The sequence below is a fragment of the Phyllobacterium sp. MT110 genome, from assembly GCF_058792715.1.
The window spans coordinates 612,720-707,680 of the sequence record NZ_JBXAFE010000001.1; the positions used below are offsets into that span (position 1 = coordinate 612,720).

The 94,961-nt window shown below is 57.4% G+C and carries 116 protein-coding genes, 2 tRNA genes and 1 pseudogene (1 of these 119 only partly in view); 59 read left to right on the forward strand and 60 right to left on the reverse strand.

The window, feature by feature from the left end; translation table 11 throughout:
* A protein-coding gene (gene purN / locus AC1Q5O_RS03045; protein ID WP_492561863.1) for a phosphoribosylglycinamide formyltransferase crosses the window boundary here: on the reverse strand, positions 1-491 show its 5' portion. It extends 133 nt beyond the left edge of the window; 491 of the gene's 624 nt are visible here — the first part of the coding sequence; its start codon is at positions 489-491; the stop codon falls past the left edge of the window.
* Entirely contained in the window at positions 488-1,549 is a 1,062-nt protein-coding gene (gene purM / locus AC1Q5O_RS03050; RefSeq protein ID WP_492561864.1) for a phosphoribosylformylglycinamidine cyclo-ligase, read from the reverse strand. Before purM ends, purN begins: the two co-directional genes overlap by 4 nt.
* Before the next feature lie 181 nt (positions 1,550-1,730).
* Between purM and AC1Q5O_RS03055 the strand changes: the two genes are divergently transcribed.
* Genes AC1Q5O_RS03055 through hdaA form a run of 3 tightly spaced genes read left to right on the forward strand, consistent with a single transcriptional unit; the run spans position 1,731 to position 4,155 of the window.
* Positions 1,731-2,309, forward strand: coding sequence for a CDP-alcohol phosphatidyltransferase family protein (locus AC1Q5O_RS03055; RefSeq protein ID WP_492561865.1), 579 nt, complete (start codon positions 1,731-1,733; stop codon positions 2,307-2,309).
* Positions 2,260-3,435 (forward strand): AI-2E family transporter, encoded by a 1,176-nt coding sequence (locus AC1Q5O_RS03060; protein ID WP_492561866.1) that lies wholly within the window; start codon positions 2,260-2,262, stop codon positions 3,433-3,435. The genes AC1Q5O_RS03055 and AC1Q5O_RS03060 overlap by 50 nt, the downstream gene beginning before the upstream one ends.
* Positions 3,436-3,468: 33 nt before the next feature.
* On the forward strand, positions 3,469-4,155 hold the full coding sequence (gene hdaA / locus AC1Q5O_RS03065) for a DnaA regulatory inactivator HdaA (protein WP_492561867.1): 687 nt from the start codon (positions 3,469-3,471) through the stop codon (positions 4,153-4,155).
* Between the two features lie 45 nt (positions 4,156-4,200).
* Here the strand turns inward: hdaA and AC1Q5O_RS03070 are convergent, their stop codons facing one another.
* Positions 4,201-4,596, reverse strand: coding sequence for a hypothetical protein (locus AC1Q5O_RS03070; RefSeq protein WP_223611209.1), 396 nt, complete (start codon positions 4,594-4,596; stop codon positions 4,201-4,203).
* Between the two features lie 631 nt (positions 4,597-5,227).
* Between AC1Q5O_RS03070 and AC1Q5O_RS03075 the strand changes: the two genes are divergently transcribed.
* The 4 genes from AC1Q5O_RS03075 to AC1Q5O_RS03090 all read left to right on the forward strand — a co-directional run bounded on the left by AC1Q5O_RS03075 (position 5,228) and on the right by AC1Q5O_RS03090 (position 7,102).
* Positions 5,228-6,238 carry a hypothetical protein gene (locus AC1Q5O_RS03075; RefSeq protein ID WP_492561868.1) on the forward strand — a complete coding sequence of 337 codons (1,011 nt, stop codon included), beginning with the start codon at positions 5,228-5,230 and terminating at the stop codon, positions 6,236-6,238.
* 256 nt (positions 6,239-6,494) lie between these two features.
* Positions 6,495-6,571, forward strand: a tRNA-Pro gene (locus tag AC1Q5O_RS03080).
* Positions 6,572-6,647: 76 nt separating this feature from the next.
* On the forward strand, positions 6,648-6,953 hold the full coding sequence (locus AC1Q5O_RS03085; RefSeq protein WP_105735719.1) for an ETC complex I subunit: 306 nt from the start codon (positions 6,648-6,650) through the stop codon (positions 6,951-6,953).
* Positions 6,954-7,025: 72 nt separating this feature from the next.
* Positions 7,026-7,102, forward strand: a tRNA-Arg gene (locus tag AC1Q5O_RS03090).
* Positions 7,103-7,209: 107 nt separating this feature from the next.
* Here AC1Q5O_RS03090 and AC1Q5O_RS03095 read toward each other — a convergent pair.
* The gene (locus tag AC1Q5O_RS03095; protein WP_223615674.1) at positions 7,210-7,380 is read right to left on the reverse strand and encodes a hypothetical protein; all 171 of its coding nucleotides are present in this window, start codon (positions 7,378-7,380) and stop codon (positions 7,210-7,212) included.
* 221 nt (positions 7,381-7,601) lie between these two features.
* Between AC1Q5O_RS03095 and AC1Q5O_RS03100 the strand changes: the two genes are divergently transcribed.
* From AC1Q5O_RS03100 to AC1Q5O_RS03115, 4 genes are all read left to right on the forward strand, one after another.
* Positions 7,602-7,844, forward strand: coding sequence for a hypothetical protein (locus AC1Q5O_RS03100; protein WP_492561869.1), 243 nt, complete (start codon positions 7,602-7,604; stop codon positions 7,842-7,844).
* 362 nt (positions 7,845-8,206) lie between these two features.
* Positions 8,207-9,889 (forward strand): HAD-IIIC family phosphatase, encoded by a 1,683-nt coding sequence (locus tag AC1Q5O_RS03105; RefSeq protein ID WP_492561870.1) that lies wholly within the window; start codon positions 8,207-8,209, stop codon positions 9,887-9,889.
* Positions 9,890-10,489: 600 nt separating this feature from the next.
* Positions 10,490-10,678: a hypothetical protein gene (locus AC1Q5O_RS03110; RefSeq protein WP_464659883.1), complete on the forward strand. Its 189-nt coding sequence runs from the start codon at positions 10,490-10,492 to the stop codon at positions 10,676-10,678.
* 200 nt (positions 10,679-10,878) lie between these two features.
* Complete coding sequence (locus AC1Q5O_RS03115; RefSeq protein WP_464659885.1) at positions 10,879-11,310, forward strand: DUF2750 domain-containing protein; 432 nt, start codon at positions 10,879-10,881, stop codon at positions 11,308-11,310.
* A gap of 274 nt (positions 11,311-11,584) precedes the next feature.
* Here AC1Q5O_RS03115 and AC1Q5O_RS03120 read toward each other — a convergent pair whose 3' ends face one another.
* The 3 genes from AC1Q5O_RS03120 to AC1Q5O_RS03130 form a co-directional block, all read right to left on the reverse strand.
* A complete protein-coding gene (locus AC1Q5O_RS03120) occupies positions 11,585-12,040 on the reverse strand; it encodes a pyridoxamine 5'-phosphate oxidase family protein (RefSeq protein ID WP_223615679.1) in 456 nt (151 codons plus the stop codon).
* A gap of 217 nt (positions 12,041-12,257) precedes the next feature.
* The gene (locus AC1Q5O_RS03125) at positions 12,258-12,485 is read right to left on the reverse strand and encodes a hypothetical protein (protein WP_492561871.1); all 228 of its coding nucleotides are present in this window, start codon (positions 12,483-12,485) and stop codon (positions 12,258-12,260) included.
* A gap of 79 nt (positions 12,486-12,564) precedes the next feature.
* On the reverse strand, positions 12,565-12,909 hold the full coding sequence (locus tag AC1Q5O_RS03130) for a YnfA family protein (RefSeq protein WP_492561872.1): 345 nt from the start codon (positions 12,907-12,909) through the stop codon (positions 12,565-12,567).
* 265 nt (positions 12,910-13,174) lie between these two features.
* Here AC1Q5O_RS03130 and AC1Q5O_RS03135 point away from each other — a divergent pair, with 265 nt between their 5' ends.
* Together AC1Q5O_RS03135 and AC1Q5O_RS03140 are read left to right on the forward strand one after the other, a co-directional pair.
* Positions 13,175-13,717, forward strand: a complete 543-nt coding sequence (locus tag AC1Q5O_RS03135; protein ID WP_403172662.1) for a phosphatase PAP2 family protein — start codon at positions 13,175-13,177, stop codon at positions 13,715-13,717.
* Positions 13,718-13,854: 137 nt separating this feature from the next.
* The gene (locus tag AC1Q5O_RS03140; RefSeq protein WP_223615683.1) at positions 13,855-14,166 is read left to right on the forward strand and encodes a PepSY domain-containing protein; all 312 of its coding nucleotides are present in this window, start codon (positions 13,855-13,857) and stop codon (positions 14,164-14,166) included.
* A 103-nt stretch (positions 14,167-14,269) separates the two neighbouring features.
* On the opposite strand, the gene AC1Q5O_RS03145 is transcribed toward AC1Q5O_RS03140, so the two are convergent.
* Positions 14,270-14,503 carry a hypothetical protein gene (locus AC1Q5O_RS03145; RefSeq protein WP_346305514.1) on the reverse strand — a complete coding sequence of 78 codons (234 nt, stop codon included), beginning with the start codon at positions 14,501-14,503 and terminating at the stop codon, positions 14,270-14,272.
* A gap of 91 nt (positions 14,504-14,594) precedes the next feature.
* On the opposite strand from AC1Q5O_RS03145, the gene AC1Q5O_RS03150 reads away from it, so the two are divergent.
* A complete protein-coding gene (locus AC1Q5O_RS03150; protein ID WP_346305513.1) occupies positions 14,595-14,906 on the forward strand; it encodes a DUF982 domain-containing protein in 312 nt (103 codons plus the stop codon).
* A gap of 64 nt (positions 14,907-14,970) precedes the next feature.
* Here the strand turns inward: AC1Q5O_RS03150 and AC1Q5O_RS03155 are convergent, their stop codons facing one another.
* From AC1Q5O_RS03155 to AC1Q5O_RS03180, 6 genes are all read right to left on the reverse strand, one after another.
* The gene (locus AC1Q5O_RS03155) at positions 14,971-15,099 is read right to left on the reverse strand and encodes a hypothetical protein (protein ID WP_492561873.1); all 129 of its coding nucleotides are present in this window, start codon (positions 15,097-15,099) and stop codon (positions 14,971-14,973) included.
* Between the two features lie 288 nt (positions 15,100-15,387).
* Positions 15,388-15,672 (reverse strand): hypothetical protein, encoded by a 285-nt coding sequence (locus tag AC1Q5O_RS03160; RefSeq protein WP_492561874.1) that lies wholly within the window; start codon positions 15,670-15,672, stop codon positions 15,388-15,390.
* A gap of 45 nt (positions 15,673-15,717) precedes the next feature.
* Positions 15,718-15,909: a hypothetical protein gene (locus AC1Q5O_RS03165; RefSeq protein WP_463011375.1), complete on the reverse strand. Its 192-nt coding sequence runs from the start codon at positions 15,907-15,909 to the stop codon at positions 15,718-15,720.
* A gap of 357 nt (positions 15,910-16,266) precedes the next feature.
* Positions 16,267-16,491 carry a hypothetical protein gene (locus tag AC1Q5O_RS03170; protein WP_492561875.1) on the reverse strand — a complete coding sequence of 75 codons (225 nt, stop codon included), beginning with the start codon at positions 16,489-16,491 and terminating at the stop codon, positions 16,267-16,269.
* 177 nt (positions 16,492-16,668) lie between these two features.
* The gene (locus AC1Q5O_RS03175) at positions 16,669-17,142 is read right to left on the reverse strand and encodes a hypothetical protein (RefSeq protein WP_492561876.1); all 474 of its coding nucleotides are present in this window, start codon (positions 17,140-17,142) and stop codon (positions 16,669-16,671) included.
* A gap of 345 nt (positions 17,143-17,487) precedes the next feature.
* Entirely contained in the window at positions 17,488-17,667 is a 180-nt protein-coding gene (locus AC1Q5O_RS03180) for a Flp family type IVb pilin (RefSeq protein WP_492561877.1), read from the reverse strand.
* Between the two features lie 740 nt (positions 17,668-18,407).
* Between AC1Q5O_RS03180 and AC1Q5O_RS03185 the strand changes: the two genes are divergently transcribed.
* Entirely contained in the window at positions 18,408-19,106 is a 699-nt protein-coding gene (locus tag AC1Q5O_RS03185; RefSeq protein WP_492561878.1) for a hypothetical protein, read from the forward strand.
* Positions 19,107-19,187: 81 nt separating this feature from the next.
* Here the strand turns inward: AC1Q5O_RS03185 and AC1Q5O_RS03190 are convergent, their stop codons facing one another.
* Positions 19,188-19,514 (reverse strand): hypothetical protein, encoded by a 327-nt coding sequence (locus AC1Q5O_RS03190; protein ID WP_223615691.1) that lies wholly within the window; start codon positions 19,512-19,514, stop codon positions 19,188-19,190.
* A gap of 379 nt (positions 19,515-19,893) precedes the next feature.
* On the opposite strand from AC1Q5O_RS03190, the gene AC1Q5O_RS03195 reads away from it, so the two are divergent.
* Positions 19,894-20,244, forward strand: a complete 351-nt coding sequence (locus AC1Q5O_RS03195; RefSeq protein WP_223615692.1) for a BRA0787 family protein — start codon at positions 19,894-19,896, stop codon at positions 20,242-20,244.
* 83 nt (positions 20,245-20,327) lie between these two features.
* Here AC1Q5O_RS03195 and copM read toward each other — a convergent pair whose 3' ends face one another.
* From copM to AC1Q5O_RS03210, 3 genes are all read right to left on the reverse strand, one after another.
* Complete coding sequence (gene copM, locus AC1Q5O_RS03200) at positions 20,328-20,708, reverse strand: CopM family metallochaperone (RefSeq protein WP_492561879.1); 381 nt, start codon at positions 20,706-20,708, stop codon at positions 20,328-20,330.
* Positions 20,709-20,769: 61 nt separating this feature from the next.
* Entirely contained in the window at positions 20,770-21,129 is a 360-nt protein-coding gene (locus tag AC1Q5O_RS03205) for a hypothetical protein (RefSeq protein WP_492561880.1), read from the reverse strand.
* A 55-nt stretch (positions 21,130-21,184) separates the two neighbouring features.
* Entirely contained in the window at positions 21,185-22,363 is a 1,179-nt protein-coding gene (locus AC1Q5O_RS03210) for a cystathionine beta-lyase (protein ID WP_492561881.1), read from the reverse strand.
* A 134-nt stretch (positions 22,364-22,497) separates the two neighbouring features.
* Here AC1Q5O_RS03210 and AC1Q5O_RS03215 point away from each other — a divergent pair, with 134 nt between their 5' ends.
* From AC1Q5O_RS03215 to AC1Q5O_RS03240, 6 genes are all read left to right on the forward strand, one after another.
* The gene (locus AC1Q5O_RS03215; RefSeq protein ID WP_492561882.1) at positions 22,498-23,295 is read left to right on the forward strand and encodes a phosphatase PAP2 family protein; all 798 of its coding nucleotides are present in this window, start codon (positions 22,498-22,500) and stop codon (positions 23,293-23,295) included.
* 232 nt (positions 23,296-23,527) lie between these two features.
* Positions 23,528-24,556, forward strand: coding sequence for an amino acid ABC transporter substrate-binding protein (locus AC1Q5O_RS03220; RefSeq protein WP_223615697.1), 1,029 nt, complete (start codon positions 23,528-23,530; stop codon positions 24,554-24,556).
* A gap of 122 nt (positions 24,557-24,678) precedes the next feature.
* Entirely contained in the window at positions 24,679-25,872 is a 1,194-nt protein-coding gene (locus AC1Q5O_RS03225; protein WP_464659911.1) for an amino acid ABC transporter permease, read from the forward strand.
* Between the two features lie 2 nt (positions 25,873-25,874).
* On the forward strand, positions 25,875-27,032 hold the full coding sequence (locus AC1Q5O_RS03230; protein WP_492561883.1) for an amino acid ABC transporter permease: 1,158 nt from the start codon (positions 25,875-25,877) through the stop codon (positions 27,030-27,032).
* 11 nt (positions 27,033-27,043) lie between these two features.
* The gene (locus tag AC1Q5O_RS03235; RefSeq protein ID WP_288194976.1) at positions 27,044-27,847 is read left to right on the forward strand and encodes an amino acid ABC transporter ATP-binding protein; all 804 of its coding nucleotides are present in this window, start codon (positions 27,044-27,046) and stop codon (positions 27,845-27,847) included.
* Positions 27,844-28,575: a TIGR02117 family protein gene (locus tag AC1Q5O_RS03240; protein ID WP_492561884.1), complete on the forward strand. Its 732-nt coding sequence runs from the start codon at positions 27,844-27,846 to the stop codon at positions 28,573-28,575. The genes AC1Q5O_RS03235 and AC1Q5O_RS03240 overlap by 4 nt, the downstream gene beginning before the upstream one ends.
* Here the strand turns inward: AC1Q5O_RS03240 and AC1Q5O_RS03245 are convergent.
* Together AC1Q5O_RS03245 and AC1Q5O_RS03250 are read right to left on the reverse strand one after the other, a co-directional pair.
* Entirely contained in the window at positions 28,536-29,813 is a 1,278-nt protein-coding gene (locus AC1Q5O_RS03245) for an FAD-dependent monooxygenase (RefSeq protein ID WP_492561885.1), read from the reverse strand. The genes AC1Q5O_RS03240 and AC1Q5O_RS03245 overlap by 40 nt on opposite strands.
* Positions 29,814-30,062, reverse strand: a complete 249-nt coding sequence (locus AC1Q5O_RS03250) for a zinc-finger domain-containing protein (RefSeq protein ID WP_105735649.1) — start codon at positions 30,060-30,062, stop codon at positions 29,814-29,816. It lies immediately after the preceding gene.
* 337 nt (positions 30,063-30,399) lie between these two features.
* On the opposite strand from AC1Q5O_RS03250, the gene AC1Q5O_RS03255 reads away from it, so the two are divergent.
* Together AC1Q5O_RS03255 and ppx are read left to right on the forward strand one after the other, a co-directional pair.
* Entirely contained in the window at positions 30,400-32,601 is a 2,202-nt protein-coding gene (locus tag AC1Q5O_RS03255) for an RNA degradosome polyphosphate kinase (RefSeq protein WP_105735647.1), read from the forward strand.
* On the forward strand, positions 32,598-34,109 hold the full coding sequence (gene ppx, locus AC1Q5O_RS03260; protein ID WP_346306212.1) for an exopolyphosphatase: 1,512 nt from the start codon (positions 32,598-32,600) through the stop codon (positions 34,107-34,109). Before AC1Q5O_RS03255 ends, ppx begins: the two co-directional genes overlap by 4 nt.
* A gap of 10 nt (positions 34,110-34,119) precedes the next feature.
* Here the strand turns inward: ppx and AC1Q5O_RS03265 are convergent, their stop codons facing one another.
* The gene (locus tag AC1Q5O_RS03265) at positions 34,120-35,040 is read right to left on the reverse strand and encodes a DMT family transporter (RefSeq protein ID WP_492561886.1); all 921 of its coding nucleotides are present in this window, start codon (positions 35,038-35,040) and stop codon (positions 34,120-34,122) included.
* An 87-nt stretch (positions 35,041-35,127) separates the two neighbouring features.
* Positions 35,128-36,285, reverse strand: a complete 1,158-nt coding sequence (gene rnd, locus AC1Q5O_RS03270; RefSeq protein WP_223615704.1) for a ribonuclease D — start codon at positions 36,283-36,285, stop codon at positions 35,128-35,130.
* 225 nt (positions 36,286-36,510) lie between these two features.
* On the opposite strand from rnd, the gene aspS reads away from it, so the two are divergent.
* On the forward strand, positions 36,511-38,301 hold the full coding sequence (gene aspS, locus AC1Q5O_RS03275) for an aspartate--tRNA ligase (RefSeq protein ID WP_492561887.1): 1,791 nt from the start codon (positions 36,511-36,513) through the stop codon (positions 38,299-38,301).
* 77 nt (positions 38,302-38,378) lie between these two features.
* Here the strand turns inward: aspS and AC1Q5O_RS03280 are convergent, their stop codons facing one another.
* Complete coding sequence (locus tag AC1Q5O_RS03280; RefSeq protein ID WP_492561888.1) at positions 38,379-39,578, reverse strand: aq_1923 C-terminal domain; 1,200 nt, start codon at positions 39,576-39,578, stop codon at positions 38,379-38,381.
* 222 nt (positions 39,579-39,800) lie between these two features.
* Between AC1Q5O_RS03280 and parC the strand changes: the two genes are divergently transcribed.
* From parC to AC1Q5O_RS03300, 4 genes are all read left to right on the forward strand, one after another.
* Positions 39,801-42,083 (forward strand): DNA topoisomerase IV subunit A, encoded by a 2,283-nt coding sequence (gene parC / locus AC1Q5O_RS03285; protein WP_492561889.1) that lies wholly within the window; start codon positions 39,801-39,803, stop codon positions 42,081-42,083.
* Positions 42,084-42,196: 113 nt separating this feature from the next.
* Entirely contained in the window at positions 42,197-42,895 is a 699-nt protein-coding gene (locus tag AC1Q5O_RS03290) for a TetR/AcrR family transcriptional regulator (protein ID WP_223615708.1), read from the forward strand.
* A 48-nt stretch (positions 42,896-42,943) separates the two neighbouring features.
* A complete protein-coding gene (locus AC1Q5O_RS03295) occupies positions 42,944-44,146 on the forward strand; it encodes an efflux RND transporter periplasmic adaptor subunit (protein ID WP_492561890.1) in 1,203 nt (400 codons plus the stop codon).
* Positions 44,143-47,292, forward strand: coding sequence for an efflux RND transporter permease subunit (locus AC1Q5O_RS03300; protein ID WP_492561891.1), 3,150 nt, complete (start codon positions 44,143-44,145; stop codon positions 47,290-47,292). The genes AC1Q5O_RS03295 and AC1Q5O_RS03300 overlap by 4 nt, the downstream gene beginning before the upstream one ends.
* Before the next feature lie 6 nt (positions 47,293-47,298).
* On the opposite strand, the gene AC1Q5O_RS03305 is transcribed toward AC1Q5O_RS03300, so the two are convergent.
* The 5 genes from AC1Q5O_RS03305 to hemB all read right to left on the reverse strand — a co-directional run bounded on the left by AC1Q5O_RS03305 (position 47,299) and on the right by hemB (position 51,639).
* A complete protein-coding gene (locus AC1Q5O_RS03305) occupies positions 47,299-48,198 on the reverse strand; it encodes a DMT family transporter (protein WP_492561892.1) in 900 nt (299 codons plus the stop codon).
* Positions 48,199-48,518: 320 nt separating this feature from the next.
* A complete protein-coding gene (locus tag AC1Q5O_RS03310) occupies positions 48,519-49,265 on the reverse strand; it encodes an arginyltransferase (protein WP_223615712.1) in 747 nt (248 codons plus the stop codon).
* 142 nt (positions 49,266-49,407) lie between these two features.
* Entirely contained in the window at positions 49,408-49,836 is a 429-nt protein-coding gene (locus tag AC1Q5O_RS03315; RefSeq protein ID WP_492561893.1) for a hypothetical protein, read from the reverse strand.
* A 47-nt stretch (positions 49,837-49,883) separates the two neighbouring features.
* Positions 49,884-50,297 (reverse strand): RDD family protein, encoded by a 414-nt coding sequence (locus AC1Q5O_RS03320; protein ID WP_472462494.1) that lies wholly within the window; start codon positions 50,295-50,297, stop codon positions 49,884-49,886.
* Positions 50,298-50,601: 304 nt separating this feature from the next.
* Complete coding sequence (gene hemB, locus AC1Q5O_RS03325) at positions 50,602-51,639, reverse strand: porphobilinogen synthase (RefSeq protein WP_464659933.1); 1,038 nt, start codon at positions 51,637-51,639, stop codon at positions 50,602-50,604.
* A gap of 159 nt (positions 51,640-51,798) precedes the next feature.
* Here hemB and AC1Q5O_RS03330 point away from each other — a divergent pair, with 159 nt between their 5' ends.
* The 11 genes from AC1Q5O_RS03330 (at position 51,799) to AC1Q5O_RS03380 (ending at position 63,153) form a co-directional block, all read left to right on the forward strand.
* Positions 51,799-52,854 (forward strand): enoyl-CoA hydratase/isomerase family protein, encoded by a 1,056-nt coding sequence (locus AC1Q5O_RS03330; RefSeq protein WP_492561894.1) that lies wholly within the window; start codon positions 51,799-51,801, stop codon positions 52,852-52,854.
* Positions 52,851-53,279 (forward strand): DUF6163 family protein, encoded by a 429-nt coding sequence (locus tag AC1Q5O_RS03335; RefSeq protein ID WP_223615716.1) that lies wholly within the window; start codon positions 52,851-52,853, stop codon positions 53,277-53,279. Before AC1Q5O_RS03330 ends, AC1Q5O_RS03335 begins: the two co-directional genes overlap by 4 nt.
* A 138-nt stretch (positions 53,280-53,417) precedes the next feature.
* A complete protein-coding gene (gene ldtR, locus AC1Q5O_RS03340; protein ID WP_105735615.1) occupies positions 53,418-53,933 on the forward strand; it encodes a transcriptional regulator LdtR in 516 nt (171 codons plus the stop codon).
* A gap of 314 nt (positions 53,934-54,247) precedes the next feature.
* Positions 54,248-55,537 carry a L,D-transpeptidase family protein gene (locus AC1Q5O_RS03345; RefSeq protein ID WP_492561895.1) on the forward strand — a complete coding sequence of 430 codons (1,290 nt, stop codon included), beginning with the start codon at positions 54,248-54,250 and terminating at the stop codon, positions 55,535-55,537.
* A 187-nt stretch (positions 55,538-55,724) separates the two neighbouring features.
* Positions 55,725-57,035, forward strand: coding sequence for a serine hydroxymethyltransferase (glyA, locus tag AC1Q5O_RS03350; RefSeq protein WP_492561896.1), 1,311 nt, complete (start codon positions 55,725-55,727; stop codon positions 57,033-57,035).
* 333 nt (positions 57,036-57,368) lie between these two features.
* On the forward strand, positions 57,369-57,851 hold the full coding sequence (nrdR, locus tag AC1Q5O_RS03355) for a transcriptional regulator NrdR (protein WP_105735609.1): 483 nt from the start codon (positions 57,369-57,371) through the stop codon (positions 57,849-57,851).
* A 5-nt stretch (positions 57,852-57,856) separates the two neighbouring features.
* Positions 57,857-58,966 carry a bifunctional diaminohydroxyphosphoribosylaminopyrimidine deaminase/5-amino-6-(5-phosphoribosylamino)uracil reductase RibD gene (gene ribD / locus AC1Q5O_RS03360; protein ID WP_492561897.1) on the forward strand — a complete coding sequence of 370 codons (1,110 nt, stop codon included), beginning with the start codon at positions 57,857-57,859 and terminating at the stop codon, positions 58,964-58,966.
* Between the two features lie 10 nt (positions 58,967-58,976).
* Positions 58,977-59,591 (forward strand): riboflavin synthase, encoded by a 615-nt coding sequence (locus AC1Q5O_RS03365; protein ID WP_223615720.1) that lies wholly within the window; start codon positions 58,977-58,979, stop codon positions 59,589-59,591.
* Between the two features lie 56 nt (positions 59,592-59,647).
* On the forward strand, positions 59,648-60,109 hold the full coding sequence (gene ribH / locus AC1Q5O_RS03370; RefSeq protein ID WP_492561898.1) for a 6,7-dimethyl-8-ribityllumazine synthase: 462 nt from the start codon (positions 59,648-59,650) through the stop codon (positions 60,107-60,109).
* Between the two features lie 4 nt (positions 60,110-60,113).
* Positions 60,114-60,620 (forward strand): transcription antitermination factor NusB, encoded by a 507-nt coding sequence (nusB, locus tag AC1Q5O_RS03375; RefSeq protein ID WP_223615721.1) that lies wholly within the window; start codon positions 60,114-60,116, stop codon positions 60,618-60,620.
* Between the two features lie 376 nt (positions 60,621-60,996).
* The gene (locus AC1Q5O_RS03380) at positions 60,997-63,153 is read left to right on the forward strand and encodes a sodium-translocating pyrophosphatase (protein ID WP_492561899.1); all 2,157 of its coding nucleotides are present in this window, start codon (positions 60,997-60,999) and stop codon (positions 63,151-63,153) included.
* Between the two features lie 68 nt (positions 63,154-63,221).
* Here AC1Q5O_RS03380 and AC1Q5O_RS03385 read toward each other — a convergent pair whose 3' ends face one another.
* A complete protein-coding gene (locus tag AC1Q5O_RS03385; RefSeq protein ID WP_346306623.1) occupies positions 63,222-63,728 on the reverse strand; it encodes an outer membrane protein assembly factor BamE in 507 nt (168 codons plus the stop codon).
* Positions 63,729-63,851: 123 nt separating this feature from the next.
* On the opposite strand from AC1Q5O_RS03385, the gene AC1Q5O_RS03390 reads away from it, so the two are divergent.
* The 6 genes from AC1Q5O_RS03390 (at position 63,852) to AC1Q5O_RS03415 (ending at position 68,404) form a co-directional block, all read left to right on the forward strand.
* Positions 63,852-64,412 (forward strand): ubiquinol-cytochrome C chaperone family protein, encoded by a 561-nt coding sequence (locus AC1Q5O_RS03390; RefSeq protein WP_288193387.1) that lies wholly within the window; start codon positions 63,852-63,854, stop codon positions 64,410-64,412.
* 13 nt (positions 64,413-64,425) lie between these two features.
* Positions 64,426-64,989 carry a YceD family protein gene (locus AC1Q5O_RS03395; RefSeq protein ID WP_346306620.1) on the forward strand — a complete coding sequence of 188 codons (564 nt, stop codon included), beginning with the start codon at positions 64,426-64,428 and terminating at the stop codon, positions 64,987-64,989.
* Between the two features lie 221 nt (positions 64,990-65,210).
* A complete protein-coding gene (gene plsX, locus AC1Q5O_RS03400) occupies positions 65,211-66,290 on the forward strand; it encodes a phosphate acyltransferase PlsX (protein WP_464659943.1) in 1,080 nt (359 codons plus the stop codon).
* Positions 66,291-66,299: 9 nt separating this feature from the next.
* The gene (locus AC1Q5O_RS03405; RefSeq protein ID WP_105735591.1) at positions 66,300-67,271 is read left to right on the forward strand and encodes a beta-ketoacyl-ACP synthase III; all 972 of its coding nucleotides are present in this window, start codon (positions 66,300-66,302) and stop codon (positions 67,269-67,271) included.
* A gap of 123 nt (positions 67,272-67,394) precedes the next feature.
* Positions 67,395-67,715: an integration host factor subunit alpha gene (locus AC1Q5O_RS03410; RefSeq protein ID WP_091883889.1), complete on the forward strand. Its 321-nt coding sequence runs from the start codon at positions 67,395-67,397 to the stop codon at positions 67,713-67,715.
* Positions 67,716-67,846: 131 nt separating this feature from the next.
* Positions 67,847-68,404: a MerR family transcriptional regulator gene (locus AC1Q5O_RS03415; RefSeq protein WP_403172928.1), complete on the forward strand. Its 558-nt coding sequence runs from the start codon at positions 67,847-67,849 to the stop codon at positions 68,402-68,404.
* A gap of 332 nt (positions 68,405-68,736) precedes the next feature.
* On the opposite strand, the gene AC1Q5O_RS03420 is transcribed toward AC1Q5O_RS03415, so the two are convergent.
* Entirely contained in the window at positions 68,737-69,042 is a 306-nt protein-coding gene (locus AC1Q5O_RS03420; RefSeq protein ID WP_288193316.1) for a hypothetical protein, read from the reverse strand.
* A 15-nt stretch (positions 69,043-69,057) separates the two neighbouring features.
* Positions 69,058-69,309: a DUF883 C-terminal domain-containing protein gene (locus AC1Q5O_RS03425; RefSeq protein ID WP_223615727.1), complete on the reverse strand. Its 252-nt coding sequence runs from the start codon at positions 69,307-69,309 to the stop codon at positions 69,058-69,060.
* A gap of 183 nt (positions 69,310-69,492) precedes the next feature.
* Here AC1Q5O_RS03425 and AC1Q5O_RS03430 point away from each other — a divergent pair, with 183 nt between their 5' ends.
* Complete coding sequence (locus tag AC1Q5O_RS03430; RefSeq protein ID WP_223615728.1) at positions 69,493-70,050, forward strand: fasciclin domain-containing protein; 558 nt, start codon at positions 69,493-69,495, stop codon at positions 70,048-70,050.
* A gap of 88 nt (positions 70,051-70,138) precedes the next feature.
* Here AC1Q5O_RS03430 and AC1Q5O_RS03435 read toward each other — a convergent pair whose 3' ends face one another.
* Both AC1Q5O_RS03435 and AC1Q5O_RS03440 read right to left on the reverse strand, forming a co-directional pair.
* Positions 70,139-70,315: a hypothetical protein gene (locus AC1Q5O_RS03435; protein ID WP_158531326.1), complete on the reverse strand. Its 177-nt coding sequence runs from the start codon at positions 70,313-70,315 to the stop codon at positions 70,139-70,141.
* 515 nt (positions 70,316-70,830) lie between these two features.
* Positions 70,831-71,952, reverse strand: coding sequence for a porin (locus tag AC1Q5O_RS03440; RefSeq protein ID WP_492561900.1), 1,122 nt, complete (start codon positions 71,950-71,952; stop codon positions 70,831-70,833).
* Between the two features lie 887 nt (positions 71,953-72,839).
* Between AC1Q5O_RS03440 and AC1Q5O_RS03445 the strand changes: the two genes are divergently transcribed.
* Positions 72,840-73,418 carry an isochorismatase family protein gene (locus AC1Q5O_RS03445; RefSeq protein WP_492561901.1) on the forward strand — a complete coding sequence of 193 codons (579 nt, stop codon included), beginning with the start codon at positions 72,840-72,842 and terminating at the stop codon, positions 73,416-73,418.
* 45 nt (positions 73,419-73,463) lie between these two features.
* Here the strand turns inward: AC1Q5O_RS03445 and AC1Q5O_RS03450 are convergent, their stop codons facing one another.
* Positions 73,464-73,793, reverse strand: a complete 330-nt coding sequence (locus AC1Q5O_RS03450) for a VanZ family protein (protein WP_492561902.1) — start codon at positions 73,791-73,793, stop codon at positions 73,464-73,466.
* A gap of 440 nt (positions 73,794-74,233) precedes the next feature.
* Positions 74,234-74,422, reverse strand: a complete 189-nt coding sequence (locus AC1Q5O_RS03455; RefSeq protein ID WP_492561903.1) for a hypothetical protein — start codon at positions 74,420-74,422, stop codon at positions 74,234-74,236.
* Positions 74,423-74,666: 244 nt separating this feature from the next.
* On the opposite strand from AC1Q5O_RS03455, the gene AC1Q5O_RS03460 reads away from it, so the two are divergent.
* The 3 genes from AC1Q5O_RS03460 (at position 74,667) to AC1Q5O_RS03470 (ending at position 77,874) form a co-directional block, all read left to right on the forward strand.
* Complete coding sequence (locus AC1Q5O_RS03460; RefSeq protein WP_492561904.1) at positions 74,667-75,569, forward strand: LysR substrate-binding domain-containing protein; 903 nt, start codon at positions 74,667-74,669, stop codon at positions 75,567-75,569.
* Positions 75,570-75,696: 127 nt separating this feature from the next.
* Positions 75,697-76,602, forward strand: coding sequence for a heparin lyase I family protein (locus tag AC1Q5O_RS03465; RefSeq protein WP_492561905.1), 906 nt, complete (start codon positions 75,697-75,699; stop codon positions 76,600-76,602).
* 378 nt (positions 76,603-76,980) lie between these two features.
* Entirely contained in the window at positions 76,981-77,874 is an 894-nt protein-coding gene (locus AC1Q5O_RS03470; RefSeq protein WP_492561906.1) for a diguanylate cyclase, read from the forward strand.
* A gap of 81 nt (positions 77,875-77,955) precedes the next feature.
* On the opposite strand, the gene AC1Q5O_RS03475 is transcribed toward AC1Q5O_RS03470, so the two are convergent.
* The 24 genes and pseudogenes from AC1Q5O_RS03475 to AC1Q5O_RS03590 all read right to left on the reverse strand — a co-directional run bounded on the left by AC1Q5O_RS03475 (position 77,956) and on the right by AC1Q5O_RS03590 (position 90,877).
* Positions 77,956-78,333 (reverse strand): VOC family protein, encoded by a 378-nt coding sequence (locus AC1Q5O_RS03475; protein WP_492561907.1) that lies wholly within the window; start codon positions 78,331-78,333, stop codon positions 77,956-77,958.
* The gene (locus AC1Q5O_RS03480) at positions 78,318-78,899 is read right to left on the reverse strand and encodes a cysteine hydrolase family protein (RefSeq protein ID WP_492561908.1); all 582 of its coding nucleotides are present in this window, start codon (positions 78,897-78,899) and stop codon (positions 78,318-78,320) included. The genes AC1Q5O_RS03475 and AC1Q5O_RS03480 overlap by 16 nt, the downstream gene beginning before the upstream one ends.
* Before the next feature lie 258 nt (positions 78,900-79,157).
* Positions 79,158-80,240 carry a tyrosine-type recombinase/integrase gene (locus AC1Q5O_RS03485; protein ID WP_071477330.1) on the reverse strand — a complete coding sequence of 361 codons (1,083 nt, stop codon included), beginning with the start codon at positions 80,238-80,240 and terminating at the stop codon, positions 79,158-79,160.
* Positions 80,241-80,263: 23 nt separating this feature from the next.
* Positions 80,264-80,419 (reverse strand): annotated as a pseudogene (locus AC1Q5O_RS03490) (helix-turn-helix domain-containing protein); the annotation flags it as partial.
* The gene (locus tag AC1Q5O_RS03495; protein WP_177192630.1) at positions 80,419-80,568 is read right to left on the reverse strand and encodes a hypothetical protein; all 150 of its coding nucleotides are present in this window, start codon (positions 80,566-80,568) and stop codon (positions 80,419-80,421) included. The pseudogene AC1Q5O_RS03490 and the gene AC1Q5O_RS03495, both read right to left, overlap by 1 nt.
* Complete coding sequence (locus AC1Q5O_RS03500) at positions 80,565-80,873, reverse strand: hypothetical protein (protein ID WP_071477329.1); 309 nt, start codon at positions 80,871-80,873, stop codon at positions 80,565-80,567. Before AC1Q5O_RS03500 ends, AC1Q5O_RS03495 begins: the two co-directional genes overlap by 4 nt.
* 216 nt (positions 80,874-81,089) lie before the next feature.
* Positions 81,090-81,824 (reverse strand): DNA-methyltransferase, encoded by a 735-nt coding sequence (locus AC1Q5O_RS03505; protein WP_071477327.1) that lies wholly within the window; start codon positions 81,822-81,824, stop codon positions 81,090-81,092.
* Positions 81,825-82,456: 632 nt separating this feature from the next.
* Positions 82,457-83,020, reverse strand: coding sequence for a hypothetical protein (locus tag AC1Q5O_RS03510; RefSeq protein ID WP_492561909.1), 564 nt, complete (start codon positions 83,018-83,020; stop codon positions 82,457-82,459).
* Between the two features lie 281 nt (positions 83,021-83,301).
* A complete protein-coding gene (locus AC1Q5O_RS03515; protein WP_071477324.1) occupies positions 83,302-83,973 on the reverse strand; it encodes a hypothetical protein in 672 nt (223 codons plus the stop codon).
* On the reverse strand, positions 83,966-84,307 hold the full coding sequence (locus AC1Q5O_RS03520; protein WP_071477323.1) for a hypothetical protein: 342 nt from the start codon (positions 84,305-84,307) through the stop codon (positions 83,966-83,968). Before AC1Q5O_RS03520 ends, AC1Q5O_RS03515 begins: the two co-directional genes overlap by 8 nt.
* Complete coding sequence (locus AC1Q5O_RS03525; protein ID WP_218152612.1) at positions 84,304-84,720, reverse strand: DUF968 domain-containing protein; 417 nt, start codon at positions 84,718-84,720, stop codon at positions 84,304-84,306. Before AC1Q5O_RS03525 ends, AC1Q5O_RS03520 begins: the two co-directional genes overlap by 4 nt.
* 249 nt (positions 84,721-84,969) lie before the next feature.
* The gene (locus AC1Q5O_RS03530; RefSeq protein ID WP_071477321.1) at positions 84,970-85,149 is read right to left on the reverse strand and encodes a hypothetical protein; all 180 of its coding nucleotides are present in this window, start codon (positions 85,147-85,149) and stop codon (positions 84,970-84,972) included.
* Entirely contained in the window at positions 85,146-86,309 is a 1,164-nt protein-coding gene (locus tag AC1Q5O_RS03535; RefSeq protein ID WP_071477320.1) for a recombinase RecT, read from the reverse strand. Before AC1Q5O_RS03535 ends, AC1Q5O_RS03530 begins: the two co-directional genes overlap by 4 nt.
* A complete protein-coding gene (locus tag AC1Q5O_RS03540) occupies positions 86,306-86,902 on the reverse strand; it encodes a hypothetical protein (protein WP_071477319.1) in 597 nt (198 codons plus the stop codon). Before AC1Q5O_RS03540 ends, AC1Q5O_RS03535 begins: the two co-directional genes overlap by 4 nt.
* Positions 86,902-87,945 carry a PD-(D/E)XK nuclease-like domain-containing protein gene (locus AC1Q5O_RS03545; protein ID WP_083399892.1) on the reverse strand — a complete coding sequence of 348 codons (1,044 nt, stop codon included), beginning with the start codon at positions 87,943-87,945 and terminating at the stop codon, positions 86,902-86,904. The genes AC1Q5O_RS03540 and AC1Q5O_RS03545 overlap by 1 nt, the downstream gene beginning before the upstream one ends.
* A complete protein-coding gene (locus AC1Q5O_RS03550) occupies positions 87,942-88,091 on the reverse strand; it encodes a hypothetical protein (RefSeq protein WP_492561910.1) in 150 nt (49 codons plus the stop codon). The genes AC1Q5O_RS03545 and AC1Q5O_RS03550 overlap by 4 nt, the downstream gene beginning before the upstream one ends.
* Positions 88,092-88,132: 41 nt before the next feature.
* Positions 88,133-89,008 carry a hypothetical protein gene (locus tag AC1Q5O_RS03555; RefSeq protein WP_071477317.1) on the reverse strand — a complete coding sequence of 292 codons (876 nt, stop codon included), beginning with the start codon at positions 89,006-89,008 and terminating at the stop codon, positions 88,133-88,135.
* Positions 89,005-89,142: a hypothetical protein gene (locus AC1Q5O_RS03560; protein WP_492561911.1), complete on the reverse strand. Its 138-nt coding sequence runs from the start codon at positions 89,140-89,142 to the stop codon at positions 89,005-89,007. The genes AC1Q5O_RS03555 and AC1Q5O_RS03560 overlap by 4 nt, the downstream gene beginning before the upstream one ends.
* Positions 89,139-89,333 (reverse strand): hypothetical protein, encoded by a 195-nt coding sequence (locus AC1Q5O_RS03565; protein ID WP_071477316.1) that lies wholly within the window; start codon positions 89,331-89,333, stop codon positions 89,139-89,141. The genes AC1Q5O_RS03560 and AC1Q5O_RS03565 overlap by 4 nt, the downstream gene beginning before the upstream one ends.
* The gene (locus AC1Q5O_RS03570; protein ID WP_071477315.1) at positions 89,330-89,626 is read right to left on the reverse strand and encodes a hypothetical protein; all 297 of its coding nucleotides are present in this window, start codon (positions 89,624-89,626) and stop codon (positions 89,330-89,332) included. The genes AC1Q5O_RS03565 and AC1Q5O_RS03570 overlap by 4 nt, the downstream gene beginning before the upstream one ends.
* Before the next feature lie 88 nt (positions 89,627-89,714).
* Complete coding sequence (locus AC1Q5O_RS03575) at positions 89,715-89,945, reverse strand: hypothetical protein (protein ID WP_071477314.1); 231 nt, start codon at positions 89,943-89,945, stop codon at positions 89,715-89,717.
* On the reverse strand, positions 89,942-90,268 hold the full coding sequence (locus tag AC1Q5O_RS03580; protein WP_071477313.1) for a hypothetical protein: 327 nt from the start codon (positions 90,266-90,268) through the stop codon (positions 89,942-89,944). The genes AC1Q5O_RS03575 and AC1Q5O_RS03580 overlap by 4 nt, the downstream gene beginning before the upstream one ends.
* A 91-nt stretch (positions 90,269-90,359) precedes the next feature.
* The gene (locus tag AC1Q5O_RS03585) at positions 90,360-90,659 is read right to left on the reverse strand and encodes a hypothetical protein (RefSeq protein ID WP_071477312.1); all 300 of its coding nucleotides are present in this window, start codon (positions 90,657-90,659) and stop codon (positions 90,360-90,362) included.
* Complete coding sequence (locus AC1Q5O_RS03590) at positions 90,656-90,877, reverse strand: hypothetical protein (protein WP_143078476.1); 222 nt, start codon at positions 90,875-90,877, stop codon at positions 90,656-90,658. The genes AC1Q5O_RS03585 and AC1Q5O_RS03590 overlap by 4 nt, the downstream gene beginning before the upstream one ends.
* Positions 90,878-91,115: 238 nt before the next feature.
* On the opposite strand from AC1Q5O_RS03590, the gene AC1Q5O_RS03595 reads away from it, so the two are divergent.
* Complete coding sequence (locus AC1Q5O_RS03595; protein ID WP_143078475.1) at positions 91,116-91,346, forward strand: hypothetical protein; 231 nt, start codon at positions 91,116-91,118, stop codon at positions 91,344-91,346.
* A gap of 127 nt (positions 91,347-91,473) precedes the next feature.
* Here the strand turns inward: AC1Q5O_RS03595 and AC1Q5O_RS03600 are convergent, their stop codons facing one another.
* Complete coding sequence (locus AC1Q5O_RS03600) at positions 91,474-92,115, reverse strand: LexA family transcriptional regulator (protein ID WP_071477310.1); 642 nt, start codon at positions 92,113-92,115, stop codon at positions 91,474-91,476.
* 93 nt (positions 92,116-92,208) lie between these two features.
* Between AC1Q5O_RS03600 and AC1Q5O_RS03605 the strand changes: the two genes are divergently transcribed.
* From AC1Q5O_RS03605 to AC1Q5O_RS03635, 7 genes are all read left to right on the forward strand, one after another.
* Positions 92,209-92,412 carry a helix-turn-helix domain-containing protein gene (locus AC1Q5O_RS03605; RefSeq protein WP_071477309.1) on the forward strand — a complete coding sequence of 68 codons (204 nt, stop codon included), beginning with the start codon at positions 92,209-92,211 and terminating at the stop codon, positions 92,410-92,412.
* Positions 92,409-92,705: a hypothetical protein gene (locus AC1Q5O_RS03610; protein ID WP_071477308.1), complete on the forward strand. Its 297-nt coding sequence runs from the start codon at positions 92,409-92,411 to the stop codon at positions 92,703-92,705. Before AC1Q5O_RS03605 ends, AC1Q5O_RS03610 begins: the two co-directional genes overlap by 4 nt.
* Positions 92,702-93,181 (forward strand): hypothetical protein, encoded by a 480-nt coding sequence (locus tag AC1Q5O_RS03615; RefSeq protein WP_071477307.1) that lies wholly within the window; start codon positions 92,702-92,704, stop codon positions 93,179-93,181. Before AC1Q5O_RS03610 ends, AC1Q5O_RS03615 begins: the two co-directional genes overlap by 4 nt.
* Positions 93,178-93,546 carry a hypothetical protein gene (locus tag AC1Q5O_RS03620; RefSeq protein ID WP_071477306.1) on the forward strand — a complete coding sequence of 123 codons (369 nt, stop codon included), beginning with the start codon at positions 93,178-93,180 and terminating at the stop codon, positions 93,544-93,546. The genes AC1Q5O_RS03615 and AC1Q5O_RS03620 overlap by 4 nt, the downstream gene beginning before the upstream one ends.
* Positions 93,543-93,716, forward strand: coding sequence for a hypothetical protein (locus tag AC1Q5O_RS03625; RefSeq protein WP_177192629.1), 174 nt, complete (start codon positions 93,543-93,545; stop codon positions 93,714-93,716). Before AC1Q5O_RS03620 ends, AC1Q5O_RS03625 begins: the two co-directional genes overlap by 4 nt.
* Positions 93,717-94,025: 309 nt before the next feature.
* Positions 94,026-94,409 carry a hypothetical protein gene (locus AC1Q5O_RS03630; protein ID WP_071477304.1) on the forward strand — a complete coding sequence of 128 codons (384 nt, stop codon included), beginning with the start codon at positions 94,026-94,028 and terminating at the stop codon, positions 94,407-94,409.
* A gap of 12 nt (positions 94,410-94,421) precedes the next feature.
* Positions 94,422-94,961: hypothetical protein (locus AC1Q5O_RS03635; RefSeq protein WP_492561912.1), on the forward strand; the 540-nt coding region annotated here is incomplete at its 3' end.

The window sequence follows — 94,961 nt, forward strand, 5'->3', positions numbered from 1 at the left end:
AGCACCGGCACGGCGGTCTGGGCGATGATCGGTCCCTCATCCATGCCCGCCGTGACGAAGTGCACGGTGCAGCCATGCACGCGAACACCGGCTTCAAGCGCCTGTTCATGCGTGTGCAGGCCCTTGAACAGCGGCAAGAGCGACGGGTGGATATTGATCATCCGGCCTTCCCAGGTCTGAACGAACTCCGCCGACATCAACCGCATGTAACCGGCGAGACAGACGATTTCCGCTCCCGCTGCACGCAGGGCAGCGGAGACGGCGGCCTCATGCGCCTGCTTTGTCGGATAATCGCGGTGCGCAATGGCATGGGCCGCAATGCCGTGCGCCTTTGCCGTTTCCAGCCCGCCGGCATCAATCTTGTTGGCAATCACGGCGACGATCTCGGCGGGATAGTCAGCCGCCTTCGCCGCTTCAATCAGAGCGGTCATATTGGAGCCGCGGCCCGAAATCAGGACCGCGACGCGCTTCTTGTGGGCTGCGCTGCTCACAGCGCCAGGTTGCCCTGATAGACAACGCCGCTGTCGGCACGGGCAACCATGGTGCCAAGGCGCACGGCATCCTCGCCCTGCGCCTTCAGCGCAGCGAGCACAGCATCGGCATTTTCGGGGGCGACAACGGCGATCATGCCGATACCGCAATTGAACGTGCGCAGCATTTCATCGCGCGCGACGCCGCCGACCTTGGCCAGCCAGGAGAAGACCGGCGGCACCGCGATGGCGGAAAGATCGATGCTGGCGGTCAGGTCCTTTGGCAGAACGCGGGGAATATTGTCGGGGAAGCCGCCGCCGGTGATGTGGGCAAGCGCCTTGATGGCATTGGTTTCGCGGATCGCCGCCAGAAGCGGCTTCACATAGATGCGGGTCGGCGTCAGCAGCGCCTGTCCGAGCGATGTGCCCGGCTTGAAGGGTGCATCGGCATCCCAGCCAAGACCGGACAGCTCGACAATACGGCGGACAAGCGAAAAGCCGTTGGAATGAACGCCCGAGGAGGCAAGGCCGAGAATGACATCGCCTTCGGCCACATCGCCCGACGGCAGCAGCTGGTTGCGTTCGGCGGCGCCAACGGCAAAGCCGGCAAGATCGTAATCGCCATCGCGGTACATGCCCGGCATTTCAGCGGTTTCACCGCCGATCAGCGCGCATCCGGCCTGCAGGCAGCCCTCGGCGATGCCGCTGACAATGGCCGCGCCCTGATCCGGGTCGAGCTTGCCGGTGGCAAAATAGTCGAGGAAGAACAGCGGTTCCGCGCCCTGAACCACCAGATCGTTGACGCACATGGCGACGAGATCGATGCCGACCGTGTCATGCACGCCCGCATCGATGGCGATCTTCAGCTTGGTGCCGACGCCGTCATTGGCGGCAACGAGGACCGGATCGGTAAAACCGGCGGCTTTCAGGTCGAACAGGCCGCCAAAACCACCGATCTCGCCATCGGCACCGGGACGGCGCGTCGAGCGCACGATCGGCTTGATCTTTTCGACAAGCAGATTGCCGGCATCGATATCGACGCCTGCCTGCGCATAGGTGAGGCCATTTTTGATCGTCATTGTCAGCTCCGGATTGTTGCTGGCGAAATGGCACGACTCCGCCGTCGCTGCAAGCTCTGAGTGCCCCAAGCCGGGTGAAAACACCAGATATCGACAGTTTGGCCGCCGGAAAGGGGTTGAGCAATACCGCTGCTGCGTCCATCTAGAGCGTAACAATAGAAAATGCGAGGAAGCCGGCCGAGTGACAATTCCCAATTACATCACCATCTTCCGCTTCATCCTCGTGCCGTTCATCGTCATGGCGCTGCTGTCCGGTTCCGTCGGTGCGGCGCTTGTCGGTTTCGTCATCGCCGGCGTTTCCGATGGTGTCGATGGCTACATCGCCCGGCGCTACGACCAGCGTTCGGAACTGGGCGCCTATCTCGATCCCATGGCCGACAAGCTGCTGCTGGTCACCCTGTTCGTCGTTCTCGGGTTTCTCAACGAGCTGCCGGTCTGGCTGGTTGTCATCGTTGTTTCGCGTGACATCCTCATTATCAGTGCGGTGCTGCTGTCGACGGTGATGGCCAATCCGGTGGAAATGCGCCCGCTGTTCGTGTCCAAGGCGAACACGGCGCTGCAGATCGTGCTGGTGGCGTTTACGCTGGCTGATATGACCTTCCAATTTTCGTTCGGCGCGGGGCGGACGATTCTGGTATGGATGGTTGCACTCTTGACCGCAGCGTCCTCCACTGCCTATCTCGTGGCATGGACACAACACATGGCTGGCTATGAGCAAAACCGTAAGCAAGACGAAGGCGACACCACCGGCCGAACGTGACATCCACGTGGATGTGCAGGTGAACACGCTGGCAACCGCCGTGCGGCGTCAGGCGTTTTTCTGGACCGGCGCCGTGGTGTTCCTGGCGCTGTTCCTCTACATTTTCTCGTCGATCCTGCTGCCCTTCGTGGCCGGGCTCGTGCTTGCCTACTTCCTTGATCCCGTCGCCGACCGGCTGGAACGTCTGGGCATGTCGCGCCTTCTGGCAACCATCGTCATCCTGATCCTGTTCCTGGTGACCTTTGCGCTGCTGCTGATGATCCTCGTGCCGATCTTGGCATCGCAGATGACCGATTTCATCGCCCGCCTGCCGAGCTATGTCGCCCGGTTGCAGGAACTGATCGCCAACCGCGATTCCCAGTGGCTGAAGGATTTCATCGGCGTCGATGCATCCGTCATCCGCAACAGCCTCGATTCCCTGCTGCAGCAGGGTGCCGGTTTCCTGTCCACTCTGCTGCAGTCGATCTGGAGCTCGGGCAAGACGCTTATCGATGTCGCGGCGCTGTTCGTCGTCACGCCCGTCGTGGCATTCTACATGCTGCTCGATTGGGACCGCATGGTGCAGAGCATCGACAACCTGACGCCGCGCGACCATGTGCAGACGGTGCGCGAAATCGCCCGCGACATGAACAAGGCCATCGCCGGCTTCGTGCGCGGGCAGGGCACGGTGTGCCTGCTGCTCGGCATGATCTATGCGGTGGGGCTGACCATCGTCGGGCTGAATTTCGGGCTGCTGATCGGGCTGTTTGCCGGCCTCATCAGTTTCATCCCCTATGTCGGTTCGCTGGTCGGGCTGGTGCTGGCGATCGGCGTGGCGCTGGTGCAGTTCTGGCCGGACTATTTCTATGTGGGTGCCGTGGCCGTGGTGTTCTTCATCGGCCAGTTCTTCGAGGGCAATATTCTCCAGCCGAAACTGGTGGGATCCTCCGTCGGGCTGCATCCGGTCTGGCTGATGTTCGCGCTGTTTGCCTTCGGCTCGCTCATGGGCTTCACCGGCATGCTGATCGCCGTGCCGACGGCTGCGGCCATGGGTGTTCTCGTGCGCTTTGTCATCGGCCGTTACCGGCAATCCCCGCTCTACACAGGCGATTACAGCAAAAGCGGGCGGTCCAAAGAAATCCGGTGACATCCGGGCGGCATTGACTGTATTTCACCTGACATGACCGATGCACCGCGACAACTGCCGCTCGATCTTGGCCATGAGCCGGGATATTCGCGCGACGACCTGATTGTCACCGCCTCCAACATGGCGGCGGTGGACATTGTCGACCGCTGGCCCGGCTGGATTTCTCCCGTCGTCATTCTGGCCGGGCCGACCGGGTCGGGCAAGACGCATCTGGCGGCCGTCTGGAAGGCCGAATCGGAGGCAACTGTCATCGATGCCGCGCATATCGGCGATGCCTCGGGCAGGACCGGTCCGTTCCTGATCGACGCCATCGGCGACGGTCCGATCGATGAAGCCGGGCTTTTCCATCTGATCAACAGCGTGCGCCAGAGCGGATCGAGCCTGCTGATGACGTCACGCCGCTGGCCGGGCACCTGGCCGGTAAAACTGCCTGACCTTGCTTCGCGCCTGAAGGCGGCAACGACGGTGGAGATCGGCGAGCCGGATGACATGCTCCTGTCCGGGGTGATGTACAAGCTCTTTGCCGACCGGCAGATCGCTGTCGATCCCAATGTGATCAGCTTTCTGGTCAGCCACATCGAGCGGTCGCTGTCCACGGCCAGCCGCATCGTCGAGCGTCTTGACCGCGCGGCACTGGAGAAGAAATCGAAAATCACCCGCGCGCTGGCCGCCAGCGTTGTTACGGCCCTCGACGAGGGGCAGGCGACCTTCGATCTTTAAAGCGTCCGGGCTTCCGCGCTCTGAATTGCTTTGACGCGGAAAGCGTCAATGGTTCTTGATGGCGTTGAGAAAGATGGCGGCGATCTTGCTCAGATGGTGGTCGCCGTCTTCGTGATAGGCCTGCCGGCCGGCGGTGGAAATCGCGTTGAACAGCTGGTTGCCCTCGCTGTCGAGCGCAAGCGTATCCCTGACAATTTTGGCAATGTCGCCGCGCGGCTGGATTTTCCGGGCGAGATAATCGGCCAGCAGTTTCTGCTGCCGCGGGCGATCATCGGTGATGGCGCTGAAGATGCCCCAGACAAACCAGGTTTCACCGACCTGCATGTCGTCATCGCTGATCTGGTGCATCTGCTGCTCCCGCAGTTTCGCCTTCTGGGTATCGGCGATGCTTTGGGCCAGGTCGAATGCTGCCGAATCTGTGATCTCGATATGTGCTGACATGATGAAACTCCAACGGTTTGAAATATGCGCCGGCATGGAAAACAAGGCTGGCGACGGGCGTTCCCTGCAAAACCAGTCCCGGGGGATTGAACCCGGATCAAGGACGTATCTTCAACGTGGCACATCGGCCCGTCAAAGGCTGGTGTGTTCGAGCAGCAGGGAGTGTTCCAAAGTCGGACGTTACAATCAAGCCATTTGTCGCCACTGGCCGCAGGGGCGGCCTACGTCTGGTTTTTCTGCATTGTGATCAAGATGGAGTTTGTCCAAACCGGCGGTGCACTCCGGGAGTTGCGAAATGAGATTGGGGGCCGGGATGGGCAACATTGATTGCTGTATTGCATCATCAGTATGAGCAGCACGGAGTAATGAATACTGAATTCTTCAACGGGGCGCAAAACATCGGGAATTTCGGCTGTGCTTTGATCATCAATAAATTGTGATTGCAGTTTGTATTGCGGTTAATATATCAGTTTTACTGGATGGGGATTCGGGGGAATCCATGAATGAAGATAATTCTTTCCCTGACGTAAGTTTTACTTACGTCGGAAACCATTGGTTTTATGGGAGATTGATCGGTTCATGCTAGGCCTCTTTGTCTCCATGATTTGTTGTAACGGTATCATAGGGAACAATGAAAAATCATCTCCTTGTAGCTGGCACCGGGCGTGCTGGGACAAGCCTTCTCGTCAGATATCTTGATGCGCTAGGTCTGGAAACTCATATCACCAAAGCAGATGGTCAAACAGTATTGTTTGAAGATGCCAATGCGGGCTTGGAAGATCTTATTCTCCACGGCGGTGAGAACCTGCCTTATGTTGTGAAATCTCCTTGGCTGTACCAATTTGCAGATGAGGTGCTTGAAAACAAAGACATTAAACTTGATGGCGTCATAATTCCGATTCGTAATCTTGTGGAAGCGGCAAGCAGCAGGACCATTCTGGAACTGCAGAACCTCCACCGTACCCAAGAATGGATGGCCGACGAGAGTAAAACCTGGGACGCATGGGGGAGTGCACCTGGAGGTACGGTTTTTTCACTGAATCCTTTGGATCAAGCCCGGCTCCTCGCCGTGGGATTCCATCAGCTTTTGGACAAGCTGACGAATGCTGGGGTTCCAATTTATCTTTTGGCTTTTCCTCGCTTTACCCGAGATCCGGAATATCTCTTTTCAGTCCTTCGAGGGTGTTTGCCAGCATCAGTAAATTTCGACCAAGTGAAGCTGGTGAGCGAGAGCATTGTTGAGCCGGAAAAAGTTCGTGTCGGGTCGGAAATGGCGTCCCAGTTTCCGGTATCAGTTCCGGCGCAATCAGCCGATGAATATCCGTCACTGGAGCAATTGGATAATGTTGCGCTGCGACGAGAGATCAGAAGACTGAGACGCCTCGAAGTGGCGGCCAGGCAGGATTTGGCGCAGGCGCACTCGGCACAACAAACGCTGCAAGGCGAACTGGACAACCTTCAAACCGCTTTGGTCGAAAAAGAGCGCAACGCGCTGGAAGCGCAATCCGCTACGATATCCCGGTTGGCTGCAACCGTTGCCGACCTTGAAGACAGCTTGAGTTCCATCCAATCGAGTACGTCATGGTCAATCACTCGGCCCCTTCGCAAAGCAGCAACCTTGGTGAAAAAGCTCGGACGTTGAGTGTAGGCCGGCACCCGTCCACAGCGACGGTGCAATCAAGCCAGTTGTCATCGAATCATATGCTTCAGCTCGTCTCCCGCAAATGGGGTTGTGGGGCAGGGAGGAACATCAGCAGAACATTCCCGGCGCTTTTCCCGGGCTTTCGGTTCCGTACCCCGCCGTGGCAAAGCTTTTGTTCCGTTTGCGGGCTTTTCTTTGATTTCGCTATTGCGTTCCGGAATCAAAAACTCTAGGGAAGCCAACGTTGAACATGATACGGAGCGTAGCGCAGCCTGGTAGCGCATCTGGTTTGGGACCAGAGGGTCGGGAGTTCGAATCTCTCCGCTCCGACCATTTCAACCGATGATGCTGCTGGTACTGAACCGAAGCCTGTACTATATCGGGATTTCAGACAAAGGGATTTCTTCTAATGGCAGCACGTATTTACCGCCCCGCAAAAACAGCAATGCAGTCCGGCAAGGCCAAGACCGAAAGCTGGATGCTGGAATTCGAGCCGGAACAGCCGCGCAAGGTTGAGCCGCTGATGGGCTATACGTCATCGCGCGACATGAAGAGCCAGATCCGCCTGTCCTTCGAAACGAAGGAAGAGGCAATCGCCTACGCACAGAAGAACGGCATTGCCTATTCGGTGCAGGAACCCAAGGAAACAAGACGGCGCGTTGTCTCCTATTCGGAAAACTTCCGCTTTGACCGCAAGCAGCCCTGGACACACTGATTCTTCGACGTTTGGCCTTGTTTGCAGTTTGTTCGGATTTCCCGGCGATACTGTGTTCGCCGGTGTAAAACTGGTCCCGTAGCTCAGCTGGATAGAGCACCGGCCTTCTAAGCCGACGGTCGCTGGTTCGAATCCAGCCGGGATCGCCACTTACCAAAGAGAACCAGTTCTGTTTACCGGATAGCGAGGCAATCCGGCCGTTGGTCTGATGCAAACCAACAAGCTTTCATGGAGGCCGGTCGAAGCAGGAAAGGTCTTAGCCGCCGAGTTCGGCAACTTTCTTGCGAAGCTCCAATACTTCCTCCACCAGCGTGCTGACAACGTCCTTGAGAAACGCCACCTTGTGCTCCGGATCGTCAACAGTGTTGATAAGTTCGAGAGCAGCGGGCAGAGAGTCAATCTCATCGGATCTGTTGTTGTCACCCACGTTTCTTCTCCCACGTTTTTGGGAGACAGAACAACATGGTCCAAATCGGGAAATCAAGGTGACAACGATGTCCCTGTCTGTGTGTCGCGCCCAGCGCCGAAGCCGTGTCGGCCGGTCAGTTTGACATCTATCGTCTGTGTCCGCCACCGTTACCACCGCCACCGCCACCGCCACCGTGACCACCGCCACCGTGACCCCCCCCACCACCACGGGAGCTTCCCTTGCCCGGGTTGCCGCTCTTTGCCTTTCCGCTTTCCTTGGCGACGCTTTTGCGGGGCCCGCCAAAACTCAATCCGAATCGCGCTGCGTCCGCTGTGCTGACAAGCACAACGCTTGATAGGGTAAGGGCGGATATGGCGATAACGAGTATTTTCATCATTTTCGTTGCAATCCAAACAGGTGAAAAGTTGCACGAAATCGAGATTGCTATGGCCGCCGTGTCAATGCAATTGTTGTTAAAATGACCACAAAATTGCGCAAAACATGATCTTTCCGGTGAAGTGAACACGTCCTGAAACCGCGCAGCCGCCTGCGGGGCCTGTCGTCAACGCTATTCCCCGGAGAAGCCGGCTGCGCGGCAAGGCCATGGGAATGTGCGTTTACTCCAATTCTCAATGCTGCGTTTTTCGTCCTTTGCCTTCGCGATCTGTCTTGCGGTGATTGAATGGCACCGCTTAGCTTGATCTGCGATTGATTGGAGATGCTCTGAATGCTTGAAACCACGGCTTCTGTGCGAAATCAAAAGGTTGCCTATAATTTCAGAACACCCGACACGTTGGAGGCAACACCCGTCGCTGTTAAGCGGATCCTCGTTGTCGGATCGTGCATGGCAGCGGGTCTGTTCCACTACGCCCATGTCATTTTCAAGGGCGCGGAAGTCGATCATGTCCTGTACAACTATCCCGGTGACCTGGCAGAACCGCCGCATCCAATCGAAGAATATGCCTTCCAGCTTATACATTTGCCGTTGCGGACGATTGTGCCGGAAACCATGCTTTCGGATATACCGCACACCAGCGAGGAACCGTTCAAGGAAAAACTGCGGGAGTGCGAGCAGCGTTTGATCCAAACGTTTACGGGCGCGCTGGCGTTTACAGAAAACACCAAGCTCATGACCTTCGTTTCCGAATATTTCATACCGCAGCAGAACCACATGGGGCGGCTTCTGCCGCGCTATGACCTGCGCAACCCCACCTATTTCGTCGAGCAGTTGAATCGCAAACTGCATGAGCTGGCGCGGGAACAAGGGGCACATATGGTCCAGGCCGATGCCATCGCGCAGACATTCGGCCGAAAGTTCATTCAAGAGGATCTCGTCTGGAACTGGTCGCATGCCAGCTATGCCAATGACTGGGATTCCATCCACGACACAACCCGCATTGTCCAGCCAACCAAACTCACCAGCCTTTACCCGATCAACATAGAAGATTTCATCTTCGGGTTTTGGAGCGAGATACATGCCATGTATCGGACGCTCACCCAGCAAGACAGCGTGAAGCTGGTCATCCTTGATCTGGACGATACGCTCTGGCGCGGGGTTGTCGCGGAAGAAGGCATACACAATCGCGTTCTCCTGGAAGGATGGCCGCTCGGCCTGATCGAAGCCCTGAAATTTCTCAAGCAGCGCGGTATCGTCCTGGCGATCGTCAGCAAGAATGACGAAGCGACAATCCTCGACTTGTGGCCTCAGTTCCTGAAGCACAGACTGAATATCGATGACTTCGCGGTCCGGAAAATAAACTGGCGGCCAAAAGCGGAAAACATCCAGGATATTCTCAGAGAAACCAATCTCTTGCCGAAGAACGCTCTCTTCATAGACGATAATCCCGTTGAGCGGGAAAGCGTGCAAGCGGCATTTCCGGCCATGCGGATACTTGGCGACGAATTGTATTCGATCCGCCGCACATTGCTTTGGGCCCCGGAAACGCAGGTTCCGTACGTCACGCAGGAGTCAAGCAGGCGCACCGAGATGATCCAGGCTCAGGTGCAGCGGGAAACCGCGAAGGCCGTCATGACCCGGGAAGAGTTCCTGGCTTCCCTCGACGTTTCCGTCGGCATTCGCCCGATCAACACCATAGAGGACGAACGTTTTCCACGCGCGCTGGAACTGCTCAACAAATCCAACCAGTTCAACACCACGGGCAAGCGCTGGACCATCGGTGAATGTCAGCAGGCCTTTCTCTCGGGTGCCGTCTTCGAGACTTTCGAAGTCGGCGACAAATACACCGACTATGGTCTGGTGGGAATCGCCATTGTCAGGGATCACATCATCATCCAGTTCGTGATGAGTTGCCGGGTGGTTGGCCTTGGCGTCGAGCAGGCGGTTATCGCCGGGCTTGCCGCAAACCACCTTGCCCTGAAGGGCATCTACACGCCGACCGAAGCCAACGGCCTATGCCGCGACCTGTACCAGAAATGCGGGTTTGCATTGGATGGCGGCTTGTGGACGCTGCGGGACAATACCGTCACAGCCCCGCCGCACGTCAAATTCCGCGAGATGTCAGCTTAGGCTCCCGGCGACCCTTGTTGAGCTGGGGCCGACCAACGAAACGACCGGCCGCACGTGATCGACAGCACCACGGTTCGGGGGGCCTCACAGGCTCCCGGTACAATTCGAGATGAACGACGTGTCCAAGGCTTGCTTTGCGGCGGCAAAAAACATGAGTGTTGAGAAGTCCGGCATATCGTTTTCCTTCGAGTTTACCGGAATTCCTGTCTAGCATTTGTGCGTTGATTGACAAGGGGTTGGCTCGCAGTTCCTGCAAAGACAGCCATGGACGCTTTTTGCCCAATAATACCGGTCTGATCCGGGATTTCCGTCACGCTCACGTCACGCCGGTTTTGATGATATGTCCATGACTGGCAACGTTGTTCTGTTGCCCGTCAATAATTCAAATATGCCGGAAACGACACTGCCACAACACGTTCCCTGAGAAGAACGAAATCCAAGCTCCCATCGGGTGCAGGGAGTTGGGTCAATTGACTTATCGATGGAAGGAAGTGCTGCAAAATCCTGTTCCAGACACACTTTACCCCACCGTCTTTCGGGATGGTGGGGTTTTTACAGCGCCAGCTTTCCCCGCTCAATGCCGTCACCCTGGAGTTTAGAATGTATTCGATTGATCCGCAGCCCTATCAAGCCAGTGCTTGGAAGTATATCGGCGTTGTCCTGTTCCTGGCGGCACTGTCATTTGGCCTCGGCCGATATTATGCGGCAACAAGAACTGCAGCAGAAGCGGGCGTTCATCGTTTGAATGCCGAGCAGCAAGATAAAATCACATTGCAGAGGGTGAATTAAATGGACCCAGTGGGGGTGCGCAACATGGTTGCATCGCTCCCATCCACATAAAACCGATCGTCCCCAGGCGCTGGAATACGCGCTTCTCCAACCCTTGATCATCAATTTCGGTTTACACGGCCGGAATAAACTCTCGCTTTGGAATAATTGTCCTTCAATCTTTAATATTCTGGTCTATCCTCAGCAACGAGGGTGGGCACATGGAGACAAAACAGAGTATTGAAGAGGCAACAAGAGTTCTCAAACTCTCACACGCCATGCGTTACAGATATTTCATCAAGAAAGCGGTTGAGACCTACAAAGTATACACCATCAACCTTGGTTCGAATTATCTCATTCTCAATGACCCGGCCGGGACATCGATGTGTTGCCCGCTCTGGCCGGATGCCATCTTTGCGGAGCTGTGGCTGGGGCCGCTGGACCGCGGTACCGGCTTGCATATCAAAACCGAAATCGTTGAGATGGAACTTGACGCGGTGCTGAAAGATTTTCTGCCGGCATTGCGGCAACGCGGACTTAAAGTCGGGATCTGCTTCGATCAGGCAAGCGACGGACGCATCGAGTCCGTTCACAAGGTGATTGCCGATATCAGGCATGAGATCCAGACGGGGTTTTCCTACCTGAAACCATAAGGGCAGCCCCCGCCGCACCGAACTGGCGTCCCATTCAGCGGCGCCGCAGAAAGATGAAGAAAATCAGGATGACAACAATGAGCGGAACGCCCAGCCACCATAAAACTGCTGCTGTAAGCATCGTATGACCTCCAATTGCATGGGGTAAACGGCGGCGGGCGTGAGAGGTTCCGCAGCACTTTTTGGCGATCCGATCATTCGCCGCGTCAAGTCCCGCAGGACAGTGCTGTTGAAAATGCGGGTGCCAATTCCTTTGCCGGGTTGTGCCGGACCGCTAGCTCGCGGTTTTGACGGCTTTGTGCCCGCTTGTTTCGAGGATGGATATCCGGAAAAACACGGGTTCAAGCGGACGCTCTGCATCGCGAATGACCGTCTTTGTGTACCCTGGTTGCCACCATTCGGCGGATGCACTCAGAAGATGGTGCGCGGTCGCGCGCGCGTCGACATGGGACGGATCGTTCGACAGTTCTTCGTACAGCCCGTTGACGATCACGCTTTGCCAGCGATTGGTTGCGTCAATCTCATCGAACGCGACACAGACGTGCGGATTGTTGCGCATCCATTCGACCTTTCGGCCGACCGTTGTAAAAGAATAGAGAAAGACGGAGTGATAGGCGAATCTGAGCGGAACGATATAGGGGTGATCATCCCTGGAGCAGGCCAGGCGGCCAATGCTCGCGCGGCTCAGCAAGGCATTGATCTCCGCCTTCGTCATCTCATTAATGATCATCGAGGTTGCTCCTGGACTTCTTGAACAGGCGGACTGCCGCCGCGATAATTATTGAGGGCGCTTTGTTCGTTGTCAAACAGGTGAATGACTTTGGCTGCGCAATGTGAAGCCCTGCGCAGTTTGCGCGGATGCAGGGGAGGCGTGGGTTGGCCAGCCTTCATGCTTGCGTGTTCACGCAAACGAGGTGATCGGTACAAGGGCCTGCGCGCTTGTCGTCTCAGGTTTTGTTGATACGACCGCGGCCGTGCCTGAACAGCATCACACCGAGATCGACCTGAACGACCTGACCGCTCTCTTGCTGGCCGGTGTGATCCGGGTGCAGAGCCGCGCCCGGTTGCTCCGGGTTGCTGCGGGCGTGCTGTTCCAGCCGCGCAGCCAATTCGGGGTGCAGACCCTCGCCGCGTCGGGCGGCCATTGCATGCAAAGCATTCAAGAGAGACAACATTGAACTCACACTCCCTGGGGTGTGGATTCAGTGTATCGCTTGCCCTTGATGGCCAGCCACCCGATTCATGCCGCAGGTGTCAGGCAGCGCTTCCTCTCGGTGCAAAGAGTATGATCCCCGCCGCGACAAGCGCAAGAATGCCACCGGTCATGTCCCAGCGATCCGGCCGCTGACCTTCCGCCAGCCAAAGCCACATCAGCGAGGCAAAGATATAGACACCGCCATAGGCGGCATAGGCGCGTCCGGCTTCACCCGACGGCGCGAGTGTCAGCAAATAGGCAAAGGCGACAAGGCACAATGTGCCCGGCGCCAGCCAAAACACCGATCGCTCCATGCGCAGCCATGCCCAGAATGCGAAACATCCGGCGATCTCGGCCAGGGCGGCAGCGCTGTAGATCAGTGCGGTTGTGAGGTAGGTTTGCATGGGCCCCCCGGATTTCCTGACAGCGGATCGATCCTGCATAGCAGACAACAGCGGAAATTGAAGCGGCGGCAACAACGCATGCCAAGCCGGCATTGACCGGCAATCCGCGGCGTGCCAGTCGGCAGAACCAGTTCTCCGCCATGAAATCGTTGCGATTCAGGGTCAGTGAGGTCGCAGGAAAAACTGATTCGAAAGACCGGAAGGGCAGGACATGCCATTCCGGGGCTTTCGCAGTCCGCTCGAGGCCAAGGAAGCAGAGAAGAGAATGGATCAAACGATCACGCAATGGCTCAATTCGCCCGCTGGCCATACTCCGGTTCTCGATGGAATAATGTTGACCGTTACCAGCTTCGGCGTCCCGCTGATGATCGTGGCTGTCATTGGCCAATGGTGGAGCAAGGCGGACAGGCTGCACGTGCGGCATACCTGCGTCTCGGCCGGGCTGACCTTTCTCATCGGACTGGGCTTGAACCAGATCATTCTGTTGTTTGTGCAGCGCATCCGGCCCTATGATGCTGATATCACGCATCTTCTCGTTCCCCCCAGCGCCGACTGGTCGTTTCCGTCGGACCATGCGACGGCATCGCTTGCCATCGTCGCGGCCTTTGCGCTTCACGGTCTGGCGCGCCGCACCATTCTGCTGGGGCTGATGGCCTTTCTCGTCTGCTGGTCGCGCATCTATGTCGGCACGCACTATGTTTCCGACGTGATCGGCGGCGGTGTGACGGCCTTGCTGGCGGCCCTGGCGGTTGCCGTTTTTTATCGGGAGGGGTCGAAAATCGATCGCTTCGTAACACGCGTATTCTGAAAGTTATCCGGAACGCAATGGCGCGGCAAATTCAGCCACACTATAGCCCTAAACTAATCATTAACCCTGCTTCGGGGGCGTCGGCAAAGGCATATGTGGTGTATGGTTTTGGTGGGTCGTGTTAAGGAGAGAGTGTCATGTTCAAAGTTCTGGCAATGGCGGGTGTAACGGCTCTGACGCTATTGGCTTCAGCGCCGTCATTCGCGCAATCAATCGAAATAGGTCCCGGCGGCGTTCGCCTCGTCGATCCGCAAATGGATCGTCCCTATCGCAGCGTCAGCATCACTGATCGGACGGCGGTGCGGATCGCCCGGTCCGAAGGCGTGCGCGAAGTCGACGATATCCGGCGGACGCGGTCGCGCATCATCGTGGAAGGAACGGACTATCAGGGCGACGACATCAGCGTCTCCATTGATCGTCGAACCGGAGAAGTGATTTCGGTCAATTGACGCCGGGTTGAAGCTTTATCCGCCCCGCTGCCCCCTGGGGATGGCGGGGCGTTTCCTTTTGCTTGCCGTCACACCCGCGCTGTGGTCCGGCGCACCATGGGCGTCAGAGAATTCTCTTGATCTCCACCCAGTCATTCATATCGTTGATCTTGAGTTTTCCGATGTTTCCGGCCGTATCGAGCAGAACTTCCGGCATGAACTGGTGCAGATACTCGTCGTCGCTGCTGGTCTGCTCCCATACCTGGCCATTGGTGAGTTCGAACTTTACCCCAAGCCCGTAGCCATTGGTCGAGCCTTTGATCGTCTCCTTGTCATATTCCATGGGCAGCCCTTTCATTCGGAAAAACCCAGTGTCGGGCAAGCCGGACAGTTCGTCAATCAAGCGTGATGGAACCACTTGCCTTCTCATGCATTTGAAGCTTATGGAAATGCTTTCATTCACGCATGTGACCATCAAGTCGCCGCGTACCGGCCGCGTCATCGTTGTGCGCAATGTGCGCGACGCGCTGACCATGCTGACGCAGTACTGGTCGCGGCGCCGGGGTGAAAAGCACAGGATCGCCTGTGACGCATGCCGCAATGCACTTGATGAAAAATTGTCCGCCGAGGATGCACGCGCGGCCTTTGTCGCCGCATCGCTGGAAGCGGGTATCGATGTCAGCGAGCGCACCGGATCGCAATTGGGGACCACGCTCGGCGCATCGACCGATCAGCCGGGAAAACCCGCGAATACGATCTAGGATCAGGTGAGGGTCTTATGGGACAGTATCCCGATGGGTCGATGGTTGAACTGACGGGAGCCCGTCAGGCTATGGAAGAACAAATCTGACTAATCAGCACGGCGATTGCCAGCGCAAAGCCAAACACAAGCAAATGGCACCACGCGGGCGTGGTATAGTGCAAGTGCTGTTCGTCCTCATCATCTTCATACATTCGAATGTTCCCCTAATTCGTCTGCAGGTGCCTATTCCATCAACATGAAAGTTAAATGTCAAAGCGTGTGCATGAAAATAATTCAGAAAATGCACCGAAAATGACCTGTTGGGCAGAGAAGTGTTGCGGAATCGACCCACAGAAGCGTGCTGCAGTGCATCAAAACCGGGGATTCTCATGGGCCGTCACCGGATGCGGGCAGGGAATGGCGGTTGCAAGCGCAGCCGGAATGCATCCCGCCGGAGCGGTAATATCCGGTTGAATCACAGTTTACTAAACCTAGGGTTGTTATGCGAAGGCGCGTCCGAGGATCCAGACGGCGGCCAGAATGACAAGCATGATAATCGCAAGCCGCCAGGAACCTGCGAATACGCCGGGTTGTTTGTTGTCATCGGACATTGAAGATTCCAGAGCGGTTAAAATTTTATCGAAATGAATACAACTATTGCGCGAATATGCAATGAGAACATCTGTAACTATGGAAGGTGAAATGTTGTGTCCGACCGCTGACGCCAGCGTTTCGAGCTGAAGCGCCGTCAACAGATCTGGTCGAATGCCGGGCATCGATGGCACCGGTCATCGCTCCATTGCACCGGTGCCGTGTCGGATACCGAAGTCCTATTTGGTCAGAAACCTCACCTTGAGCTTGCGAACAATATGGCGCGATCTCAGCTTCTTGATAAGCCTGTCTTCGAGCTTCACGTTCCGGGCGATAAGTTCATCCCAGTTCGTCACCGCCGCGGCTTTGACGGGTTTGACTTTCCCGGCCTTTTTGACTGGCTTTGGGTTCTCGGGGCGATGTGTTGCCATTTCTGTCTCGCGATTTGAATGGCCCGGATTACGGTAGTCTTCCAAAAAGTACAAAGTAAGCACTCAGATGACCCTTTCCAAACATCCCCTGCCAACGCAATGCAGGTGGGTGTCAGCAAATTGGACGACGGGGTGAAGCACAAGACGATATGCGCCACAAAAGGCCCGCCAGCGACAAGCTTTGGTACTTTTGTCTTCATTCTCCAGTTGTGTCGTGTTGCACGGTTCCACGCGGGGATGAATACGACAAAACCACGTGAAATCCGTTGGATAAGCCACATTGCGTGGCCTGGTGTTCCTGCCGGTGAACCGCAATTTCGCCATGGGCGGGCCGGGGCAAAGACCGATAGAACGGGGTCATCGCCCGAATTTGCGGCCGAGAATCAGCACAAGGGGAATGATGATCAGGAAGACGACGAGATAACCCCATATGGATGTCATATAGGGCGCGTAGTCGTCCTTCTCCTTGTTTTCTTCGTCCTCCTCCTCCATTGCTTTCTCCTGCATGGGCTTGGCCAGGCAGAGGTTAACGGACTTTGAACCTGCAATTGCGGTGAGGAGCAAGTCACGTTCGACCAGCATGGCAATTCGAGAACAATTTCAAGACACGATCATAACACTGACCCGGCGGCATCGGGAGGTGTAATATTCTAGTACATCCGATTGAGAAGCCCGGCCTTTTGGTGGCCGGGGAGAGCGGTAGAGCGCAGGCCGGCACGCTGCGATGACCCGCAGCTGCCGGGCATCCGGTCCGGGTTCTCACCGTATGACGGGATGAAACCGCCGCAGGCAGGCAAAGCCGGCGGCAATGAACAGAAGCAGCACAATCCCTTGCACGATCGCAAAAGGCGGCTCCGAGCCGGTGGGCGCCAGGGCATTCAATGCGGGTATTTTCTGGAATGACTGGGCGACCAGCACGAAAACATTGAAGTACAGCGAGATCACGGCGCCGACCACGTAGACCCATCGCCACGGCCCGGCGAGCTGCAAGGGGTAGCGGGCGGCGATCGCGATGATGAGAATGATGATCGAGAGGATGCCGACGCCGATGGCGGGCGTAAAACCCTGGTAGGGAAAGCCGAAACCCGTCAGGCTTGTCGCTGCCGTGCTCACCAGAAAGATCAGTGTCCATCCGTCCTTTCTGTCGGACGCAAGCAGTCCGGCGAGAACGATCAGCCCCGATATAATCCCGATCAGGCTGATCAGGACGTGAACGAAAGTATAGAAAGTCATGCCAAAGATCATGATGCGGTCCCCTCCATGATTTTGTTCAAGCGCATTCTGAATCAAAACTGGGAAGACGAAACAACGTTTACGGGAAATTGTAAATATATAGCATCGTGAAACGATATATGAGTAAAATAGTCAATATTACTGGGGGGAATAGATCAAATCCCGAAGTAATCAGCAGGCATATGCAGCACATGGGTGATCGGGCTGATTTTGGTCTGTGGGCCGACCGGAGCCATGGAAATGGCGGGCAGGGGGCAGTCGGTTAATTTCATATCCAACGTCAACGGCATTGGCGTTGGATATGAAATTGGGGTTGCCTATGGCCAGGCAACCCCAACAGTATGTTTAGTTAACCTTCGTAGCCGCGAACTTTGCGCCGAGGTTGGTGAACAGTGTGCCGAGGTTTGTGCCAAGGGAGGTTGCACCGGCAATGATGCCGACGGAGATGAGGGCAGCAATCAGGCCGTATTCGATGGCTGTTGCGCCGGACTCATCCTTGAGAAAACGTGTGAAAAGAGTTGTCATGTTCTGTATCCCTGTTGAAGCGTTGCTTTTGACGCGGTTTCGTTGAACCGTCGTGAACTTAGGCTTTCAACAATTTCGGCTGACTTAAAAAAACTGGTTAGCAAAGTATCACCGGATTTCTTGCTTAATCATCGCTTACATCGCCCTGAATATTTTAAGTAAAATGAAAGCCATGACCGCAGGGCGTGCATTTCCCGCGCCGTGCTGTGCGACGTACCCCGACGCTGGGCCCCCCCCCAAAAAACCGCTGCGCTATCGCCCGATCCCCGGCAATGCCTTCGCTTGGGCAAGCAGATGCAGCCGTCTGGCGGCGTTCGAGGGAGCGCTTCAAAATAAGTTTTCATTAAAAATGTAAGTAATCACGCGTTTTTCCAATTTCATCATGGCTCACCTAAAGCAAATATGATGCACTTTATAATAAGAAAGAAAAAATATTGAGGAATGAAACTAAATCCAATGTTCTTACGTATCGCACTATATCCATTCCAGCTGACGTTGGAGATTTTTGCGGTGGAGATCGATGGAAGTTTAGAATTTTAAGAAAATACATGAATAGATGGAGTTAAATATACGCAACACATCATTGTTGCGCGTAAAAACATTTGCTTTTTAATAATGTTATTTAGAAAATATGTATTGAGTAATAAGTGTTGTATTGATTTATTTCAATTATTGATGCATATATCGGTGTTCTTGGTTTGTGAATGCTTGGGTGCAATAGTAATAATCGGGAGGTTGTAATGAATAAGTTCGAAAAGAAGACGAGCTGCATTGTAGCTGGCTCTTTCATACTTGCGGTGCTTACGACGTCGGCGCTTGCCGGAGGTTTGTCGGTGGGCGGGGTTTCAGTCGGCGGTTCGCAGAATGGCGGTCTGGGCGTTGGTGCCAGCGCCAATCTCGGCGGTGTAAAGGCGGGTGCTGATGCATCGGTTGGCGGCTCCAAGGGTGTTGCCGCGGGCGTGGGCGCATCGATCGGCGGTTCAAACGGAATCAATGCGGGGGCGGGCGCCAGCGTCAACAATGGCGTTAGTGCCGGACTTGGCGCCAATGTCGGCGGATCAGGCGGTGTGACAGCGGGAGCTGGCGCAAATATCAGATCAGGCGGGATCGGCGCAGGAGTTGGAGCCAATGTCGGTGGAACCGGTGGCATTGGCGCCGGGGTCGGCGTTGGCATCGGTGGTGGCAGCAATACGGGCGGTACCAGTCCCGGCGGTGTCAGTACCGGCGGGGTCACGACGGGCGGTGGTATTCTTGGCGGCGGCACCAAGCCGGGCAGCCTCAATCCCGGTGTGAACAACAAGGCGGTCGCCGCCAGGCTGGCACAGCTCACGGCCCAGGACAGGATGAAGCTGAAAATCCGCTGTGCGGAAATTTCATCCAACGCGATGAGCTATGACAGCTCGCTGGTTGCCCTGTGCAAGCTGCTGCGCGGCTCATGAGAACAGGCGCATAAGACAAGAATGGCCCCGAAAGGGGCCATTTCTTTGCCAGGACCGGCGCGGCAGGTGGCTGCCGGGCAATCAGCCCGTGCATTTCCGCCGTGCGATGGAGCGGGTCATGGAATCAACCTGTCCTTGCAGGGCGCCGGCCTTCTTCTGGTTGGCGGTGCGATAATCCGGCAGAATGGGGCCGAAGCCCGTGATCACGCTCGGTTCCCGGTAGCCCGCGCCATTGGTCAGGCTGCTGATCTCGGCCATCGCGCTGTTCTTTTGCGCAATCAAAGCGGGGCACTCGACCGTATCGTAGTGCAGGGATGAAATTTTCTCGCGATCAAGCTGCCCCTGTATATTGCCGCAGCCGGCCAGCAGCACAGCCACAATAATCAGCGGAAGGTGTTTCGTCGTCATGTGCCAATTTCCTCGATCACGAATAGCGGGACATGAATGGGCCAATGCCGCCGTTTTGGCAAGATGGCAGCGTGAATCAGTTCGCCGGCACTTGCGGCAGCGCAGCATCGCTCCGGACCAGGGGATGGCGGTGGACGGCGGCAACGCCGCTGCCGTATGATCTGTCTGTAAACTCAAATTTATCAACGTGTTGTGCTGATTTTCATAATGAATATATCAACGTCGATGTTTAAAACTGTAGTGAAATATCGATTTAATCAGAAATCTCTAGCCAATTGGTCTTGTATTGAAGTTTTGGCTTGCTGATGACGCCCGCTCGCCCTTATGATTCTGTTTCCGGGAGCACCCGGCATTGCAACGCAAGAGTGAGGAGACAGGAATGCCTGGTTTGCTGCACCCACTTCATGACGGCCACGCGCCCATCATATTGCATAGTGCCTTTCAAGACGCCCTTGATGCTTTGGAGGATTGGGAACTCGGGCACGATGAACCTCAGATCGAGGTCAACGACCGGCAGGTTCTGATCAGCGCCGTGTTCCGGCGTCTGTGGACTTGCACCGACATTCTTCCATCGAGAACGCTGGATGTCGTGGAAGACTTGCTGCCATTGCGTTCGGCGGAGTTCAAGGCCGGCACGTCAACCTATGCCGATGCTGCCCATAGTCTATGGGAATTGAGCCTGCAGAAACGCGCGGCCTCCTACGAAATGCAGCATCACAACGCCTCCTGAGACACATTGGACGCTTTTTGAATTACCCGCCGCTTTGACCCGGCGGGTAATTTTTTCGCATGCCTTATGGATGGCGCGGCGGTTTAGCCGCCATGTTTGGCCAGCCAGGCCTTCATCTGCTTGATTTCGCCTTCCTGCGCGGCGATGATATCGGTCGCAAGCTTGCGGATTTCTTCATCCTTGCCGTATTTCAGCTCCACCTTGGCCATGTCGATTGCGCCCTGATGGTGCGCAACCATGCCGCGGACAAAATCCTTGTCGGCATCGCCGGAAAATTTGATGGACATGTCCTTGTGCATCTTGGTGTTTGCCTGCGCAAATGCCTTGGATGACGGGCCCTGATCGCCGGTTGGCTGCATCGCCATGGCATCATGCTTCATCATCTTGTGTTCCTGCGCCTGGGCTGGTGCGGTGAAGGCGAGGGCGCAGACAAGGGCTGTGGCGGAGAAATAAGAGGTTTTCATCGAATTGATCTTTCCTTAGGTCAGACAGACAAGCACAGGCTATGACCTGTTCACCCGTGCGTTATGAAGGATAGGAAGCGATCAATAGCGGTTTGGGCGGCGGCGACAGCGGTGCGCTGGCCTGGGCAATGAGGGGCAGTTCGATGCCGTGCGGCACCAGCATCCGAGTCGAGACCGTGGTCACGGCGGCAATGCCGATTGCGGGAATGGCGATACAGGCGGAGCATAGCGCGGGATGGGGCAGCTTGGCGGTGTCGGTGCAATGCTTCTGGTCGCCGGCACAGGCATGGGCGTGGCCGGCCATCTGACCGGCCGATTGTACCGCCATTTCGCCGGCCAACCGGACGGGCGCCGCAAACACGGGCACCCAGCCGACGGAAAACGCCGTGAGGAAGGTCAGAAGAATGGCAAGCCTGCTCATGGCGTTTTCATAACAGGAACAATCGGCAAGGCGAAATCACCTTCTGTTTATTGCGTTATTGCGCATGTCTTGCCGCGGCGAGCGCCTTTTCCAGATCGGCGATGAGGTCTTTGGTATCCTCGAGGCCAACCTGCAGGCGGATGAGCGGACCCTTGTAATGCTTGCCCGTCAGCACCCGGTCGGACAGGTTGACCTGAAGCGCGAGGCTCTCATAGCCGCCCCATGAGTACCCGAGCGCGAAAATATCAAGGGCATTGAGGAAAGCCCGGGCCTGTTTTGTCTCGCCTTCGATGACAATCGAGAACACGCCGGCAGCGCCGGTGAAATCCCGCTTCCACAGAGCGTGCCCCGCGTGGCTCTCAAGCGCGGGGTGCAGGACCTCGATGACGCCGGGCTGCTTTTCCAGCCATCGCGCTATTTCGAGCGCGTTTTCGCCATGGCGCTCCAGGCGCAGTGCCATCGTGCGCAAGCCGCGCAGGACATAATAGGCATCGTCGCCGCCCACGCACAGACCGATGGCCGTATAGGTATCGTCCAGCTGCCTGAAGCATTTTTCATTGGCGGAAATCGTGCCCATGAGAATATCGGAATGGCCGGACGGATATTTCGTTGCCGCGTGAATGGAGATATCGACGCCGAAATCCAGCGGCTTCAGGTAAAGCGGCGTTGCCCAGGTGTTGTCCATCATGACGATCGCGCCTGCCGCGTGCGCCTTCTCGACGATTGCCGGAATATCCTGAATTTCAAACGTGTTGGAGCCGGGGGATTCGGTAAAGACAACAGCCGTGTTGGGGCGGATGAGCTTTTCGATGCCGGCGCCGACCAGCGGATCGTAGTACTCGACCTCGATGCCGAGCCGCTTGAGCGTCGTATCGCAGAAATAGCGCGTGTTGCCGTAGACGCTGTCGACCATCAGCAGGTGATCGCCCGGCGACAGGAACGCCAGAAGGGGAATGGTTACCGCGGCAAGGCCGGACGGCACGAGCAGCGTGCCGAACGAGCCCTCCAGTTCGTCGATGGCCTGGCACAGGGCGTCGGTCGTGGGGGTTCCATGCGTGCCATAGCCGTATTTCTGCTTGTGGCTGGCCATGGTTTCCGCATCGGGGAACAGCACCGTCGAGGCATGGACAATGGGCGGATTGACGAAACCGTGATAATCCCTGGGATCATAGCCTCCATGGGCCAGGCGTGTGTTGATCCCGAATTTTGCCATTTTGTCCGACTCTCTGCCCATGGAATATCCTCTGCACTGCGATGCCAACAATTGTAACTGCTGGGAGAAGTCGATAAAGCCACGGCGTTCCTGTTGCAACAGGCGAGCACAGCGGGCGTGGAAGAATAAGGCCGCTTGGGTCGATGGGAGAAACAATGACTGATGCCAGCAATCCGCAATCCCTGTCCGGCCTGAAGCGCGCGCGCCGCTCGATCGTCAATTTCCTGCGCCGCATGCGGGCACCGGCCTATCCGAACAGCCCGGCGGCCTGGACCGGGGGCATGTCGATGGCGGCGGTGCTGATCTTTTTCTTCATTCTGCTGCTGCATCCCTTTGACGATCCGCTGTCGCGCAACCTGTCCTCGCATCAGGGGCCGCTGAGTTCCCTGCGGCTGCTGACGGATATCGGTTTGTCGCAATGGTATCTGATCCCGGCCTTTTTCATTGCGGTTTGCCTGATCGGCATCGACTGGCGCAAGCTGCCCCATGCCAAGCGCGTGCGTCTCGGCCTCATCTATGCCCAGGCGACGTTTGCATTCTGGTCCGTGGCGCTGTCGGGAATTCTCACCAATATCGCCAAGTTCTGCATCGGGCGGGCCCGGCCGAAATTCATCGACACCCTTGGAGCCAACGGCTTTTCGCCGTTGCACGCAGGGTATGATTTCGCCAGTTTCCCCTCGGGGCACTCAACCACGATGGGGGCGGTCGGCGCGGTTCTGGCGCTTTGGTTTCCGCGCTGGCGCGTGCCGATCATCCTGGCCACCATGTTCATTGCCTTTACGCGCATCATCGCCAGGGCGCATTATCCGACGGATGTGGTTGCGGGCTATAGCGTGGGCTTCCTGTTCACCCTTGCGCTTGCCAGATTCCTCGCCGGGCGCCGGGCGGCCTTTCTGTTCGATGGCACTCGATTCTTCCCGGTTTTGCGTTTTCGCGAGCGCTTCTGGCGCTGATCGGGGTTTTTGACCAAGAAATAATCGAAAATTCCATTCCGAAGCAGCCATTCGGCCGTTTCTGCAAAAATATTGAGCAAAGATTATCCCTTGACCAAACACGTAGAATGGCCTTCGATACAGGGGTGAATGGGAGACATGCTGGAGCCTTAAAAGGGTGTGGGGGAACCCGCTGGCATGTAAAATTTCTCTCTTGGGAACCACGGGCAACAAATAAAAGGGTTTAGTCGTTATGAAAAATCTTGTTTTGAAGAGCGTTCTGGGGGTATCGGCGCTGCTCTTGCTGGCTTCTGCGGCCTCTGCCGGCACGCTGGATGACGTCAAGAAAAAGGGCTTTCTGCAATGCGGCGTCAACACCGGTCTGGCCGGGTTTGCTTCGCCGAACGACAAGGGCGAATGGTCCGGTTTTGACGTCGACTATTGCCGCGCTGTCGCCGCCGCCATTTTTGGCGATGCAACCAAGGTGAAATTCACGCCGCTTTCCGCCAAGGACCGCCTGCCAGCGCTGCAGTCCGGTGAAATCGACGTTCTGATTCGCAACACCACATGGACGCTGAGCCGTGACTCGCAGGGCTTTGATTTCACCGGCGTCAATTATTATGACGGCCAGGGCTTCATGATCAACGCCAAGAAGCTGTCGGGTATCAATTCTGCATTGCAGCTTTCGGGCGCTTCGGTCTGCGTTCAGTCCGGCACCACCACGGAGCTCAATCTGGCCGACTATTTCAAGGCCAACAAGATGGAATACAATCCCGTCGTGTTCGAGAAGCTTGAAGAGGTCAACGCCGCCTATGATGCCGGACGTTGCGACGTGTACACCACGGACCAGTCCGGCCTGTACGCCATTCGCCTAACGCTCTCGGCACCGGACGATCACGTCGTTCTGCCGGAAATCATTTCCAAGGAGCCGCTCGGTCCGGTTGTCCGTCAGGGCGACAGCCAGTGGGCGCACGTCATCCGCTGGGTGCATTACGCCATGCTGACGGCCGAAGAGCTTGGCATCACCAAGGCCAATGTCCAGGATCTGATCAAGAGCGACAGCCCGGAAATCAAGCGCGTGCTCGGCCAGGAAGCCAACACCAAGCTTGGCACCGATCTCGGCCTGACCAATGATTGGGTTGTCAACATCGTCAAGGCCGTGGGCAATTACGGCGAAGTGTTCGAATCCAATATCGGTTCCGGCAGCAAGCTGAAGATTGCGCGCGGCATCAATGCTCAGTGGAGCAAGGGCGGCCTGCAATACGCAATGCCGATCCGCTGATTTTTTGAAGTCATCGATCTGAAATCCGGGAAGGGGGCTCGTCCTCCTTTCCGGGGGAACAATTAAAAAAATAACAAAAATAAAAATAATAAAAATAAACGGTTAAAAGAAATGAGGGGTCAATGGCATCGCAGGATATTACGCCTGCCGGTACAGGCAGCGCCAAAGTATCACTTCTGAACGATCCGAGAATTCGCGGCTATATCTATCAGCTCGTCGTTCTGGTTGTACTGGTCGCTGTGGGTTACTGGTTTGTCAACAATACTATCGCCAATCTGCAGCGCGCCAATCTGGCAACGGGTTTCGGTTTTCTCGATGGCCGCTCCGGATTTGATATCAGCTCGCATCCGTTCACCGAATACTCAAGCGACTCGACCTATATAAAGGCGCTTTATGTCGGTATTTTGAACACGATGCTGGTTGCCGTCGTCGGTATCATCACCGCGACCATCATCGGATTCATCATCGGTGTCGGGCGGCTTTCGCACAATTGGCTCATCCGCAAACTGTGCACGGTCTATGTCGAGGTTTTCCGCAATATCCCGCCGCTGCTGGTTATTTTCTTCTGGTATTCCGGCGTTTTGGCGGTTTTGCCCCAGGCACGCCAGAGTATCGCGCTGCCGTTCAGTTTCCTGAACAATCGCGGTTTCTTCTTTGCCGTGCCGGTTTTCGGCCAGGGTGCCTGGCTGGCTGGCGTTGCCTTTGTGCTTGCCGTCGTCGGCGCCTTTCTGGTCCGTCGCTGGGCCTATAAACGGCAGATGGCGACCGGCCAGCGCTTTCCGGTGTTGTGGACCTCGCTGGCGCTGATCATCGGCCTGCCTTTCCTGGCATTCGCGCTCAAGGGCTTTCCGGTCACCATGAATTATCCGGAACTCGGCGGCTTCAACATCAAGGGCGGCGCTCTGGTCGGACCGGAGTTCATGTCGCTCTATCTCGCGCTGTCCTTCTACACCGCATCGTTCATTGCCGAGATCGTCCGGGCCGGCATTCGCGGCGTGGGAAAAGGCCAGAGTGAGGCGTCGCATGCGCTCGGGCTGCGCGCGGGAACAACGACGCGGCTCGTCGTCGTGCCGCAGGCCCTGCGCATCATCATTCCGCCACTGACCAGCCAGTATCTCAACCTGACGAAGAACTCGTCGCTTGCGGTCGCGGTCGGCTATCCCGATCTGTTTGCCGTCGGCGGAACCATCCTCAACCAGACCGGCCGTTCCATTGAAGTGGTGGCGATTTTCATTGTGATCTATCTCAGCCTGAGCGTGCTCACATCGCTGTTCATGAACTGGTTCAACGCCAAAATGGCATTGGTGGAGCGCTGATCATGGCCGACAACAATCTGAGTTTCGTTCGTACCGAAATGCTGCAGGGCCAGACGCCGCCGCTGGGCGAGCGGGGAATCGTCCGCTGGATACGCATCAACCTGATGGCAACGCCCGTCGATGCCGCTCTGACGGTGTTTGCGCTCTTCCTTCTCGCCTGGTTCGTGCCGCCGATGATCAACTGGCTGTTCGTCCAGGCTTCCTGGTCGGGCGTGGATCGGGCGGTCTGCGCCACGGTGTCCCAGGGCGGTACCCAGCCGGAAGGCTGGTCGGGTGCCTGCTGGGCCTATGTGAACGCCAATTTCAACCAGTTCATGTATGGCCGCTATCCGCAGGACCAGCACTGGCGTGTCAACATTGTCGGCATCATGTTCGTCGTCCTGTTGGTTCCGCTGCTGATCCCGAGGATTCCCTTCAAATCCGCCAATGCGATCGTGTTCTTCTTTGTCTTTCCGATCGTTGCATTCTTCCTGCTGGTTGGCGGCTGGTTTGGCCTTCCCTATATCGAAACCGCGACGTGGGGCGGTCTGCTTGTCACGCTGGTCCTGTCTTTCGTCGGCATTTCCGTGTCCTTGCCGCTCGGCATCGTCCTGGCGTTGGGACGCCGGTCGAAAATGCCCATCATCAAGATGCTGTGCGTCGTTTTCATCGAAATGGTGCGGGGCATCCCTCTGGTGACAGTGCTGTTCATGGCCAGTTACATGCTGCCATTGTTCCTGCCGCCGGGCGTGACCTTCGACAAGTTCCTCCGCGCCCTGATCGGCGTGGCGCTGTTCGCATCGGCCTATATGGCGGAAGTGGTGCGCGGCGGCCTGCAGGCAATCCCCAAAGGGCAGTACGAAGGTGCTGACTCGCTGGGATTGAGCTACTGGCAGAAAACCGGCCTCATCATCCTGCCGCAGGCGCTGAAGATGGTGATCCCGGGAATCGTCAACACCTTCATCGGTCTGTTCAAGGATACATCGCTGGTGTCCATCATCAGCATGTTCGATCTGCTCGGAACCGTGCGTCAGCACTTCAACGATGCCAATTGGGCATCCCCGCAAACCCCCATATCCGGCCTGATTTTCGCCGGTTTCGTATTCTGGATTTTCTGTTTCGGCATGTCGCGTTATTCCATCTTCATGGAACGCAGGCTGGACACAGGACATAAACGCTAAGGAGCATCTGCATGACCACTCAAAACGTTGTCGATCCATCCGAAATTCATGTCGACCGCTCGCTCATGCAGGTCTCCAAGACCGATGTAGCCGTCGAGATTACCAACATGAACAAGTGGTATGGCGATTTCCACGTCCTCAAGGACATCAACCTCAAGGTGATGCGCGGCGAGCGCATCGTCATTGCCGGACCTTCGGGATCGGGCAAGTCGACGATGATCCGCTGCATCAACCGCCTCGAAGAGCACCAGAGCGGCAAGATCCTTGTCGACGGCATCGAACTGACCAACGACCTGAAAAAGATCGATGAAGTCCGGCGCGAAGTGGGCATGGTGTTCCAGCACTTCAACCTGTTTCCGCACCTGACAATTCTGGAAAATTGCACGCTCGCGCCGATCTGGGTGCGCAAGATGCCGAAGAAGAAGGCGGACGAGATTGCCATGCATTATCTCGAGCGCGTCAAGATTCCGGAACAGGCCAACAAATATCCCGGCCAGCTGTCCGGCGGCCAGCAGCAGCGCGTGGCCATCGCCCGTTCGCTGTGCATGAACCCGCGCATCATGCTGTTCGACGAACCGACCTCGGCGCTCGATCCGGAAATGATCAAGGAAGTGCTCGACACCATGGTTCAACTGGCCGAAGAAGGCATGACCATGGTGTGCGTCACCCACGAAATGGGCTTTGCCCGCCAGGTGGCAAACCGTGTGATCTTCATGGATCAGGGCCAGATCGTCGAACAGAACGAACCGGCGGCATTTTTCGACAACCCGCAGCACGAGCGCACCAAGCTGTTCCTCAGCCAGATCCTGCATTGAGAATTCTGCGCATCGTCGTGACATCCATCGCAGCGGCCCTCGTGGCCGCTGTTTTGCTGTTTGTGGCCGGTGCCCTGATACCGCGGTCGTTCTTCGCGCAGACAGCCTCTCCGCCGCTGGCTGGCCGTACCGTCCTTCTCCTGTCCAATCCCATTCATACGGACATCGCATTTCCCGCCGATCCCGATGTCATGGCGCGGCTGTCCATCCTGAACGGGGAGAATTTCCAACTGACCGACCCGCGCATTGCCTGGATTGTCATGGGCTGGGGAGGGCGCAGCTTCTATCTTGAAACCCCCACCTGGGCCGAACTCAAATTCATGCCCCTGATGCGTGGTTTGACGCTTGATCGTTCCACGATGCATGTGGAGCCCATCGGGGTAGTCAACACGGACCAGCCCGGTATCGAGCGGCTGACGGTCGGCCCCGAAGCCTTCGAAGCGATGCTTGCGCATATGCTCGGCAGTTTCCGGCTGAACGCCGAAGGCAAGGCGATGATGATCGAAGGCGCCGGATATGGTCTGAATGACCGTTTCTTCGAAGCCAATGGTTATTTCACCGCATTGCTCGGCTGCAATACCTGGACCGGCGCCGTATTGCGGGCAGGAGGCCTGCGCACCGGCGCCTGGAATCCCTTGCCGCAAAGCCTGGTCTGGTCACTCAAGCGCTATAACAATGCGAGTGGCGATCAAATCTCGCCGTTGGGCTTTTCCGCATCAAATCCATAAAGCCAGTCGAAACCCGCCACGAACTTTTCAGCAGGCCGGTTGCGCAGCAGCAGGTTGCGGGCAAGCGCCACCGGCCCCCTGGCGTGATAGGCCAGCTGATTGAGCGCGCCGCGCCGCACCACGGACTCGATACGCTTTGTCCGGTTCCTGGCATAGGCCGCCAGCGCTGCGGGCCAGTCCTCGCTGCCATGGCCGAGTGCGGCGGCAAGAGCACAGGCATCTTCGATGGCCATGGCTGCGCCTTGGGCCGCATAGGGCGTCATCGCATGGGCCGCGTCGCCGATCAGCACAAGCCGCTCATCCCGCAGAAAGCTGCACCGCTTCATTTCGAACAGGCGCCAGGGCGTCCATTGCCCGGCCGACAGCACCAGATCGCGGATGCCCGGATGCCACCAGTAGAAATCCCGGGTAAAATTCTGGTTCGGCGCCTGCGGATTGACTTCGATGTCCCAGCGCCCGGGGTTTTTCCGGTCGCGCGCCACCGCCACGAAATTCATCAGCTCGCCCGAACGGATTGGGTAGGCGATGAGGTGCGCATTGCTGCCGGTCCAGGCAACGACATTGGTTCCTTCAGGCAGGAGGACGCTGAACGAAGCAGGGAGGCGATCGGCAGGCACGGACACGCGCCAGGCGATGGAGCCGGTATAGCGGGCGCGATCAAGGTCTGACAGCGCATTGCGGGTGTTCGACCAGACACCGTCGGAGCCCACCAGCAGGGCGCCGCGATGCTCTTCGATGCGGTCATTGTATTGCACGCGAACCAGCACGCCCCGAGCGTCGCTGTTGTGATGGGTAACGGCCGATTCCAGCTGCATGGCGATGTTGCCGCGCTGGCGCACTTCGGCAAGAAGTGCCTGCTGCAGGTCGGCGCGGTGGCAGACGATGTAGGGCGCGTGCCAGCGTTGTGCCGCGGCCTTGCCGATGGGCAGGCGCAGCAGCTTTTCCCCGCTCACGCCATCCTGCAGGCAGACCGCATCCGGTTGCACGGCATGAGGCATCAGCCTGTCCAGGACGCCGAGGCGGCCGAGCAGGCGGGTGGCATTGGGCGAAAGCTGCAATCCGGCGCCCGCTTCGGCCAGAATGGCGCTCTTCTCAAAGATCTGGACGGCAAAGCCTTTGGCGCTCAGCGCCAGCGCCAGCGTCAGGCCGGCGATACCGGCACCCGCAATGATGATTTGATCAGGATTGGGAGTTCGCCTGTTGCGAGCCGTCTTCAGATCGATGACGGGCGTTTGCAATCAGGCAGCCTTGTCGTCCACATAGGTGCAGCCGGCAGGAACCGTTTCCCCGGCGGAGAGCGACGCATCGTAGCGGTACAGCGTCGAGCAGTAGGGGCAGACCTTTTCATTGTCATCGCCCAGGTCGAGGAAGACATGCGGGTGATCGAAAGGCGGATTGGCGCCGACGCACATGAATTCCTTGACACCAATGCTGATGGCGGCGTGACCAGCGCTGTTCTGGAAGTGGGGAATGCTGTGTCCGGCCATGTGTCGCTCCTGGGCTTTCAGTCGATAGGCAATGGTGTTGTCTTTCTCATAGAGCAATTCCGCAGCGAAGAAAATCGCTTCTGCTGCGCTAAAGCGAGGCAATCTGACACAAGTGGCGGCTGGTTCTGCCGCAACCGGCGTTATGGCGGGTTTTCCGTCAGGCGCCGCATGAGAAATTCATCGCGAAAGGCTTTGGTTCCGGTGTAAGCTGCCGCGTGCCGATTTTTATCGGGCTGAGGAGGTATTGGGCCGCGATTGCTATAAAACCTTCAAGAGACTTGACTAATGTGGCCTGTGATTCCGCTTTTGACGGGACTATTCCAATCGGAGAATGACAATGAACGATCAGTCACCCGCCATAACGAATGCAGTCGAAGCCATCGGTCTGCCGGATCTGCACACCAGTGTCGACCGTTTCGTCAATCGCGAGTTCTCCTGGCTGCAGTTCAACCGCCGCGTACTGGAAGAAGCCCACAATGTGCACCAGCCGCTGCTGGAGCGCCTGCGCTTCCTGTCCATCTCCGCCGCCAATCTCGACGAATTCTTCATGGTGCGCATTGCCGGTCTCGCCGGGCAGGTGCGTGCCGGGGTAGCCAATCGCAGCCCGGACGGGCGCACGCCGCAGGAGCAGCTGGAATTCGTGCTCGATGAGGTCGGCAAACTGCAGGCCGCCCAGCAGCTGCGCCTGAATGAACTGCGCGTCGAGATGCTGGCCGAAAACATTGAAATCGTCCGCCCGGACAAGCTGACCAAAAGCGAGCGCCTCTGGCTCGAGGATCACTTCCTTGAAACCATCTATCCCGTCCTGACCCCGCTTTCCATCGATCCGGCACATCCGTTCCCGTTCATTCCCAATCTCGGTTTCACCATCGCCATGCTGTTGAGCCGCAGCATCGACAACCGTCCGATGACGGCGCTGTTGCGCCTGCCGCAGGCGCTGAAACGTTTCATCCAGATTCCCGACGATGCCGGCCGTTTCCGCTTCCTGACGCTTGAGGATGCCATCAGCCTGTTCACCGGGCGGCTGTTCCCCGGCTATGAGGTGAAAGGCGCCGGCACATTCCGCATCATCCGCGACAGCGATATCGAGGTGGAGGAAGAAGCGGAAGATCTTGTGCGCCTGTTCGAAAGCGCGCTGAAGCGCCGCCGCCGCGGCCAGGTGATCCGCATCGAGTTCGATGATGAAATGCCGGAATCGCTGCGTGCTTTCGTGGCGACGGAACTCGGTGTTCCCGACAACCGCATCAGCGTGCTCGAAGGTCTTCTGGCACTCAACACCATCTCCGAAATCGTCGGCATTCCGCGCGCCGACCTGAAGTTCGTGCCCTACAACCCGCGCTTCCCCGAGCGGGTGCGCGAGCATGGCGGCGATTGCTTTGCCGCGATCCGCGAAAAGGACATCGTGGTGCACCACCCCTACGAATCCTTCGACGTCGTCGTGCAGTTCCTGCGCCAGGCGGCGGCGGACCCGGAAGTGGTTGCCATCAAGCAGACGCTCTACCGCACCTCCAATGACAGCCCGATCGTGCGTGCACTGATCGACGCCGCCGATGCCGGCAAATCGGTGACGGCGCTGGTCGAGCTCAAGGCGCGCTTCGATGAAGAAGCCAATATCCGCTGGGCGCGCGATCTGGAACGTGCCGGCGTTCAGGTCGTCTTCGGCTTCATCGAGCTGAAAACCCATGCGAAAATGTCGCTGGTCGTGCGCCGCGAGGAACAGAAGCTGCGCAGCTACGTGCATCTCGGCACGGGCAACTACCACCCGATCACCGCCAAGATCTATACGGATCTGTCGTTCTTCACGTGCGAGCCATCCATCGGCCGCGACGTTGCCCAGATCTTCAATTTCATCACCGGCTATACCCAGCCTTCGGGTGAGATGGGCATTGCCGTGTCGCCGACCACCCTGCGCCCGCGCATTCTCCAGCACATCGCCGAAGAAATCGAGCACGCCAAGGCCGGCCGTCCGGCGGCAATCTGGATGAAGATGAATTCGCTGGTCGATCCGCAGATCATCGATGCGCTCTACAATGCCAGCACGCATGGCGTCGACATCGACCTCATCGTGCGCGGCATCTGCTGCCTGCGCCCGCAGGTTCCGGGCCTTTCCGACACGATCCGGGCAAAATCCATCGTTGGCCGCTTCCTCGAGCACAGCCGTATTTTCTGCTTCGGCAACGGTGCGGGACTGCCGTCGGAAAAGGCGCTCGTCTATATCGGTTCAGCCGATATGATGACCCGCAACCTCGACCGCCGCGTCGAAACGCTGGTTCCGATCACCAATCCAACTGTGCATCAACAGCTTCTTTCACAGATTATGCTGGCAAACCTTCTCGACAATCAGCAGAGTTACGAGTTACTAGCAGACGGTACATCGCGCCGGATTGTTCCGGCGGATGGAGAAGATGCTTTTAACGCGCAGGAATATTTCATGACAAATCCCAGCCTGTCCGGCCGCGGCAAGTCGCTGAAGTCTTCAGCACCACGCTTGATCGCTCACCGCAAGCGATCCAAAGCAGCGAAAAACAAGACTGCATGATATCCGCAGCGCAGGGGCGTGTGCAAGGACGCCATCCGGCCGGTGTCATCGACATCGGCTCGAACTCTGTACGTCTGGTCGTCTATGAGGGGGTTACCCGTTCGCCGACCGTCCTTTTCAACGAAAAGATTCTCTGCGGCCTTGGCAAAGGCCTGGTAAAAACCGGCAAGCTGAATGAAAAGGCTGTGCAAAGCGCCTTGCGGGCGCTGCGCCGGTTCCGCGCCCTGGCCGATCAGGCGGGCGCCCGCTCGCTGGATGTGCTGGCGACGGCGGCAGCGCGCGAAGCCGAAAACGGTCCCGATTTCATTGCCCAGGCCGAAATCGTTCTGGGAGAACCGATCAAGGTTCTGTCCGGCCGGGAAGAGGCCTATTATTCCGCGCTGGGGATCATCTCCGGCTTTCACGATCCCGATGGTATCGCAGGCGATCTGGGCGGCGGCAGTCTCGAACTGGTTGACGTCAAGGGCCGCACCATCGGCGACGGCATTACCCTGCCGCTGGGTGGCCTGCGTCTGCAGGATATGTCGAACGGCGATCTTTCCGCCGCGTCCGATATCGCCAAGAAAACGCTGGAATCGGCCAAGCTTTTGGCCAAGGGCAAGGGCCGGGCGTTCTACGCCGTGGGCGGCACGTGGCGAAACCTCGCCAAGCTGCACATGAGTGCCGAGCACTATCCGCTGCACGTCATGCACCACTATGAAATTCCCTTCGAGGAAGCACAGCGCTTTCTCAAGCGCGTCGCGGACGGCAATCTCGACAATATGCGCGGGATCGAGGATGTCTCGAAGAACCGCCGTGCGCTCTTGTCCTATGGCGCCATCGCCCTGCTTGAGACCATCCGCAAGATGCGTCCGTCAAAGGTTGTCTTTTCGGCCCTTGGCGTGCGGGAAGGGTTTCTGTTCTCGCTGCTGTCGGAATCCGAGCAGCTGGAAGACCCGCTGATTGCCGCAGCCGATGAACTGGCCGTGCTTCGCGCCCGCTCGCCCGCCTATGCGCGCGAGCTGGCGGACTGGAGCGGCGATGCCTTTGCCGCGCTCGGCTATGACGAGACGGAGGACGAGAAGCGCTATCGCCGCGCGGCCTGCCTGATCGCCGATATCAGCTGGCGTGCCCATCCCGATTATCGCGGTTCGCAGGCGCTGAACATGATCTCCAACGCCGCTTTTGTCGGCATTGATCATCCGGGCCGGGCCTATATCGCGCTTGCCAATTTCTTCCGCCACGAGGGCATTGCCAACAACGCGGCAGACCCGGAACTGGCGGCGCTCGCCACGCCGCGGCTGCTGGAATATTCGAAGATACTGGCGGCGATCATGCGGATTGTTTATCCGTTTTCCGCATCGATGGCGGGGGTGGTTCCCAACCTCTCGTGGAAACAGGCGTCTGACGGCATCTATCTCGAAGTGGCGGCCAGGAATGCCGACCTGATCGGCGATGTGCCGGAAGGCCGCTTGCAGCAATTGGCGAAACTGACGGGCAAGCCGCTGAAAATGGCCATCGGCAAATAAGTGCCGGTGCTCAGGCGGCGATAGCCGCCTTCTTGCGTCCGGGCAGGGTCATCGCCGCGACACCGGCAATCACGCAGACCAGGCCGATCCATGCGGTCGATGCCAGGCTTTCGCCGAGAAACAATACGCCGATGCCGACGCCGATCGGTACGCGCAGATAGGCCTGCGATGTCGTGCCGACCGTGCCCAGCGTGTTGATCAGCCGGAAATAGATCACGAAGGCGAGGGCGGTGGAGAACACGGCAAGGCCAAGCAGCGCGAGCAGCGAGTGGGCGGAGGGCGCCAGCGTCCATGGCCGGTCGACCACGAGGCTGACCGGGATGAGGATGACGGCGCCGCAGAGCATCGAGCCAGCGGCGGGCATCATCGGATCGAGATTTTTGAAACCCTTGCCGAAGATGGCGGCGGCCGCATAGGAAATCGTTGCCGCAACGATGGCAAGCTGCGCCACCAGTTCCTTGCCGATGCCGTTGAATGCCTCGAGCCCGATGATCAGGGAAATGCCGATGACACCGGCCGCCACGCCGAAGACTTTTCGCGTGGTCACGGCTTCGTGGCGGGTGATCAGGACAGTCAGCAGAAAGGCGAAGATCGGCGTTGTCGAATTGAGAATGGTGGCAAGACCGGCATTGACGGTCAATTCTGCCCAGGCGATCAGCGTGAAGGGGATCACGCTGTTGATGCAGGCCTGGATGAGAAAGCGTTTCCAGATCGCCGGATCACGCGGCAGCGCAAGGCCGCGCAGCTTGATGATGGCCAGCAGCAGTCCGCCGGCGATCAGCGTGCGGGCGGCGATGAAGGTGACCGGCGGGATTGTCTCCACCCCCACCCGGATGAAGGTGTAGGAGGCGCCCCACAGCGTGGCGAGAATGGCGAGAAGCGCCAGTTCTCTGGTCAGAGACGGGGTTTGCACGGGGGTAGCAGACATCATTGCCTCACATCAGCATGGTTTCAACGGGCCGATGCTAGCCAGTTTTGGCGGGCTGATACTTCGGTGGAGGCCGAAGTATCAGTAGTATCAGTCCGTGCAGGGCACGGCGCGGATCCGCTTGTTCTCGAACTTCAGGCACAACTCGCCATTGATCAGCTGCAGCGCCTTTTCACCAAAAACCTCGCGGCGCCAGCCCTGCAGGGCCGGAATATCGTCCGCATCGCCTTCGGCGGCAATCCGGTCGATCTCGTCTGACGTCGCGACAACCTTGGCGGCAACGCCGTGTTCTTCCGTCACGAGACGCAGCAGAACCTTCAGCAGTTCGGCCGCTGCTCCTGCACCTTCCGGCGACTGCACGGATTTCGGCAGGCGCGGCATGTCTTCCTTCGGCAGGTCCAGCGCGATGTTGACGGCATTGAGCAGCCCCGTGGCGATGCTGGAGCGCTCCCAGCCCTTGGGGATGGTGCGCAGCCGGCCCATCGCTTCCACGTCACGCGGCTGCTGCTGGGCGATCTCGTAAATGGCGTCGTCCTTGAGGACGCGGCCGCGCGGCACGTTGCGCTCGCGCGCTTCGCGTTCGCGCCAGGCGGCAACGCTGCGCAGCACGGCGAGCTCCTGCGGTTTGCGCAGGCGCATCTTCAGACGCTTCCACGCATCGTCGGGATGCATGTCATAGGTCTCGCGCGCCGTCAGCACCTTCATCTCGTCGAGCACCCAGTCGGTGCGGCCTTCTTCCTCGAGCTTTGCCTTGAGGTGCAAATAGATGTCGCGCAGATGGGTGACATCGGCCAGCGCATAGTCGAGCTGCTTGTCGGAGAGCGGGCGGCGGCGCCAGTCGGTGAAGCGCGAGGACTTGTCGATCTGCGCGCCATTCACCCGCTGCACCAGCTGGTCATAGGCAATGGCATCGCCGAAGCCGCAGACCATGGCCGCCACCTGCGTGTCGAAGACCGGATGGGGGATCAGATTGCCAAGATGGAAAACGATCTCGATATCCTGCCGCGCCGCGTGGAACACCTTGACGATGGTCTCATCTGCCATCAGCCGGAAAAACGGCGCAAGATCGAGACCCGGGGCGAGGGCATCGACAATGGCTGTATGATCAGGGGATGCGAGCTGGATAACGCAAAGCTCCGGCCAGAACGTGGTCTCCCGGATGAACTCCGTGTCGACTGTTACGAAATCGGATTGCGAAAGGGCGGCTACAGCCTGGTCAAGCTGATCTGTGGTTGTAATCATGGTCATGAAATTTCTATAGCGAATGGAAATGCATTTGTCTCGCCTGTCCGAGTTTCTTCGCTGCTTGTCGCGTCTATATGGTTGATAGGCCCACAAAACGGGCTTCCAGTCATTCGCAATCTTGACAAATCGCCGTCAAAATGCGCTTGTCCGCGCAAATTCCAAGATCATGGCCGGGGCTTTCTTCACACCTCCCGGCAGCAAGCATCAAGCATCTCAGAGGCACATATCATGCACCGTTACCGCAGCCATACCTGCGCCGCCCTGCGGAAATCCGACGTTGGTTCGACAGTTCGTCTTTCCGGCTGGGTTCATCGCGTCCGCGATCATGGCGGCATTCTCTTCATCGATATCCGCGATCACTACGGTCTGACCCAGATCGTCGCCAGCCCCGACTCGCCCGCGTTCAAGCTGGCCGAGACCGTGCGCGGCGAATGGGTGATCCGCGTCGATGGTGAAGTGAAGGCCCGCACGGACGATACGGTCAATGCCAACATGCCGACCGGCGAGATCGAGGTGTTCGCCCGCGAGATCGAAATCCTGTCCGCCGCCAAGGAACTGCCGCTGCCGGTGTTCGGCGAGCTGGACTATCCGGAAGACATCCGCCTGAAGTACCGCTTCCTCGACCTGCGCCGCGACACGCTGCACAAGAACATCATGTCGCGCACCAAGATCATCGCCGCCATGCGCCGCCGCATGACCGAGATCGGCTTCACCGAATTCTCGACGCCGATCCTGACGGCATCGTCGCCGGAAGGTGCGCGCGACTTTCTCGTGCCCAGCCGCATTCATCCCGGCAAGTTCTATGCCCTGCCGCAGGCGCCGCAGCAGTACAAGCAGCTGATCATGATGTCCGGTTTCGACCGCTACTTCCAGATCGCACCCTGCTTCCGCGACGAAGATCCGCGTGCCGACCGCCTGCCGGGCGAGTTCTACCAGCTCGACATCGAAATGAGCTTTGTCGAGCAGGAAGACGTGCTGTCGACGATGGAGCCGGTCCTGCGCGGTGTGTTCGAGGAATTTGCCGAGGGCAAACCGGTCACGCAGCAGTTCCCGCGCATCGCCTATGACGATGCCATGCGCAAATACGGCTCGGACAAGCCAGACCTGCGCAACCCGATCGAGATGCAGGCCGTGACCGAGCATTTCGCCGGTTCCGGCTTCAAGGTTTTCGCCAACATGATCGCCAACGATCCGAAGGTGGAAATCTGGGCGATCCCGGCCAAGACAGGCGGCTCGCGCGCCTTCTGCGACCGCATGAACTCCTGGGCGCAGGGCGAGGGCCAGCCGGGCCTCGGCTATATCTTCTGGCGCAAGGAAGGCGAGGCGCTTGAGGGCGCCGGTCCGCTGGCTAAGAATATCGGACCGGAACGCACCGAAGCCTTGCGCGTGCAGCTGGGTCTGGACGATGGCGATGCGGCGTTCTTCGTCGCGGGCGATCCCAAGAAGTTCGTCTCCTTTGCCGGTGCCGCACGCACCCGTGCGGGCGAAGAACTCAACCTCGTCGACCGCGACCAGTTCAAGCTTGCCTGGATTATCGACTTCCCGTTCTTCGAATGGCTGGAAGACGAGAAGAAGATCGATTTCGCCCACAACCCGTTCTCCATGCCGCAGGGCGGCATGGACGCGCTGGAGCACCAGGACCCGCTGACGATCAAGGCGTTCCAGTACGATCTCGTCTGCAACGGCTTCGAGATTTCCTCGGGCGGCATCCGCAACCACCTGCCGGAAACCATGGTCAAGGCGTTCGAGGCGGTCGGCCATTCGCGGGAAACCGTGGAAGAACGCTTTGGCGGCCTCTACCGCGCGTTCCAGTATGGCGCACCGCCGCATGGCGGCATGGCGGCCGGTATCGACCGCATCGTGATGCTGCTCGTGGGTGCCAAGAACCTGCGCGAGATCACCATGTTCCCGATGAACCAGCAGGCCTACGATCTGCTGATGAATGCGCCGTCGGATGTGTCGCCAGCGCAGCTGCGCGACCTCAACATCCGCCTCGCGCCGATGAAGAAAGAGGATTAAAAACCCTTTCCAACCGACTCTGGACAAACAAAAAAGCCCGGCATCTCGCCGGGCTTTTTCTTTGCCGTCTTTATCAATTACTGGTTGGCGTTGACCGTGACGCCGAGCGTCTTGATCAGCGACTTCGGATCGGCCATGCCGCCGGCTGCAATGATGGCAAACGGCACGGGCTTGGCCGGGGCGGCCTTGATCTCGATGTTCTTCGGGCTGTCGAGATAGGCGCTGACCGCTGTTCCCAGGGCCTGGGCAAATTCGGCATTGCCGAGCTGCGCTGCCATCATCGGCAGGATGGCCTTGCCCTGGTTGACCAGGTCGGTGCGCTTGGCACCCTGCTGCTTGGCAGCGTAGTCGAGAGCCTTGTTGGTGAGCGAAGCATCGTCGAAGCGGATCGACGCGCCGGTGAAGCTCAGCTGCTGCATCAGGCCGAGCATGGCCATGCCCTTGGCATCGTCAGGCTTGCCGTCGCCGCTCTTTACAGCGTCCTGAATGCCCTTGATGAAGTCGAGCGTGTAACCGGAAATGTCGAACTTCATGCCCAGCGTGCCGGCATTGTCGGCGGCAAAGGCGAACTTGTCGACGTTGAGACGACCATCGGGGATGTTCCACGAGCCGTTCATGTCGATCTTGCCCGAAAGCGTTTCATAACCAAGCGCCTTGATCGTGTCCTTGGTCTTTGGGTCTTCCACGCCCGACAGGTCCGCCTTGAAGCTGGCGACATTGGATGTGAAGACAACCGGCGCCGACGCGGTGAACGGCGAAACGGAAACGGTCAGGTTGTCAGCCGAAAAGACATCCTTGCCCTTGCTGTTGACGTTGAAGTGCTTCAGCCCGCCCTTCTGGTACTGGAGCATTTTCGCCAGCGGCTCGGTTGCGCCTTCGGCCGGCAGGGTGATGCCTTCAAGCTTGATGCCTTCGACACTGATCTTGCTGTCCGGCTCATCGGCGGGGCTGAACTTGATATCCGGTACGGTCGCCGATCCGATCTTGAAGCCGCCGCCCGAAACGTCGCTGACATCGCTCAATGTCACGTCGCCTGCATTGAAGCTTTCCTTGGCGCCCGCTGCGGACAGCTTGGTGTCCTTGAGGATGACGGTCGAGCCGTTGGTTTCGACATTTGCGTATTCAAGGGTGCCGCCCTGTTCGCCATAAACGGCCTTCAAACGGGCCGCCACCGCATTGCCGTCCACCGCATAGGCTGAACCGGCAAAGACAACGACAAGTGCAGTGGTCGCAGCCATGAGGTGCAAGCCGGATTTCAGAGAGTAGGTTGGACGCATAGTGTGTTCCTTGTTTTGCTCAATAAACAAATCTATCCCATGCCGCGCGGCAAAACTATGACAGTCTTTCCCTGCGAAATCGGGCCAATTGGGCGGTAGAAAGTCAGATTTGGCGGATGGACGCAAGCCCTGCCCATTTTTTGCCCATCACGATAGGCAACAGGCTGTGATCTGAGCGAATCATTGCTTGCCCGTGAATCGGTGAGTTGATAACCCATTGACATGGGAAAAAGCCTGATTCCGCCAGACAATGGCGACGATAATATTGAACCGGTTGATCTGAAAGCCGCGCTGGAAGAACGCTATCTGGCCTACGCGCTTTCGACAATCATGAACCGTGCCCTGCCGGATGTGCGCGACGGGCTCAAACCCGTCCACCGCAGAATCATGCATGCGATGCGGCTGTTGCGGCTTTCGCCCGACCAGTCCTATGCCAAATGCGCCCGCATCGTCGGCGAGGTCATGGGCAAGTTCCACCCGCATGGCGACCAGTCGATCTATGACGCGCTGGTGCGCCTGTCGCAGGATTTCGCCGTGCGTTATCCGGTTGTCGACGGGCAGGGCAATTTCGGCAATATCGACGGCGATAACCCGGCGGCCATGCGCTATACCGAAGCGCGGATGACCGACGTTGCCATGCTGCTTCTCGAAGGCATCACCGAGGATGCTGTCGACTTCCGCCCGACCTATAACGAGGAAGACGAAGAACCGATCGTTCTTCCCGGCGCCTTCCCGAACCTGCTCGCCAACGGCTCGTCCGGCATTGCGGTGGGCATGGCCACGTCGATCCCGCCGCACAATGTATCGGAACTCTGCGCCGCCGCCCTGCACCTGATCAGGCATCCCGAGGCGACGGTCGAAGAGCTGATGTCGCTGGAGGATGATCCCGAGGATCACACCAGGACCAGGGTGCGCGGGCCGGATTTCCCGACCGGTGGCGTGCTTGTCGAAAGCGCCGATGCCATTCTCGATGCCTACAAGACCGGGCGCGGCGGTTTCCGCCTGCGCGCCCGCTGGCATGTGGAGGATCAGGGACGCGGCACCTGGATCGTTGTCATCACCGAAATTCCCTATCAGGTGCAAAAATCCCGGCTGATCGAAAAGATCGCCGAGCTCCTGATCGCCAAGAAAATTCCCTTGCTGGATGACGTGCGCGACGAATCCACCGAGGATGTGCGCATCGTGCTCGAACCGAAGAGCCGCAGCGTCAATCCCGACATTCTGATGGAATCCCTGTTCAAGCTGTCCGAGCTGGAAACACGCTTTCCCCTGAATATGAATGTTCTCTCGAACGGCAAGGTGCCCAACGTCCTGTCGCTGCGCGACGTGCTCAAGCAATGGCTCGAACACCGCAAGGACGTCCTCATCCGCCGTTCGCGCCACCGGCTGGCCGAGATCGAGCGCCGCCTGGAAATTCTCGGCGGTTTCCTGATTGCCTATCTCAACCTCGATGAGGTGATCCGCATCATCCGCGAGGAGGATGAGCCCAAGCAGGAAATGATGACCCGTTTCGGGCTGAGCGATGTTCAGGCGGAAGCGGTCCTGAACATGCGCCTGCGGTCGTTGCGCAAGCTCGAGGAATTCGAAATCCGCAAGGAGTTCGACGGGCTGACCGCCGAAAAGGGCGAAATCGAGCAGTTGCTGGGTTCCGATGCCAAGCAGTGGCAGACCATTTCCTGGCAGATCGCCGAAATGCAGAAGAAATATGCGGCCGACACACCGCTCGGCAAGCGACGCACCACCTTTGCCGATGCGCCGCAGCACGACCAGGCCGATATTCACCATGCCATGATCGAGAAGGAGCCGGTGACGGTTGTCGTCTCGGAAAAGGGCTGGCTGCGCGCCATGAAGGGGCATCTGCCCGATTTCTCGTCGCTGACCTTCAAGGAGGGCGACAAGCTCAAGCTGGCATTCCACGCGGAAACCACGGACCGGATTCTGATCCTGACCACCGGCGGCAAGTTCTACACCATCGGCGCCAACAGCCTGCCCGGCGGGCGCGGTCATGGCGAGCCGATCCGCATCATCGTGGATATGGAGAACGATCAGGACATCGTCACGGCCTTCGTGCACAACCCCGGACGCCAGCTGCTGCTGTCATCCCATGACGGCAACGGCTTCCTCGTGCCGGAGGCGGATGTCATGGCCAATACCCGCAAGGGCAGGCAGGTGATGAACGTCAAGGCGCCGGATGAGGCGCGCCATTGCATTCCCGTCACCGGTGACAGCGTGGCGATTGTCGGCGAGAACCGCAAGATGCTGGTGTTCCCGCTGGCGGAAATCCCCGAACTCGGGCGCGGCAAAGGCGTACGCCTGCAGCGCTACAAGGATGGCGGCGTCTCCGATATCCGCGTCTTTGCCATGGAGCGGGGGCTCACATGGCAGGATGCGGCGGACCGGACGTTCACGCGCAGCCGGGAGGAACTGGCCGAATGGATCGGGCCGCGTGCTTCCGCCGGCCGCATGGTGCCGAAGGGTTTCCCGCGCTCGGGCAAGTTTTCCTGACATCGACGTGACGGCTGATTGAAAAATTAAACGAGAGCGTTCATTCTCGTATTGACCGGTTTTGCGTTTCGCTGTAAATGAGAGTGAACATTCGCTCTTTTTTGTGGTGCCTCGTGACCGACAGTATTCTGCCAAAGCAGTCGAAGCTCCTAACCGATGACGGATCGGACAGGGAATCCGGTTGTTTTGTCGCCAAGCTGTTCGGCAAACGGGCGCAGAACCGCGAAGTGCAGGAAGCGCGCATCCTTGAAGCCGCCACCAACTGTTTTGTCCGTGCGGGCTTTCGTGGCGCATCGATGAATGACATCTGCTCCGAGGCCGGCATGAGCCCCGGTGCGCTTTACCGTTACTTCCCCTCGAAGGAATCCCTGATCGAAGCCATCGTCGCCGGCCATCGCAAGGCAAGCGCCGAAATTCTCGACCGCATGAGCGGGTACGGCAACATCATCGATGCGCTTGTGATGGTGGGCCTCGATCACGTTCGCCAGAAGTCGGCGAACGGCGTTGACGACGCCAGCGCGCGGCTTTTTGCCGAAGTGCGGGCGGAAGCCATCCGCAACGAGGCCGTTGCGGCCCAATGCGAGCTTTATGAAGGACAGATGCGCGAAAAGCTTCTGTCGGCCGTCGGCGCCGCCAAGGCCCGGGGCGAGATTGATCCCGTCGGTGACCTTGAGCTTGTCGTGGCCAGCCTTGCCGCCATGGGCGAGGGGATCATCATGCGGAATTTTCCGGCACAGGGTGTGCCTGTCGAGGCGCTGGAGCCGATGTTCCGCGCTCTTGCAGTCGGCATCCTGCGCCCCGTGCAAGCATAAATACTGACATACCGATCCAGCAAATACCTCTTTTGATCAGGTAATCCGATGCGCAACCGTCGCACTAAACTTCTGGCATCCGTCGTTCTGGCCCTCGGCCTCACCGCCACGCTCGTCCCGGCCGCCATGGCCGAGGACAAAACGGCCGTACAGGCGGTCAAGCCGCCCGTCATCAATGTCATTCCGGCCGCCGAAGCCGAGATGGTCGCGTCCATCACCGTCACCGGCACCATCGTTCCGCGTCAGGAAGTTGCCGTGGGAACCGATGTGGCGGGGCTGATCGTGCTCGAACTCAGCGCCGATCAGGGTGACCGGGTGAAGGAGGGCGATATCATCGCCCGCCTCGACAAATCGTCCCTCGAAATCCAGCTGGCGCAGATCGAGGCGCAGCGCGCCCAGGCCGAAGCATCCATCGCCCAGTCGGAGGCGCAGATCGTTGATGCGCAGATCGCCGTCCGGCAGGCCCAGGAAGCGCTCGACCGCGCCCGCGCCCTGTCGGCCAAGGGCATTACCTCCAAAGCCGATTTCGACAATGCCACCAATGCCTATGACAGCGCCAATGCCCGGCTCAACACATCCCGGCAGGCGCTGGTTGCCAGCCAGTCGCAGCTGCAATTGGTGGCCGCGCAGAAACGCGATGTCCTGCTGCGCATCGAAAAGGCCGATGTCAAGGCACCGACGACCGGCGTCGTCCTCAGCCGCAATGCGCTGCTTGGCGGGATCGTGTCGATGAATGCCGGTCCGCTGTTCCGCATCGCCCGCGACGGCGAGTTCGAACTTTCGGCCAATATACCGGAAGTGGATTTGCCGCGCCTCAAGCCTGACATGCCGGTGGCCGTGCGCGTGTCCGGCATGGAGCAGCCGGTTTCCGGCCGGGTCCGCCTCATCTCCCCGGAAATCACCGCAAGCTCGCGCCTCGGTGCGGTGAAGATTTCACTGGAGCGCAATGACGCGATCCGGCCCGGCAACTTTGCCCGTGCGGTCATCGAATTGACCCGGCGCAATGGCGTCAGCGTCCCGCTCTCGGCCGTTGTCTATCGCGGCCCGACGGCCCTTGTGCAGGTGGTCAAGGACGGCGTGGTCGACACGCGCAAGGTCACCCTCGGCATCCGCAATGACCGCGCTGTGGAAGTGCTCGACGGCCTTGCCGACGGCGAAGACGTTGTCGCGCGGGCCGGTACGTTCGTTGCCAATGGCGACCGGGTGACGCCCATGCGCATTGCCGCGGAAACGACGGGGGCAGTCAAATGAACTGGAACATTTCCGCCTGGTCGATCCGCAATCCGGTTCCGTCGATCCTGCTGTTTGTCGTGCTCGTCGTTCTCGGCCTGATGAGCTTTTCCAAGCTGCCGATCACCCGCTTTCCCAATATCGATGTTCCCCTGATTTCCGTGGCGATCACCGATCCCGGCGTTGCGCCGAGCGAGCTGGAAACCCAGATCGCCAAGCGTGTCGAGGATTCGGTTGCCAACATCACCGGCGTGAAGAACGTCACCACCACGCTGACCGAAGGCATTTCGACGACGCTCGTCGAGTTCCGCCTCGAAGTGGATACGCAAAAGGCGCTCAACGATGTCAAGGATGCGGTCACCCGTATCCGCAGCGATCTGCCTGCCACGATCAAGGAACCCATTGTCAGCTCTGTCGATGTCGAGGGCTCGTCGATCCTGACCTATGCGATTTCCGCGCCGGCGATGACATCCGAGGAACTGTCGTGGTTCGTCGACGACAAGATTCTGCGCGATATCCAGGGCGTCAAGGGTGTCGGCCGTGTCGAACGCTATGGCGGCGTGACGCGGGAAATCCGCGTCTCGCTCGATCCGGACCGTCTGACGGCATTGGGCGTGACTGCATTTGACGTCAACCGCGCGCTGAAATCGATGAATGCCGATCTGACCGGCGGGCGCGGCGATCTGGGTTCAACCCAGCAGACCATCCGTACCCTTGGCGCATCCCGCACGCTGGACGACCTGCGCAGCGTCGAAATTCCGCTGGCGGGCGGGCGCTCTGTCCGGCTGGATGCCATCGGCACCGTGTCGGATTCGTTCCAGGAACCCAAATCCTTTGCCCGCGTCAACAACCAGACCGTTGTGTCCCTCGGCGTGTTCCGCGCCAAGGGTGCCAGCGATGCTGATGTGTTCAAGCGGGTTCAGGACCGCATGGACCTGCTGACGCAGAAATACCCCGATGTGCGGTTCAGCATCATCGACAATGCGGTGAACTACACCTACGGCAATTACGAAGCCGCCATGAGCTCGCTGGTCGAAGGCGCGCTGCTGTCGATCGTCGTGGTCTTCCTGTTCCTGCGCAATATCCGCGCGACGCTGATCGCGGCGATTGCCCTGCCTCTGTCCGCCATCCCGACATTCTGGGCCATCGATATGCTCGGCTTCTCGCTGAACCTGATCAGTCTGCTCGGCATCACGCTGGTGACGGGTATTCTCGTCGACGACGCCATCGTGGAGATCGAGAACATCGTCCGGCACATGCGGTCGGGCAAATCGCCTTACCGCGCGTCGCTGGAAGCGGCCGACGAAATCGGACTTGCCGTTATCGCCATTTCCGTAACGATCATTGCGGTGTTTGCGCCGGTCAGTTTCATGAGCGGCATTGCCGGACAATATTTCAAGCAGTTCGGCCTGACGGTCGCCGTGGCGGTGTTCTTCTCGCTGCTGGTCGCCCGCCTGATCACGCCGATGATGACGGCCTATCTCCTGCGCGACGGCAAGAACCTGCACCATGAGGACAATGACACCGGCTGGGTTGGCGCCTATACACGCTTCCTTGGCGTGACGCTGCGCTATCGCTGGCTCACGCTGATCAGCGGCGTCCTGCTGTTTGCAACGGCCATCTGGGCCATGGGGTTCCTGCCATCCGGATTTGTCCCGGCGCAGGACGAGGCGCGGGTGGCGGTCAATCTCGAGCTGACGCCGGGTTCGCGCATCGATGAAACCCGCCGCGTCACCGATGAAGCGGCGCTGCGGGTCCGGGAAATCCCGGAAGTGCAGCAGACCTATGTCGTCGGCGGGTCGTCGCCAAAGGGCGAGACGGACACGCGCCGCGCGACCATGATCGTCAAGCTCAGCCACAAGAGCGAGCGCAACCGGAGCCAGAAGCAGATCGAAGCCGAGATTTTCGCCAAGCTTTCCGAAGTGCCGGATCTGCGCGCCAACTTTGTCAATGATCGCGGCGAACGCGAATTTGCCGTCGGCGTCATCGGCACGGACGGCCAGAAGGTGAGCGAGCAGGCCCGGTCCATGCAGAGCGGCATGACGGCAACGGGCAGCTTCCAGGCGGTGTCCTCCAGCGCCGCGCTGGACCGTCCGGAAATCATCGTGACACCGCGCATGGACAAGCTGGCCGAGCTTGGCCTGTCCACGGCTGCCGTTTCCGATGCGCTGCGCGTGGCGACGCTTGGCGATCTCGATGCCAATCTGGCGAAATACACCGTGGGTGACCGGCAGATTCCGATCCGGGTTCAGCTGACCGAGGACGCCCGCCGCGACCTGACCGTCTTGAACACGCTGACCGTGACCGCCCCATCCGGCGTCGTGGTGCCGCTGGCATCCATCGCACAGGTCAGTTTCGGCCAGGGACCGTCGTCCATCGAACGCTTCAACCGCGAACGGCGCGTCGTCGTCGGCGCCAACATGGCCGGCGGCAAGGAGATCGGCGAGGGGCTTTCCATCGTCAAGGGCTTGCCGCAGGTCAAATCCATGCCGGATGGCGTGCGCATTCAGGAAACTGGCGACGCTGAAGTGATGGGCGAAGTGTTCGCGGGCTTCCGCAATGCGATGATCATGGGCCTGATGCTGGTGTTCGTGGTGCTGATCCTGCTCTTCGGCAGTATCTTCCACGCCTTCACCATCCTGATGTCATTGCCGTTGTCGATTGCCGGTGTGGCCGCCGCCCTGCTGCTCACCAACAATTCCGTGTCCATGGCCGTGGTCATCGGTATTCTCATGCTGATGGGCATCGTCACCAAGAACGCCATCATGCTGGTCGATTTTGCCATTGAAGAGGTCAAGCACGGCATTCCGCGCAATGAGGCCATCATCGACGCGGGCCGCAAGCGCATCCGTCCCATTGTCATGACGACGATTGCCATGTCCGCGGGCATGGTGCCGGCGGCGCTGGCCTTCGGCGATGGCGGCGAGTTCCGGGCACCCATGGCCATCGCGGTGATCGGCGGGCTGCTGATCTCGACTGTCCTGTCGCTGGTGTTCGTGCCGTCCTTCTACACGATCATGGACGATCTCAGCCGCTGGATGGCGCGTGCGTTCCATTGGGGTTTCCGTCCGAACAAGCCGGACGAAGCCGAAACGGCCGCACGCCCTGGCGTGCGCACCGTGCCCGCCTATCCGGCACCGGGCTATGCCAGCGAGGCAGCCGAATAGGGGTTCTCAGATCGGGTGGCGGAATGCCGCCATCCGAGAGCGCTTGCGGGCGCTGTGCATCTGCCAGATCGAATGGCTGACCAGCGTGGTGATGATGATGATACCGCCGAACAGGGTGGGGTCGCTCGGACGTTCGGCAAAGACCAGCCAGACCCAGATCGGCGCCAGAACCGTCTCCAGCAGATAAAACATAGCCACTTCAGGCCCGGACAGGAAGCGCGGGCCGGTCGCCAGGCAGGCAAAGGCGATTGTCGTCACCACGGCGCCGTTGAAGATGATCCAGCCGGGCGCCGCGACGGAAAAGCCATGCTGTGAAACCATGAAAATCGCCACGGTCATCGGCAGGACGGTGCCGATAATGGCCGCAAAGCTCATATCCTTCTTCGAGGCGCGGGTGACCGTGATGGCGGAGGCGAGGAAGAATGTCGACATGAGAGCGATGATATTGCCGAACAGGTGCCCCGATGACAGGCCCTCGCGCACGATAATCCCGACGCCGATCAGCATGAAGAACATGGCGACGAAGGTTGCGGTTTTCGGGCGCTCCTTCAGGAAAATCCAGGAAAGCAGCGCGGCAAACACCGTGTTGAACGCCAGGATGAAGACAAGGTTGGCCGTCGAGGTGTTGTAGACGGCGATCATGAAGAAGATCGAGCCCAGGCCGTAAAGCCCGGCCACGGCAAAGCCGATCCGTCCCGGCAGGATGGTTTTGACCCGGCCGGTCACCATGCTCCACACCGCCCAGATGATCAGGGCGCAGATGAAGGTCGTGCCGCTGCGCAGCAGCAGGGTCGACCAGGTTTCCCCCTGGCCGAGGCGCAGCAGCGGGATATCGACGGAGAGTATCAGCCCGCCTATGCCCGTGATGAGCAGGCCCTTGCGGTGATCGAGATGCGGTTGGGACATTTCCTCTGACTTTCCAAGTCTTTTTCTTGTTTTGAGGCCCGAGCATTAGCCGCAAGCGCTGGCTTATTCTAGGGCCGGGATTCATTAATCTGTTTCGAAGGAAACGGGTAAGCGGTGCTGGAACCAATCGGTCACCCCCCTCTGTCCTGCCGGACATCTCCCCCACAAGGGGGGAGATCAGCCTTCACAGCTGTTTCAGTTAATCTCAAAGGCAGCAAAACTGGTAAACTATTGATGTCGATGTGATCTCCCCCCTCGTGGGGGAGATGGGCGGCAGCCCAGAGGGGGGTGAATTACAATAAGATGTGCTGCAACCCCGCTCAATCGCGGCGTTCCCAGCCCTTCGGGCCCAGATGTTCCTGGGGCTTGTAGCGGATTTTGTACTGCATCTTGCGCGAGCCCTCGACCCAGTAGCCGAGATAGACATGCGGGAGGCCGGCGGCAGCGGCGCGCTGGATATGATCGAGGATCATGAAGGTGCCGAGCGAACGGTCGGCGTAATCCGGATTGAAGAAGGAATAGACCATCGACAATCCGTCGCCCATGACATCGGTCAGCGCCACGGCGATCAGTTCGCCTTCGCCCTTCTTGGTGATGAAGGAATCCGGCCCGCGGCGGCGGTATTCGATGATCTGGGTGGGGACATGGGTGTCTTCAACCATCATCGCATAGTCGAGCACCGTCATTTCCGACATGCCGCCCTTGTTGTGCCGCGCGTCGAGATAGCGCCGGAAGAGGGCGTATTGTTCGGTCGAAGGTTCCGCCTGGTGGATATTGCCGATCAGGTCCCGGTTGTGGTTCCAGACCCGGCGCATGGATTTGTCCTGCTTGAACTCCCCGGCCAGAATCCGCACGGAAACGCAGGCCCGGCAATTCTCGCAGGCCGGACGGTAGGCAATGTTCTGGGAGCGGCGGAAACCGCCCTGGGTCAGGAGATCATTCAGCTCGGCGGCGCGCCCGCCGACGAGGTGTGTAAAAACCTTGCGCTCCAATTGCCCTTCCAGATAAGGACAGGGTGAGGGTGCTGTCAGGAAGAACTGCGGTGATTGCTGCGGTTGATGCGTCATTCGTTATCCTGGAACAGTCTGCAACCCCTATAGAATCGTAAGCCCCCCGAAAACGTCAATTCAATTATATTGCATTCAGATGTGAATGTCGCGGGTCGTCGTTGCAAACGTTACGGCCAGGACCGAGGTGCCAAGCAAAATGTCAGCCGTGCTCGTCATTGAGATTGTAGCAGGGCTGGCCGTTCCATGAATGGCTCGGCGCGTCCGCCTTGCCGTCGACCGTACGGCCCCAGCGGCCGGCGAAGGAACGGTAATCGTTGGAGAAGCGAATGGTCAGCAGACCCGAGCCGTATTTGTCGACCCAGACCATCGTGCGCTCGGTACCCTTGGCCGGATCTTTTTCCGCGAGGGTTCCCATGACGAGGCCATCGCGCGCTTCGATCTGGTATGTGCCCGATATGCGGCCATCACGATCCACATTGAGCGCCGTGACGACATCCCGGTAGTCGCCGCTTGAAATCACCTCGCCGCAAAACCGTCCGGCCGGCGAAGCAGCGATGCTGACGCCAAGTGCGGAACCATAGAATGCAAATGCCATTGCGGCGAGAGCAGCAAGCCTGAGATGAGTCATGGATGTGGCCGGTAAAGAAAGAAGGCTCCCGACGGGAGCCCTCTGGATTAATGATATGCGCGTACGACGACCGTACCAAGAAGAAGATCGTGGACCGTGCGTTTGCGGTCGACAACGAAAGTTGCGAGCAGGATCAGCGGTGTCAGCACCACATTCAATCCCCAGAACAGGACCGTATGGACGATGGCAAGCAGGCCATCGACCTTCTGGCCGTCAAGACGTTCGAGCCTGAGGCCCATCATCTGCATGCCCTTGGTTGCCTGGCGCGGTCCGCCAAGTGTTGTCGCCACATAGGCGAGTGCCACGGCCGGGAACATGATGCCGTACAGCATCCATCCAAGGCCAAGCGTTGCAACACCCAGAATGGCGATGATGATCGCAACCGGGATGCACAGGAAAAACACGATGACATAATCCATCAGGAACGCGAAAATGCGGCTGGACCGCACGCCCTGATACATCCGCCAGTCATCCAGGCGGTTGGTGATTATTTCGCCGTCAAGCGCGCTCGTATTCATTTCGTTTCCCGTTTCAAACACACGGACACAGTGCCGTGCTGCAGAACGTGGGAACTCCGGAATGGAAATTCAAGGAGATTTTGCGCAATAGGGCTGCATATGGCCATTGTGCGTGGTTCGACAAGCTCACCATGAGGGAGAGTGAGGATTGCAGGGAACGGTATTCTTCAATGTTCCCAATCGACTGTGCAGCCCATGCATTTCCCTCATGGTGAGCTTGTCGAACCACGCACGGAGCTGATTCAGTCTAAAGCCCGGCTTTCAGGCGCTCGGCGACAAGCGGGGCGAAATAGGTCAGGATGCCGTCGCAACCGGCTCGCTTGAACGCCAGCAGCGTTTCCATCATCACCCGTTCCTCGTCGATCCAGCCATTGGCGCCGGCGGCCTTGATCATCGTGTATTCGCCGGACACCTGATAGGCGAATGTCGGGACGCAGAATGTCTGCTTGAGCCGGTGGATGATGTCGAGATAAGGCAGGCCGGGCTTGACCATCAGTGAATCCGCGCCTTCCGCCAGATCCTGCTCCGCTTCGCGGACCGCCTCGTCCGTGTTGGCCGGATCGATGTAATAGGTCTTCTTGTCGCCCTTCAGGCGTCCCGACGTGCCGATGGCTTCGCGGTAGGGGCCATAGAAGGCCGATGCGAACTTGGTCGCATAGGCCATGATCGCCACATCCTGGAAACCATTCTGGTCCAGCGCTTCGCGGATGGCGCCGATACGGCCATCCATCATGTCGGACGGTGCAATGATATCGGCACCGGCGGCTGCCTGCAGCACGGCGCCGCGGGTGATCTGCGCCACCGTCTCGTCATTGACGATGATGCCGTCGCGCAGAATGCCATCATGGCCATGACTGGTGAACGGGTCGAGCGCCACATCGGTGATCATGCCGATTTCCGGCACTGCGTCCTTGATGGCGCGGGTGGCGCGGTTGATCAGGTTGTCGGCATCGAGAATGCCCGATCCCGTCTCATCGCGCAGCGCCGGATCGATATTGGCGAAGGTGGCAATGGCCGGAATGCCGAGCTTTGCGGCACGCTCCGCCTCGCGCGCGGCCATATCCACAGAAAAGCGCTGCACGCCGGGCATGGCGGCAATGTCTTCACGGCGATTCGTCCCCTCGCACAGAAAGATCGGCCAGATCAGGTCATTCACCGTCAGCTGGTTCTCCTGAACCAGGCGGCGCGACCAGTCAGCCTTGCGCATGCGGCGCAGGCGGCGGCTCTGCGTGATTTCATCGACGGTCCTGCCGGTGCTGGCATGAAAAGGGGAAACTTTGTTCATGATGGCTGCCTTATCCGCGTGCGGCGGACTTTCTGCTGTTGTTTAGAAGTGTTTTAACAGGCTTCCCCCCTCGGACCAAGATGCTTGGCAACAGATGTGATCCATTGACGCGGTGCGCCGGAGTTTCCTAACCTCATAATAATCAATGAGGAGGGGTGCATGGAAATCGATTTCGGCGGCGAAGGCGAAGTAGTATTCGAAACCAGGGGCAAGGCCGGACTGGTTCGTTTGACACGCCCGAAAGCCCTCAATGCCCTGACCCCGATCATGGTCCGGGCGATGCATCGCGCCCTGCAGGCCTGGGCCGCCGATCCCGATATCGCCTGCGTTATCGTTGAGGGGGAGGGCCGCGCCTTTTGTGCGGGCGGCGATATTCTTGCCGTCTACCATGCGGGGCAGGCGGGCAAGCCGCTCTATGACTTCTTTTACGACGAGTACCGGCTCAATGCCTTCATCCGCCACTTTCCAAAACCTTATGTTTCCCTGATCGACGGCATCGTCATGGGCGGTGGAGTCGGCATTTCCGTGCATGGCTCGCACCGGATCGTCACGGAAAATGTCATGTTCGCCATGCCGGAAGTTGGCATCGGCTTCTTTCCCGATGTGGGCGGCAGTGCCTTCCTGCCGCATTTGCCCGAACATTTCGGCACCTATCTTGCCCTGACCGGCAACCGTATCCGCCAGGGCGACTGCCTGCAGAGCGGCATTGCCACCCATGCCATCCGGGCGCAGGACAAGGAGGCGATCCGCCATAGCCTGATCAAAACAGGCGACCCGGCGGAAGCCTTGCACGGCAAAACGATCAATCCGGACTATGAAACCAGTGAAAAAATACGCGATATGATCGGCGTGCTCTTCGATTCGCAAACGCTCGGCGGTTGTCTCATCCGCTTGGCTGCCGCCGGCGTGAACGGAAACGAGGATGCGCAGCGCGTTCTGGATATCGTCAGGACACGTTCTCCCACCAGCCTGCACGTGACGTTCAGGCAGATCGAAGAAGGACGTGATCTCGACATGGATCAATGCATGCAGATGGAATACCGGATCCTGTCCCGAATGCTGGAAAACCACGATTTCTATGAAGGTGTCCGGGCGCTGCTGGTCGATAAGGGCAATGCGCCGGTCTGGCAGCCTGCAACGGTCGAAGACGTGACGCCGGAGATGGTGGACGCTTATTTCGCGCCGCTGGGCGAGCGGGAACTGCAGCTTACATGATCGAGAAGCCCACCCATCTGCCCTTCGATTCGACGCTGGCCCAGACCGGATTCATCTGGCTGCTGCGTTTGGTGTCACTGTATTGCCTCGCGGCCGGTGTCGGTTACTGGGTGCAGATCATGGGCTATTACGACGGGCTGCTCTGGCGCTTCGATTTGATGCCCTGGCAATGGAAGGTAGCGTCCGTGTCGCTGGCCATGCTGTTTCCCGTGGCGGCGACCGGGCTCTGGATGATGGTTTCGTGGGGCCCCGTCATCTGGTTCGTGGCTGCCGCGGGTGAGACGCTGATGTTCACCGTGTTCTGGGAATACTTTTATTACCGGCCGGCAATCGCCGTTATCCATGGCTGCGTCGCCTTGCTCTATATCGCCTTCCGTATCGTGCTTTTGCTGCAGAAGCGCCAGCAGGCCATGCCGCAGCGGTAAGTCTTCATTAAGCCTGAAATTGCATGCCTTGTGGTAAGGTACTGTTAAGTCTGAGTTTTAATTCGAATTTTATGCGTATTCGATAGTGTTGCCTCAACGGTGAGAAAAATACACCGAAACAACAGTGAGGCAGGTATTATGAACAACATACAGAGAAAGTCTGGCACGAGCCCGCATGCGACCGTCAATGATACAGCATTGCGGACTCTTTATCTTGAAGCACTTCAGTTGGTCGAACGTCTGCATCGTCGTTTACTTGACGTTGTCAAAGATGAATTCGACCGCAACGGCCGCAGCGACATCAACGCCATCCAGGCATTGCTGCTTTTCAACATCGGCAATGCTGAACTGACCGCCGGTGAACTGCGCAGCCGCGGCTACTATCTCGGCTCGAACGTGTCCTACAATCTGAAGAAACTGGTCGAACTCGGCTTCATCTCCCACGAGCGTTCCCGCACCGACCGGCGTTCGGTTCGCGTCAGCCTGACGGAGAAGGGCAATGAAGTGGCCGAACTGGTTGCAGGCCTTTACGAGCGTCACGTGGCGTCGATCGAGCATGTCGGCGGCATCAAGGCGGAAGAATTCCAGTCGATGAACAAGGCGTTGCAGCGTCTCGACCGCTTCTGGAACGATACCATCGCCTACCGCATGTAATCCTCGAGACCACTGTCAAACAAAAGCCCGGCTTCGCGTGACAGCGAAGGCGGGCTTTGCTGTGCAGGGCTGTGCCTGCGGGGCAAAAGTCATCAATCCGCCATAATGGCGTGGAAAGGCGTTTTGAGTTATTCCATAATTCAGTGAAGCTTAAATAGCGGCCTCCGCACGGGCTGATCGGCGCTCGAACCATCACGATAACGCGATCAGTGCAAAAGTTGCTGTTTATTAAGGGTGTTCCTGATAATTTTGGAAACCATAATCCGTGTTCTGCGTTATGAGGCGACGGGTTGGTTACAGAACTTCCAATTGGGTTGGGCAATACTATGAAGAAACTAGGATCATCAGCGCTTGATCGCCGCACATTCCTCACGGGCGTGGCAACAGCTGGTTTGGCTGCCATTGCATCGTCCGCCTGGGCGGAAGATGCCGCAATCAACGACATCCTTGCTTCTCCACGCCGCGGCAACTGGGACGATCAGTTCGACGCACGCTCCAGCGCCCACGCCAAGGTGGCCAGCTTCCAGCCGATTGCCAGCCCCGAGACGGTGTCCTTCATTCAGGCGGCCATCAACAGCTACAACCAGATCGTTGCCGGTGGCGGCTGGCCGAACGTGCCGGTTACCACCAAACTGCAACTCGGCGTTGTCGATCCTTCCGTTTCCATCCTGCGCAAGCGCCTGATGGTATCGGGCGATCTGTCCGCGAGCGCCGGCATTTCCAATTCGTTCGACACCTATGTCGATGCGGCGGTGAAGCGTTTCCAGTCCCGCCACGGCCTTCCCGCCGATGGTGTCATGGGCCAGTTCACCATTGCCGCCATGAACATTCCGGCCAATATCCGGCTCGGCCAGCTGCAGACCAATCTGGAGCGCGTGCGCACGCTCGCCGCTGCCAACCAGGGCGCCCGCTATGTCATGGTCAATATTCCGGCCGCGCAGATCGAGGCTGTCGAGGGCGGCCGCGTCGTGCAGCGCCATACGGCCATTGTCGGCAAGATCGACCGCCAGACGCCGATTCTCGACTCCAAGATTTCCGAAGTCATTCTCAACCCTTACTGGACGGCACCGAAGTCGATCATCCAGAAGGATATTATCCCGCTGATGCGCAAGGACCCGACATACCTCACGCGCAACAAGATCCGCCTGTTCAACGAACAGCGCCAGGAAGTGCCGCCGGAAAGCGTCGACTGGAACACCGACGATGCGGTCAAGCTGATGTTCCGTCAGGACCCGGGCAAGATCAACGCCATGTCCTCGACCAAGATCAACTTCCCCAATCCCTACGCGGTTTACATGCATGACACGCCGCAGCAGGGCAATTTCAACAAGCTGATGCGCTTCGATTCCTCCGGCTGCGTGCGCGTGCAGAACGTGCGCGACCTGAATGTCTGGCTGCTGCGCAACACGCCGGGCTGGGACCGCCAGACCATGGATGCGACGATCAAATCCGGCGTAAACACGCCGATTGCCGTTGCCGATCCGGTTCCCCTGCATTTCGTCTATGTCAGCGCCTGGTCGACCGGCGACGGCGTTGTCCAGCTGCGCGACGATATTTATGAGCGCGATGGCCAGCAGGCCCTGTCGATCGGCACCAACACCTGATCGCTGCATCTGCTTGAAGATGCTGATATTGCAAAGACCGCCTCCGGGCGGTCTTTTTGCATTTGAATGGTGGATGGCGGTTTCGGGCTAGTGCTTTTCGCCCACCGGCCATTGGCCTTGATCGTTTAAGTATGATAATGCGCCGGAAATACCTACTCACTTACCGGCAAATGAGGGTCCAGGCACCATGTCGAATGCAAGCGCTTCCGTTGCAGATACATTTTTCAACGCATCACTCGAAGACATCGATCCGGAAATTTTTGGCTCCATCCGCAAGGAACTGGGCCGCCAGCGCCACGAGATCGAGCTGATCGCCTCGGAAAACATCGTTTCGCGCGCCGTGCTTGAGGCACAGGGCTCGATCATGACCAACAAATATGCCGAGGGCTATCCGGGCAAGCGCTATTATGGCGGCTGCCAGTTTGTCGATATCGCGGAAGAACTGGCCATCGAGCGCGCCAAAAAACTGTTCAACTGCGAATATGCCAATGTGCAGCCGAATTCCGGCAGCCAGATGAACCAGGCCGTATTCCTGGCACTGCTGCAGCCGGGCGACACCTTCATGGGCCTCGACCTCAATTCCGGCGGGCACCTGACCCACGGTTCGCCCGTCAACATGTCCGGCAAATGGTTCAACGTCGTGTCCTACGGCGTGCGCCAGGACGACAACCTGCTCGACATGGCCGAAATCGAACGTCTGGCGCATCAGCACAAGCCAAAGCTGATCATTGCCGGCGGCACGGCCTATTCGCGCGTCTGGGATTTCGAGCGCTTCCGCCAGATCGCCGATGCGATCGGCGCCTATCTCATGGTCGACATGGCGCACATCGCCGGTCTCGTGGCTGCCGGTGCGCACCCGTCGCCGCTGCCGCATGCGCATGTCACCACCACCACGACGCACAAATCCCTGCGCGGCCCGCGCGGCGGCATGATCCTGACCAACGACGCTGATATTGCCAAGAAGATCAATTCGGCTGTCTTCCCCGGCCTGCAGGGCGGACCGCTGATGCATGTCATCGCCGCCAAGGCCGTGGCTTTCGGCGAAGCGCTGAAGCCGGAATTCAAGACCTACGGCCAGAATGTCGTGAACAATGCCCGTACCCTGGCAGAATCGCTGAAGAAGAACGGCCTCAACATCGTTTCGGGTGGCACGGACAACCATTTGATGCTGGTGGACCTGCGTCCCAAGAACGCCACCGGCAAGCGTGCGGAAGCCGCGCTTGGCCGCGCCAACATCACCTGCAACAAGAACGGTATCCCGTTCGACCCGGAAAAGCCGTTCGTCACCTCGGGCGTGCGCCTGGGCACCCCGGCTGGCACGACGCGCGGTTTCGGCGCGGCCGAATTCACCGAGATCGGCAATCTGATTTCGGAAGTGCTCGATGGCCTGAAGGTCGCCAATTCCGACGAGGGCAATGCAGCGGTTGAAAAGGCTGTGCAGACCAAGGTGGTCGAGCTGACCGGCCGCTTCCCGCTTTACCCCTATCTCGGACAGTAAATCCGGGAGAATTACTGAAAATGGCGGTGCTTGAGCGCCGCCATTTTTGTTTGCGGGTGCGGGAGGAAGTGCGTGGTTCGACAAGCTCACCATGAGGGAGGTGAGTTGGCGTCAATCGATTCGCAAACGCTGCGGGGTATGGCTCCCTGCAATCCTCCATCTCCCTCATGGTGAGCTTGTCGAACCACGCACAGCAGCTTTGCCACCCGCCGGTCAAGATTAGTCACACCAACCATTTCTTTGACACATCGTTGCGGCCAGGGTGCTTTTATATCGTACCGAAAGTCACTATCTTCCCTAACGATTTCAGAATCATCTCCGGAAAGCCAAACGATGCGTTGTCCCTACTGCCAGTCTGAGGATACTCAGGTGAAAGATTCCCGCCCCGCCGAAGATGGGGCGGTGATCCGCAGGCGGCGCATCTGTACCGTGTGCGGCGGGCGCTTCACCACCTTCGAGCGCGTGCAGCTGCGCGATCTCAGCGTGATCAAGAAGAGTGGCCGCAAGGTGGCTTTCGACCGCGACAAGCTGATGCGTTCGGTGGAAGTGGCGCTGCGCAAGCGGCAGGTCGATCCGGAACGGGTGGAGCGCGCGGTGTCGGGCATCGTCCGCCAGCTCGAAAGCTCCGGCGAACCGGAGGTCAGCTCCGACGAAATCGGCCGGCTGGTCATGGATGCGCTGAAAGGCATCGATGACATCGCCTACATCCGCTTCGCCTCGGTCTACCGCAATTTCCGCGAGGCCAAGGATTTCCACAATGTGATCGACGAAATCACCGCTGGCGATGTTGCGTCCGATCCGGTCGAGGATGAGTGAACCGCATGAACCCATCGGAGCAGAGTGCGCTTGACCGGCGCTACATGGCTGCGGCCATTCGTTTGTCGCGCAGCCATCAGGGGCTGACGGGAACAAACCCGTCCGTCGCGACGCTGATTGTCGACAAGGATGGTGTCATTGCCGGGCGCGGTGTGACCGCCATCGGCGGGCGGCCGCATGCGGAAACACAAGCCTTGGCCGAGGCTGGCGACCGGGCGAGGGGCGCCACGGCCTATGTCACGCTCGAACCCTGCGCCCATCACGGCAAGACGCCGCCCTGTGCCGATGCGCTTGTGACAGCGGGCGTCAGCCGCGTCGTTGCCGCCGCCAATGACCCGGATGACCGGGTGGCGGGCAGGGGCTATGCCATCCTGCGCAATGGCGGCATCGAGGTGGTGACCGGCGTTCTGGCGGCGGAAGCCGCCGATTATCTCGCCGGCTACCTGATTCGATCATCGAAAAAACGCCCGGAAGTGACTCTGAAACTTGCACTTTCCGCCGATGGCTATATCGGCAGGCACGGGACGGGCCAGATTGCCATCACCGGCCCGGTTGCGCGGGCGCAGGTGCACCTGATGCGGGCTGAATCCGATGCCATTCTCGTGGGAATTGGCACGGCGCTGGCCGATGACCCCGTCTTGACCTGCCGCCTGCCGGGGCTGGAAAACCGTTCGCCGGTGCGCGTCGTGCTCGACAGCCGGCTGCGTCTGCCGCTGGACAGCAAGCTGGTGCAGTCGGCGGGTAGCGTTCCCCTGTGGATTGCCGCCAGCGCCCAGGCCGATCCGGCCAAGCGCCAGGCGCTGGTCGCGGCGGGCTGCCGCATGCTCGCGACCGAAACCGATTGCGGCGCAACCGCGCTGCCGGAACTGCTCGACGATCTGGCCGCGCAGGGCATCGCCACGCTGATGGTGGAGGGCGGTGCTGCCGTCGCGTCCGCGCTTCTGCAGGACGATCTCGTTGACCGCATTGCGCTTTTTGAAGGCCCGCTGGCAATCGGATCGGACGGCGGTCTTGCAGTACCGGAACTTTCTTCCCATATCGCTCGTGACTTCACGCTGTCGCGGGATGACCGCTTCGGTGACGATCACTATCGCGAATACGTAAGACCCATCTGAGGAACCATGCATGTTTACGGGAATTGTAACGGATATCGGCAAGATAGGTCAGGTCAAGCCGCTCAATGAAGGCGTGCTTCTGCGCGTGGAGACCAATTACGATCCGCAGACGATCGAGATCGGCGCCTCCATCTCCTGTTCAGGCGTGTGCCTGACCGTCGTGACGCTGCCGGAAAAGGGTTCGAATGCCCGCTGGTTCGAGGTGGAAGCCTGGGAAGAGGCTCTGCGCCTGACCAGCATCGCCAACTGGAAGAACGGCACGCGCATCAATCTGGAACGCTCGCTGAAGCTGGGCGACGAGATGGGCGGGCACCTTGTCTCCGGCCATATCGATGCCATGGCCGAGATCGTCAAGCGCGAGGATGAGGGCGATGCCGTCCGCTTCACGCTGCGGGTGCCGGAAGAACTGGCGCGGTTCATCGCGCCGAAAGGCTCCGTGGCGCTCGACGGCACGTCGCTGACGGTCAATGCCGTCAATGGCAATGAATTCGATGTCCTCTTGATCCGCCATTCGCTCGAAGTCACCACCTGGGGCGACCGCAAGGCCGGTGACAAGGTGAATATCGAGATCGATCAGATGGCGAGATACGCTGCACGGCTTGCAGAATATCCGAAATCAGCCTAGGACCACACGCAGAGGCGGAGCATCTTCGCCACCCCCATTGAGTTCTGGAGTTTTCCATGTCCAAAAAAAAGGCGCATGCGCCCCATCTGTTGATCGTGGAAGCGCGATTCTACGACGACCTGTCGGATGCCCTGCTGAACGGTGCCAAGCTGGCGCTCGATGAAGGCAAGGCAACCTATGATATCGTGACCGTTCCCGGCGCGCTTGAAGTGCCTGCCGCCATTTCCTTTGCCCTCGATGCAGCGGAAGACGGCGGAACGGAGTATGATGGCTTCGTGGCACTTGGTACGGTCATTCGCGGCGAAACCTATCATTTCGATATCGTTGCCAATGAATCCTGCCGTGCTCTGATGGAGCTTGCGGTGGATGAAAGCATTGCCATCGGCAATGGCATTCTCACCGTCGAGAACGAAGAGCAGGCCTGGGCCCGTGCCCGCCGCGAGGACAAGGACAAGGGTGGCTTTGCAGCGCGCGCTGCCTTGACCATGATTGCCCTCAAGGAAAAACTCGGAGCCTGACCGGATGCCTGCTTCCAAAGATGGGGAAAGTCCCGCTGTAAAGCCCGCCAACAAACGCGGCGTTGCCCGCCTGGCGGCGGTGCAGGCACTGTACCAGATGGATGTTGCCGGAACCGGCGTGATCGAGGTGGTGGCGGAATATGAAGCACACCGTCTCGGCAAGGAAGTCGACGGTACGCAGTATCTGGATGCCGATCCGCAATGGTTCCGTGCCATTGTCGCCGGTGTGGTTGCCGAGCAGACATCCCTCGATCCGATGATCCGTCAGGCCCTGACCGAAGACTGGCCGCTGTCGCGGCTCGATTCCACGCTGCGGGCGATCCTGCGCGCCGGTATCTGGGAACTGAAGAACCGTCCCGATGTGCCGACGGCGGTTATCGTTTCGGAATATATCGACATCGCCAAGGCCTTCTACACGGAAGACGAACCCAAACTGGTGAATGCCGTGCTCGACCGTCTGGCCTTCGAACTGCGCGGTGAAAGCCGCGGCGCGAAGAACCCGCGCGGCTGACGTCCATTCATTGAAAGTGGCGGGCACCCCCCTCTGTCCTGCCGGACATCTCCCCCACAAGGGGGGGAGATCACATCGGCATCGATGTTGTTACAGTGTCTTTGACGTTGGCAGTTGATTTGCAGTGGCTCTGACAGCTGATCTCCCCCCTTGTGGGGGAGATGGGCGGCAGCCCAGAGGGGGGTGTTCCATCGTGCCTGTTGGCAAGCTTATCCCAACCCTGAGCCGCCTCAGCGAAAGGCCTTGACCTTTTCGCATCCGCTTCGTTACTCCTAGTACATACGGTCGCGTTTCTGCCGGCCTGGCAGATTTTGCGTGCCGTACCGAACCTGACCTGGGGAGGGGTATTTTTCGGGTCAAAATCTGAGGGAGTGGCATGACTATACTGTTTCTCGTCATCGCCTGCGGTCTGCTGTCTGTCGTTTACGCTTTCTGGGCTACCCAATCGGTGCTCGCAGCGGACCAGGGCAATGCGCGCATGCAAGAAATCGCCGGTGCAATTCGCGAAGGTGCACAGGCCTATCTCACACGTCAGTATACCACGATCGCCATGGTTGGCGTCGTTGTCTTTCTAGCAGTCTGGTACCTCTTGTCTTCCACCGCAGCGGTCGGCTTCATGATCGGTGCGGTCTTGTCGGGGCTTGCCGGTTTCATCGGCATGCATGTTTCCGTCCGCGCCAATGTGCGCACGGCGCAGGCATCGTCCCGCAGTCTCGCCGCCGGTCTCGAGATCGCCTTCAAATCCGGCGCGATCACCGGCATGCTGGTGGCCGGTCTCGCGCTTTTGGGCGTCTCGGTCTACTATTATATCCTGACCGGCCCGATGGGCCATCTGCCTGCGGACCGTGTTGTCATTGACGCGCTTGTCTCCCTCGGGTTCGGTGCGTCGCTTATTTCCATCTTCGCCCGTCTTGGCGGTGGCATCTTCACCAAGGGTGCTGATGTCGGCGGCGATCTCGTCGGCAAGGTCGAAGCCGGAATTCCCGAAGATGACCCGCGCAATCCGGCAACCATCGCCGACAATGTGGGCGACAATGTCGGCGACTGCGCCGGCATGGCCGCCGACCTTTTCGAAACCTATGCGGTGACCATTGTTGCCACCATGGTTCTGGGTGCCATCTTCTTTGCCGCAACGCCCGTCCTGAGCACGGTCATGCTCTATCCGCTCGCCATCTGCGGCGCCTGCATCATCACCTCGATTGCCGGGACGTTCTTCGTCAAGCTCGGTGCGAACAACTCGATCATGGGTGCGCTCTACAAGGGCCTGATCGTGACGGGTCTTCTGTCGATTGCCGGTCTTGCCCTTGCCACGTCGATGACTGTCGGCTGGGGTGAGGTGGGAACGGTCGCAGGCAAGTCGATCACCGGCATCAACCTCTTCTATTGCGGCCTTGTCGGGCTCGTGGTGACGGGATTGATCGTGGTGATCACCGAATATTATACCGGCACCAACAAGCGTCCGGTCAATTCGATTGCCCAGGCGTCGGTGACCGGCCACGGCACCAACGTCATCCAGGGTCTGGCCGTGTCGCTTGAATCGACGGCGCTGCCCGCCCTGGTCATCGTCGGCGGCATCATCTCGACCTACCAGCTTGCCGGGCTGTTCGGCACCGGCATCGCCGTTACCGCCATGCTCGGCATTGCCGGCATGATCGTTGCGCTCGATGCCTTCGGTCCGGTGACGGACAATGCCGGCGGTATCGCGGAAATGGCCGGGCTTGATCCGGACGTGCGCAAGTCCACCGACGCGCTGGATGCCGTTGGCAACACGACGAAAGCCGTGACCAAGGGCTATGCCATCGGTTCGGCCGGTTTGGGCGCACTGGTGCTGTTTGCCGCCTATTCCAACGACCTGCAGTTCTTCATCAGCGAAGCGAACAAGGATGGTTCGACGGCCTTCTCCTATTTCAAGGGAATCGGCGCCGTATCGTTTGAGCTTTCCAATCCCTACGTTGTCGCCGGTCTGATCTTCGGCGGTCTCATCCCCTACCTCTTCGGCGGTATCGCGATGACGGCCGTTGGCCGGGCAGCAGGTTCCGTGGTAGAAGAAGTGCGCAGGCAGTTTCGTGAAAAGCCGGGCATCATGGCCGGTACGGAGCGTCCGGACTATGCGCGGGCGGTGGATATTCTCACCCGCGCCGCCATCAAGGAAATGGTCGTGCCGTCGCTGCTGCCGGTATTGGCGCCGCTCGTCGTCTATTTCGGCGTGCTGCTGATTTCCGGTTCAAAAGCCTCGGCCTTCGCCGCGCTCGGTGCTTCGCTTCTCGGCGTGATCATCAATGGCATTTTCGTTGCCATTTCGATGACATCCGGCGGCGGCGCCTGGGACAATGCCAAAAAGTCCTTCGAAGACGGCTTTGTCGACAAGGATGGCGTTCGTCATATGAAGGGATCGGATGCCCACAAGGCTTCCGTGACCGGCGATACGGTTGGCGATCCCTACAAGGACACGGCTGGCCCTGCGGTCAATCCTGCGATCAAGATCACCAACATCGTGGCCTTGCTGCTGCTGGCGGTGCTTGCGCACGGATAAGCGTCCATCACGTCAAAGAAAAACCCGCGAAATCAGGTTTCGCGGGTTTTTTGTTTTCAGCGCAGGGATTACTGACCGGGAGGTCCGCCCGCGCCAATGGAACCGGGTGCCTTGCCAACGCCCGCAAGCAACTGGCCGAGGAACGACAGGTCCTTGCCGCCGGTCGGCGTGGTGCGGGAGATGAAGTCGAAAACCTTGCCGTCCTGCAATCCGTAATTGGAAATGCTGGCGACCTTGCTTTTCTGGTCGAAATAAACCGCAAGAATGCGACGGTCGGTCACCTTCGGCTGCATGAAGGCGACGCTGCGTTTGCGCTTCTGGGAAATGTAGTAGAAGACTTCGTTGTCGAACGTTGCCGTCGAGGAAGGGCTGCCAAGCGACAGGATGACCTGCTCGCGGCTGGACCCCACCGGAACGAACGCCAGCGCCTTCTCGTCGAGAATATAGCCTTCCGACAATGTTTCGGATGGATTGAGGTTGGCGGTATTACAGCCGGCAAGCCCTACGACAAAAAACAGAGTTCCGGCGAGAAGATATTCCCGGGAACGATCGGCCTTGAAAATCCGCTGCAACAACGACATCTCCATTTCAATAGTGGGGCCACGTCTTTCGCTGCCCGCAGAACTTCGGTAAACCACCTTGAAGTCCGATGCAACCGGCGACTCGTGTTGCGGCCCGACCCAAGTGAAAGCACATATATGATTCTCAATTTATTCAGCCGTAAGGCCAAAGCAAATGAGGCGATTACCACAGCCCTCTACGATGTGATCGTGGCGGCGGCGCGGCAGCCATACCTCTATTCTGACATTGATGTGCCGGATTCGCCGCTCGGACGCTATGAAATGGTATCTTTGCACGTTTTTCTTTTCATGCGCCGGATAAAGGGCAGGACGCCCGCCCTCAAGATGATCGGACAGGAAGTGACGGATGAATTCTTCCGCGACGTGGATCACTCGCTGCGGGAGCTTGGGATCGGCGACTCCGGTATCCCGAAGCGGATGAAGAAACTGGCGCGCATGTTCTATGGCCGGGTGGAGTCCTATGACAAGGCGCTCCAGACCAACGACCATCCGGCCCTGGCGGCCGCACTGGCCCGCAATGTCCGCCCTGACACCAGCGAATGGACAGGCGCCTCCGCGCTGGCCGGATACACCATCCAAGCGGCGTTGTTCCTGGAAAACCAGTCGGATGAAGATATAGCCCGCGGGCAGCTGGCTTTTCCGGACGCCAGCGCCGGTGCAGAAACCCTGCAGAATTAGGAAGGGGAGCAAAATGACAAGAAATATCGATGGCGCACTCAGTTTCCCGATCTCGGTCAAACGGCTTCCGCAGAAGGGACTGACCGTCAAGATCGAAGCGGACGAGCGCGAGCGCATAGCGCTGCGGGACTTTCACGAATTGCAGGATGTGACGTCGTTCAAGGCCGATCTGCAGATTGTTCCCTGGAAGAAGGATGGCATACGCGTGCGCGGCGTGGTGAAGGCCCGGATCGTCCAGTCCTGCGTTGTCACGTCGGATCCCGTCGATGCGGTCGTCAATGCGGAAGTGGATACGCTGTTCGTGCCGGAGAACTCCAAGCTGGCGCGTTTGCCGCTCGATGAGAACGGCGAGCTGATCATCAGCGCCGACGGTCCCGATATACCGGAGACATTTTCCGGCGATACGCTGGATGCCGGTGCCATAGCCGAGGAGTTTTTCGAGCTGGCCATTGATCCATACCCCCGCAAGGAGGGCGTTTCGGATGCGCCCATCGAGGTTGTCTTCGGTGATGACGAAACAGCGGAGAAGCCTGTCAGTCCGTTTGCCGGCCTCAAGGACTGGAAACAGAAGCCTTGATTGTGACGATTTCCTGAGGCTGACTATCGAAATACTGCCCTGATGGGCTATAACAACGGAAAATACCCAAAAAGGGGCAGTGTTTTTCACAATGATTCCAGTCTATGTGCCGGAGGTCCGGCAGATTCCGGTTGTACAGCGACGGAAATTGACTATTTTCGCCGAGTCTTTGAGCAATTGATAAACCCAGCAAGCATACTCACTGAACAGGACAATCGAGAGTGATCAGAATTTCCATTGATGCCATGGGCGGTGATTTCGGTCCTGAGATCGTCATTCCCGGTCTGGCAACGGCGCTGGAGCGCCATCCTGATATCCGGTTTGTGATCTTCGGTCGTGAGGAAGAGGTAAGGCCGGTTCTCGACCGCCATCCCACGCTTGCGAGCTCGACATTCCACCACTGCGACGTGTCGGTGCGTATGGACGAAAAACCCAGCCAGGCCTTGCGCAACGGCCGCTGGAAGTCATCCATGTGGCGCTCCATCGAGGCGGTGAAAACCGGCGAGGCGGATGTCTGCGTATCGGCGGGCAATACCGGCGCGCTGATGGCCATGTCGAAATTCTGCCTGCGCACCATGGCCAATGTCGAACGCCCGGCCATTGCCGGCATCTGGCCGACATTGCGCGGTGAGAGCATCGTGCTCGATATCGGAGCGACCATCGGTGCCGACGCGCAGCAGCTTGTCGACTATGCCGTCATGGGCGCCGCCATGGCCCGTTCGCTGTTCGAGATCGAACGCCCGACGATCGGCCTGCTCAATGTCGGGGTGGAAGAAATCAAGGGACAGGACGACGTCAAGGATGCTGCGCGCATTTTGCGCGAGATTCCCTTGCCAAGCCTTGAATATTACGGCTTCGTCGAAGGCGACGACATCGGCAAGGGCACCGTCGATGTGGTGGTCACCGAAGGGTTTACCGGAAACATCGCCCTGAAGACGGCGGAGGGCACGGCCAAGCAGTTCGCGCAGTATCTGCGCGATGCCATGGGCCGCACATTGATGGCCAAGATCGGCTATCTCTTCGCCAAGGGCGCATTCAATCATCTGCGGGAGAAAATGGACCCGCGCAAGATCAATGGCGGCGTGTTTCTCGGGCTCAATGGCGTTGTCATCAAGAGCCATGGCGGAACCGATGCGCTGGGCTTCGCGTCCGCCGTCGATGTCGGCTATGATATGGCGCGCAACAAGCTCCTGAGCAAAATTGCCTCGGATCTGAGCCATTTTCACAAAAGCCCGGTCGGGGTCGCTTTTCAGGGCGAGACCGAAAATGATTCAGAAGCTGAGATAGAACCACAGGCGTAGGAAAAATAAATGATCCGGTCCGTTGTTAGAGGTGTAGGGGCGGCCAAACCGGCGCGTCTGGTCAAGAACGCCGATCTGGAAGGCATTGTCGAAACCAGCGACGAGTGGATCGTGCAGCGGACGGGCATCCGTCAGCGCTATATCGCAGGCGAGGGCGAAACAACCGCTTCGCTGGGCGAGGCAGCAGCACGCGCAGCGCTCGACAATGCCGGCATGACACCGGACGACATCGACCTGATCATTCTGGCGACTTCGACGCCCGACAATACGTTCCCGGCCTCCGCCGTCGACATCCAGGCACGCCTCGGCATGACCCATGGCTTTGCCTTCGACATGCAGGCGGTCTGCTCCGGTTTCGTCTATGCCATCAGCACTGCCGACCTCTACATTCGCGGCGGCATGGCCAAGCGCGTTCTGGTCATCGGTTCGGAGACATTCTCGCGGCTTCTCGACTGGAATGACCGCACGACCTGCGTCCTGTTCGGCGATGGCGCCGGTGCCGTCGTGCTCGAGGGCAATGAGGGACGCGGCCTGACATCCGATCGCGGCATCCTCACCGCCAACCTGCGGTCCGACGGTTCGCACAAGCAGAAGTTGTATGTGGATGGTGGGCCATCCAGCACCCAGACCGTCGGTCACCTGCGCATGGAGGGCCGCGAGGTTTTCAAGCATGCGGTCGGCATGATCACCGACGTCATCGAGGCCTCGTTCTCGGAAGCCGGGATCACCGCCGAGGATGTCGACTGGTTCGTTCCGCATCAGGCCAACAAGCGCATCATCGACGCATCAGCCAAGAAATTGAACCTCGCCGAGGAAAAAGTGGTCATTACGGTTGACCAGCATGGCAATACCTCCGCGGCGTCCGTCCCCCTGGCCCTGGCGACAGCGGTTGCCGACGGGCGGATCAAGCAGGGCGATCTTGTCCTTCTTGAAGCCATGGGCGGGGGCTTTACGTGGGGTGCAGTTCTGCTACGGTGGTGATGGTCCGGTTGGGTCAGCAGTTTGTTTTATCAACTGTTTTACCTGCTTGCCCTATCGGATTTGATCCTATAACTTCCGCTTCCACCTTGATAGTTTTGCAACAAACGAGAGCTTAGAGATCGTATGGGGGGTAAGACCATTACGCGCGCTGATCTGGCCGAAGCAGTCTATCGCAAGGTAGGGCTTTCACGCACGGAGTCAGCTTCACTCGTCGAAACCATTCTCGATGAAGTATGTGATGCCATTGTTCGTGGCGAAACGGTCAAATTGTCATCGTTCGCCACGTTTCAGGTCCGGGACAAGAACGAACGCATCGGCCGCAACCCGAAAACGGGTGAAGAGGTGCCCATTTTGCCTCGCCGGGTCATGACGTTCAAGGCGTCCAATGTGCTCAAACAGCGCATTTTGCGCTCGCATCAGGCACGCAAGAAGAAATCTGCATAGCGGATTTATGCAGGGCGCTTCGGCTCCCTGGGCGAGATTGCTGTGGGGCAATCTCGCGTTGTACTTGAAAACCACTTGATAAACCGCTGAAATGGGCGTCGAATCAGATTTTCTCCTGAAAGGGTGAAAACATGGACAAGAGTCCCGACGCTTTTAGAACCATCAGTGAAGTTGCTGAAGATCTCGATCTTCCCCAGCATGTTCTGCGTTTTTGGGAAACGCGTTTTACCCATATCAAACCGATGAAGCGCGGCGGCGGACGACGATACTATCGCCCGCTCGATGTCGACCTGCTCAAGGGCATCCGCCATCTGCTGTATGATCAGGGCTATACGATCAAGGGCGTGCAGCGGCTTTTGCGGGAAAATGGCGCGCAGTTCATCATTGCGCTCGGCAGCGGCGACACCGCTGCCGCCGAAGCCATCAGCCAGCAGAAGCAGGCGGCCGTTCGCGAGGAGGAAGCGCATTCCGCCGAGCAGGAACGCGCCGACGCGGCTGAAGAAGCCGCCATCATGGGATCGCCGAAATCATCGTCCCATGGCCGGCGCCTTTTCGGCCTGATCAAGGGCGACGATGACGGTCCGGTGGCTGCCGACGGCAAGCGGCTGTCAAAGGACAACCGGACCCTGCTGCAGGAAACGCTTTTCGACCTCCTGGAATGCAAGCGCCTGCTGGATCAGGTCCGCTAGGTTCACCGCGCAATTCGCTGCAGAGTTGCAGGCTGGCAATAAGGTTGCTCGTGGTTCGACAAGCTCACCATGAGGGAGGTTGAGGATTGCAGGGAGCCATAGGCTGCAACGTATCCGATTGGCCTTGCAATCAAATGAATTCCCTCATGGTGAGCTTGTCGAACCACGCACCGCGCTCCCGCCAACAAAAAACCCAGCTTCCACGGGGAGTGAAAGCTGGGATTTGGGGTTGGCTGTGGGGTTCAGCCTAGCTGGTTGGGGGACCAGTATTGTGGAAACGCCGCCATCGGCCAAAAGTTCCAAAATATTTTGAAAAAAATTTTGCAACTGATTCAACGGGCCAGCATACCGATGACGATGCCGAGGCCTGCAATGACCATCAGCGTCGACACGGAATTCTGCGTCTGGATACCGCCGATTTTCCGTGCCTGATGGCCGACAGCATGTGCTGCCCGCCGTCCGCCGTCCTTGATGGCGTCAAAGGCCGAGGAATCATCGCCTTCGAGATCATCGAGCAGTTGCACGCCCTTGTCGGCGAGCGATTGCGTCAGCGCCGCCAGATCGCGCTTCAGATCTTCGATTTCGCGCTGCAAACGGGCGCGATCCTCATCGTTGCGGCTTGGTTCAGCACTGTCCATGGCCATCACCCTTCGTTAGCGTCTTGAAACAAGCCCGATGAGCAGGGCTGCGCCCGCCACGATGGCAAGGGTTGCTAGCGGGTTTTCCTTGGCCGCATCGGCGGCATAGCGCACCTGGTTGGTGGCAACGCGTTTCACATCGTCCAGCTTTTCGCCGCCCATATCGGCGAGATTGGCCGTGAGTTTCGACACTTCCTTGCGCAAGGCTGCGATCTGAGCCTCGACATCGTCCTGGATATCATCGGTGGTCTTGGAAAATATTGCCATTCTTCATATGCTCCTGTGCATGACAAGCCTATAACGGGCAGGGGCCGTTTCGGTTCCCCTCGGGTTTTGTTCGAATGTCAGCGCCCGGAAAAATAATAAATGCACCTGCCGGAAACTTTCCCGGTCAAGCCCTCGTTCTTGTTTGCATTCCCCAGGAAGGGGAGGCAAACGCGGAGCAATACAATGGGTAAATTGACTGCAGGTATTTTCGCCGGATTTTTGGCGGTTACAGCACTGAGCGGAGCAGCATTGGCAAAGGACAACCCGATGGTTGGCGGCGCACCGATGTATGCCAACAAGAATATCATCGAGAATGCGGTCAACTCCAAGGACCACACCACACTTGTCGCCGCGGTCAAGGCGGCCGGTCTTGTCGAAACGCTTCAGGGCAAGGGACCGTTCACGGTATTCGCGCCAACCAACGAAGCTTTCGCCAAGCTGCCAAAAGGCACTGTCGAGACGCTTTTGAAACCGGAAAACAAGGCGACGCTCACCAAGGTTCTCACCTGCCACGTGGTGGCTGCTGACGCCATGTCCATGACGATCAAGAAGATGATCAAGGACGACGGCGGCTCGCACAAGGTGAAAACGGTCGGTGGCTGCATTCTGACCGTCAGCGAAAAGGGCGGCAAAATCTCGATCAAGGATGAGAAGGGCAACGTCGCTCATGTCTCGATCGCTGATGTCAAGCAGTCGAACGGCGTCATTCATGTGATCGACAAGGTTCTCCTGCCAAAATAAGACAGCGGCAAACGCTGCTCCGGCCGACACCCCCGCATGCCCGTTATCGGCGTTCCGATAACGGGCTTTTTGTTTCTCCGGTCAAAACCTACTTGGTGTCATGCTTGAAGCGCCGGTGGCTGAATCCACCTTTAGCCAACCGCAGGATTGAAGAGAGTTTTGTCGGGTCACAGGCAATTTTAGGAATTTGTTTGCTCACCTTTTGCATCGTTTTGGGCGATGCAGGCTGTGCATGGTGCGGCGTATGAAGAATCGCTTCTCCCATAGTTCATTCGCTCCCTGACGACGTTCCGCTCCCGGCCCATGCCGAAAGCCCAATGCTGTGGTTCGTATACGGATATTCCCGGATCATACGACGGACAGTCGATCCTTGCCTGGATCATTCTATGGAGAGGTCAGTCAACTCTTGCCGTTTACACCCGGTGCGACGGTTTCGTCTGGTACGCCAGCAAGATAATCACAATGACTGCAAGCAAGAAATCAAGATCACGTATATCCGTAACCTCCTGCATTCCAGGGCGGAATATAGCGGGAAACGTGCCGGTTTCCAAATCACAACATGTCGAGCCGGCCGGCGTGCAGCGCGTGCAACGCTGCACATGTAAAAAACGGTGAGCCGCGAAGCCCACCGTTTCAAAAAATGACGTGACTGGAGATCTCATCATCGCAGTTCAGCAATGCAGTCCTTCTCCATTGCCAAACACAATTCATATGTTTGTTGGGCCAAGGCCTGAGTATCCGGGGACGGGCCCCGGATACATCTTCAAATCCTGTTAAGGATTAGAAGTTGCGCTGGAAGCGGATCATGCCGCCGAATGCATCGTCGTTGCCGCCGTTGGCAATCGATACATCCTTACGATGACCGTCGAACTTGGTGTAGCTGATTTCTGGCGTAACTGTGAAGCCAGGAACGAGCTCGTATGCCAGGTTCAAAGTACCAGCAACGGTACCTTCGGATTCGTATGCAACCTGTGCATTGACAGTTGCCTTATCCGTAACCTTGGCAGACAGACCACCCCAAACAGCCCAGTCGCCTTCCCAGCGGCCGAACCAGTTCAGGCTGCGTGCATGCGCGTAGTTATCGTCGAAGTTCGACTGATAGCCACCCATGACGAATGCCTTGACAGTGTCGGTGAACTTGACGTCCAAACGAACCTTACCGGCCCATTCTTCGATAACCGAGTCATAACCAGCAACAGCCGAGATGCCGCCCCAACCCTGCTCGTACTTCACACCGCCGACTACATGCGGCATGTAATCGTTGATGCGGTAGTCGTGCGAAACGCCGTCGTTGTCGGATTCGGATTCGCCCTGTTCAGCACCGATCATGGCCGAGAAGCCATTGCCAGCTGCGAACGTGTAGCTAACCTGGTTGGAAGTGCCGGACTGATAGTTGATCACGTCGTCGTTGATGACGCTGCCGGCATAACCGGTGAACGAACCGAACAGTTCGTCAGCAACACCGATGCGGAAACCGCCGAGTTCGATGAACGCGTTAGGAATGAGGCCACCGCTGTTGGAACCGTTCGTGTAGTTGAAACGTGTTTCAATGTACGAACGCAGTGTGCCGAGTTCTGTTTCCGAACGGGCGTCGAAACGAACTGTGGCGCGTGTGCGCTTGTAATAGGTGTCTTCGTTCAGGCCGTCGGAGCCCTTGATGCCGCTGACATGGCCGCCGGTGTATACGCTGTCGCCGCCCTTGGCGTCGTAACGGACATAGCCGCCGATCTTCAGGCAGGTCTCGGTGCCAGGAATGTAGAAGAAGCCCTTGCCGTATGCATCGCAAACGCGAACGTATTCGACAGCTTCAGGTTCGGCGACGACAACTGCGTCAGCAGCGCGCGCGCCAGTTACTGCAACCAGAGCTGCAGCGGAGCCGAGTAGCAGGCTCTTAATGTTCATTGTTGCTCTCCATGAGATTGGTAGTGACAATTCGGTATTCTGCGACTTTGGTCGTAGAGTCAAATGTCAAATTACAAATCTTTAATGCCGGGAGCGATGGGATTTTTATTGTTGCGGATTTGCAACTACAAGTTAACACAGGGTTAATATCAAGTATAATCACCATGAATACTTTAACGTACAAGCATATCATGCTATTGTAACAAAATTGTGATAGGGTTTGTGAATATTATCAGGTTTTCGCTTGGTATTTCCGTCAGCTGCGTGGCGCCGGCGGTCGGGTGGATCTGCTGTTTCCCGTGCCTGACCGCCCGGCATGAAGTCTGGAGGCGGCCACGTCCGTTCGTGGCAGCGGGTGAGACGTCAATCAGCCCGCCCGACCCTATCCTTAAGTTGATAGCAGTCGCGCCTTGCCCTTGCGGGCAGCTTGGTTGTGGCTGATTCTGAGCGCAATTGATACGACATTCAACAATGGCTGCAGCCAGCCGCAAGACACGGATGGGTGACATGCCACGTCCGGAATGCGGATTATCTGTGCGATGTCAGAAGTTTAATTCTCGCCTTTCGTCGTATACGCCTGACGAGCGCCTGCACATCGGCTGTGCAATCCTGAAAATTCATCTGAGCAGCGCGACTCTGCTCCTCCGCCTGAACGATGATTTTTTCCTTGCAGCTCTGTCGTCCCAGAAACTTAATTCTTGTTCGCATGTTCCACACCCCTCATGTCTTATGACTTTTTTTGAGAGACCTCTTATATGCAATGATTCCGGGTGGTTTGGAATATATCCGGTGTTCAAATGCCGGGCTGGCCATACACGAAACAGTGAATAAACCTCGGCGTGAGACTGTCGTATCGGTTGGCGCTACGGACGGAGGAGGGTGGAGACTTGGCGTTTACAAAAGATGAGATAACTGCCCACGCCCTGGTGATCGTCGATGTGCAAAATGCCTTCATCACGGGAGCCGAAGCCGTCCCGGATAGCGTCCAGCTTCAGAGTGCGGTGAAAAGGCTTCTCGAGAATGCACGCGCGGCCAAGGTGCCTGTTGTCTTCCTGCAGAATGACGGTCCTGCCGGCGCGGTTGACGCGCCGAATACCGATGGCTGGCAATTGTTCTTTCCGCCTGAGGCGCGCGAAGCGGTGATCCGCAAGTCCAGGGATAACGGCTTCGATGGCACCGGGCTCGAGAATGTGCTCCGGGCGCATGGTGTCCGCTCGATGGCGATCTGCGGCATGCTGTCGGAAATGTGTCTGGCGGCGACGGCGCGAGCCGCGCTGGAAAAGGGATTCGCGGTGATCCTTTCCCATGATGGCCACGCAACCTACGATGTGCCGGCTGGTCCGGGCAATTCAGAGGCTGTTCCCGCACGGTTGGCGGCGCGGGCGGCAGAATGGTCGCTGGGCGACGACATTATCCTTTTGGGCGCTGCGGGCGATATCCGCTTCCAGACGGCCCGCCGCAGGTAAAATGCTTCCGGGGCTTGCCGTTGGCAAATGGCGGGGCGAATCCCCTTAGCGCAGAAGGCGCAGGAAGATTGTGCTTGCGGCAACCCCGAAGGCTCCGCCCGCCGCCTTCACTACGGCATCGAGCAGCCGGGCATGCCGGGTGGGGGCAAGCATCTGCGCCAGCTCGAAACCGAAAGCCGCGCCAACCACCAAGACCAGGATGAGCAGCCACCGCCGCGGATAGGCCGCCACAAAGACGAAGCCAAGCACGGCAAAAGCTGCAAAGCGCTCGACATTGACCGGCAAGCCGCTCTCCGGCCGCAGGCTGATGGGGTCGACAGTGATGAAAAGTATGGCTGCGAACAGCAGCCAGGCGGCGATTTGAATGAGCTTCATGCATACCTCATAGCGCATTCAACGCCTGGTTCCAATCCGTCACAATCTGCAATTTAGGGTAAAGCCGGATGTCGGCGTGCGGGCGGCGCAAACTTCACGTTGCGCATTGCCCGTATCCTTCGGGTGAGGCCCGGCAAGGGGCATCGGGGGGTGATGGGATGCCGAGCCTCCGTTGCCCGAAGGTGACAACGTGCGGGTGATAACACGAGAACCTGAGCAGGAGATTATCCGAACCTGAGGCGAAACTGAGATGCAATCCGGCCTCGGGACAGCATGTCTGCCGGGGCGCGGATGCGCCTGTGGCGAGGCCCAGTGCAGCGCCGGGCGAAGGCAGGCACGCACTGGACCCCATGCTTGGGTTGCTCAAGCGAAGCTCACTTGCCAAAGGCGTTTGTCACAATCAAGCCGTCATGTTTCCCGCGTCGTCCCGTGCCGTTCATTCAGCTGCGGTAATGGACCCGGTACCTGTCTTCGATCGGCTGACCGACCGTTGCCTTGACCCCCAGGACGAAATGGATCGAGATGATCTTGTCGGCCTCTACACCCGCTTCAGACAGTGCGGCATTCAGTGCCTTGATCGTGGCCGCGACTTCCATCTCCTTGACCGGTATCTGCTCGTTCGTCGTCATTATTCGTTCCTTTTCACAACGGGAAATGCCTTGGCCCTACCGGGCCTGGCTCGTTTGCCCCGGGCGCCGCTCACGCGCCCTGTCAGGCATGTCCGATATACCGCGCTGATATACATTGGCATAATATAAGAATTGTCATATCCTAATAGGCATAGACTATGAGTAGGTCATGCCTGCCGTGCGATGGGCCAGCCGCATGAAAGTGGCTCGACCATCGGTTTGTATTGAAAGGAGTATGATCGTCATGACATTGTCCGGCCTGTCGCTTCGCGATCTGGAATATGCCATTGCGGTTGCGGATGTGGGCAGTTTTGGCAAGGCCGCCGAACAGTGCCGGGTTGCGCAGCCCTCACTTTCCGTACAGGTGAGCAAGCTCGAAACCCGGTTGAAGACGGTGATTTTCGAACGCACGACGCGGCGGGTCATCGTCACGCCGCAGGGCCAGGAGCTCCTTGACCAGATGCGCCGTGTGGTGCTGGAGGCGCGCCGGCTGCTGGATCTGTCCGTCCGCTCCGCGGAGGCCTTCGGCGGCACGTTGCGCCTGTCGGCAATCGCCACGCTCGGCCCCTATTATTTCCCGCGCATTCTCCAGAGCTTGCGCGCGCACTACCCGGCGCTTGCCTTCGTGCTGGGTGAAGGGCGCACCGACGACCTCGTCACGGCTCTGCTGCGCGGTGATCTCGATGCCGTGCTCATGTCGACACCGTCCGGAGAGCCGGGCTTGAGCGAAATCCCGCTGTTTCACGAACCGTTCGTGATGGCCTGTCCCGAGGGACATGCGGCAACGCTGGCTGGCGGTGCCGGATGGAGAGATCTGTCCGCCCATGAGCGATTGCTGCTGGAGGAGGGGCATTGCCTGCGGGATCAGGCGATTGCCGCCTGCGCGGAGATCGACACCACCAACCGGCATGCGACCAGCCTGGAGACCCTGAAATATATGGTGGCTGCAGGCGAGGGATGTACCCTGCTGCCCGTCCTTGCGGTAAGTGACGTTCATGGGCTGCACTACCTGCCGCTGCAGGGCAGCGGATATGCGCGCACCATTGTCCTGGCCTGGCGGCGCAGCGATCCCCGCACAGAGGACTTTGAACAGCTCGGCGCCAATCTGCGCCGGTTTCAACATCCCGCAATCCGCACATTTGCCTGAGCGAGGACAAGCGTCATAGGCAATGTACAGTTTTATACAGGTTTATACTTTTGTGTCATGTTGCCATTGGGATTGCGGCTTATGACCAAGGGGAATGAGAGGATATGGGACAGGGGGAGTTCATTTCGTGAACGCACGTCTTTCGTGGATAGCTTGTGTTTTCTTCAACCTAAGCTTCATGGTTGTGGGGTCAGCCGCAGCGCAGGAGGCGGCTCCGGCTTTGTCAGGCGACCTTGCCGAGCTGTGCGCACCCGATCCGCAGCATCCCCCAAGCCTATGGAAGATCAGCAAGAAATTGGATCAGGGGGCATGGCGGTCGCGCCTGTCCTGTGATTCCGGCGCTGCCCCTTCGTCCGGGCCGGTGCTGCGCCTCTCCGTGCATCCGGGCGACGCCGTTGAAAAAGAGTCCGACGAAAAATCGACGGAACGCGTGGAAATCCAGATGCGGAAGGAGGTCGTCAAGTTCGATGCGCCAACCTGGTACCGCTTCCGGTTCCGTCTTGAACGACCCTGGCAGGGCATCGGCAACCGGACAGTCATTCATCAGGTAAAGCAGAACATCCAGGCGCGTGACGAGAAGCCGCAAGGGGCGTGTCCCGCCGCCAATCCCCTGTTCAAGGTCGAGGCCCGCCCGTCGGCCACGGGGGCGGATTTCCTGGTCAAGGTGCGCGGAACCAGCGACTGCAAGCTCGGAGAATCCAGAATAATATGCGGTCCATGGCACCTGGACCTGGACCACTGGAATGATGTGAAGGTCATGATCAAGCCCAGCCTGAAGGAGGGGGCAAGTCAGGTGCAGGTCTGGCTCAACGGGCGCGGTTGCGATCCGTATACAGGGCTTCTCGGTTATCCCGATCATGGTGTCCGCGATGATTCCGGCCGCCCGTTTATCGACGTCCAGCCGCGCTTTGGCATTTATCGCGATGCCCTGCCGGACAATGTGCAATCGATCGATTTCACGGGCATCCGGTTTTGGTCCGCAAATCCGGCAGGCGATCCCTCATGGTCGGAAAATCCGTTGCCGATGCGATGATGCCCGGTCATCAACGCCGCTGTTCACATCTTAAGGCATTTCTAACTATCCGGTTCGGAACTGTCACGGGATTCTCTAATTCTTGACGACTCTCCGCTAGGCATCTCGCCGACAACGGAGCAGGTGCCTATGCGCGAGGATATTTCAGGATTCAGTGTACCGAGATGGCGGCTGACACGCTGGTTGGCCGATGCTGGATCCAATGTGCCGGGCTATATTCGATCGGAATTGATTGCGAGCCTGTTCGGAACATTGCCGATTTTTGCCGGCGGCGTCATCAATACAATCCTGGTATCGGCATTCATTGCCTACCGGATACCGCGACCGGAATTCATCATCTGGCTGGGATGTGAATTGCTGATCTGCAGCGCGAGGCTCGTGGTGCTGCTCATCAGCCACAGGAATGCCAAAGCGGGCAAAGCCACGCCTACCGACATTTACATTCTGCTGGCTCTGGCCTGGTCAGGCGCCGTCGGTTACGGCTGTTTCATCAGCATGATGAGCGGGGATTGGGTGGTGGCAACGCTCGCCTGCCTGTCCGCAGGCGCCATGGTGGGGGGCATCTGCTTTCGCAATTTTGGCGCGCCGCGTCTTGCCTCGGTCATGATCATCTTGAGCCTTGGGCCTGCCTGCCTCGGCGGTGCGCTGTCGGGCGAACCGATCTTATACGTCACGCTTTTGCAAATTCCGCTCTATCTCATCAGCATGGCCATGGCCTCGCACAAGCTCAACGCTATGCTGATTGCGACAAAGCTCGCTGAACGCGAAAATGAGCGCCGGGCAAATGAAGATGCGCTGACGGGCCTGCTGAACCGCACGGGCCTGCTGGCACACATCAATGATCGTTTGTCGGCGCTGCAGCAGGATCAGACAGGCTTTGCCGTGCTTTACCTCGATCTGGATGGCTTCAAACTCGTCAACGATCAATACGGCCACGCAAGCGGCGATGAGGTGCTGTATGAAGTGTCGAGGCGGATTTTAGCCAATCTCGGGCCCGAAGACGCAGCGGCCCGTATTGGCGGCGATGAGTTTGTGGTTGTGAAAGCCAGCGAGGACGATCAGGACCTTACGGCGTTTGCGGCGTCAATCTCTGAAAACATAGGCGAGCGCATCCGCTTGAACGTCGGCAGCAGCGTGGAAGTGGGGTCCAGCATGGGAATTGCCCTTGCTCCGCGGCACGGTAGTGCAGCCGGCGTTCTATTGGATAAGGCCGACAAAGCTTTGTACCAGGCAAAGGCTGCGGGAAAGAACAGGCACGCGATCGCACTTTAGATCCAGCCGAATACGAAATATCCCCTGTCCATTTGAGACGGGCGAGGACCTTGGCTCGCCCTGTCTTTCCATGGCCGTCCCTCAGGCCTCGGGTTCGTGGCAAACCATTTCGATGTTGTGCCCGTCCGGATCAATGACGAAGGCCGCATAGTAGTTCGCGTGGTAGCGCGGGCGCAGACCCGGCGCGCCATTGTCTTTACCGCCCGCGGCCAGAGCCGCCCGATGGAAAGCCTCGACCTGCTGGCGATTCTCGGCCGTGAACGCCAGATGAAGATGCGCCGGCTTCTCCTCGGTCTGGTACAGGCACAGGGAGGCCTTGCCCTTTGGGCTGAGCTCGGCACCCTGCGCCGGCGTCGTCCCCTCTGCGATGACAGCGATACCGAGCGGTTCGAGTGCCTTGAGGTAGAACGCCTTGCTGGCTGCATAGTCGCTTACGCCGAATTTCACATGGTCAAACATGGTTTCTCCTGAAGTGTGTGGGCCTGGACGCGTCCGCCGAACCCGGAGCGGAACAGAGCGTCATGCGCCTCCTGGTCGGGGTCGTAGCAGCAGTCCTCGATCAGGCGCACATCGTAGTCCGCATCGCTGGCCCAGGTGACGCTGGAAAGAACGACGCCGGTGGTGCTTATTCCGGCCATGACAAGGGTGTTTACACCGCGCGTCCGAAGATCGGCGTCGAGCGACGTACCGTGAAAAACGCTGGCTCGCGGACATGCATAGAAAAGGTCACCCGGTTCGATCGCAAGCCCCGCAACGGGGCGGCCGGTGCGAAAATGTCCGGACGATGTATAAGGCGAAATCTGGCGGTTGCTTGCCGGTGGTGCGTGTTCATAGGCTTCACCCAGTGAAAAGTTGGGGAACAGCACCGGCCGGCCGGTGGCGCGCCAGCGCCTGATCAGAGTGTTGCAGCGATCCAGCAAGGGCGACGGCTGCTCCCCGAACAGGATTGCAAACACGTCGGCTTGATAGTGCATAATGACGAGGGCCGCTCTCTCGATATAGCGGCCCTGGAAATCGATCAACATTACGGTCCTCCAAAATGAAATCCGAATTCCGCATTCGAATCATCCCGTTTAGCCCGGCGAGTATGAGGTAAGGGTGGGGAAGGTAAAGAAATCCGTGGGACGTTCAGTGCCGAAAACGCCCACGCCGTGCATTTGTGTGCAGTTTGTTCTTTTTCTTCCAAATCGGCTATTGCCAAAAAAACCCCAGTATTCTAGGGGTTCGGCACCGGCGGAGCGTAGCGCAGCCCGGTAGCGCACTTGACTGGGGGAAATGATGCCTCAGCCTATTTTCTGGTTTTCTTTCAATTCGTTAGCCTGATCAACCTTCGCCTGTGCGGCGTTTTGGGTGTGATTCATCGCATTGAGCAGATCACTTTGGGTCACGTGCGCATATTTCAGCGTCGTATTCATGTCAGAGTGACCAAGTAGATCCTTTACCAACCTCAGATTACCAGTTGCTCGCAGCAGGCGCGTGGCACAGGTATGCCGCAGATCGTGGAAGCTGAAATCCTCAATTTTGGCATTGATGACGGTTCGCTCAAACGTTGACTTGAGGCCTTCGCGCGAGATTGGCAGCAGATCGCCGCGAGGCGCATTGTCCGCGCGCTTGCTGGCATAGGTAAATACCTTGTCCTTTGCCATGGGAAGGGCGCGCAGCAGCGCATACACGGCATCGGAGACGGGAATAGTTCTTGTCTTTTCGCCCTTGCCGGTTACGCGCATCTGACGATTGGTCCAGTCAATCTGTCGCCACGTCAGGTCAAGACATTCCTGCATGCGGCATCCAGTTAACAGAGAGAATCTGACGATAGGGTGATAGTCGGCTCTCAGTTTGGCGAATAATCGCGTTTCCTCTTCGGGCATGAGTTCCCGAACTCGCTCCTGAGGTTCTTTCAGAAGCAATTTAGACCATTTGATCTTATTGACTTCCTGCCCCCAGGTATCGGCTGCACGGGCCAAAAGAGCCCGCATGGGCTGTGTTACGGATCGATTGACCGTTGACGGCTGTACATCCTTTTCAGCGCGGCGCTTGCTGATCAGTTTTGCAATATCTGCATCAGTGATGGATGAAATGAGTGTGTTCTTGCCAACTTGCCTGTCTAGCCATGCGAACACCGTAATTGTCGTATCGCTATTCACATGGAATTGGCCGACTTCATCCCAATATCGGCCAGTCGCTTGACCCATGGTCATAGGCTGGCCTGACTGGATTGTCAGGCTTTTGATGCGCCGCTTTTCCGATTCCTCGAATTGCTCAGCTTCTCGCTTCGTCGTTTTGCCAGTATTTCCTGTATATCGGTTACCTTTGACACGGAAATCGTAGCTGTAGAACGGTGCGTTACGGCGCTTGAAGATCGGCATTGCGTTTGCTTCCTTTGGGCCTTGAAGGCCTCCAGATCAGAAGGATCGTATCGCCGCACTGTTTTATTGCCACGTCCGATATTGATGTACGGCAAGTCTCCGTCCGCCATGAGGTGGAATAACTGACGGTTGGAGATGCCAAGTTCATTCGCGGCCTGCTCTGGTGTCAATAGAGGCATTAGATACTCTCCCCGTTGTTCTGCATATCCACCGCCTGTCGCTTCCTCCGCATCTCGGTATGTCCATAGCGGTCGGTATGGGCGGTGTAGCCGTGCTCACGAAGCCATTTGATGATTGCTGCGAAAGCCTTGTCGTATGGCTTGTTCATCTCCGCTCCTCCTCTACAAGAGGGCTAGCTGCGAGGGCCGCTTTGAGCATTCTGGCAGTATCCGGCCATTCTGACTGTGCGGCTGCCACCATCGCTTCACTCGGCTCACTCAGGGCTTCGAGGATGGTGGCTATGATCTTTTCTGCTCGCTCGATAGCTACTAACTGCCCACCGTAACCGAAGGTTCGTTTGAAACGATCTTGTTTGTCTGGTCCGCGAAATCCATACATTTCCGGTGTTGTCCCAAACGATGCTGGATCAATAATCCGCGCCACCTTCTCGACCAGTTCTTCATACGTTACCATTGCTGCCTCCATGCGCCTTGAGGTACGTGATTTCCCACGTCGGATGAAACTGTGAAGTGTAATTTTCTCCGTCGAGTTGAATGTTCAGCCGACCATTAGAGGCGCTTCGAATTGTTCCGAATATAGATTTGGACGGATCATTCCATCCACCGGTGTACTTTATGCGACCGCCGCGTTTCGCAGGGACAGAGTAGTACTTTCTTACCCATTCCATACTCATGACGCGATCCCTTCGAACTGCTGCGGATTTTCGAGGCGCTTTCGGGCAGTCTCAAAAATTACATGGTCTTTCTCAATCCCAATGAAATCACGACCAGTGTTCCAGCAAGCAACGCCCGTTGTTCCTGACCCCATCGCATTATCAAGAACAGTGTCGCCGGGGTTTGTGTAGGTTCTGATGAAATACTCAAACATATCGAGTGGCTTTTGAGTGGGGTGCAGCGCTGATTTCTGCTTGTCGCTGGGAAACCTCACCACACTGCGCGGATAGCGCTCGGTGGATGAGTATGGCAGCTCAGTGAACTTCTGCTTGCCATAGTTGGTTGTGGTATCACGCCGCTTCACGGCAGTTTTTTTGACGTGACCCGTTGTCTTGATAGGATTGTATGTCGGCAACTTTCTATAGAAGACGAGCACATTCTCATGTGCCTTCATCGGCATTTTCTTCGCATTCATATGACCGGTTGGGTGAGACTTTTTCCAAATCCATTCGTACCGGAGCATGTTCAGATTTGACGCGCCAAGCACCTTATCGAATGGGGTCTGCGCAGTCAGAACAATAGCGCCTTTGCAGATACGCTTATATTCAGCCCACAGTGGCTCAAGAGGTATGATGCTATCCCACGAATTGCGAGTTGTGCCGTATGGCAGGTCGCACAAGATCATATCCACGCTTGCTGCAGGCAGGTTCTTCAATAGGTCAAGACAATCACCGTGCCATAGCTTCACCATGTCACCGGCCCTCCAGAAGCGCGAGGGGAGCGGGCGGCAATGGCATCCAGTGCTTGCCTGTATTCAATCGATAAAGAGCAGAACGGTAATTGACCCCGGCAATCTCACAGGCCTGTGACAAAGGCATAGATACGCCCTCAAGCTCAACTATTCTGTGTGATCGCTTATTGCGAGATTGGGTTTTTGGATCAGCCCAACGGCAATTATTCGGCTCGTAGTCGCCATTCACATCAATGCGATCTATAGACCAGGACTTCCGTGGTTTTTCTCCCATGTCACGAAAGAATGCGTCGAAGCTTTCCAACCAATCGTGGCATACTTTTATGCCTCTATAGCCATAATCCTTGAACTTTAAGTTCCTCGGGTTGGTACACCTATCCCGGATTTTTATCCACGTATTGTATTCAGATGATCTGGACTGACCATGCGTGGTGTGGAGGGCGATAACTGATCTCGACACAGCTTCTTTTTGGAGGCATCCGCAGCTCCTAGTGTCTCCGCTACGCAAAGAGCGAGGATCAACAATGGTTATTTTCCCGCAATCGCAAACGCACTTAACTGTTCTGCGTCCGTTGGGGGATTTATCGCCATCGTCTAAGACAAGAAGGCGCTCAAATCTCATGCCTATGACATCAATCTTGGCTGGCATTGTCATCTCCAGTCTTCACTGTGCTGATCGGATGCCACTCGCGTATCGCCTGCTCGCGTACTTCGATAGGTTGGGCGTAGAGGGGAATGTCAAATTCAATACGGTTCTTTGGCAGCGCACTATTGTATTGCGCGGCAGAGATAAGCTGATTTTTGCGAAACTCACTGCTAGACGCATAAGCAACGATCTTAGAAGCAGCAATTCGACGCTTGCCTTTTTCTACTGCCGCATTGAACATGTCGACGTCATTTTGATCCACTTCTGTGACTGGACTTTCATCTGATAGAATGAAGTCGATCATTCGATCCACTTTGTCCGGCTCCTGTAAGCAAGGAACGGAGAGGGCTGCTCCATATGCATCATACTGCGCCTGTCGAAATGGGGAAAGGTCAGAGGGGCGACCTACGGTGGAGAGGGCGGCAAAATCTTCTGAGTGAATGCGCTCGTAGGCTTCGTCTTTGAAACAGAACCACGTTGAATGTGGCTGACCCTTTTCAAGAGCGATTTTTTCGGCAGCAGTTTTTATACGTTCTGATAAGTCAGTCATGATCGAGCCACTCCACTATGAGGATAGCCGCCGCAGGAAACAGTAGTGACAAAATTATGATGCCAATAAACTCACCCATGGTTCTCGCCCCCGTTCTCAGGAGAGAGCGCGGCGCGAGGGGTTGTGGCGCACTTTTCACAATACCAGTTATCGTTGATCGCCTGTTTCCATCCGCATTTGCGCAGAGTGCGCACTGCTTCCGCCCGACGATAGCCAATCCCGAGAAATGGCAATTCACATTGTGTGCAATGGACTTCGTAACTTGCGATTAGCTTACCCATCTATGCGCCCTCGCTTTTGAGAGCAGGCATGCCCAATTCCGAAAGCCATTCCTCGCGCTGATCGTGCCGCGTGGCAGGTAATTGCAGAAATGCCAACCGGTCTTTCAACCAGTCGTTCTGCTCCCGCAACCCCTCTTTCTCCCTCTGGCACTTAGCAAGCTCCCCAACCTGCAAGTCCGAAATCTCTTTCCAATCGTCACGCGACTTCTGCATCTCAGCAAAGGAGGCTTCGGCTTGCTCGGCGCGCTCTCTATAGATTTTTCTGTCCGCGCGGGCAGCCTGTATCAAATGGCTTTTTTGTTCCAGATACGCCTCAAGTGCTGCTACGGTTGCTTGGTGGTCGGTGAATAGGACATAGTCCCCCGATACGTGTGGCGTCATACTTGCAGCTTCTCCGCACCAAACGGAACCGCCGTCAAATTCATAACGCTGTATTGCCACCGGCTGCACGTCCGCCTGTACCATCTCTACGGGGTGGGGGTGTGCTGAAACAGCGGCGTCTAGATTTTTTCCGTACCAAGCCCACATAGCTAGAGTGGCGACCTCATCCCGCAAGGCGGTTGGTGGTGCGCACCCATACTTTTCGAACAGGTTTTTTATTTGAAGCCAAGTCGGTTCAGTTTCAGATTTCCGCAAAGGCTCCAATGTCGGCTTGAGGGCAGTATCAGTCATCTTGGCGACCCTCCGCTTTGGCGATGGCACGTTCGCGATCATCATCAGATAGTTCATGACCAGCGCTAACCCACGCCTTGTTCCACCCTTGCTGATACAACCATGGTTTTTCTCGTCTCTCAGCTTCCCAATATGTTGAATCACATTTATCGTGATATTTTGAGAGCGGGTTGTTTGCGGCGTATGCAGACAGCCAAACCTTACTTCCTATTTCATCAACCAGTTCCAGATCCGTCATCGCTTTGAGTTTTTCAGCGTATTCAGTCATGGTCGGCTTCTCGATGCCAAGGTCTGTAAATACGCAGCCGCTGCTTGGCGTAATTTTGGTTGTCATGACGCGCTCCTGAGACGATTGTTTCGCGCAAGACCACTATTGATCCTGGCCACGCAAAATGGTTCAGCCTGGTCACCGAGGCTCGACCAAGCCCCATAGAGCGTCAGGGCAAGCTCATGCGGGTCTATCCGTTGCTTGGCCCACCAATCGGCCTCATTGCCACTGTGCTGGTCTCTGTGGGCTTCTGGGGATAGAGGGAGGCACCACAGATCATGTGCCTTATGCCCTTTGCCGCGCCCGTAGTGCATGTAATGCGGGTTCGCGAATGAGATATGGGCAGCTTGGACGCCATATTTCCCTGAAACCACACATGGAAGTTTATGCAGGAAGGCGAGATAGCTGACCTTCTTTGTCGGTTTGACTTTCGGAGTCTGGTCCGAAAATGAGTGAGCGATGCGAAACCCAGCCATCATTCACCGCCAATCAATCGGGAATCCCGATCTGTGTCAGGTGAAATGCCGTTTTGTGTCAGGTGGTGGAGGTGATAGGTCATCACGCGACCCCCTTCCAAAGCGCTCTAATACCCGTCGCGAGCCAAAACACAGAGAAAACCCAATAAATCCAAAGCGCACCCTCGTTGAATAAATACTGGTGTCCGCCCCCATTCGCCCAATTGGCCGATTGAAGTGCCTGTGCGACGCAGGCTACGCAAACTGTGATCCTCATCGGTTTACCTCCCACATTTCACGGGCAAGAACATTCTCAAGTTCCTGGGCGAGTACTGCTCGATAAAGATCATCGTGCTTTGCTTCGCGGGCTATGTTTTCCAATTCGCGCCGGCCGCGGGCATGCGGTGGCAAAGATTGGATACGAAGGCGGATAGTGTCGGCGTTGATGTTCATATCGCACCTACCAAGCCATTGAGATACTTGAGGGCAAACTCTGACGTGAGTTCCTTCTTGATCACCTTGTCGGTCGTTTCAAAGCAGATGCGGACAAACTCAAGGCCTTCCGGCAGTTCGTCTTTCCAGACGTTCTTGGTACGCTCCAGCACTCCTCGACGCTCACCCGCAGGCAGATCACTGTTGGCGATCTGAAGGAGCTTGTCCTTGCATTCGCGCTTGAGTTCACGGATGACGGACGGATTTCTGCCGGTTGTCTGCTCGGTGAAATCGTCAATTTCGGAGTCCAGTGAAGACGACGGGGAGGCGACATCATCCCCACTGGACTCAAGTGCCGATTCATCATCGGTTAAATGGGCGGAAGCGACACGCTCATTGGGGGCGATGGCGTCAATGTCGCTTCCTGCATCAGCTTTCGTGGGGAGATCGTCGGCTGATGTTTCTGAATTCTGTTCTGGAACGCCACCAGTGAGCGTTCCGGTCTCGCGGGCTACATTGGCGGCATTAAAGCCTTCCTGCTCTCCATGGGCTTCTTTGGCGGCAGCAAGGCGCGCCTGCAGTGTCGTGCGTGGCGTTACATCCTTTGCGTTGTCTGCACCTTGGAACTGTTCGGCTTCGTCACGGTCGTACACGCCGAGAAGAACTTCGGGGCAATGACGACGAGCCCACGACCGAGCGGAGAAATAGCCAAGCTGCTGCTGTGGATCTGACTTCCACAATGGCGAGTTCTTGGTAGTGATGCTGCCAATGGATGGAGACGTGTAAACGCACTCCTCACCATCAAGCGTTCCGGTAACGGTGCATGTCATTGCGGCTCCAGTGCCTTCAAAAACATACTTCAAGCGCCCCTTAATGCCGGATCGGGTATTGACTACGGCGGCGATAAGCTGGGCCTCATAAGCGATAGCGCCATTCACGGCATAGGACTTCGAGGCCACAGCAAATGGCGACATCTGCCACTCAAGGGCTTGCATTGCCACAGCCATGCATGCGCCTGCGTTCCCGCGTAGATGCTTTGGTAGGGCAATATCGGCCTTGCACATGACTTCTGCGAAGCGAACGACTTCACCCAGGTTCTGCGGTGCAATTGACGTACCATTCGCGCCAGTCGATACCGATACGCTGTTAATTGATGTTTCACGCGGTGCGATCTGGTTCATGATTGATTTCCTTTGGTCGGAAGACTTGAGCGCAGATCGGACAGCCAGCGGTTGCGTTCTTGGGTGCGCCATATTTCTTCACCACGCGCCCTTTCATGATAGGCGACATCGTGATGTGCTTGCTTCAACCTATCTTCCCTCCACTCAGCACCGGTTAGCTTTACTGGGGATTTGGAGGGGTAGTCTCGCTCGATTGAGATGTTCAATTGCTCAACCATGAACTCCTTGATGCCCTCTGCATCAGTGTGCCACGAAGAGACTGCATCTAGCATCGAGCGGTATCGAGAGTTGCGCAATTCGCGTTCCGCCCTGTACTTGGCGTCACTTGCCATCGTAGATTTGTACTCTTCAACTGCGCGACTTTCGCATTCCGCTTCTGAAAGTTTGGGCAACGTTTCGAGCACTGCCTTTGCCTCTTCGAGCTTATCGTCGTGATATTTTGTCTGGGGTTCAAAGCGCTCCGGAATCGGCGCATCCCAAGGTTCATCGCGCATCATTATGCAAGCACCCATGCCGCGCGCGCAGATCAAGGCAAATTCCCGCAGTGTAGTGATTTTGCCGTCACCAACAACGGCTGTGTATCCAGTGGGCATTATGCTGCCTCCTGCTCGGCGATCTGCGCCTGTCGGTTAAGGAAATTGTCGATGTTGTCGGCAGCCCATGGCTTCATTGAGATTGGACGTTCGCCGCGATTGAATGGTTCACGGCCGGGCCAATATCCTGCATCAAGGCATTCACGGATTTTCCGCAACGCCCATCGCACACATGCTTCACCACGATCCATCGTGAACGTGTCAATCTCAACGTGTGCGGTATCTGGCACGTCATCGTTGAGCACATAGAGCAGGGCGAAGGTTTCGAAGGGGATGCCAAGACCGCGGCAAACCATACGATTCATTGCAGCTTGAAGGTAATAGCCGCAGTCGAATATCTGGCGCTGCAGAAAATCCTCATCCATGCTGGACGTGGATTTCAGATCACAAAACACACCGTCTGCCGCTGGAATGACATCAGGACGCGAACGAAGCCAGATGCCTGTCTCTGGGTCGCGATAGAGCATCGAGCGCTCTGCACGGCCATTCAGGATGCCTTGCTGCACCTCTGGATAGTCGGCGGCATCTTCTGCCATACGATTGATGGTCTTGAGCTGGTCATCGGTGAGGACGGTTAGGCCCTTGCTCGCGGCATCTGCCAGCCACTGCTTGCACTTGTTGGAATTGCCAGACCAAGGCTTTTCAACGCCTTTTTCATCGACATAGGTTTCAGGCCGGATCGCATAGTGATCGCGAAATGTGCCTTCACCCAGCAGCAGGAAATGCACTGCTTTGCCGAACTCAAGGGCAGGACTGGTCTTCGGAACCACGTGACCGGGATTCCATTTCCACCGGCCCCAGAAAGCCTTCGGGCTTCCACCATGAACCGGCAGGATGTGCTTCAAGGCGGACTTGGAGACAGACGGGCCATTCAGCAGATGAACATTTCCGTGGTAGTCATCCATTGGAATATTGGCATAAACACCGTTTTCCTTGATGGTCTTGCCATCCCAAGAGATTTCGCCGGCCAACCCACCGATGATCTTATCGGTAATCGCTCCAAGAGACTGCATGGCGCCGGGTTCAATGCGATCCATTTTCATTTCATCCGCTCCTCAGTGGTGTCAGCGATTTCGTTGAGAAGTTCCCGCGCAGCTTCCCTGCCGTAGATCAGGCAAAGGTCGCGGTAGTTCTGGCGAAGGTGATATTCGTGGAAACCCGATGGTCTGGACTGTGCATATCGCTTCATCCGGTCTTGCATTTCGGGTGGTGTATATTGGGATGGAGAAGTCATGCGTCACCTGCATGCTGCAGCACATACTGGATGTCAGACGACAATTGCTGGCCAGATGCTTCGGAGAACAGACGTGAATAGTTCCATTCCGTGTCGCGAAACACGCGTCCGTCAATGTCATCATTGAAACAAGACAGAATGTCCGTCTGTATGGCCGCATCTTCAGGAGTGACAACTGTGAAGCGGTCGATAGCGGAAGAGACGCGATAGTATCCATCGGACCAATCTCCTCGCGTTTGCTGCATGGCAACAGCGAGATCCAACCTCTGATCCTTGGCGCGTAACGCTTCTAGAACATCATGCCACTCAACCGTTTCTGGAAGTGCGTATCGCAAGATCAATTCCGCGAGTTTGATGTTCTCCCGTCGCGCCTTGAGCTTGTTTTCAATCTCTCGCGCTTCAGCAAGAACGCGAGCTTCCTCGACACGATCAGCGTCCTGTGCATATTCGGTGTAGGTTCTTTTCAGTCGTTCATAGGTGAAAGTGGCCGCTTCAAACCCATCGTTGATTTTGACGGTCCGGTTGAGATCGCCGAGATAACCTGCATCATGCCGAATGAGCTTCGGCATTCGCGCGCGGCTTTTGAAGTCCCGTTCGCTGTAGCTGTCGGGAATTCCGACCTGCTTCATGATATCGGTGATAGCCTCACGAATGACCTTGTTGGTCTCAATCTTTAGCAGATTGCGCTCATGAGCTTCGACGTCCTTTGCGCGTGCTGCCTCCAGTTCGGATTGCGCTTTCGACGCAATTTCCTTGTTAGTAGGCTTGCGATAGTAGGAGCGAATATGGCTTTCATAACTCTGAGGACTGGCCATACATTTACCGACAAACCCACAGAGTTCGAGTTCTTCAGCCTTGTTGAAAACTGTCATGCGACCCTCCCGATAATTCCAATGATCAGGATCGAAAGCATCACCACGCCGAAGACAGCGAGCGCCCACATTGAGCGGTGAACGCGGTTGGTCTGGATGATGCGGATCAGGTCTGGTTCCTGTAGGAAAATCATGACGCACCGCCATTTTCTGGTGCCATCGCAACAATCCTGCGGGCAACCTCAATCGCTTCAGCCTGGGTACGGCTTACCGTTGCTCTGCCGCGGTGAAACACTTCCAGCAGATCATCTTCGCCATCCGAAATGATAACGCTGCTTGCCAGATCAGTTTCGTTTACGAGAACTTCCCATGTCTTGGCGGTCATGATGCACCACCCTTCTCGCGTTCCGCGATCATGGCGTCGGCAAACTCGTATCGAAGGGCCGATACTATTTCGGCTCTGGATCGAATTTTCGGCTTGTAACTGTCGTTGTGGGGATTGCGCGAACGATCAAGCTTCTCATGAAGCTCTACCTGAGAGATATCCGGCTGCGGGGCATGGATCGCCGCATAGTCGCGTAGGGACATTCCTTCATTGATGTGGATTGTCTGATCGAGTCCGTCACTGGTTTCGTAAGCGAATGGAAACGCCGGACCACCTGTATTGATCTTGCTCATAGCCCACGCCTCCGCTTGATAATCAGCAGCTGTGCAGCCCGAACAATGCAGGCGAGCATGAAGAGAACTGCCGCGAGAAGGATGGTGATCATGACGACATCCTTTCGGCCTGATGCGATGCGATCAGTCGGTTTTCGCGGTTGTGCTTGATCCGGTTCCGTTCCGAACGGCTCCAGTCGTCAACAACTTCCTCAACCTGCTCATCGGTGAGCATCGCGAGGCCGTAGCGATCAAATAGGGTTTCAACGGCTTCACGCTCGGCCCGATAGCCAAAACTATTGATGAAGCGTTCCATGCGTTCACGAGTGGCTTTAGTCATGATGCCACCGCCAATTCTTCCGCTTCGGATGCATCAACCCGTTCCACGAGATTGAGCCACCACGTCGCGTAGTTCCCATCTCCGAATGACACCCATGCATGGTCATCTGCGATAGCAAGGACCGTCGCACCAGATGGGCCACTTCCATCCTTGAGGCGCAGTGTGTCACCAAGGACAATAACCGGATGAACCATGGTCATATCCTTGATGACGGCGTAAAACTCGTCATAGAGGACCTTGACCTTTTGTTTACCTTCGTGGCCAAAGTCGGAAGCGATAATAGCTTCAATGAGAACCCTGTCGCCCTTTCGGAATTTTTCCATAATTACATTGCTCCCATTGCGATAAAGATGACTGCTGAGAGGAACACGGCGAGGGCCATGCCCTCAGCCAGTGCGTCGAGAAAATCGCGCATTATGCTGCCTCCTGCCTGCCTACGGCCTTGCACAGCGCATCGTGATGCTGCTTGAGCATGGCCATCTGGTTTTGATTGAATGACCAGTGTCCGCGCTTGGCGTGTTCGCGGATGAGAAGCTTATCCAGCGTCCGAATGGCCGAGTGGATTTCCGTCTCTTCATCGATGTGAAGAATGTCGGTCAGAACGAACAATGTATGACCGCCGCGTTCCATCCGGTCACAGACCTGACGAAGGGTTTCAGACTTCACCGCCGCATTGACGGCCTTGAAAACGAGATTGGAAAGGTGCGCGTTCATGCTGCACCGCCAGTCGCGACGACGTAGTGCGTGATACGGCCAACAAAACCGTTTGGGCAGGTGTGCCCATCAATTGACCAAGTATCGGCAGGTATTGAACCCGCAACAAGATCAAAAGATGGATAACGGTCAACGTTCGTCAAAACATGGACGATGGCTTCTGCCGGAACAGGAAGTCCATCCGATGTATGCTTAATCCAGTTAAAATCTGTGTTCATGTCATTTGCCCCATGTGTTGAGCAGATCAGGCTGGGCCGTCTTCGTACTCGTTGGTATGGGGAACATTTATACCTAGTTGGTATTGTCGTCAATACCTGTTTGGTATAAATGTGAGCGATGTTTAAAAGACCCGATCTAATAGCTTCCCGATTTAAAGACCTTGAAGAGCGCTTTCCGCCAGTTGATGCGGGGCTATTTCTTGCTGATCAGCGTGCGTGGGTGAGGAGGGTGACGACTATGACCGATCTCACCCATCACGAACGCGTGGCCGCAATTTTCATTGGAATGGTGTGTTCGCCAGACCGGCCATACTGTGTTGCCGGCATGTCATACATCGAAAAGCAGACAGGTTGTGATCGAACCGTTGTTTTTCGGGCGACAAGAAAATTAAAAGCCGCGCAATTGTTGGAAATTGAGAGTAAGGCGCGAGCGGGTAACATTTACATTTTTAAGTGGCCGTATAGCTAATGGTTGCTGCACAGCAACTAATTATTGGTTGCTGCACAGCAACACAGATATAAACCTACAATCTGATTAATACCTATATTCTCTTTCATAGGGTAAAGAGGCTTCAGAATATGGCTCTGTCAAAGAGCTATTCTCTAGAAACGGCATACCGGACGCGTCCAACTATGCGGATTGTATCACCATCATCGCCATTCAAAGCGATTGGTTCTTGAAACCTCGGGTCTGTCGATTCCGGCAGGAGCCATGGTTTCCTTTGATCATCAAACCATAAAATCTTTACGGTTGCCTCTTTCAAGCCGTCTGACCGTTCGCGCTCAACAATGTAGCGTTTCCCAGGTATCAGATCCTCATGCGTTTCGATGATGTGAGTAAAAACTAATACAGTTCCTTCAGGGTATCGCCTGTTCATCGAGGGGCCGCGTGTTTCCGCAGCATATAGTGGATATCCGTTTAGTGAAGTATCATGCGGTATAGGTACATCGTATTGATCTTCTTCTGACAACTCCCAAGTCTCCTCCCATTCGCCCGCTTGCACATATCCTAGAACTTTAACCATGCGGGCTGGGACAGAAGTATCATCCTCATCAGTAAACAATATTTGCGCAGCTGGGATACCAAACTCAGATTCTATTTTAAGAGCCCACTTTTTTGACATGGGCCGTTTCCCGCGTTCAAGCCGTTGATACTGCGGTTGCGACGTGCCTAAACGCTTAGCCATTTCGGCTTGTGTGAGTTTGAGCTGGTCTCGAATTTCCTTGAGATTCTTCATGCTCAATCGCTAAGGCCAATAAAAAATGCTGTCAAAAACCAAAATGGTATAAAAACCTGTTTACAATGATATACCCAGTTGGTATAAAGCATCATGACCCTAGCACAATACCTAGATGAAAAATCACTGACGGAGACTGCTTTCGCCGAACTGATCGGCGTCAAGCAGGCAACCATCAATCGATACATCAATAAAAAGCGCTTCCCGTCGCCAGATGTAATTCGAAAGGTTGAAGCCGCTACGAAAGGTAAAGTGAGGGTTTCAGACTGGTTCTTAATCGATGAGGCTGCGGCATGAGCAGACATCTCAATTTGGGATACACGGACTGGGATGCGTTTGATCGGTCGATAGCTGATGCACAGCAGAAAAAGACAATAGCTGTTGTCATTGAGGAGTCTGACAATTTCCTCCACACCATATTCGAATCTGGAAGCGAGCCTAAATGGGCCCATCCAAGTCAACGTGAATCCCTCCTCAAACTTCGATGTGCTCTCATCCCACTAGGTGAAAGCATCGGTGTGTTGAACGCCGAGGGTGTTCGGTTGATGGACGAGGTTATGGCTGCAGACAAGGCGAGGAAAGCGAAATGAGCATTCATTCCTTTCCACGTTGCGCAGGCTATCTGAAAGGAATGCGCGTCAAACTCAATGATCCGGCAATGACCGACTATTGGTTCGCCGTGATCGTCGCTGATGCTGCATTTGATGATGATGAGCTGGTGAAAGCGGGAACGGTGAATTTTGATACGATGAGAGGTGAGGAAATCCTTGCCGGCCTCGAAACATTGTTCCCAAATCGCAAGCGCCAGACCAAAAATAAACACCAAGGCGCTTGGTTTGATAGCCTCAAGGCCTGTCTCGGTGTGAGGGGCGTAAAGGTATCCAGCCTCAAGACAGATGACGAGTATTGGGAAGTTGCAATGCTTCTCTGGCCTTCCGTCATCAAGCGCAATGAAACCGGTCATATCGGCGGAATCCTTTCACAAATCCAAAGCATGTCAAAGAAGCAGCGGTCGGCATTGGCTCGCCGTGATGCCATTCCTGAAAAATGGAGAGCAAAGGCGTGATCAACCCCCAAGATTTCCAATCGGACGACGGCGAAATCGCTGAAGTGACAGGATATGCCCGACTTGCGAACGCCACATGCGTTGAAATGCCGTCGTCCGGCCAATTCCCCTGGAATTATGACATGGATGCTGCGCCTCGCGGAGAATACGTCACCACGACGTACACGAATGGCAAAGGCAAGAAGGTAGAGAAAACCGTCTATCAGCATCAGAAGGTCATCCTTGCCAGCCCTTGCGGTGTTGTGACGGTGGGACGCTGGCTGCCCAATGAAGAGCGTTGGGAAATGTTCACGAAAGCCGTCCCGCCGATTGCGTGGATGCCTTGGCCGACTTCACCGGTTCTGAAAGAGCAGGTGGCGGCATGAATTGGCTCGATATAGAAACGGCGCCAGAAGGCATTGTCGTTAAAACAAAAATCCACGATGAGAACGGGTCCCGCAACGAGCAGAACCTTAAACGCAGTGGCAACCTGTGGTTCATTCCTGACGGCAGTATGTATGTCTATTACCGCCCAACTCATTGGGCGCCGGCATGACAATCCTAGCAATCAGCCTTTATTCACTCGGCCCCATTGGTGCTTGCGCTTCCGTACAGAGGGATGCGCCCACGGGCTTGCGTGAATGGGTCTTCATACTCGCTTGGCCTGCCACGGTGGTTGGCGCCACCGTTCTTGGCTTGGCGAACTTTCTGCGGGGGAGATTGCTCCCATGAGAACAAAGACAATTGCACACCCGTTTGAGTTTTCCAGGCCTTACGCGTGCGCTTTTTCACCATCAGTTCCTTCCACAAATCGCGGTCAAATCCGCGTCTTCGATAGGTCTCAATCTATCGAGGAAAAGAAAAAATGTCCGACACAAGACGGGTCAAATCTGACCCAACACGGGGCGAATTAGTAATGCGTGCACTTGCTGACACTCAGGGGATGCCAGTTCCCCAGAAAGCAAACTACTGGCTCGAGACGATCACGAAGGCCCATCACAAGGGCCGACACGACACATGGACTGCAGCTCGGGATCGCGCAGCCAAGAAGGCAGGTGTTGAACTGCCGATGGCCGAACGCATCTGGAAGCGCTGGAAATCTATGAATGACGTTGGTGGCGAGACGGTCATCAAACTCATGCTGGCATACGAGGAAATGGTCCAGCGCAACAACGAGGCCGCTGACGGTTACATGGCCGAGCGGCACGAACTTAGGAAATCAAATGAGGCTCATCAGAAGTCTGCTTAATCGAGCATGGCAATGGCTGCTGCTCGGTTTGGAAAAGCGACGTCAACGAAGAAAGCATTGAGCATGTCAAAAATCATTCGCACACCATCCAAGGCCCACGGCGGGATTACGCCCGAAGAAAAGCTCCGCATGGATGAGCATTCCCAAAAATGGATTGGCATTGCCATGCGCACCGATCCGATTGAACCGGACAAAATCATTCCGGCGATCAAGGGCATTTATGCTGCAGCCAATCTGAAAGAACCGCGAGTCATTATCGTTCCATCACCAATGGTTATGGCTTTTGCTTATGGAGCGTCAGCAGCCATTTGGCATGTGAGGAAGAATGGTAAGGGTGCAGCAACCGATGCAGCAACCCGTGCAGCAACCTATGCAGCAACCTATGCAGCAACCGATGCAGCAACCGATGCAGCAACCTATGCAGCAACCCGTGCAGCAACCCGTGCAGCAACCGGTGCAGCAACCTATGCAGCAACCCGTGCAGCAACCCGTGCAGCAACCTATGCAGCAACCTATGCAGCAACCGATGCAGCAACCGATGCAGCAACCGGT

Bases quoted from the DNA above. Each gene is read 5' to 3' on its own strand.
- purM (WP_492561864.1), bottom strand. From the start codon at position 1,549: ATGACGATCAAAAATGGCCTCACCTATGCGCAGGCAGGCGTCGATATC.
- AC1Q5O_RS03060 (WP_492561866.1), top strand. From the start codon at position 2,260: ATGAGCAAAACCGTAAGCAAGACGAAGGCGACACCACCGGCCGAACGT.
- hdaA (WP_492561867.1), top strand. From the start codon at position 3,469: ATGACCGATGCACCGCGACAACTGCCGCTCGATCTTGGCCATGAGCCG.
- AC1Q5O_RS03070 (WP_223611209.1), bottom strand. From the start codon at position 4,596: ATGTCAGCACATATCGAGATCACAGATTCGGCAGCATTCGACCTGGCC.
- AC1Q5O_RS03075 (WP_492561868.1), top strand. From the start codon at position 5,228: ATGAAAAATCATCTCCTTGTAGCTGGCACCGGGCGTGCTGGGACAAGC.
- AC1Q5O_RS03085 (WP_105735719.1), top strand. From the start codon at position 6,648: ATGGCAGCACGTATTTACCGCCCCGCAAAAACAGCAATGCAGTCCGGC.
- AC1Q5O_RS03105 (WP_492561870.1), top strand. From the start codon at position 8,207: ATGGCAGCGGGTCTGTTCCACTACGCCCATGTCATTTTCAAGGGCGCG.
- AC1Q5O_RS03110 (WP_464659883.1), top strand. From the start codon at position 10,490: ATGTATTCGATTGATCCGCAGCCCTATCAAGCCAGTGCTTGGAAGTAT.
- AC1Q5O_RS03115 (WP_464659885.1), top strand. From the start codon at position 10,879: ATGGAGACAAAACAGAGTATTGAAGAGGCAACAAGAGTTCTCAAACTC.
- AC1Q5O_RS03120 (WP_223615679.1), bottom strand. From the start codon at position 12,040: ATGATCATTAATGAGATGACGAAGGCGGAGATCAATGCCTTGCTGAGC.
- AC1Q5O_RS03125 (WP_492561871.1), bottom strand. From the start codon at position 12,485: ATGTTGTCTCTCTTGAATGCTTTGCATGCAATGGCCGCCCGACGCGGC.
- AC1Q5O_RS03130 (WP_492561872.1), bottom strand. From the start codon at position 12,909: ATGCAAACCTACCTCACAACCGCACTGATCTACAGCGCTGCCGCCCTG.
- AC1Q5O_RS03135 (WP_403172662.1), top strand. From the start codon at position 13,175: ATGGATCAAACGATCACGCAATGGCTCAATTCGCCCGCTGGCCATACT.
- AC1Q5O_RS03140 (WP_223615683.1), top strand. From the start codon at position 13,855: ATGTTCAAAGTTCTGGCAATGGCGGGTGTAACGGCTCTGACGCTATTG.
- AC1Q5O_RS03145 (WP_346305514.1), bottom strand. From the start codon at position 14,503: ATGAAAGGGCTGCCCATGGAATATGACAAGGAGACGATCAAAGGCTCG.
- AC1Q5O_RS03150 (WP_346305513.1), top strand. From the start codon at position 14,595: ATGCTTTCATTCACGCATGTGACCATCAAGTCGCCGCGTACCGGCCGC.
- AC1Q5O_RS03155 (WP_492561873.1), bottom strand. From the start codon at position 15,099: ATGTATGAAGATGATGAGGACGAACAGCACTTGCACTATACCACGCCC.
- AC1Q5O_RS03165 (WP_463011375.1), bottom strand. From the start codon at position 15,909: ATGGCAACACATCGCCCCGAGAACCCAAAGCCAGTCAAAAAGGCCGGG.
- AC1Q5O_RS03170 (WP_492561875.1), bottom strand. From the start codon at position 16,491: ATGCTGGTCGAACGTGACTTGCTCCTCACCGCAATTGCAGGTTCAAAG.
- AC1Q5O_RS03175 (WP_492561876.1), bottom strand. From the start codon at position 17,142: ATGACTTTCTATACTTTCGTTCACGTCCTGATCAGCCTGATCGGGATT.
- AC1Q5O_RS03180 (WP_492561877.1), bottom strand. From the start codon at position 17,667: ATGACAACTCTTTTCACACGTTTTCTCAAGGATGAGTCCGGCGCAACA.
- AC1Q5O_RS03185 (WP_492561878.1), top strand. From the start codon at position 18,408: ATGAATAAGTTCGAAAAGAAGACGAGCTGCATTGTAGCTGGCTCTTTC.
- AC1Q5O_RS03190 (WP_223615691.1), bottom strand. From the start codon at position 19,514: ATGACGACGAAACACCTTCCGCTGATTATTGTGGCTGTGCTGCTGGCC.
- AC1Q5O_RS03195 (WP_223615692.1), top strand. From the start codon at position 19,894: ATGCCTGGTTTGCTGCACCCACTTCATGACGGCCACGCGCCCATCATA.
- copM (WP_492561879.1), bottom strand. From the start codon at position 20,708: ATGAAAACCTCTTATTTCTCCGCCACAGCCCTTGTCTGCGCCCTCGCC.
- AC1Q5O_RS03205 (WP_492561880.1), bottom strand. From the start codon at position 21,129: ATGAGCAGGCTTGCCATTCTTCTGACCTTCCTCACGGCGTTTTCCGTC.
- AC1Q5O_RS03210 (WP_492561881.1), bottom strand. From the start codon at position 22,363: ATGGGCAGAGAGTCGGACAAAATGGCAAAATTCGGGATCAACACACGC.
- AC1Q5O_RS03215 (WP_492561882.1), top strand. From the start codon at position 22,498: ATGACTGATGCCAGCAATCCGCAATCCCTGTCCGGCCTGAAGCGCGCG.
- AC1Q5O_RS03220 (WP_223615697.1), top strand. From the start codon at position 23,528: ATGAAAAATCTTGTTTTGAAGAGCGTTCTGGGGGTATCGGCGCTGCTC.
- AC1Q5O_RS03225 (WP_464659911.1), top strand. From the start codon at position 24,679: ATGGCATCGCAGGATATTACGCCTGCCGGTACAGGCAGCGCCAAAGTA.
- AC1Q5O_RS03230 (WP_492561883.1), top strand. From the start codon at position 25,875: ATGGCCGACAACAATCTGAGTTTCGTTCGTACCGAAATGCTGCAGGGC.
- AC1Q5O_RS03235 (WP_288194976.1), top strand. From the start codon at position 27,044: ATGACCACTCAAAACGTTGTCGATCCATCCGAAATTCATGTCGACCGC.
- AC1Q5O_RS03250 (WP_105735649.1), bottom strand. From the start codon at position 30,062: ATGGCCGGACACAGCATTCCCCACTTCCAGAACAGCGCTGGTCACGCC.
- AC1Q5O_RS03255 (WP_105735647.1), top strand. From the start codon at position 30,400: ATGAACGATCAGTCACCCGCCATAACGAATGCAGTCGAAGCCATCGGT.
- ppx (WP_346306212.1), top strand. From the start codon at position 32,598: ATGATATCCGCAGCGCAGGGGCGTGTGCAAGGACGCCATCCGGCCGGT.
- AC1Q5O_RS03265 (WP_492561886.1), bottom strand. From the start codon at position 35,040: ATGATGTCTGCTACCCCCGTGCAAACCCCGTCTCTGACCAGAGAACTG.
- rnd (WP_223615704.1), bottom strand. From the start codon at position 36,285: ATGACCATGATTACAACCACAGATCAGCTTGACCAGGCTGTAGCCGCC.
- aspS (WP_492561887.1), top strand. From the start codon at position 36,511: ATGCACCGTTACCGCAGCCATACCTGCGCCGCCCTGCGGAAATCCGAC.
- AC1Q5O_RS03280 (WP_492561888.1), bottom strand. From the start codon at position 39,578: ATGCGTCCAACCTACTCTCTGAAATCCGGCTTGCACCTCATGGCTGCG.
- parC (WP_492561889.1), top strand. From the start codon at position 39,801: ATGGGAAAAAGCCTGATTCCGCCAGACAATGGCGACGATAATATTGAA.
- AC1Q5O_RS03295 (WP_492561890.1), top strand. From the start codon at position 42,944: ATGCGCAACCGTCGCACTAAACTTCTGGCATCCGTCGTTCTGGCCCTC.
- AC1Q5O_RS03300 (WP_492561891.1), top strand. From the start codon at position 44,143: ATGAACTGGAACATTTCCGCCTGGTCGATCCGCAATCCGGTTCCGTCG.
- AC1Q5O_RS03305 (WP_492561892.1), bottom strand. From the start codon at position 48,198: ATGTCCCAACCGCATCTCGATCACCGCAAGGGCCTGCTCATCACGGGC.
- AC1Q5O_RS03310 (WP_223615712.1), bottom strand. From the start codon at position 49,265: ATGACGCATCAACCGCAGCAATCACCGCAGTTCTTCCTGACAGCACCC.
- AC1Q5O_RS03315 (WP_492561893.1), bottom strand. From the start codon at position 49,836: ATGACTCATCTCAGGCTTGCTGCTCTCGCCGCAATGGCATTTGCATTC.
- AC1Q5O_RS03320 (WP_472462494.1), bottom strand. From the start codon at position 50,297: ATGTATCAGGGCGTGCGGTCCAGCCGCATTTTCGCGTTCCTGATGGAT.
- hemB (WP_464659933.1), bottom strand. From the start codon at position 51,639: ATGAACAAAGTTTCCCCTTTTCATGCCAGCACCGGCAGGACCGTCGAT.
- AC1Q5O_RS03330 (WP_492561894.1), top strand. From the start codon at position 51,799: ATGGAAATCGATTTCGGCGGCGAAGGCGAAGTAGTATTCGAAACCAGG.
- AC1Q5O_RS03335 (WP_223615716.1), top strand. From the start codon at position 52,851: ATGATCGAGAAGCCCACCCATCTGCCCTTCGATTCGACGCTGGCCCAG.
- ldtR (WP_105735615.1), top strand. From the start codon at position 53,418: ATGAACAACATACAGAGAAAGTCTGGCACGAGCCCGCATGCGACCGTC.
- glyA (WP_492561896.1), top strand. From the start codon at position 55,725: ATGTCGAATGCAAGCGCTTCCGTTGCAGATACATTTTTCAACGCATCA.
- nrdR (WP_105735609.1), top strand. From the start codon at position 57,369: ATGCGTTGTCCCTACTGCCAGTCTGAGGATACTCAGGTGAAAGATTCC.
- ribD (WP_492561897.1), top strand. From the start codon at position 57,857: ATGAACCCATCGGAGCAGAGTGCGCTTGACCGGCGCTACATGGCTGCG.
- AC1Q5O_RS03365 (WP_223615720.1), top strand. From the start codon at position 58,977: ATGTTTACGGGAATTGTAACGGATATCGGCAAGATAGGTCAGGTCAAG.
- ribH (WP_492561898.1), top strand. From the start codon at position 59,648: ATGTCCAAAAAAAAGGCGCATGCGCCCCATCTGTTGATCGTGGAAGCG.
- nusB (WP_223615721.1), top strand. From the start codon at position 60,114: ATGCCTGCTTCCAAAGATGGGGAAAGTCCCGCTGTAAAGCCCGCCAAC.
- AC1Q5O_RS03380 (WP_492561899.1), top strand. From the start codon at position 60,997: ATGACTATACTGTTTCTCGTCATCGCCTGCGGTCTGCTGTCTGTCGTT.
- AC1Q5O_RS03390 (WP_288193387.1), top strand. From the start codon at position 63,852: ATGATTCTCAATTTATTCAGCCGTAAGGCCAAAGCAAATGAGGCGATT.
- AC1Q5O_RS03395 (WP_346306620.1), top strand. From the start codon at position 64,426: ATGACAAGAAATATCGATGGCGCACTCAGTTTCCCGATCTCGGTCAAA.
- AC1Q5O_RS03405 (WP_105735591.1), top strand. From the start codon at position 66,300: ATGATCCGGTCCGTTGTTAGAGGTGTAGGGGCGGCCAAACCGGCGCGT.
- AC1Q5O_RS03410 (WP_091883889.1), top strand. From the start codon at position 67,395: ATGGGGGGTAAGACCATTACGCGCGCTGATCTGGCCGAAGCAGTCTAT.
- AC1Q5O_RS03415 (WP_403172928.1), top strand. From the start codon at position 67,847: ATGGACAAGAGTCCCGACGCTTTTAGAACCATCAGTGAAGTTGCTGAA.
- AC1Q5O_RS03420 (WP_288193316.1), bottom strand. From the start codon at position 69,042: ATGGACAGTGCTGAACCAAGCCGCAACGATGAGGATCGCGCCCGTTTG.
- AC1Q5O_RS03425 (WP_223615727.1), bottom strand. From the start codon at position 69,309: ATGGCAATATTTTCCAAGACCACCGATGATATCCAGGACGATGTCGAG.
- AC1Q5O_RS03430 (WP_223615728.1), top strand. From the start codon at position 69,493: ATGGGTAAATTGACTGCAGGTATTTTCGCCGGATTTTTGGCGGTTACA.
- AC1Q5O_RS03435 (WP_158531326.1), bottom strand. From the start codon at position 70,315: ATGGGAGAAGCGATTCTTCATACGCCGCACCATGCACAGCCTGCATCG.
- AC1Q5O_RS03440 (WP_492561900.1), bottom strand. From the start codon at position 71,952: ATGAACATTAAGAGCCTGCTACTCGGCTCCGCTGCAGCTCTGGTTGCA.
- AC1Q5O_RS03450 (WP_492561902.1), bottom strand. From the start codon at position 73,793: ATGAAGCTCATTCAAATCGCCGCCTGGCTGCTGTTCGCAGCCATACTT.
- AC1Q5O_RS03455 (WP_492561903.1), bottom strand. From the start codon at position 74,422: ATGACGACGAACGAGCAGATACCGGTCAAGGAGATGGAAGTCGCGGCC.
- AC1Q5O_RS03460 (WP_492561904.1), top strand. From the start codon at position 74,667: ATGACATTGTCCGGCCTGTCGCTTCGCGATCTGGAATATGCCATTGCG.
- AC1Q5O_RS03475 (WP_492561907.1), bottom strand. From the start codon at position 78,333: ATGTTTGACCATGTGAAATTCGGCGTAAGCGACTATGCAGCCAGCAAG.
- AC1Q5O_RS03480 (WP_492561908.1), bottom strand. From the start codon at position 78,899: ATGTTGATCGATTTCCAGGGCCGCTATATCGAGAGAGCGGCCCTCGTC.
- AC1Q5O_RS03485 (WP_071477330.1), bottom strand. From the start codon at position 80,240: ATGCCGATCTTCAAGCGCCGTAACGCACCGTTCTACAGCTACGATTTC.
- AC1Q5O_RS03495 (WP_177192630.1), bottom strand. From the start codon at position 80,568: ATGAACAAGCCATACGACAAGGCTTTCGCAGCAATCATCAAATGGCTT.
- AC1Q5O_RS03500 (WP_071477329.1), bottom strand. From the start codon at position 80,873: ATGGTAACGTATGAAGAACTGGTCGAGAAGGTGGCGCGGATTATTGAT.
- AC1Q5O_RS03505 (WP_071477327.1), bottom strand. From the start codon at position 81,824: ATGGTGAAGCTATGGCACGGTGATTGTCTTGACCTATTGAAGAACCTG.
- AC1Q5O_RS03510 (WP_492561909.1), bottom strand. From the start codon at position 83,020: ATGACTGACTTATCAGAACGTATAAAAACTGCTGCCGAAAAAATCGCT.
- AC1Q5O_RS03515 (WP_071477324.1), bottom strand. From the start codon at position 83,973: ATGACTGATACTGCCCTCAAGCCGACATTGGAGCCTTTGCGGAAATCT.
- AC1Q5O_RS03520 (WP_071477323.1), bottom strand. From the start codon at position 84,307: ATGACAACCAAAATTACGCCAAGCAGCGGCTGCGTATTTACAGACCTT.
- AC1Q5O_RS03525 (WP_218152612.1), bottom strand. From the start codon at position 84,720: ATGATGGCTGGGTTTCGCATCGCTCACTCATTTTCGGACCAGACTCCG.
- AC1Q5O_RS03530 (WP_071477321.1), bottom strand. From the start codon at position 85,149: ATGAACATCAACGCCGACACTATCCGCCTTCGTATCCAATCTTTGCCA.
- AC1Q5O_RS03535 (WP_071477320.1), bottom strand. From the start codon at position 86,309: ATGAACCAGATCGCACCGCGTGAAACATCAATTAACAGCGTATCGGTA.
- AC1Q5O_RS03540 (WP_071477319.1), bottom strand. From the start codon at position 86,902: ATGCCCACTGGATACACAGCCGTTGTTGGTGACGGCAAAATCACTACA.
- AC1Q5O_RS03545 (WP_083399892.1), bottom strand. From the start codon at position 87,945: ATGAAAATGGATCGCATTGAACCCGGCGCCATGCAGTCTCTTGGAGCG.
- AC1Q5O_RS03550 (WP_492561910.1), bottom strand. From the start codon at position 88,091: ATGAAGCGATATGCACAGTCCAGACCATCGGGTTTCCACGAATATCAC.
- AC1Q5O_RS03555 (WP_071477317.1), bottom strand. From the start codon at position 89,008: ATGACAGTTTTCAACAAGGCTGAAGAACTCGAACTCTGTGGGTTTGTC.
- AC1Q5O_RS03560 (WP_492561911.1), bottom strand. From the start codon at position 89,142: ATGATTTTCCTACAGGAACCAGACCTGATCCGCATCATCCAGACCAAC.
- AC1Q5O_RS03565 (WP_071477316.1), bottom strand. From the start codon at position 89,333: ATGACCGCCAAGACATGGGAAGTTCTCGTAAACGAAACTGATCTGGCA.
- AC1Q5O_RS03570 (WP_071477315.1), bottom strand. From the start codon at position 89,626: ATGAGCAAGATCAATACAGGTGGTCCGGCGTTTCCATTCGCTTACGAA.
- AC1Q5O_RS03575 (WP_071477314.1), bottom strand. From the start codon at position 89,945: ATGACTAAAGCCACTCGTGAACGCATGGAACGCTTCATCAATAGTTTT.
- AC1Q5O_RS03580 (WP_071477313.1), bottom strand. From the start codon at position 90,268: ATGGAAAAATTCCGAAAGGGCGACAGGGTTCTCATTGAAGCTATTATC.
- AC1Q5O_RS03585 (WP_071477312.1), bottom strand. From the start codon at position 90,659: ATGAACGCGCACCTTTCCAATCTCGTTTTCAAGGCCGTCAATGCGGCG.
- AC1Q5O_RS03590 (WP_143078476.1), bottom strand. From the start codon at position 90,877: ATGAACACAGATTTTAACTGGATTAAGCATACATCGGATGGACTTCCT.
- AC1Q5O_RS03595 (WP_143078475.1), top strand. From the start codon at position 91,116: ATGACCGATCTCACCCATCACGAACGCGTGGCCGCAATTTTCATTGGA.
- AC1Q5O_RS03600 (WP_071477310.1), bottom strand. From the start codon at position 92,115: ATGAAGAATCTCAAGGAAATTCGAGACCAGCTCAAACTCACACAAGCC.
- AC1Q5O_RS03605 (WP_071477309.1), top strand. From the start codon at position 92,209: ATGACCCTAGCACAATACCTAGATGAAAAATCACTGACGGAGACTGCT.
- AC1Q5O_RS03610 (WP_071477308.1), top strand. From the start codon at position 92,409: ATGAGCAGACATCTCAATTTGGGATACACGGACTGGGATGCGTTTGAT.
- AC1Q5O_RS03615 (WP_071477307.1), top strand. From the start codon at position 92,702: ATGAGCATTCATTCCTTTCCACGTTGCGCAGGCTATCTGAAAGGAATG.
- AC1Q5O_RS03625 (WP_177192629.1), top strand. From the start codon at position 93,543: ATGAATTGGCTCGATATAGAAACGGCGCCAGAAGGCATTGTCGTTAAA.
- AC1Q5O_RS03630 (WP_071477304.1), top strand. From the start codon at position 94,026: ATGTCCGACACAAGACGGGTCAAATCTGACCCAACACGGGGCGAATTA.